This is a genomic window from Xylanibacter oryzae DSM 17970, assembly GCF_000585355.1.
GTDB classification, from domain to species: domain Bacteria; phylum Bacteroidota; class Bacteroidia; order Bacteroidales; family Bacteroidaceae; genus Prevotella; species Prevotella oryzae.
The window spans coordinates 798,076-913,418 of record NZ_KK073873.1 but is presented as its reverse complement, the minus strand read 5'-3'; the positions used below and the strand labels follow the sequence as shown (position 1 = coordinate 913,418).

Sequence of the window (115,343 nt, the reverse complement as noted above, 5' to 3'; positions counted from 1 at the left end):
TATTGTCCACTCAAGCCACTTACAGATTCAGATAAAGTATTCCTTGAGGATATAGCTTGTAAGATGATGGATATCAAGACAATACCATGCAACAACTGTAAATACTGTATGCCGTGCCCTTATGGAGTAGATATTCCCGGAATTTTTGTGCATTACAATAAATGTCAGAATGAAGGTCTCATGCCACAAAACACTAGAAGTCCTAATTACATTAAGTATCGTAGGGAATTTCTTATAGGAATGGATAGAAGTGTGCCCAAATTAAGACAGGCGGACCATTGTATTGGCTGTGGACAATGCAAACCTCACTGCCCTCAGAGTATAGATATACCTAAAGAATTACAAAATATTGATGTATTTGTAGAACAGCTTAAAGAAAATAAGAATATATAAAAACAAAATGGGGAGGCTTTTATTACCTCCCCATTTTGTTTTTATGTTATTCTTTATTTATATTCAGCCCATGACTTGATATCCACATCTTCAAGTTTAACAGTACAGAATGCATAAATAAACGCACTTGCTAATCTACTATTTGTTATCAATGGTACATTTAGATCTACAGCAGCTCTACGAATCTTATATCCGTTATCCAACTCACTCGCTGTCAGATCTTTTGGTATGTTAACAACCATATCTATTTTATGTTCATGTAACATATCAAGTGCTTGCGGATGCCATTGTTCACTTGGCCAGTAAACCATTTCATTTTCGATACCATTTTCTTTAAGATACTTAGATGTACCGCCTGTAGCATATATTTTATATCCATGTTCAACAAGCATTTTAGCAGCATCAAGCATTTCAGCCTTTTGTTTTGCAGAGCCCGTTGAAAGTAAGATTGTCTTCTTAGGTATTCTGTGCCCAACAGACAGCATACTAGTTAATAGAGCCTGTGTAGTATCATCACCTAGGCAACCAACCTCACCTGTTGATGACATATCAACTCCAAGTACAGGATCGGCCTTTTGGAGTCGGTTGAATGAAAATTGACTAGCCTTAATACCTACATAGTCAAGATCGAACAAGTTTTTATTAGGTTTATCAACCGGAATTCCAAGCATTACCTTAGTAGCAAGTTCAATAAGATTAATCTTTAGTACTTTACTAACGAAAGGAAAAGAACGAGATGCACGTAAGTTACATTCAATTACCTTTATATCATTTTCACGCGCTAGATATTGTATATTGAAAGGACCACTTATGTGCAATTCCTTTGCTATTTGACGACTGACACGTTTTATTCTTCTAATAGTCTCGCAATACAATTTTTGAGGAGGGAACTGTATTGTTGCATCACCTGAGTGTACACCGGCAAATTCAATATGCTCGCTAATAGCATATGCAATAATATCGCCATCTTTGGCCACTGCATCCATCTCAACTTCCTTTGCATGCTCAATGAAACGACTAACTACAACAGGATGATCTTCACTGACATTAGCAGCCAATTTAAGGAATCTCTCAAGTTCTTCTTCGTTAGAACAAACGTTCATTGCTGCACCAGAAAGAACATACGAAGGACGTACTAATACAGGGAAACCTACCTTATCAATAAATACGTTTATATCATCCATACTGGTCAATGCACTCCATTCAGGCTGATCTATTCCATTGCGTGTAAGCATAGAAGAGAACTTCGCTCTGTCTTCAGCATTGTCAATATCTTTTGCAGATGTTCCTAATATTGGCACACATTGATCATCAAGACGTATAGCCATGTTATTAGGAATCTGTCCTCCTGTAGATATTATGACTCCATGTGGATTTTCCAAATCTATGATGTCCATTACACGTTCAAATGTAAGTTCATCAAAATAAAGGCGATCACACATATCATAATCGGTAGAAACCGTCTCCGGATTGTAGTTTATCATTATACTACGGTAACCTTCCTTACGTATTGTATTCAATGCCTGAACACCGCACCAATCGAATTCTACAGAACTACCAATACGATAAGCGCCAGAACCAATTACGACTATACTGCGTTTATCATTTTCAAACTTTACATCACTCGTAACACCTGCATAAGTAACATAAAGGTAATTAGTCTGTGCAGGATATTCGGCAGCCAATGTATCTATCTGCTTTACTACAGGAGTAATACCATAGTTCTTACGAAGATTACGTATCACAAGTCCTGCCTTATACATATTATGTATTTCCTCTTCAAGACCTACAGCTCTGGCTATCTGGAAATCGGTAAAGCCATAAACTTTAGCTTCGCGTAACAAATATTTATCCAGTACATTTACGCTTGTGCATTTACGTAGTTTCTCGTCAATATCAATAATATGCTTAAGTTTCTGAAGAAACCATTTATCAATCTTTGTAAGGTCGTGTATCTGGTCAATCGTATAGCCTTTATGCATTGCCTTTGATATAACAAAGATTCGTTTATCTGTAGGCTCTTGCAATGATTCGTCAATATTCTCTATATTAAGTTCTTTGTTTTCAACATATCCGTGCATGCCTTGACCAATCATCCTTAGTCCTTTCTGGATGGCCTCTTCAAAATTACGCCCAATGGCCATAACTTCACCAACAGATTTCATTGAAGAACCTAATTCACGGTCAACTCCATGAAATTTGCTTAAGTCCCATCTAGGAATCTTACATACTACATAATCAAGAGCTGGTTCAAAAAATGCACTTGTAGTTTTGGTTACAGAGTTTTTAAGTTCAAACAGTCCATAGCCCATTCCTAGTTTTGCTGCTACAAAAGCTAGAGGATATCCTGTCGCTTTTGAAGCCAATGCAGAAGAACGGCTTAGACGAGCATTAACCTCTATTACCCTATAATCCTCACTCTTGGGATCAAAGGCATATTGTACGTTGCACTCTCCTACTATTCCTATATGACGAATTATCTTTATAGACAAAGCACGCAGTTTATGGTACTCACTGTTAGATAAAGTCTGCGAAGGAGCAATAACAATACTCTCTCCCGTATGTATGCCAAGCGGGTCAAAGTTTTCCATATTGCAGACTGTAATACAATTATCATAACGGTCACGTACTACTTCATATTCTATTTCTTTCCAGCCTTTAAGACTCTTTTCAACTAATACTTGAGGAGAAAAAGCAAATGCCTTTTCTGCCAACTTATTAAGTTCATCTTCGTTGTCACAAAATCCACTACCCAAACCACCTAGTGCATAAGCAGCACGAATGATAACTGGATATCCTAATTCAGCTGCAGCCCTACGGCAATGTTCTAAGTCTTCGCAAGCTTCGCTCTTTATTGTTTTGACATTTATCTCTTTCAACTTATCAACAAAGAGTTCACGGTCTTCAGTATCCATAATAGCTTGTACTGGGGTACCAAGAACACGAACATTATATTTTTCAAGAACTCCACTCTTGAATAATTCAACTCCACAATTAAGAGCAGTCTGACCACCAAATGCAAGCAAAATGCCATCAGGGTGTTCTTTTTCAATTACTCGTTCAACAAAATAAGGTTGAACAGGAAGAAAATAAATCTGATCTGCAACACCTTCAGAAGTTTGTACAGTAGCAATATTTGGATTAATAAGTACTGTATAAATGCCCTCCTCACGTAAAGCTTTAAGCGCCTGCGAACCTGAATAGTCAAACTCACCTGCTTCTCCTATTTTTAAGGCTCCTGAACCGAGAAGCAATACTTTCTTTATATTATCGTCTTTCATATGTTTCCTATTTTTCTATTTAACGAAGAGCTTCTACAAACTTATCAAACATAAATTCAGTATCAACCGGACCCGAACATGCTTCTGGATGGAATTGACTAGTAAACCAAGGATTAGTCTTATGACGTATACCTTCATTTGAGCCGTCATTCATATTTACGAATAATTCTTCCCAATCTTTACCTAATGTAGATGCATCTACAGCATATCCATGGTTCTGACTTGTAATATAACATTTATCCGTACCAACCATTCTTACTGGTTGATTGTGTGAACGATGTCCGTATTTTAGTTTAAATATGGATGCGCCGCCTGCCTTTGCCAGCAGTTGATTACCCATACAAATACCGCATATTGGTTTTGTATTGATACTCATTTGCTTTCTTATTACATTAACAGCATCCTCACACAGATCAGGATCGCCAGGACCATTAGCAAGAAACAATCCGTCGAATTCCATATTTGTATAATCATAATTCCAAGGAACCCTTATCACCTCAACATCTCTATTGATAAGACATCTTATAATATTATTCTTTACTCCACAATCTACAAGTACAACTTTTTTACCTGCTCCTTCATTGTACTTGATGATGCTCTTGCAACTTACCTTGTCAACGAAGTTAACACCATTATAATCTGCATCAGGAATATTATCAGGCTGATCATCAAAGAGAATCTTGCCCATCATTACACCATGCTCACGCAAAACTTTAGTAAGTTCACGTGTATCTATTCCTGTAATTCCAGGAACATGTTCACGTTTAAGCCAATCAGCAAGGCTCTCTACAGCATTCCAATGGCTATACTGTTCACTGTAATCAGCAACAATTATAGCAGATGCATAAATTTTGTCGCTTTCCATAAATGTTGCAATTTTGTTTTCTTCCACTGTGAATGGAGGAACGCCATAATTACCTACCAATGGATAAGTAAGTGTCATTAATTGTCCAGCATAAGAAGGGTCTGTGAGACTCTCTGGATATCCCATCATTGCTGTATTGAATACAACCTCACCAGCTACCGGTTGCTCGTAGCCAAACGATTTTCCATGAAATTTTGTTCCGTCTTCCAAGACTAATGTTACATTCTTCATTATTCTTTTGTATAGTTTAGAATTTTTGTTCGTTATTGTATACCTCTTCGATATAATTTACAAATGCCTGATTTACAAGTTTCATACCACCTTCGGTAGGATAATCACCCGTAAAGTACCAGTCACCTTTCTGGTTTGGTATAGCTGTATGCAGGCCTTCTATAGATTGATAAACCAACTCTATAGGAGTAGAAACACCTTTTGGCCTTAACATTTGTACCATTTTTGCATTCAATTCTTCTACAGAGAAAGGCTTATACAAATCTTGTACGCAGTTACGCATTTTATTTTTAGGCTTTTCTAATTCCAACAGACACTTATGATACGTATCTTCAATAAGATTATACATGCCTTTGTCGTGTATTAGTTGAATACAAGCACGGAAAGCTATGAATTCTTCCAGTCTACTCATATCAATACCATAATAGTCTGGATAACGTATCTGAGGTGAAGAACTTACTATTACTATTTTATGAGGATGCAAACGGTCCAATATTTTTATAATACTTTCTTTAAGTGTAGTTCCGCGTACAATGCTATCATCAATGACAACCAAATTATCTATATTCTTTTCAAGAGATCCATATGTAATATCATATACATGCGCAGCAAGGTCATTTCTAGAATTACCCTCTGTAATAAACGTTCTAAGTTTTATATCTTTGATCGCCACTTTTTCACTACGCACATATTGATTCATTATCTGAAATAACTCTTCATGGGTAGGTTTATGATCAAGTGCCTCTATCTGATGTATTTTCTGATCATTGATATATCTTTTAAAACCACTTAACATGCCATAAAAAGCAACTTCGGCTGTATTAGGTATAAAAGAAAACACTGTATGATCTGTATCAAAATCTATTGCTTTTAAAATCTTAGGAACTAATTGTTCACCTAATTTTTTACGTTCTTGATATATATCACGGTCTGAACCACGACTGAAATATATCCGTTCGAAAGAACATGCCTTATCACCACGCTGTTCTAGTATGCGCTCAACAGTACATTCACCATTCCTTTTAACTAACAGAGCCATACCCGGTTGCAATTCCTGCACATCCTCGCACTCCAATTCAAATGTAGTCTGAAGAACAGGACGCTCACTTGCCATGACAACTATTTCATCATTTTGATACCAAAATGCAGGTCGTATACCCCAAGGATCACGCATAGCAAACAATTCGCCACTTCCTGTAATACCTGAAACTACATAGCCACCATCAAAATCAGGCATCGATGTTTTCAAAACATTGCTAATTTTGACATTATCATCTATATATCTAGTGATATCTTCACCCTTTAAGCCTTGGCGTTCAGCCTCGACGAAATTGCGTTCCACTTCACGATCCAACCTATGCCCCATCAATTCAAGCATAATATATGAATCACTGTATATGCGAGGACACTGACCCTGAGCTGTTATCTTTTTGAATATCTCGTCAATATTTGTCATATTGAAGTTTCCGCAAAGACTTAGGTTTTTTGCTCTCCAATTATTACGACGCAAAAACGGGTGGACATATTGAAGGCCACGCTTGCCGGTTGTTGAATACCGGAGGTGGCCCATATAAAGTTCGCCGGCGAATGGTAATTCGCGCTTTGCATATTCCGAATTCGCAATTTGATCAGGCGATAAGTTCACAAAATTTTGTTGGACTGTACCGAATATTTCGGTAATCGCATTAGCCCCCATCGCCCTTTCACGAAACATATATTCATTACCAGGCTGAGTTTCTAATTTCACGCAAGCCATACCTGCACCTTCCTGACCGCGATTATGCTGTTTCTCCATCATTAGATAGAGTTTATTAAGCCCATACATCCACGTTCCGTACTTTTGCTGGTAATAATCAAGTGGCTTTAGCAATCTTATCATTGCCACTCCACATTCATGTTTCAGTTGTTCCATCAATTATATCTTTTTCTTTTACCTTATTCTACTGTTACTGATTTAGCCAAATTTCTAGGTTGATCCACATTTTTTCCCTTGCATACTGCTATATGATAAGCTAGTAGTTGCAATGGGATAGTTGACAATAGTGGTTCAAGACACTCTATAGTTGCAGGCAATTCTATTACTTGATCTGCTATTTTACTGATTGTCTTGTCGCCCTTTGTTACAAGGGCTATAACCCGCGCATTACGTGCCTTTATTTCTTGTATATTACTTATAACCTTTTCATAAAGAGCATTATGAGTTGCTACGACTACTACAGGCATATCAGAATCAATTAACGCGATTGGGCCATGTTTCATCTCTGCTGCCGGATAGCCTTCAGCATGTATATAACTTATCTCTTTTAACTTAAGGGCTCCCTCAAGGGCTACAGGATAACTAAATCCTCTTCCTAAATAAAGGAAATTATGTGCATACGTGAATGCTCTACTCAGACTCTCTATTTTGTCATTAAGATTAAGAACTTCCTTCATCTTATCAGGAATAAGACTTAACTCTTTAACAATCTCTAAATATTTTTTTTCTTCGATAGTCCCCATTACATTAGCTAAAGCTAAAGCGAGCATTGTCAGTACAGTGACCTGACCTGTAAATGCTTTTGTAGAAGCAACGCCTATCTCAGGACCTACATGTATATAAGATCCGGTATCCGTTGATCTAGGTATGCTTGAGCCAATTGCATTACATATACCATAGATGAAAGCACCTTTTTCTTTTGCCATGTTTACAGCAGCTAATGTATCAGCAGTTTCACCACTTTGAGAAATTGCTATAACTACATCATCTTTTGTTAATACTGGATTTCTATATCTAAATTCAGACGCATATTCTACATCTACCGGTTTTCTACAAAGCGATTCTAGTATCTGTTTTCCAATTAGACCTGCATGCCACGAAGTTCCACATGCAACAATAATAAATCTCTTTGCATTAACAAGCTGTTTTTTATAATCTATTACAGCACTTAGAGTAACATTGTTAGCAGAAGTATTTACTCGTCCTCTCATGCAATTAGTTATGCATTCTGGTTGCTCAAAAATCTCTTTAAGCATGAAATGTGGAAATCCTCCTTTTTCAATCTGTCCAAGATTTATATCTATAGTCTGTACAGGAGTATCCATTTTATGATTAAGGATATTTACAATTTTGAGCTCTTCCCCAAGACGCATTACAGCAATTGCCCCATCTTCCAAATAAACGACCTTATCGGTATATTCAACAATTGGACTTGCATCTGATCCTAAAAAGAATTCATCTTTACCAATTCCAACGACTAACGGACTCTGTTTTCTAGCAGCAATGATTTGATTAGGATTAGTTTTATCTAGCAACGCAATAGCATATGCTCCGATAACTTCTCTAAGCGCATATTGAACAGCAGTAAGCAAATCCAACTTTTTTTGCAATTGAATATATTCAATCAGCTGTACTAAGACTTCAGTATCTGTATCTGAACGAAAATGAACGCCTTTCTCTTGAAGTTTCTTCTTAAGATCCGCGTAGTTTTCTATTATACCATTATGAATTATAGCCAGATTTCTAGATTCAGAATAATGAGGATGAGCATTTTGACTTGAGGGTTCTCCGTGTGTAGCCCAACGTGTGTGAGCAATGCCAATGTTACCTGTTATATCTTTGTCTTTTACATAATTTTCTAACTCACAGACTTTTCCTTTAGTCTTATAAACGTTCAATGCACCGTTACTGTTTATCATTGCAACACCGGCACTATCGTAACCTCTATATTCAAGTCTTTTCAGACCTTTTATTAATATATTGTAAGCGCCTTTCTTACCTATATATCCAACTATTCCACACATTTAATATGATTAATTCTTAAAGATATTATACAAAAGTGATGATAACGAAAGAAGAATACTTGTAGCAGAGAACCAAATAGAAGTCATACTACCTATCTGAGAATTCTGTGCTTTTGCTTTATTGGGTTCAACATAAACTACATCGTTCTGTTGCAAATAGTAATAAGGTGAATTTATTAAATTTGCATCATTCAAATTCAATTTATATATATGTTTTTCACCTTGTGCATCTTCCCTAATTAGTTTAACATTTTCACGTTTACCATAAATTGTCAGGTCACCAGCTTGTGCTAATGCTTCTAGAATTGAGATTTTTTCATTTCCAACTGACATTGTCCCTGGCTTGTCCACTTCACCGAGTACGGATATTTTATAGTTAGACATTCTTACCGTAACAATAGGCCTGTTGTCCTTACTCATATATGGCTTTATTTTCTCATCTATAAGCATTTCAGCTTCTTTCTTTGTCAATCCACCTACATGTATTTTGCCAATTACAGGATAAACTATTTCGCCGTCATTATCTACTAGATAATCCTGCATCAACGCTTGTCCATAAGAAGAGCGGTTAGCTGCAGATGTTGTTGTAGGAACTGTCAAATTGAATGGTACTGCAGCTTCCTGATCTGTTGTGCTAACAGTAATAGTAAGCAAATCTTTTGGCATTATATGCGCATCATAAAGAACTTTTGATTTAGCAAGGCTTATTGTATCACTATTTTGAAAATAAGCTACCTGCTTTGTGGAACCCGAGCAACCACTCAAGAACAATACTATAGTCAAAACGGCTATAGGTAAAACGTGTTTTTTTGTCATTGTCATTTGTGATAATACATTATATCGGTGCAAAATTACTCTTAATTTTTGTATTTGGCAAATATTTCATAACATTTATTTCTATTATATTAAAAACGAGGGTTGAAATTCAATCAATGAAAATCAACCCTCGTAATATTCTAAAGAAAAGAATTAAAAATTAAAATAATTCTTTGCGTTATTATAACTTATATCTTCAACCATTCTATAAAGATTTTCCTTATCATTAGGAAGAAGGCCTTTCTCCACATCATTTCCTAAAAGATTACATAGAGTACGACGGAAATATTCATGACGCGGATATGAAAGGAAAGAACGGCTATCTGTTAGCATACCAACGAAACGACTCAATAGGCCTAAAACAGACAAGGCATTCATCTGACGAGTCATACCGTCTAGTTGGTCGTTAAACCACCAACCGCTACCAAACTGAATTTTACCAGGGCATGTACCATCCTGAAAATTACCAAGCATGGTTGCAATAACTTCATTGGCGCATGGGTTTAATGTATATAATATTGTACGAGTAAGCTTACCTTCTGTATTGAGATGGTTAAGGAATCTGCTCATAGCTTTTGCTGTATTGAATTCACCGATAGAATCAAAACCTGTATCAGGACCAAGTTGTTCAAACATTTTTGTATTATTATCGCGAATTGCACCATAATGATACTGTTGAGTCCAGTCTGAATCATAATCCATCTCAGCAAATTTCGTCAGCATACAATTCTTAAACTGGCGTATTTCTTGCTGTGATAATTGTTGGCAACGCATAGCCTTTTCGAATATTATTTCTATCTGACTGTCTGTATATTCTTCATCATAGAATTCCTCAATACCATGATCGCTAAGACGACAACCATTAGCAGCAAAGAAATCATGTCTTTTCTGCAATGCATCAATCATATCAGCAAATTTTGATACAGTTACACCTGCAACTTCGCCAAGTTTATTTACATATTCAGAAAAATTCTTAGTATTGTCAACAGCCATAGCTTTGTCAGGACGCCATGCTGGAATCATTTTTATTTCAAAACCACTTTTGCGTGTCTGTTTGTGAAAACGCAAATCATCAATAGGATCGTCTGTCGTACAAACGCATTCTACATTATATCTACGCATTAGTCCTCTAGCAGAATACTCTGGCAATTTAAGTTTCTCATTACATTCGTCAAATATTTCACGAGCAGTTTTCGGACTTAACAATTTGTCTATTCCGAAAGCTGTTTTCAATTCAAGATGAGTCCAATGATACAAAGGATTACGGAATGTATATGGTACTGTTTCAGCCCATTTTTCAAATTTTTCCCAGTCTGATGTGTCAGTTCCTGTACAGTATTTTTCATCAACACCGTTAGTACGCATAGCACGCCATTTATAATGATCACCTCCCAGCCATAATTCTGTTATGCTTTTAAATTTATGATCATTAGCGACCATTTCTGGAATAAGATGACAATGGTAATCAATAATAGGCATTTTAGCCGCATGGTTGTGGAATAAATCCTGCGCAGTTTCTGTCTCAAGCAGGAAGTCTTTATCCATAAAATGTTTCATTATGTTTTAAGTTTTAAGAGTTTATCAATATTTCATGCAAATATACAACGTTTTTTTTGATATTCACAATAAAATGATTAATTTTGTGCCTAAAATTTACGTAAACGATGTCAGACATATTATTAATATATACAGGTGGTACGATAGGAATGCATCGCAATCCTATTACCAAGGCATTAGAGCCTTTTGATTTCATAAGATTGATAAGCAGTGTACCGGAACTGGCATCGATTGGTGCCCATATAGAAACATTCCAGTTTAATCCTCCAATAGACTCGAGTGACATGTCACCACAGAAATGGTGCTTGCTTGTAAATATCATATACGCCAACTACGAAAAGTATGACGGATTTGTTGTTCTTCATGGAACTGATACAATGGCATATACGGCATCTGCATTATCTTTCATGATGGAGAACCTTACAAAACCGGTAATTCTTACAGGAAGCCAATTGCCTATCGGTCAAGTTCGTACAGACGGAAAAGAAAATCTTATTACTAGTATTGAAATTGCCAGTGCAAAAAACAAGGAAGGCTTTGCTTTAATACCTGAAGTCTGCATCTATTTCCATGGTAGATTATTGCGTGGTAACAGGGCTACAAAAAGTAATGCAGATCTTTTTGATGCATTCGAGACTTTCAATTATCCGCATTTAGGAGAGACCGGGGTCAATATTTCATATAACATTCTCCATGTTTTAAAACCAAAGCATCAAGATTATATGATTCCACATACGGTCTTAAATCCAAATGTTATTGTATTCAGTCTATTTCCTGGTATACAGGAGAATCTCGTTCGAAGAATAATTGGCATTACTGAATTAAGGGCAATTGTTTTGCGAACATATGGAAGTGGTAATGCTCCGCAAGAAGAATGGCTAAAGAAATTGTTTCATGAAGCAACAGCGAATAATATTATCATTGTAAACATAAGCCAATGTCAGAAAGGCACCGTTGAAATGTCAAGATATGACACGGGCAACTGGCTTAAATCATGTGGTGTAATAAGCGGCTATGATTCAACGGTAGAAAGTGCAGTAACAAAATTAATGTACCTTCTAGGTAGATATAGGGATACTGTCAAGGTCATTCAGAATATGCAGAAATCTCTTCGTGGGGAAATAACAAAATAGTCCGTTTCATTATTAAAAAAACATAAAAGGGCTGAAGCCGATTAACAATACGATAAATTAATCATATATTTGCAAAAATAACTAATTATAATATTGATATTATGAAAGATTTAAAAGGAACAAAAACAGAAAAGAACTTACAGGAAGCATTTGCAGGAGAGTCTATGGCTCGTAACAAATACACTTACTTTGCTTCAAAGGCTCGCAAAGACGGTTTCCAACAAATTGCAGCAATATTTGAGGAAACAGCAGGTAATGAAAAAGAACATGCCAAGTTGTGGTACAAATATCTAAACGGAGGTAATATCAATGATACAGACTCAAATCTTGAGGATGCAGCAAACGGTGAGCATTATGAATGGACAGACATGTACGCTCGTATGGCTTCAGATGCACGCGAAGAGGGTTTTATTGAAATTGCAGCAAAATTCGAAGGTGTTGCAGCAATTGAAAAGACACACGAAGAACGTTATCGCAAACTTCTTAAAAACATAAAAGACAAAAAGGTTTTCTCAAAAGACGGCGATTGCATTTGGCAATGCGCTAATTGCGGACATATTGTTATAGGGAAAGTAGCCCCGGAAGTTTGCCTGGTATGCCTTCATCCGCAAAGCTATTTTCAAGTTAAAGCTGAAAATTATTAATCATCAGTTACATAATATAAAAAAGAGGTCTTTGTAGACCTCTTTTTTATTATACTATAATTCTTGTTTTATGATAATTTTCTCGAAACTCTGTTGGTGAACAACCTTTTTTCTTTTTAAAAATACGATTAAAATTACTTAGGTTATTAAAACCACAATTAAAACTTATCTCAGCAATACTCTGAGCGGTATCAACTAATAATCTAGTTGCGCACCCCAATCTTATATCAATTATATACTCACTAAGATTTCGTCCTGTATGCAATTTAAAGAAGCGACTGAATGCACTTGGGCTCATACCTGCAATATCAGCTAATGTCGCCAAGCGTATTTCATCCATATAGTTCTTTGATATATAATTTTTAACCTTAAGAACACGACGACTGTCACTCTCGTCAGAAACCTTTGCATAACTGCTTGTCGCCAAAGTCCTTGCTCCATCACTTTTGGATAGTTCGTAGAGTATGGTCATAAATTGCATAACAGCATAAAATCCGTCTGTTATTGAACTCAACTTATCAATAAGGCTATACACCTTCATAATAGCTGACAATGGGAAACACAATCCTTTCCTTCCCTCTGTCATCATTTTTTTCATGCTATTAAATGGGTTTCTGCAAAACATACTAGTTTCACTCATATCCAGATCAAACTGTATAGTCACCTCACGTATATCAGGACTATTACACTTGCCTTGCTCCCACACATGTTCAAGATCCGGACTTGTAATCAGGACCAAATCATACTCACCGATTTCTTCTGTACTATCACCAACAATACGCCTTACGCCTGTTGCATGTTCTATGAAATTCAGTTCGTATACCTCATGGTTATGAATTGGATAAGTAAATTCTTTTTTATGCCTGTCTGCGATATAAAGAATATCCTTACCCATCAGTGGAGTTATCTCATGAATGACTCTACGTTCATCCGTATTTATCATATTTTCAATTCTTTAAGAATATCTGATATTTTTTGAAGTGTAGTAAGTCTTGTGGGAACTAAAGGAAGTCTTAAAACATTTTCTAGCATTCCCATCTGGTGTAGCATTGCTTTTACGCCAGCTGGATTCCCATCAACAAAAAGAAGATTAAAAAGGTCTGTAAATTTATGATGTATTTTTCTAGCTACATCGTATTCACCATGCAATGCCAGTCTTACCATCTTTGAAAATTCTTTTGGAAGAGCATTTCCTATCACGCTGATTACTCCTACCGCACCGCAAGCTATCATAGGAAACGTAAGAGAATCATCACCACTGATAACATCAAAACGTGATGGCTTGTTTTTTATTATTTCATCAACCTGTTCAAGATTACCGCTTGCTTCTTTAATGGCAACAATATTTTTGCAGTCGTTAGCCAATCTAACTGTAGTTGCAGCAGCCAAATTAACACCTGTTCTACCAGGAACATTATATAAAACGACAGGTAATTCTGTAGCGGCAGCTATAGCTTTGAAGTGTTGATAAAGTCCCTCTTGAGATGGCTTATTATAATAAGGACATACACTGAGGACACCATCCACGCCTTTAAAATTACCATTTTTCAGTTCATCTATCACAACCGCAGTATTATTTCCTCCACATCCCATTAAAATAGGAATGCGCCCGCAAACATTATCTACTATAAAATCCTTTATTTTTGACTTTTCATCTTTTGTAAGACATGGTGTTTCTCCTGTAGTAGCCAAGATGCATAAAAAATCAGCACCATTGTCAATTTGATATGACAAAAGACGTTTCAAAGCATCATAATCTACAGTCATATCAGCTTTGAAAGGTGTTATTAAAGCAATTCCTAATCCCTTAAAAATATTGTTTATCATAATTAAATTCTTTATCGGTTGCAAAAATACAAATTTTATATTATAACAAACAACAATGTTCCGAAAAAAAATTTATTTGTAAATAATATATATATATTTATACAAATAAATTCAAAATAGTCACATTATGTTATCAGGCAAGACCTACATAAGAGGACTAAATAGAGCATAATACAAGTAATTGATTACACAAAAAATATCTTTTTTATGATGTTTTTCCTTTTGTGTACCCGCACAATAAAAAATTACAAAAAAAATATTCAAAAAGTTTTGGAGTTTTGGAAAAATCATTTATCTTTGCAATCGTTATCCTGAAAACAATCTTTTTACCTTAAAGGAAACTAATACCTATTGAAGATATGAAGCGATTACCTGTGAAGGCAATCGCTTTGTTAGTTTATACAGCTTCAATTTCAACAAATTAAGCAGCACGTAATTAGTTATCAAAAAAGAATGGTTTTCACAAATGCATCTCAGATAACAAGAAATTCTACATAAAGGTATGTGCTAAATAAAGGATCAATTTAAGATATCAACAAATCTGGCAAACATACTTTTTTAGAAACAGCATTAAATTATGCTCAAAAAATCCGTAATGATACCTACATAACAATATTTTTTGAATAAAATATTTGTTTGTACAAAAAAATAGTTGTAACTTTGCGCCCGATTTAGTCCGTTTAGGCTCAAACAAGTGGTAGCATTAAGCTAGTCCGCCTGACGGAAAAAACCCGTTTAACATAAAAAAATTATGTACGCAATTGTAGAAATTAACGGTCAGCAGTTCAAGGCAGAACAAGGCAAGAAATTGTTTGTTCATCACATTAAAGATGCTAAAGAAGGCCAATCTGTTGAATTTGACAAAGTACTCCTCGTTGATAACGAAGGTAAAGTACAAGTCGGAGCGCCAACCGTAGATGGTGCAAAAGTAGTTTGTGAAGTAGTTTCACCATTAGTAAAAGGTGACAAAGTCATCGTTTTCAAGATGAAACGCCGTAAAGATGAGCGTAAACGCAACGGTCATCGTGAGCAATTCACACAAATAGAAATTAAACAAGTAATCGCTTAAATTTAGGAGGAGTAAAAAAATGGCACATAAGAAAGGTGTAGGTAGTTCTAAGAACGGCCGTGAATCAGCTTCACAGAGATTAGGCGTTAAAATTTGGGGTGGACAGAAGGTTATCGCAGGTAACATCATAGTTCGCCAGCGTGGTACAAAACACAATCCAGGTAATAATGTAGGTATTGGCAAAGACGATACTCTATTTGCATTAGCTGATGGTGTGGTTAACTTTAAGAAGGGACGCAAAGATAAGAGCGTCGTTTCGGTTATCCCTAACGCAGAAGCCTAAATAAACCAAGAGTTTCAAAAAATTATTCCAAACAAACAACATAAGTCCCACTTCTCCACGGAGATTTGGGATTTTTGCGTTTATAGCCACTTTATGTTATATTAAATTATAATATTTCACTTAAATTTCTCATTTTCCAATTTTCAATTCTCAATAAAAATAAGTATCTTTGTGGCGAAATAAACAAAATCATAAAATAAGATAGTTATGCTTACACTAAAACTCATCAGTGAGGAAACTGAACGTGTGATTAAAGGCTTGGAAAAGAAGCACTTCAAAGGTGCTAAAGAAGCCATTGACAATGTACTTGCGATAGATAAGAAACGTCGTGAAGCTCAACAAAAATTAGACAAGAACAAACAAGAAGCAAAACAATTATCATCCAGTATTGGTGCCTTGATGAAACAAGGCAAGAAAGATGAAGTTGACAAGATAAAAGAAAATGTTGCATCTCTAAAAGAAGCAGACAAGGCATTTCAGGAAGAGATGGACAAATCACAGAAAGAACTTATAGCCCTACTGTGTACCATACCAAATATTCCTAACGACGATGTACCAGAAGGTGCAGGTGCTGAAGACAATGTTGTAGTTAAAGAAGGTGGCAATATACCGGAACTACATGAAGGTGCTATGTGCCATTGGGACTTATGCAAAAAATATAACCTTATAGATTTCGACTTAGGTGTTAAAATCACAGGTGCAGGATTCCCTATTTACATAGGTAAAATGGCTCGTTTCCAGCGTGCTCTTGAAGCTTTTTTCCTTGAAGAAGCACGAAAAGATGGATATCTTGAGATACAACCACCATATGTCGTCAACGAAGCATCAGGCTACGGTACAGGTCAGTTACCTGATAAAGAAGGACAAATGTACCATTGCGAGGTAGATAATCTATATCTCATACCTACAGCAGAAGTTCCTGTAACAAATATCTTCCGCGATGAGATTCTTGACGAGAAAGACCTTCCTATCAAGCGTTGTGCTTATTCTGCATGTTTCCGTCGTGAAGCAGGCTCATATGGTAAAGATGTAAGAGGATTAAATCGTCTTCATCAGTTTGACAAAGTTGAACTTGTAAGAATTGATACACCAGAACATTCATATCAGTCATTGAAAGAGATGCTTGACCATGTGGAGCGCCTATGTCAGAAACTAGAATTGCCTTATCACATACTACGTCTATGCGGTGGTGATATGAGTTTCACATCATCAATATGCTACGACTTTGAGGTGTGGAGTGCCGCTCAGAAGAGATGGTTGGAAGTTTCATCTGTATCAAACTTTGAGAGCTATCAGGCCAACAGACTGAAATGCCGTTATCGCGACAGTAATAGTAAGAAGATAGAATTATGCCACACTCTTAATGGCTCTGCCCTCGCCCTTCCGCGCATAGTAGCAGCTATCTTAGAAGACTTCCAGACACCAGAAGGCATTCGTGTACCTAAAGCATTGGTTCCTTACTGTGGCTTTGAAATGATCGACGGAAATAATTTCTAACTAAAAATCTACAAACACAATATAATCTAAATAATCTTTTTATATGAACAAGATCATTCGCAAGGAACAGTTTTCAGAGAAAGTATTTCTCTTTGATATTGAAGCTCCACTAATTGCAAAAAGTCGTAAAGCGGGTAACTTTGTTATCATACGCGTAGGAGACAAGGGTGAACGTATGCCTCTGACTATTGCTGACGCTGATACCGATAAAGGTACAATAACGTTAGTCGTACAAGAAGTTGGCCTATCTTCGACAAAACTATGTAATCTCAACGAAGGTGATTATGTAACAGATGTCGTAGGACCTTTAGGTAATCCTACTCATATTGAGAAATATGGAACTGTTATCTGTGCAGGAGGTGGTGTTGGTGTCGCTCCTATGTTGCCAATAATCAAGGCATTGAAGGCTGCCGGCAATAGAGTTTTGTCTGTCTTGGCCGGTAGAAACAAAGATCTCATCATACTTGAGGATGAAGTTCGTGCCAACAGCGATGAAACTATCATCATGACCGACGACGGTTCTAAAGGTGAAAAAGGCGTGGTAACAATCGGAATTGAAAAATTCATCAATCAGGAACATATAGACAAGGTTTTTGCCATTGGTCCTGCTATAATGATGAAATTCAGCTGCCTGCTAACACAAAAATACAATCTGCCTACAGATGTATCTCTGAATACAATCATGGTCGACGGAACAGGTATGTGCGGCGCATGTCGTCTTACTATCGGAGGCAAAACTAAATTTGTTTGTATTGATGGTCCGGAATTTGACGGAGCATTGGTTGACTGGGATGAAATGTTCAAGCGTATGGGCACTTTCAAGGGTGCAGAGAAAGAGGAGATGGAACATTACCAAGATCATATAGAGAATGTTTCAGGTACTGCGAATGAGAAGTTTACAACAGATATAACAATGGACGTAGAACCGACAAGTGATTCTATAGATGTCCTGACAGACAGAAATGCAGAATGGCGTAAAGAGTTACGTTCATCTATGAAACCAAAAGAGCGTACAGCAATCAAACGTGCTTTAATGCCCGAGCTTGATCCTATTTATCGCGCCACCACACGCCTTGAAGAAGTAAACAAGGGACTCACAAAAGAAATGGCCCTTACAGAATCTAAACGTTGTCTGGATTGTGCAAAACCTACATGTATAGAGGGATGTCCTGTAAGCATAAACATTCCATCATTCATTAAAAATATAGAACGTGGACAATTCTTGGCAGCTGCTAAAGTATTAAAAGATACCTCTGCCCTACCTGCTGTATGCGGACGTGTATGTCCACAAGAGAAACAATGCGAAAGCAAGTGTATTCACCTTAAGATGAACGAACCTGCAGTAGCGATAGGATTCCTTGAGCGTTTTGCAGCTGATTACGAGCGTGAAAGCGGTAACATTTCCATGCCGGAGATAGCTCCTTCAAATGCAATAAAAGTTGCCGTTGTAGGTTCTGGTCCTTCAGGATTGAGCTTTGCCGGTGATATGGCCAAAAAAGGTTATGATGTATATGTGTTTGAAGCACTTCACGAAATCGGTGGAGTTTTAAAATATGGTATTCCGGAGTTCCGTCTGCCCAACAAGATTGTTGATGTGGAAATCGAAAACCTCAAAAAGATGGGTGTGCATTTCCAGACAGACTGCATAGTAGGTAAGACCATCTCTGTAAGTCAACTCGAACAGAGTGGTTTCAAGGGTATCTTTGTAGGTTCAGGCGCAGGTTTGCCAAACTTTATGGATATTCCAGGCGAGAACTCTATTAATATAATGTCTTCTAACGAGTACCTTACCCGTGTAAACTTGATGGATGCAGCTAATCCTAAAACAGATACACCTATCAATTTAGGTAAAAGAGTTGTTGTTGTCGGTGGTGGTAACACGGCTATGGATTCATGCCGTACAGCTAAACGTCTCGGAGCTAAAGTTACACTCGTTTATCGCCGTTCTGAAGCTGAAATGCCAGCTCGTTTAGAAGAGGTAAAACATGCAAAAGAAGAAGGTATAGACTTCTTAACCTTACACAATCCGCTTGAATATATTGCTGACGAAAATGGAGCAGTAAAACAAGCGATACTGCAAGAGATGCAACTAGGAGAACCGGATGCAAGCGGTCGCCGTAGTCCGGAACCAATCCCTGGAAAAACAAAAACATTAGATGTTGATCAGGTAATTGTTGCAGTCGGCGTATCTCCTAACCCACTCGTTCCTAAGTCTATTACTGGACTTGAACTAGGAAGAAAAAATACCATTGTAGTAAATGAAAACATGCAGTCTTCACGCCCTGAGATATATGCCGGTGGTGATATTGTACGCGGTGGCGCTACAGTTATCCTTGCCATGGGTGATGGTCGTAAGGCGGCTGCTAGTATGGATAAGCAACTTCAGAAATAGTGAACGGATTATATACAATCATATTGCTCGTACTTAGTAATGTGTTTATGACACTTGCCTGGTACGGGCATTTAAAATTACAGCAGACAGGTATCAGTAGTAACTGGCCGATAATATGTGTTATCTTATTTTCATGGGGAATTGCATTCTTCGAGTATTGTTGTCAAGTACCGGCCAATCGTTTAGGTTTTGTAGACAACGGAGGCCCTTTCAATCTTGTACAACTAAAAGTTATTCAAGAGTGTATCAGTCTTATCGTTTTTGCTGTGATTGTAAATATTATGTTCCAAAATCAAGGTCTGAGATGGAACCATTATGCAGCATTCGTATTATTAATTGGAGCAGTATATCTTGTTTTTCTAAAATAATAAAGTCAATAAAAAGCAATTGATTTATGCCAACAAAGACAGTTAAACAAAAGCTAGAACAAAAAATCATAAGTCGCTTTCGAAAAGCATTATCAGAGTATAGACTTATAGATGACGGTGATCATATTCTCATAGGACTCTCTGGTGGTAAAGATTCACTTTGTCTGCTTGAGTTATTAGCTAGAAGAATGAAGATACAGAAACCAACTTTTAAAGTAGAAGCTGTACATATTCGTATGAAAAATATCAAATACGAAACAGACACTGAATACCTTAAAAGTTTTGCTTCACAATACGATGTTCCACTTCATATAATTACAACAGAATTTGATGCAAGCACAGACAACCGTAAGTCACCATGCTTCCTATGTTCATGGAATCGAAGAAAAAATATTTTCAATCTGGCACAAGAATTAGGATGCAACAAAATAGCATTCGGTCATCATTTTGACGACATTATACACACTACACTAATGAACGAGATATTTCAAGGGCACTTCTCCACAATGCCCGTAAAACTCAAGTTCAAGAAGATGCCATTAACACTGATACGACCACTTTGCCTTGAAATAGAGTCGGACATAAAACAATACGCAATAAATCAAGGATACCAAAAACAGATAAAATTATGTCCTTACGAAACCGACTCGCACCGCAGTGAAATTAAACAGCTGTTTGATCAAATCGAAAAGATGAACCCAGAAGCCCGTTATTCCATATGGAACAGTCTTGAAAGCGAAGGCAAACTTATAGAAGGCTTATAATCTTTGTTAATAGCTTCCTCTATCCGGAAACTTTTATTATCTTTGCATAAGATAACCTGCATTTCGACGTCAGCCAGAGCAATAAAGCTGTGCACTCCCCGACCTGCATTATCTTTATATTGAATTTGCATTTATAACAAATATGAAGAGATTTTTTATTTTTATATTATCAATAATCAGTGGTATCTCATATATTACAGCCCAAAATGCCAAGACAATGAAGATGCCCAAAACAGCTAAGGAAACAATACCTGAGCTTATCAACAAGTATGAATTTAATACTGCAGTCAAAGAATTGCAGTCTGCAATAATACTTAAGACAAAGAAGAAACAGCCAGTAACAGAAGATAATATCTTACTAAATAAAGCACGCAAAGGAGCAAGCATGTTGACTGCCACACAAAACATATGCATAATCGACAGCGTTGTTTTAAGCAAAAACGATTTTTTAAAAGGTATAAAGCTCAATAAAGAGTCCGGTACGATCACTCCATACAATGAATTTTTTAATACCACTACCCAGCCGGATTCGTACGTATTTACCAACGGACTAGGTAACAAGTGCTATTATTCGCAAAGAGACTCATCTGGACATCTGGCAATATATACTTCAGACAAACTAGCCGGGAAATGGAGCGATGCGGAAAAAGTAAATGGTCTTGAAGACATAAATGATGATATTAACTATCCATTTATGATGGCAGATGGAACCACACTCTACTTTGCAGCTAAAGGCTCTGAAAGTATTGGAGGTTACGACATATTCGTAACCCGCTATGACGCCGAAAACACAAAATTTCTAAAACCTGAGAATTTAGGTATGCCGTTTAATTCACCGGCCAACGACTATATGTATGCCGAGAATGATATCGACAGTATAGGATGGTTCGTAAGCGATCGTAATCAAAAAGCCGGTAACGTATGCGTGTACATATTTATACCTTCAGAGACCCGTAAACTATACGATCCCAAAGTATACAACGAAGCACAGATAAAGAGATTCGCCCGTATTGAGAGTATCAAGAACACATGGACCGACATTGCCGATAGAAACGCCTACCTCGAAAAATATAATGAAATGGTAGCCATCGACAATAAGAGAAAACATAAGAACGCATTTGAATTTGTCATCAACGACAATATAACATATTACAACCTATCAGACTTCAAGTCACCTACCGACAAAGAGCAATTCACATCACTACAAGAGATGCAGAATAAATATGCCCAAGAAGAGAAAAACTTGGAAAATATGCGTGATAAATATCATAATTCGGATGATGCTACAAGGGGAAATATGCGAAGCAATATCTTAGAATCCGAAAAGGCGATAGAAAAGATGAATAATGACATCCACGTATTAGAGAAATCAATTAGGAATACCGAAAATATATTATTAAACAAATAATACAACTATGAAGAAATATTTTGCAGAATCCGAACTCATTATAAATGAAGACGGTAGTGTTTTTCACTTGCACCTTAAACCAGAACAGCTTGCTGATAAAGTAATCCTAGTTGGTGATCCTGGACGCGTAAGCCTCGTTGCATCACACTTTGAAGAGCAGGAATGTGAGGTTCAAAGTCGTGAATTTCACTCTATAACAGGTACATATAAGGGAAAACGCATAACAGTACAAAGCACAGGTATAGGATGTGACAATATAGACATTGTTTTAAACGAAATGGACGCCTTGGCAAACATCGACTTCAAAACACGTCACGAAAAGCCTGAACATCGTACGCTAACATTTGTACGTATTGGTACTTGTGGAGGTCTTCAGGAGAATACTCCTACAGGAACATACATTGCAAGTGTAAAAAGTATTGGATTTGACGGATTGCTCAACTTCTATGCAGGACGTAACGAAGTTTGCGATCTCAAACTTGAACAAGCATTCAAGAAACACATGGATTGGAATCCTTTACTGTGTGCACCTTACGTAATTGATGCTGACAACGAACTACTTGATCGTGTTGCTGGTACAGACATGGTAAGAGGTGTAACGATCGCATGCGGTGGCTTCTTCGGACCTCAAGGCAGAGAGTTACGCATTCCTTTAGCAGATCCTGATCAGAATGAGATGGTTGAAAGCTTTGAATACAATGGTTTGAATATCACAAACTTCGAAATGGAAAGTTCTGCTGTTGCTGGTCTTTCTGCATTGATGGGACATAAAGCACTTACATGCTGTATGGTCATAGCCAACCGTCGCGCTAAACAGGCTAACATTGGCTATAAGAATACCATTGATGGATTAATAAAACTTGTACTTGAAAGAATTTAAATGAATAACGACAATATCTGTGCACTGGCTACACCTACCGGAGGTGCAATCGGAATAGTAAGAGTATCAGGACCTGAAGCAATTAGTATCACCAATAGTATATTCAGCAAGGATATATCTTTGGCGAAACCAAATACAGTACACTATGGTGAGATTATTGATAAAGAAGGTTCAACTATTGATGATGTACTAGTTTCTGTATATCGTGCTCCTCATAGTTATACAGGTGAAGACAGTGCAGAGATATCTTGTCATGGTTCAGCCTACATACTCAATAAGGTGGTTCACACTCTCATTGATGCAGGCTGTCGTCAAGCAGAACCTGGCGAATATACAAAGCGTGCCTATCTAAATGGTAAGATGGACCTTAGTCAGGCTGAGGCTGTTGCTGATCTTGTTTCTGCAACCAATCGTGCATCCCATAAGATGGCACTCAGTCAGCTCAAGGGGCATTTCAGTAGTGAGTTGTCTATCCTTAGAGACCAGTTGCTGAAGATAACATCATTATTAGAACTTGAGCTAGATTTCTCAGACCATGAGGAGTTAGAGTTTGCTGATCGTAGTGAACTGATGCAACTTGCTAAGAAGATTCATGAGCGAATAACGTCATTAGCAAAATCATTTGAAACTGGTAATGCGTTGAAAGAAGGAATTCCTGTAGCAATTATCGGTAAAACAAATGTCGGCAAGAGTACCCTACTCAATCAACTTCTTCACGAAGACAAAGCTATCGTAAGTGATATCCACGGTACAACTCGTGATGTCATCGAAGATACAACTGAGATAAACGGAATCACATTCAGATTTATTGATACTGCTGGAATTCGTCAGACAGAAGACAAAGTTGAGCAGCTTGGTATAGAACGTACATTCAAGAAGATAGACGAAGCCACCTTAATCTTATGGCTAATAGACGCTATCCCATCTTTAGAAGAAATAAAGAATATTCAGGAACGTTGCGCTGATAAGAAACTGATAATTGTTATTAACAAAATTGATAGTAACAATTCTTCTGCTAATAATATCATCAACCAACTTACCACAACTGCACCGACCTTACAACATCTTGAAATATCGGCAAAGTTGGGTACAAACATATCACTGTTGGAGCAAGCCCTATACGCAGCTGCCAACATACCAGAAATTAACGAGAATTCTGTAATCGTAACTAGTGCCCGCCATTATGAGGCGTTGACGCATGCCAACGAAAGCATAACTCGTGTGATAGAAGCTATGGAAGCTGATTTAAGCGGTGATCTTATTAGCGAAGACCTACGTATATGTCTTGAACAGTTGTCAGAAATCACAGGCGGTCAAATCACCCCTAATGAGGTCCTAGGCAACATTTTCCAACACTTCTGCATTGGAAAATAAATAAAGATTACCAACCATCACTATTGGTAGCGTAAAGACCATGAATAAAGGACTTTACGCTTTTTATTTTTTATAGGACAGCAATATTAAACAACGCACAAGCGATATTGTATCAAAATAATATTTTATCGATAATTATAAATAAATACTATCTATACGTCCTCATTTATATCTGTAATTTTTTCGCAAATCGCTTAAATGATTCATATCCAGAAACTCAGAATCAAATGCATTTTTTGTTTCACCATTATTATTTGTTCTTAATGAGGAGCGAACAATATAGCAGGCTTTTCTTGCTCTAGTAAGTCCAACATAATGCAAATTCAAATCTTGATTCCAATTTATATATTTTGGATGCTTAAAATCGTTGAATTTAACCGTCTTACTTGGTAATTCCCACTCATTTAAATTCAGATGGAATACAATATCAAACTCAAGCCCTTTTGACTTATGTAATGTCATTAGAAGAACTTCATTATCTTCTAACGGCTTATATGATGAAAACAAATTGTCATTATCAATGACTTCCTTTAATAAAGTCAATGAAGCTCCAACGCCAATTTTCGGCAAAAGCAAATTAGCAATATTATTAAATGATAGCACTAAAAATTCTTTGTCACATTTTGAATTTTCTCTAATTGAATTAAAACAGACTAAGAATGTCTTTCGATCATAAATGGTTAATTCTTCATAATCTACAAATTCATCCAAGACGTTAATCATAGAATATTTCTTATCTAAATAGAACCTTAAAAGAAGGGTAAATAGCCTTGATCTAGGATTCAGATCAATATCTAGCGGAGTTGTTTCTATTACTCTATGAGGTATTGTAAGACTATCATTAATCATAGCTTGAGTTCTTGTGTTTTTAACAAGAATAGCAACCTTACTATAATCTTTGACATCCCATTTTTTACATAACCTCCCCATATATTTTTCAATAAAATCAGCTATTCGTTCTTCACCTCCATCGACTTTTACCAAGAACACACCATTTTCATCTGTATCTAATAGCTGACTTTCTTTATCAATAAGTCTATTTGAATAATTAACAATTGGGGCAGAGCATCTGAAATTGTCTTTCAGTTCAAAGGTCTTGAAATTTATATTATCCTTCAGAGCGGTTAAATATCGGCTGTCTTTATGAGCAAATCCGAAAATAGATTGATTTTCATCTCCAACAGCCACTCCTGTTAGCCCTAAATCTATTAATTGCAGAAAGATGTCGTTGGTATATGTATCAGCGTCTTGAAATTCATCTATATATATATATTTAAACCTAGACTTTACATAATTCTGACAAGCAGCACAGTTCTTCAGTATATATAACGCTATTAACTCAAGACTCTCAACAAGAAAATATCCCTTGCTATACAATGTCATCAAAGTATGCCATCGTTCGCCAGTAACCAAATTATAATCAGGATGATTATCTTTAAGCCATATATAGTTACCTTTATCTTCTTTGGGAATATCATTTATCCCAATAATCTCTGGATCCTGATTAATAGCACCCCAAACATAATTGACAAAGCTAAGAACAATCTGAGTTAAGCAGAAGTTATCAATTGTGCCGAAGAAAGAATTCTTTATGAATAGCCCTTCAGATAATGTTCTCTCTTTAAGATTTGATGACGCTTTTCTTGTATAAGATATAGCTATGACTCCTTGATATGGCAAAATTTCATCTTTCTTCAATATACGGCGTACCATTTCAGAAATTACAAAAGTTTTACCACTACCAGGGGACGCTAATACTAATGTATTGCCATCATTCTCAATTATTTTCTTCTGAACTTCCGTAGGTTCCATACTGGCTTTCAATATATTTTTTAGCACTTATTAAAGGCTTCACTATTTCATCTTTGGCTAATTTAGACAAACATGTCTTTTTCTTTTTAAGAAAACTATACATATTTATCGCCTTATGTTCCTTCATTTTGGCAATAATATCAGCATCAATAAGCTCTACACCGTAATAATCTTTCAAATCAGAATTAATTGCACTGTTACAAAGATCCTCCTCTAAACCAACCTTGGCAAGATAGATGTCGTGGTCTTCAATAATATTAGTTAATTTTTTAAAGTTTACATTGACTTCTTCTGGTATTTTATCCTTATATTTAAAGCCATGAATACCGTCCTTATTCTCATTAATTATAATCTCTTCCTTAGGAGTCAAAAGGCGATAGCTTAGAAAGTCCAAAGCTCTTTCCATACCTGCCATTCTATAAGTATCTTTATAGGGTATCTTCATTATATCATTATCGGTCCTTAAAATCCAGTATATATCCAAAGAATTAATTATATTAATATATGTATCAAAGCCAACGCCCTCCACATTTAGTACAGATATATTAAGCCGGTCTAAATCAATATTCAATTGCTTAGCAAGCGTTTTATAGAAAATCAGTTCAGATGGTCCTTCAACCAGAATAGCACAATCTGAGAAAAATGCCTCTGCTGGTATCACACTCATTCTATAGCCAAAATCATCAAAATTATCAGCCAACACTTTTGAGCATCCATCTGAAGCTACAAGAGTTTCACTTGTTCGTTTTTTATAAAGTCTGATTATTGAATTCGGACTAAATTCACTTACAATAAAAGGAGAATGGCTTGTCAACAGGACTTGACCACTTAAAGATTTTCCAAGGTATTCTGCAAGCTCTCTTTGCTGATGAGGATGCAAATAGGCTTCTGGTTCTTCAACGCAGATTATAGAAACTTCACTTGAAATCTCTGTATGTTGATTCTGCGATGCCCATAAAGATAAATAAACTTGGTTTATACGACCTTCACCGCCTATAACAAGTTTCTTATCACCATTTTTAGACGTTAATGACACATTAGATATGACTTTGTCAATATCTGTAGATGCAGTATCAAATACTACTTGCTGCTCTGAATTATGTATAGAAAGTTTATTTAATTCTTTATTTATTTTCTCTGTGGCATTTTTCACATAAGAAAGTTGAGGTATCTTAGTATCAACATTCTGCAGTTCATTTTCTATTTCAGAATACAGTTGTTCGTCAGCACTTACAATTTCTGCAGTACGCCTATCCTTAGCTTGCTTTAGCAATTCCGTCTTTGTTTTATTGATATAACTCCAGAACTCTCTTCTACTACTAATATATTTTATATTAAGATATTTTCTATAATAAGGACCATCAATTTCCTTTAAATCATCTTCGCTTTCACTTTTTCCGCAGTAGAATTGGTAACAAACTTTTCCATTATCTATTGTTGCAGTATATTGAAGTACTAAATTTCCCTCATTGCTTATTTTCCCTCTCATTTTAGCAACTATACAATCTTCGGTCACGTCCTCAAAATATGCACGAATAGTTATATTCTTAGTTTCCTCATAAGCAAAAAAATCCGATTCATTTAGCTCAAAATCATAATCAGAGAACCCTCTATCTAAGAGGATTCTGAGAGCATAAATGAGATTGGTTTTACCGACATCATTTGCACCTATAACTAAGCAATGTTTGTTGAAATTAACCGTTGCCTCTTTAAAATTTCTAAATCCTTTAATATATACTTTTGTAAGCTGCATGATATTTTTTTATTTTTCTAATTATTATTTCTAGCTTTTCCAATTACCGACAATTATAATAAAACAGATTCTTCCAGAATTTGGAGCAATAAATGAATAACGTAGTTAATCAGCACTTTATGTATTACCATCTATAACAGAGCCTATACAAGCATCTTACATACACTAAAATACATAATAACACCATTCTATTGATGATCAGTTCATGCGTAATATATTCTAGGAGAACGAAATGCCTGTATTTGATGAAGCCAAGCTCCATGAGATTGAAGATATCTATAGTATCACTTTAAGACGGTTAAAATCTTTATGTTCTATTCTTCAATACATTCAACTTTGTAAAGGTAATACTTTTCTAACAAAAAATACAATAGAATTCGATAAATATGAACCCATGAGCCAATAAAATGTTCTTTTCCCCAATTTTACTATACAAAAAGATATAAATTACATCAAATGACAACATCACCTCCTTTAAAAATTAGTATTGGCAAATCACTATGGCTTTAATTTCTAGTAATATCCATTCGTCAATATGCCTTTTATATCGTCTAAAAATCAGAGATTATTATAAAAGAAGTGGCCTATTCATGATGAAGAACTAAAATTTAATTTTCGACTAATTCCTTTTATTCCCCCTTCTATCATATTAAATATTTTCTTATCTTTACACCTAGAACAACGTTCAAATGCTGTTACATTAGATAGAAAGATGAAATAGAACTGAAAACGAGAGGAAATTACGGATACAAAAATGAGATGCTGGGCAGAGTTGATTTATTATATCAATGTGACTCATATAGGTCTCAATTAAAATGTAATTTTCTGGCTATCAATATGGTTATGGTAGTGCATTGGGAAATAGCACAATAATACGCAATGTCAATACTATATATTAAATATAACGCAAGGCTACCAAATCTCCCTGCGACTGAGTAACACAATTTAGGTGATATCGTAAGGAGACATAACAATGAACAGACTATCTACGATAGGCTGTTTTCTTGCATCAAAACTAATCCAATTATACTTCATCTTCTTCCCATTGCTTTTTTGTAAACACTTGTTGCAATTCTATTACCTGCATATCAATTGAAGCGGCTTTTCGAAGATCTGCAACTTTAAGAGTGAAATCATCATTTATCCCCTCCATTGTGAAACCATCTTTGGTTTGAAGCAAACGCTTCAAATACTTTCTTCTATCTGCCAGCATCCGATTAAGTTCAATATCGGTCAGATTCTTGATAATATCATATTTATCATACAACTTTGTAAGAGGATGCTTCTTCAAAATGGCATTAATGAATGCAACATACAACCAAACGTCGGCTTCAACTGCCCATGGAGATAACCATAGGTTCAAAGCGCTTTCTGTAGAATCATAAATTGCAGATATACCTGTTTGCAGATTCGTTATACTTAAACACAATACTTGCCAAAAATAAACTATTAATTTGAATCAAACAAGTATTCTTTAGTAACTTTTGATTCTCAGACGATTATTTTACCTTTTTACCTTAGTTATATATATTTTCTCTTCCGCATCACTTAACATTTCATTTAATTTTTGTACTTTTGCCTTGAATGAGGACGAACTAATTGTGTTCGACTTTTAAACAAGTAAATGAAACGCAATATTAAGTTTAAACAGCTATTGTCTTTTGCGTTGATAACGCAAATGATAGCTAAAAGTTAACATTTAATATTAAGCCCTAAAATAAATGATTTCAACAGATACCACCAACATGTGCTCACACTTGCAGAAGAAGCTATTTGATGAAGATGGCGTTTACCATCATATTTAGATGGCTATGCAGAATGATGACGAGCTTACTGCAGTTGTCCGTTCTCGCCAACTGCATATCTACCGTAATGGCAAGAAAGTACTAGTATTGGCTGGCAAAGCTGCGCCGAAGATTATCAGAGAAGATAGAATCTGTGAAATGATTTAATATGTACCTAGCAATGAAACTGACATATATATATCATAGTGGTTTTACAATTGAGACAGAAAGTTGTGTGCTCATCTTTGATTGCTGGATGGACCCAGCAGGAGTCATTCCAAGAATTCTATCTACTACCAACAAGCCAATTTATGTATTTGCTAGTCATTTCCACGAAGACCATTTCACGAAAGATATTCTGAAGTGGAGAACTGATAACCCTACTCTTTCTTTCACCTATATTCTTTCTAAGGATACTATGAAACGCCGAAGAGCCGACAAGGAAGATGCTGACGCATGGATGGCGAAAGGTTCTGTATGGAGTAATGATATTATAAATGTCTATGCCACAGGCAGTAATGATAGTGGTGTTTCATGGATAGTTGAAGTAAAAGATGCTAAAAATCGAGCTACGATTAAACGTATTTTCCATGCTGGAGATCTAAATAATTGGTATGCCCGTTTTCTGACTGATGACTATGATGGAGGCACTATTGATAGTGAAGCATTTGGTGTTATTGATCCGATAAAAGATGAGAAACAATTCCTAGGAGAGTTGAAAGACATTAAAAAGATAACAGACTCATTCGATGTTATCATGTTCCCTGTAGATGGTCGTATTGGTAACGGATATACTCGTGGTGCCAGACAATTCATCGAGCAATTCAAAGTTGGATTGTTTATCCCAATGCATTTCGTTGTTAGTAGCTTTAAGAGTGCATGGCGCATGAAAGAGTTTACCGACGAATACAACATTCCTTTCTGGAGTATCGAGAAGGAAAGTCAGGCAATTAACATAGAAAAGGAATAAACAATTATTTTGGGAGCACTATAATAATGTCAAGGACTTTACTAGCAATCATACTCCTACTGCGGAAGAAACAAAGACTTGGTATGGTCCATGGCAGAAAAGATACTAATAGACTTTTCGAAACCACAAAAATGATTCTTTCAACATTTCAAAGGCGGTAAGTATCGTTATTCGCACAGCATTTAACTCAGAGACACTTGAACGAATAGTCGTTTATTAGATAACACGATATGGACATAGATTTATAGAAATAGATAAAAAATATAATTAATTTGTTATGAAAAGAGATAATAATATATCAAAGATAATAAAGCGAGTATATGATAAGATATACAAAAAACATATACTAAATAATAATATATTGGCGTTGAAGCAAGGCGTTTTTATTGATCCAGGTTTAGATTCTGCTCAAGCTCAACGAATTACGTCTTTTATTCACGGATATGATGGTAATAATGAAGACAGAATAATTTCAGTGTCTGATGTGTATTGTCAAAAGTTATTGACTCTATGCTATATCCCTGCAAAACTGATGGTCAAAGGTGGATTGTTTAAATATAATGATGAGAATGAAATTGAATGCACAGGCTCTTATAATATTACAAAAGAAGTTCTTAATAAAGTATTGAATGAATGCGCTGTTTTCTTAGCCCAAAAAGCAGACTTGTTGGTAGCAGGTAGTGAAGATATATCTGAAGAGTTAATAAATAAACTTGATAAATTTGCAGACCCAGACACAACTAATTCTGATTTAAAATACGATGTTTCTTCTTAGTTAGTTGAATATACAATTGGGATGTTACTATTACATAAGTATTCGCATATTTACAATAAAGACAAGGAAAATTCTGATTACCTAATAGATAATGAAAAACGTTCTGATCTAGATGCTTATAAACAAATTATAAGTGATAATTATATCATTACTCATGTGGGTGCTTTGTGCCTTCAGTGTTCCGGTTTGTTTTTAAACAAAAATTTAGAAAGCACAACTCATCCTCCTGTTGATGAGAAAATTAAATACATATATGAATTATTTCCTAATGAAGGTGGAGAGGCAGATATACTTCGGGATATCCTTGAGTTATTTATACGTTTATGGGGCATTCGTAATGATAAAATCAAGTCATTTTCATTATTAGGAGAATCACCTTCTTCATCTAAACTTTTGGGATATCTCCAAAAAGAAAGAATAGAGGAAAGTAAGAATATATACTAAGCAGGTAAAGCCGAAAATGTAACGAAAGTAGGCACCCGTTTTCGAAGGACTCTTTCTATTTAGCGATAAAAAAATGGCAAATACAGGTGAAATAAATTCTGCAGTAAATGCTCTCGGATAGAACATCGAGATCTGCGTTACTACTAGGATGCCGATTAAAACATCGGTACAAAACGAAACCGTCTCAAATGATACAAAGCATATCATAATAAGCGGTCTTCCCCTTAGATTTCATATCTGAAAATTTTGTTTTTTCCCTATACTACTCTTCTTTAATCTGTACAAAAATACTACAAATATTGATTAGTATAGTAGTTTTGTACTGAAAGTATTATGTTCATGCTATTTTTCATACAAAACTAGTATTAGAAAATAAATTCTTGCATTCACTCCCATAAAGCGAATAAAGGCAGGTTATTAAAGTAATAGTAAACTGTACTCCTAATATTTATGTAAAGATGTTTATTGGAATTGCAATATGTTTCATACTTATCGCTATTTTTAACTTCTACAATGATTTAAGACCGTCTTTACCAAGTGCTTCTACTTCAATTTCTACATTTGCATTTAGTTTCTCAAATAATTCATTTATGATGCCAAGGATTTTATGCTCATATTTATTAAAAAAATTCAGTATTCATTGTGTGACTACCATCATTAAGCCAATAATAAATCTCAATGGTATCTACATCCAGTATAGAATAAGCTCTATTCGTCATCATCATCAGCAACATTTAATAATTCACTAATATTTGAAGGGCCATATTCCATAAGCTCCAGCAAGATTTTTGATATATCAACAGCACCTTCTTTAAACTCAAAATTTGATTCAAAACCGTACTTCTCGCTAAAATCAAAGAATCCGTCATGATCTCTATCAAAGGTTAAAATATACAGTTTTTCAAGCCTTTTTCTAATGCGGATAGCCTCATCCAGCACACTTTTAAACTGTTTGGATATTGCTTTTACTACCTTAGATTCTCTTTTTATTTTTGCTATTACCCACATATTGATAGCATTCTGTCTAGATATCGGAAGATATGTAAGATCATAATGTAAGATTTGGTTTCTCAAGAAAAAGAGTACATTTTCTGTTGTAACAAAATGAGCAAACAATGCATTGTCATCATTAAACCATGGCCACATCATCTCTGTTTGTTTTTCAGCTGGCGTCATCCACCTTTGCTGCAAGATAAAATCAAGAGCATCAGCATCCTTATCAATATTGTTCATAGCTGCAATAAGCAGTTGATCAATCTTTTGAATATCTTCATTATAGAATTGCCCCATAGTTTGAAACAAATCGGCAAGATAAGTATCCGAATCAGCTCTTTGCTTTTGGTTATTCATTACTGTATTTGACATGTCAGCAGTAAATGGCTGTAATGATGGCTCTACTTTTACAAGAAAGTCAGATCCTAGAATATCATCAGGTGAACAGAAATCTGGATTTTTCACTAAATCGATACCAATTTGATGATATGCCTGAGCGACTAAACGAGAACAAAAAGTTCGATTCTTTTCACCTTGCTCATCGGTATTCTTTAACACAGGAACCTTTCTTGCTTGAAACGATCCAAATTCCATTGCCATTTGCTGGCGTAACCAATATAAAAGTTCATCTATTCTCTTCTTACTACAACTTTTTTTAAGCCTCATTATACATCCATGGTCGTCATCTTTGAAGGCATATGAATACACATGATTCATCATTACACCTGTACCATCAGCTTCGATCAAGAAAGCATCGCCTAGATAAACAGCAATGTGATCATATTTACATCCCGGCATCAGTCTTCTTTGACTCTCGTACGTATTCATAAGCAGGATGTCTCCAGGCTGCATAACAAATTCATTGAATACAAAATGAATTAATTCTAATGGTACTATCACCTTTTATCGTAGTTATATTAATATATATTATTATTCAATGCGAAGATAGCAAAATATCTCCGATTATCACCCAAAATCACAGTATTATATATCATTTTATACAGAATTACGTCAAATTTGACACTAGACTTGATAAAACAATTCACTATTTTGTTATTTTAGAAAAAAAACCTTTTTTATTTAAACATATTATCAAATTTTTGCTACTTTTGCACCGAGGAAGAAAATCATCCTCCTTTCAGAGCCTTAGAGCTAGTATTGTTTTGTGTAATTGTAGCATTGGCTACATAAACAGAAAGCTTATGGCTCAATATAAAGAAAACCATTTCTTTTTTTCGTTTAAAAATCTAAAAATAGAACATTATTCTGTTCAATTTAGTCGTAACTCTTCAAAAGATTTCAGAAGCAAGGAATTTCTAGAACTTGTCACAGCATTAGTGAATTTTTTTTTACAGTTATCGCAAAAATCATTAATTCTATGCCTACTAATATTATGCTACTTCTTTATATTTTCCATAAGTTTCTCTACGTTTTTTAGAAAACATCTCTTTATTCTCTATAATCATACAGCATTAAAGCAAAATACCATAACTTATACAAAAAATCTAGTTCTAAATATTACATATTATCGAATTTAATTAATCTTTCTCACCGCTATCAGGCGTTTAAGGTGAAGCAGTGGAAAGCCATAGCATGGTCTTTCATCAAATCACGTTGATTTTGTTCAAGTAAGCCTTTGGAAAATTATATGCATCTGTTTATAAAATACTGATAGACAAACAAAAAAAAACTTATATCATTTGCGTCATTGATACAATGCTTTCTTTGCTCTTTTACACTGATTGTCCCAATTTATAAGCCTCATTCAAAGCCTTAGTATTCTTAATATCGCCTTTGTCTTTAACACCTCTTGCAACAACGCAGCCAGCATCTTCTAGATGGAAGAAATTAAGGCAAAGTTTATACTGAGTGATTATGCTGTCGAATAACTCAGGAAGGGTTGATGCACCAACTAGCAGAAGGGCAGTCTTCTTGATGTTGAAAATATCACGAATCGGATTGTGACAACGATCAATTAAAGCTTTCACTTGCGCACTGAGTCCATAGAAATATACAGGTGAAGCAATTACAAGCATATCTGCTTGTTTCATTTTCTCGTAGATGTCAATCATGTCATCCTTCTGTACACACGTATTGTTCTCACTCTTGAAACAGGCATTGCAGCCTATGCAAGGAGCAACCTTATTATCATGCACTGATACAATTTCTACGTTGTGGTTCCGATATACCGTTGACGAAATCCTCAACTATTAAGTCTGTATTTCCGCGTTTTCTTGGGCTTCCTGATAAAATCAATATATTCATTTTAATTATTTTGTTTTAGTTCAAATAATAAGAAGTCTGTCCAACCTTTATTTTCAGCATACAGATGTTTTTTGCCACGATACTCAAACCCTATGCGCAGGTAAATCTTATGGGCTAGTGTGTTTGATGACTATTTTGGAACCAAACAATTAAATATTACTTTCATCTGAAATTAATGGATTTGCTACATAATATTTTCTACATTCTTGAGCAGACAATATCACAAATAAATTATCTTTTGCTTTGCTATCATTTTATTTTTTGGTAATTTCGCAAGGACAAATAGATAAAAATATGGAGACAAAGATAATTATAAATAACGATAAAGTAATTATAACATATTATAAGGTGCGCAAATTATTTAAAATATGCCAATAAGTTTACTGCCAACATTGCTGATGGCTATCCTTGTTGTAGGATATACACCTGGACCTGCTAACATTTATGCACTTTCAATGTCTATTCGGCATGAAAAGCGAAGGGTACTCACCATGTGGTTGGGACTGCTTATTGGATTCTCAACAGCTGTGGTTATTCTAGCCATATTCACTCATTTATTAGGCACTGTGCTTGGTTCATACATTGGCTATGTGAAGTATCTTGGCGCAGCCTACATCATGTGGTTAGCATGGAAGATATACCATAGCAGTGGACAGACAAAGAAAGACAATAGAGATTGTACATTCTGGAGTGGTTTCATTGTGCAAATGACAAATGCAAAGATACTATTATTCGATCTTACTTGCTTCAGTTCGTTTGTACTTCCCTACTCTAACAAGCTCTGTGATCTGCTAGTTGTATCAGCAATGCTACTTATTGCCGGTCCTGGAGCCAATCTTGTTTATGTTTTTATAGGCACGTATTTAAATCATTTCTTTAGTAAATATCGCAAACAATCTGACATTACAATGTCACTTGCTCTTGCATTATGCGCTATTTATATCGTTTTAAATTAAACATAAATATCATGGAAGATATAATATTAGAATCAGTTCGTTTTATAGCAACAGACGATGAAAGCATTAGAATCGTTGAGAGACTCAAGTCTGAAGGAGTTTACGGTCAAGAAGACAGTCAATATTTATTTATGGATATTGTAATCGTATCTTCAGCTAAAGGATTTGAGAACATCCCTAACGTGCTTTCAAAAAACACTCCGGCAACACGAACAGTGATAATTAAGACAAATCCGTCATTAGTAGTTGACGATGATATTAATTATTATTCGGTACTCTCATTTTTTAATGATGCAGATGTCTACAAAGAAATAAAGACATTACTATTACTTATTCGCATAAACGTAAAAATTTATGGATTAAGTGGTCTTGACACAAATGATTTCTTTACCTTGACTAAAGGCAGAAAAATGATATCAACAGCATCGTATGCATATAAAGATAACATTGATGAAGCTATTAATAAGCTTAAGAAAATTAAACTTCAGAATAATGGCGAATACCTATTGTTATTCACAGTCCAACATGATCATAGTGAAGAAACAACAGTTGAAATGTTATCTATTAAAAACTTCATAGACACATTCCCGGAAAAAGCGACCCTTTATTGGAACTTATTTGAGTCATCTGTTAAGCAAGTTACATTATTTACCTCTATTTCAATTTGAAAATAATGAACTAATAGCACACGTTCTGCAAGGAAAAGAGTTAAAGTACTTAATTGAACAACTAACAAGCTCTTCCATAAATATCAAGCAAATCTGCAAAGGTTGACCATGGCGGTGTCTTAGTGAAACAAAGAAGGGGACGGATTCCGTTGGGGAGGTGCTTGGCGGAGCCATCAGGACCATCAACATTTCGAGAAGTAACAGACTAATTCATTTTACAAAAAAGAAGTTTTTCCTTGAAATCCTTCACGTTATCTGTAATATACTTGTATACAGGAAGATAAGTGTGAAGGAAGCCTTTTTTCCTTCACACTTCATTCACAGGCGCTTTGTTAATTATGATCAATAAAAGCAAATAAAATATTGTATTTTGTGAAGGAATAGTGAAGGAAAAAAGGCTTCCTTCACGCTGAAGTTACTTAATATCAACGCATTAGGTGAAAACGTGAAGGATTTTCGAACTAAACTCTCTCTAAATGATAAAAAATCGACGAATTTACTCTTTATTTTCAAAAGCTATGCTCCGACTATGCTAAAACTATGAGTTCACATCACTAAAGTTATGCCTTTATACTTCTGGAACAATGCTTTGATAATGTAAAAGTTATGCTTTACCTGCGTAGGTACAGGCTAATTTGAATAATATAAAGGAGGGGACTGGCTTTATCCGTTCTCCAACCTCATTTTCAAAGGTGTGGAATACTAGTCATATATTTATAGCTCGTTCACAATATATTTTTCAATTTTTGAAGGTGCAGCAGTCGGTGCAAAGCGGTGAACAACCTCACCATCCTTATTGATAAGAAACTTGGTGAAATTCCATTTGATAGCACTCCATAGTATTCCACCCTTCTTACTCTTCAGCCACTTATATAGTGGATCAGCATCATCTCCATTAACATTTATCTTCTTCAGAATAGGAAATGTCACTCCATAATTTAACAAACAGAACTCCTGTGTCTGATCGTCAGAATCTGGATTTTGATTAGCAAACTGATTGCATGGAAAACCTAAGATTACCAAGCCTTTATCCTGATATCTATTCCATAGCTCTTCAAGCCCCTTTAATTGCGGAGTAAATCCGCACTTAGTTGCAATGTTGACAATCAGCACAACTTTACCTTTATACTCTGCGAGGCTTACAGACTCGCCTTTTTTGTTTTTAACCGTGAAATCATAAAAATTCTTTGCTTTCATAATTTTATTATTTTATCTGATTCAAACGTATGAAGTATATTTTATATCGCAAGCGATTTAAAAGTAAATTGCGACATCATAATAGTCTAGTTGTATCGTGTGTGATTCAATTAATCACAATTAAAATCCAATAGTTTCTGTTGTTACAGTTCTATAATGCATCATGATGAAATTCTATGTGAGACTCTCTTCTAAGAGCAGCAATAGCCCACTTGATTCCTTTAGCCTGACGTAGATCCCCTTCTACAAAATGATTGCCTGAATTAAGTTCAAAATGTGTAGGATGACCTTGCACTTTATAGTGTTCAAAAATATGTTGCGTCTTTTCGATGGTCGTCTGTAGATATGCATTCTTTGATATACATTCCTTATCACCAATAGAAAGATAAACAGGAGCCTTAGTCATAGGTTCGTGAGTGATTACAAAATCATCGAAATCAGGATACCATAAACTTCCGGAGGCGGAAATGTAAGCCGCGAACTTGTCTGTACGATACATTGCATAGAGAGAAAAAAGCCCCGACATGGAATAGCCAAGGAGTATCCGACGCGGATTATCCACTCTCAACAGTTTCTCGCAATGAGGAATCAAACTTGCAAGCATCCATCTGAGATAATCGTCAGCATTGCCTTCGAAGTTATCGTAGTTAGATATCACTTTATCTGCCGGATATGGTGACATATCTGCATCCCAATCTATCTTCGAGATAACCACAAGATGGAATGGCAAACAATTCAATTCCTCACATGATTTAAGAATAGACTTGGTTCCATCGCCGTAACTATTGCAATAAACGATAACATCTGTTGGCTCCAATGATGGAGTTATCGTGATGTCGTAATCGTCTAATATCTCTTTCATACTTCTACAGTTTATAATAATCTGTCATTCCCTTAAATCCTAATTTCTGATACATCCTCTTACCACATTCTGATGATTCGAGATAAATCTTTGTGATACCCAGAGCTCTAGCCTGATTAACAAGCCAGGAGACTATTTCCATACCATATCCCCTAGAGCGATACTGAGGACGAACATATATGTTCATCAAGTAAGCACATCTACCAGATGGATTTTCTGGTGATGGCATTTCATTATAGAGGCATAAGCCGCCACATCCTATTTCATCATCATACAGGCAAGCTATATGTCCACCACGAGTAATCTCTTGCATATAGTATTCACGATTTGCCGCCTCCAATGCTTTCCAATCTACATTTTCAGAATCTGCAAACACCTCGTGCAACACTTCCATACGCCACGACATCAACATGTCGAGCTCGTCAATATTTACACTTCTTATATTCATATCAAGCTACTTTTAATATAATCGGTAAAGCCTTTATGTCCACCTTCCCATTAGGTGTGAGCGGCATTGTCTCAAGTTTGACGAAAAACTCTGGAATCATATATGATGGTAGAAAATTTGCCATATTTTCGCGCACCCTACTCATTCGAAAAGCCAGTTTATCCTTCGGCACAATATAAGCCGCAAGATAAGCTAGGCCGTTCTCGTCGTTATGTGCCAGCACAACACCCTTTTCCACGTCAGGACAGCAACAAAGAATGTTCTGAACCTCAACGGTTTCTACTCTCTTGCCAAGAATCATCACCTGGGTGTCCTTGCGATGTAGAAATATTATGGTACCATCACTTTTCATTAGCCCCAGATCGCCCGAACAATACATCATCCTACCATCTTCTAACTTCACATAAGCTTCGTTTTCCTTCTCACGATGTTCACCGATATATCCTCGCGAAACTCCTCCTCCTAAGATACATATTTCACCGATGCTGCCATTAGGAACCTTTTCCAACTTATCATTTCTTATTTCTATCTGAGTTCCAAGTACAGGCTTCCCTATTGGATAAGTACCATCTGGCTCTGCCTTTACATTATTCACATGACAATAAGATGCACAAACCGTGGTTTCGCTTGGACCGTATGTATTATATATTTCGAATTTATCAAGAAGATTAGTAATATAATCTTCTCTTAATACGTCACCGCCACTTATCAGCACTTTAAGTGAAGACGGAACGTTATCAAGTTTATTCATCTCCAATAAGAGGTATGGGAAACCGCTAATTTCTGTTATTTGGTGTTCCTCTATGAAGTCCATCACACGGTTAATGTCAGCCTTTATGTAGTCTGAGGGAATGGCAAGTGTAGCACCATTGCAGAGCGTAGTAAACACTTCCTCAACAAAGATATCGAATGAACATACAGAATACTGAAGCATCTTGTCTCCAACTATGGTATGGAATTCATTCTGGAAAGCACAAATATAGTGACATACATTGCGATTTTCCACGGTCACTCCTTTAGGCATACCTGTAGAACCACTAGTATATAGCACGTAAGCAATTCCATCCGCAATAGATTTATCCTTAGACCTTGCATTCTTGTCAATGACCATTCCCTGTTCGATAAAATACAGATTCAATCCTTCAAGTTTTTCTCCATACATCCCATTAGTAATCACGAAGTCTACCTTGCACTCATTCATGATAAACTTAATTCTATCAGTTGGGAAAAATGGTTCAACTGGTACATATCCTGCCCCAGCCTTCAATATAGCAAGCATTGTGGCAATCTGCTCCACGCCATGATTCATCACAACGCCTATAAGTTTAGGATTATTTGTGCCAAATCCATCTACTATCGTGTCTGCAAGTGCATTGAGCTCAGAAAAGGTTAGACTTCTTCTTTCATCAAACACAGCTACAACATCTGGATTAATCTCCACCTGTCGCATAAAAAAACTATAAATTGTCTCTTTCATATCACACTATCTCTTTTACATTTTTTAAAGTAAGGAAGGCTGATTTTCGGTCGATCTGAAGATAAGCAAAATTATTAAGGAAATGCGGATCATTGAAAAAAAAGAGCAAAAACTGACCGTGTAACATTATGATGTGCCTATATATGTATTCATCACATCATCAGGTAATACAACCTTCATTATTATGTTTATTTTGTTGTTTTATTGCAATAATTATAGTTGCAAATATAATAATAAAATAAACAGTCTCCAAATTATTCTTTGGTTTTATAAACATTGAAGAACAATTGCTGGATAGTTCATTAGCAACATGAAGTTACTTCTTGATAATTAATTATTTCCGAATTTAGTGTATTATTATGGAGAAAATATATAACTTTACCGAATGTATAACTAATATAATACAAATATGAAAAGTTTTAATGCAAAGCCTTGGCTGTTGCCACAGCCTGTAATCATTATTGGTACATATGATGAGAATAACGTGCCTAACGCTATGAATGCTGCATGGGCAGGTCAGTGGAACATAAATGAAATCATGATTTCGATGGGTAATCACAAGACTACTCGCAATCTGAATGCGTGTGGCGATTTCACTGTTGCTTTTGCTTCAAAGGAAACTATGGTTGCATCAGACTATGTTGGAATTGTCAGCCAGAAAAATAATCCTAATAAGATACAGAAGTCTGGACTCACAACAGAGAAAGCTCCGAACGTGAATGCACCTGTCTTCACCGATTATCCAATGACACTTGAGTGCCGCATCAAGGAGAAACTGAATGAAAGCGAAACAGGTTACTACATCATTGCTGAAGTGGTTAATATCCTCTGCGACGAGAAGTATCTTGCAGAAGATGGTAAACCAGATGTTGAGAAAATGGACCTTATCACTTTCGATCCAGTTCACATGGGGTATATTAAACTCGGCGAGCGTGTTGGTCAGGCATTTGATGAAGGAAAGAATTTAAAATAGGAATGAAAGAAACACTACTACATTCTCGCAAAGACGATCCATTCTATCCCATCGTGCGGTGACAGGGTTGTACTGGCGTGCTCCGTAGTCGTAGGTGTTCAAGCCATGCATGTTGTCAAACTCCTTTCCATTATACTTGTGTTTTTGATCAAAGTAGCAAGTGGTGCCATCGCAGAACTGCATTCCAAACGGATAGTAGGCGATAGTCTGGACGACATTTCCTGTTTGGCTGCCATCTACTTCCGTTAATGCGCTATTTATATCGTTTTTAATTAATAATAGAACTATCATGGAAAATATAATATTAAAATCGGCTCGTTTGATAGCAACAGACGATGAAAGCATTAAAATCATTGAAAGACTTAGGTCTGAAGAAGTTTACGGTCAAGAAAATAACGAGTGGCAATTAATGAATATCGTACTCGTATCTTCAACTGAAGGAGTCGAAAACATCCCTAACGTGCTTTCAAAAGATTCTCCAGCAAAACGAACAGTGATAATTAAGACAAATCAGTCATTAGTAGTTGACGATGATGCTAATTATTATTCGGTACTTTCGTTCTTTAATGACGCAGATGTCTACAAAGAAATAAAAACATTACTATTCCTTATTCGCATAAACGTAGAAATTTATGGATTAAGTGGTCTTGACACAAATGATTTCTTTACCTTGACTAAAGGCAGAAAAATAATATCAACCGTATCATATGCATATAAAGATAACATCGATGAAGCTTTCAATGAGCTTATGAAAATTAAATTGCAGGATAATGGTAAATATCTATTGTTTTTCACTATTGAGCACTATGATAGTGAAGGACTTGCATTCGATATGTTACCCGTGGAAAACTTCATGAACACATTCCCTAAAAAAGCCACCCTGTATTGGAACTTATCAGAGTCATCTGATAAGTTCGTTATACTATTTACCTCTATTTCAATTTAAAAATAGTGCACACACACCACTATTGATACTTGCGTATGCGTACGTCAATATTTGTGTCAGAAAGCAAAGTTTTTACCTGCTCTACGTCTGTATTGCCAAAATGATATGGGAAAAGCACTTTAGGGTTGAACATCTTGGCAGCTCTTGCAGCCTGCTCAGGAGTCATCGTGTAAGGCTGGTTTACAGGAAGAAAGGCTACGTCAATATTTTTCAGAAGGCTCAATTCTTCAATATCCTCGGTATCACCAGCTATATAAACGCGAAGTCCCCCCAATGTGAGAATATAGCCATTATCACGACCTTTAGGATGAAATTGTTCATGACCCGGAGTGATGTTATAAGCAGGAACAGCATCAATCATGATCCCGTTGCTCATCTTGAAATGATCGCCATTCTTCATCACCTTTGCATTTTTGAGTTGTTTGGCCGAGTTTGGATTAGCAATCAGCAGGGTGCTCTTCTTAGTGAGTGTTGCTACAGTCTCTGGATCCAGATGGTCGAAATGCTCATGAGTGACGAGGATGAGATCGGCTTTAGGCAACAAAGTGTAATCAGTTTCTGGCGCATATTTGGCCACAGGATCGACCTCTATTTCTTTTCCATCATACACGATGCGCATGCTACCATGCTTGATAGCATAAATATCTACAGTCTTTCCATTAGGAGCCTTGAATGTATCACGCTCAAAATCCTGTGCACAAGCTGTTGTCAACATGGTTACAAATAATAATAACATTTGAAATTTCTTCATATTCATATCTTTTTTGAACTATACTACCATTATTTTTCATTTGCAAAGATAATAATTTTTTCATTATTCGATTATTGGTATTTTGCTTTTAATCTCTTTGGAAGGCTATTCAATACAAGATTATAGGATTCCAGAATCCAATCCTTGATTTGATCTGAGGCAAAAGTATTCTCAATTAGTATGTCATTCCAATGAATTTTATTCAGATGATACCCAGCACGAATTGTTTCGTAGCTGTCACGCAGACTCTGTCCCTTCTCGGGAGGCAGCTTGATAGAGATACGAGGTTCTGCATATTCAAGTGGTAGATGCAGGAATATCTTACCCTCAATCCGGAACACTATCATATCAGGACCGTATGGTGAGTCCTCCGTGACTCCCAGGAGTGAAAGGCAATATTCTCTAACTTGTTCTATGTCCATTTTAGCAATTACTTTGTCTGTGTGTAACCTTCTTTCTTCAAAATCTCTACCATTACGCTGGCGATGGTCTCCTTGGATAGTGATCTCGCCGTTCTTCACACTACCGCCAACGCCACACTTCTGCTTTAAATTTATTCATCTTGCCAAGTCATTTTAACATGTGGTAGCCCTTGCCTCGCTCAGTAATGATGACACGACCAATAGAGGTAAGTTCAACATCACATTAACGATGCAAATATAATTCTTTTTTATTTATTTTATGATAGGTTGAGCCAGAAAATATGGAGTTAATGCTTAAAGATAAAACGATAGAGATATATGAAAAGTCTATGCGACCAATTACAACATAAACTGTGTAAAGCAACTATAAAATAGCATGACACAGTTTATGTTTATTGACATTAATTCAAATGTTATTTTATTATCATAATTAATCCCGTTACGACTGTTATACTGATAACAAGTATTTTAAACCATTTATCTAAAACATCAGCTTTTATCCTTTTCAGTAAACTTGGGCCTATTAAAGCTCCAATCGCTGCACTACCTCCTAATAGAATTATTAGTATAAAATTGATATGTCCTACTGCGAAGTGACCAAACAGACCTGAAATAGCATTAAAAAACAATACGAAAACAGATGTTCCAATAACCATATTTGCAGGAAAACGAAGCATATATAATCCCATAATAATGGGAAATGTTCCGCTAATCCCAAACAAACCAGCCATAATGCCCGATAATAAACCAAATATTAAGCTTATAGATACCGTCGTTAAATTTATTTTTTTCAAGTTATCAGGATTATCAATATACTTATTTTCTTTTTCCTTCTTTTTGAAAAATATTGGAATAACTAAAAGTATAGCAACTGTTCCAAAAAGTTTCCTAAGGATGAATGGTGGTATTAATGTTGAAAAAAAGACCCCTAGCAATGTACCTATTATTCCTGTTATACCGAAAATTAGACCTATTGATACATTTACATTCCCCTGTTTATAATGAGCGTAAGCACCAAATATGGTTGTTGGTATAATAGAAGCCAATGAGGTTGAAACAGCGACCTGAATAGGTACATTAAATAAAATGGTAAGCAAAGGGACGTAGAGGCCACCGCCACCACCGCCAAACATAGATACCAAAATGCCTATTACCAAACCGAATAGTGGTAAGAACAAGAAAGATGTATTAAAATCGAAAATCATATTTTGTTATATTTTTTAAGTTTATCTGATGCCTTTTTTAGAACAGGTTTGCCATGTCCTGGAAGTAATACTTCAAATTCTAAATGTTTAATTTTATTTATTGTTTTTACTGCTTCCGATATATCGGAAGTCGCTATAGTATTAAACCCCTTAATATTTGAATGTTTATCAGTTATAATTGCATCACCTGAAAATAAGACAGTTCCTGCATTATATAAAGAAATGCTTCCTTCGGTATGCCCTGGACTAGAAACGACCCTTAATCCGCCAATAAAATCACCTTCTTTTAATATAATATCAGGAGCTATGTTTGGATTCTTTATAAATTTGAATAGTATACCGAAAATTAAACCAATTATTCCTTTTCGTTTTTTATTCTTTTCGCCCAAAAGATAAGGAGCTTCTTTTTCATGAATGGCAACCTTAGCTCCAGTAACATTTTTCAAATCAGCGGCACTACCCATATGGTCAATATCCGAATGAGTAAGGATAATATATTTAATTTTCTCCATAGATATCCCCATTTGAGAAATCTGACTGAGAATTTTTACTGCGCTACCAGGCATCCCTGTGTCTATTATCGAAACATCACTGTTATCAGATATGTATAGATATGAGTTAGCTCCTCTTATCTTTTCAAATAAATACACATTTTCATTTATTTTCATTTTTTTTATTTTTAGTTATTTTAAAAAGTTTATCAGTATTTTTTATGTAGTAAATATCGTTTATTATCTTCATTAAAAATGTTGTTATAACATATCATTGCATATAGCAACTATATGATTAAAAAAAATCAAGGTTCAGCCATACTCTTAAAATGGGCTGCAACTTTATAAAAAGTATTTAATTCAGATACTGTAAGACCTTGTTCAAGATCTTCAATGATTAACTTAAGAATACACTCATATTGTTTTATTATTTCCTTACCCTTTTTTGTAACCATTAAATAATTTTTACGTCTATCTTTAGTATCCGCTACTCTTTTGACTAATCCTTTTGTTTCTAATGAGTCAATCAATCTCAATATGGTTGATTTATTCTTCCCCATCATATCAGCCATATCTTTTTGTATTACTTCATCCTTTTTCTGATCTATAGCATGCAGCAACTTAAACTGCTCAGTAGTTATCTTTAATTTTAGTTCTGCCTGACCTTTAATACGTTTTTTTATCGCATGGAACATCTCTTCTAATATGACATGTCCCTTTTTTATTTTTAATATTGAATTCTGATCTATCATTTTTATTATTTTTATTTATACTTCTAATAATATACAATAAATGAACTGCTCAAAGAGTGCTGACTCCGCACATTTTATTCATTAAAATTAAACTGCGGCAAAAATAAAATAATTAATTGTTATATGCAACTTTTTTTATTGAATATTTTATTAAAATCAATCTTTTGTAATGTTATTATATTTTATTAACTATAAATACATTATCAAAGATCACTTTGTTTGTGTATAACCTTCTTTCTTCAAAATATCTACAAGTCGTTGGCGATGGTCACCTTGGATTATAATCTCTCCATCTTTTACAGAACCTCCAACGCCGCATTTTTGCTTTAAGAGCTTACAAAGATTCATCATATCATCTTCAGGGCCAATAAAGCCTTTCACGAGGGTCACAGTCTTGCCACCACGCCCTGCACGTTCCATATTCAGCCTCAACTTCTGCTGATTTTTAGGTATCGTCACCATTTCATCCTCTGAATTCTCAGAATAGCCGAAATCTGTATTCGTGGAGTAAACTACGCCTACTCGTTTTTTTCTATCAACATCCTTCTTTTCAGATGCTTCAACATTATCGCCTGTTGCTCCAAGAGCAGCCAAAGCACTTTTCCAATCTGCCATTATTATATTCTTTCAATGTTAAACTCACAGGTCTGAATCCGTCTGTGCAACGTATTATTGACCTTAAGTATAGATGTTATCTTTTACTTGCTTCATTAATCAAAGAGTTTCTTCCAAATCCACAACACAACCACTGCACCAAGAACGCAGAATACGAAATTTGTAATATAGCCCTTCCCAAATAATTGTATGTTCAGCAAATGACTTATTAAAGTTCCTACATAACTACCAACTATGCCAATGATAAGGTTCATGCAACATCCTTTACCTTGACCGCTCATAATTTTGTTTGCAATGTAGCCGATGATGATACCTGTCAGTATCGGCCATGCAGTGAATTCTACAATGTGTTCTAACATATTTATTATAAATATCCGTTGACGATGTTTCTTAATTCTGCAAGCGACAATGCCCCACTTTTTCTCCAAAGCGACTGTCCTTTGCGGAATAACATAAGTGTTGGTACAGACTGAATATTATATTGACCAGCCGTTTTACTTTGTTTATCTACATCTATCTTTATGATACGAATGTTATCACCTAATACATCTTTCAGTTGTTCCAGAATGGGATGCATCATCTTGCAAGGTTGACACCATGTTGCGAAGAAATCCACCAAAACTAGTTTATCGCTTAATATTACGTCATTAAATGTTTCCATAATTTGTATTTTAAGTTTTACTATTTTATCCAAACCACATAATTATCTTTACGATGACTATGAGATCTCAATACATCTAGTGTTACATTACCAAGATTTACATAAATGAGTAACTTACTCATAAAGTTCAACTTGTTATTATGAGTACAAATATACTTAATTTCTCAATTTTATAATGAGTTGAGTCTGAAATTTTGTTTCACAATGACTATATTTAACTCTTTCATCAAATTATTAAAACTACTAATTTACTGCGACAACAGCACAAATTGTTGATTAAGATAGTAAACAAAATCAATGTATATAAATAGTAAATATTAGTTAATATAGAAATCATAAAGCCCTATAATATCACAGTTCCTACTTTTGGGTAACTATCTCACTTTTTGGTACCCTCTTGCAAACATCAGCATTATATTGTAACTTTGCCATGTCAAACAATAATATATAACAAATTTAAAAATACAATTATAATGAAGAATTTTAAGAAGACAACCGTTCAGATGGATGCAGCTCGCACAGAGCTCCATGAGTTATTAAACCTTTCCGGTGAAGAAATTTCAATAAACAATATGCCAGCTGGTGCACAAGTACCTTTCGCTCATAAGCATAAGCAAAACGAAGAAGTATACGGTGTTATATCAGGTAAAGGCTTTATGAATATTGATGGTGAGGATGTAATTTTAAATGCCGGTGATTGGATGCGCGTTGATCCTTCAGCAAAACGTCAGCTTCGTGCAGCCGATGATAGTGCCATTAGTTACATCTGCATTCAGACGAAGGCCGGTTCACTAGATGAGTTTACTGCTACTGATGGAGTGATCCTATAAATCTTTATTTTATAGAGAAATGATGATACTTCTGTTTTGTACGTCTTAATCAGAAAGAAAAATACTGAACAACAGACGTTTATCTTTATTAGGTGAAACTTTTAGTTTAATATACGTTTTATGCATTTTATGGAGTGACATGTTAAAAAACTTAAGGTGATATACATTATATTTTTACATATCATCTTAAGTTTTTTATCGCGTCACTCCATTGTTATGTAAGTATATATTATTAAATGCCCGTTGATTGATTTGAATTGTACAGTTTTTGGCTGCACAAATTCAGAAGGCAAGAACGACAGCTGTGTTATTATAACAATATTAGCTGTAACTCATTCTATTAGAATCACTATTCCAAAATAAGCCTATCAAGTCTTTCTTTCAGCAACTCTAAAAATTTGCACTGTAGTTTTTCACTTAAGAAAGAGTTATGAATCAAATTCTCGAACTTAGGCAGAAGCTTAACATATTTATTGATAAGACGCTCCACAATAATATCTTCTATATCTAGCCTTTCGGCACATTTAAAAAAATCTTCTTTCTTCAGTTTTTTCTTTCGCCCATTCAAAGTCAAAGCCAGCTCTTCGTCATCCTTAGTATTGATAATAGCTGCATTTAGCAAATCATAAGCTGGAGTTAAGCGAATACCATCACCTAGAGGCTCATAAAGCGAAAAGTTCTTCAAGTGCATATCGTTATTACCTGTCAGCCATGAGAACAATACTATTTCAAAGAAATTAGTGACATCCATCTTGGGAACAGAAGAATACTGAAGCACAGTTTTTCCTATGCGCTCATAACTACTTTTGTACTTATGTTCGGTCTGTCTCTCTGTGAGTTGACACATGTCTTCCATGGCCAACTTTTCACCATTAGGAGTTCGGTCAATGCGTCGCGTTAGGTAACAGAGCGAATCGTCAGCCATCCGCATCAGCGTATGAGGTACTACTTGAATCCGGGCCAACTCTGCCAGATGCATCGTTAGATCTTCTACTTCTGGCATTTGCTCATAGGTAGTTGTCTGTGGTTTACAAATATATCCTCCCCATAACCCTACTATAGTCAGTCGATTACTACCCTCATGCTCATTTAAGTTCAAAGACAATTTTGACTGAACACCAGTAAGAGATGTTTGGTCTTGTATCACCTGCTTTGCTAGTTCTTCTAAATGCTCAGTTGTATAATCCAAAGTTGGCATAAGATTGGTTCCGAAAAATTTTGCTATACAACCAGGATGCATATCTTTTTCGCCTTTATTAAGTGGCTTATAACAATACAAACATTTACACATGATTTTCCTCCTTTCCTTGAATAGCTTCAATGCTTACAGCTCCAATACAATCTTTGCAACAAACCAATAAGAGAGACATACGGTCTAGTATACTGATATCCATATTACGAGTGGCAATATCAAGCAGCCATCCTTCGGGTATCAATCCATCAAAGAATGGAAACAACACACGACTTTTAAATACCTGTTCCTGCAATGGTAATGTCAAGCTCACAGGCTTAGCATTTTCTGACGATAGATAGTCTGAAAGGTAACTGAATTCGTAACCTTCATCGTTTTCTGTCAACACTCCAGCTAACTGACTTTTATAATAAACATTGGCTTGTCTCATAGCTTTAAGGCTTTACTTTTGGAGTTGCTGTAACTTCATAGTTGAAAAAATCTAGCAACTGATTAACTTTGTCTAAACGCAACGATTCTTTGCCTTGCTCCAAGTCTCGAACAAAGCGCAAACCAACACCCGACTTCAACGACAGGTCTTCCTGTGTTAAGTTATACTGCTTTCGCAGTGATTTTACGATAGGTGATAAATTATTCATAACCTTATATTATATCATTTCGGGTACAAATATACTAATTATTTTCTAATTTATACCATTTAGGGTATATTTTATTCAAAAAACATAAAAATATACCCTAAATGATATATTATTAATGGCATTTACTCTTAATTTTAGTTGTTTGCTTATATCTATGGTTTACGCATATTCTGCTTTTTCTGAAAAATACCAAATTTAAGTTTGTAGTATTAAACATAAAATGTATATTTGCAAACGTTGTCAAAGATACTGACAACAACCCGAATCATAATTATGGCAAATTTAAAATATTAATTATGGACAAGAAAGCAGATATTGGTTTAATAGGACTTGCCGTGATGGGCGAGAACCTAGTATTGAATATGGAGAGCAAAGGCTTTGCTGTTGCTGTGTACAACCGTACTGTACCCGGTGTTGAAGAAGGTGTGGTAGAACGGTTTGTGAATGGACGTGGCAAAGGAAAGAATATCATAGGTTGTACAGAAATCAGTGATTTGGTAAAAAACCTCAATACTCCACGTAAAATTATGATGATGGTGCGTGCCGGGAATGCTGTAGACCAACTTATGGACCAGCTTTTCCCGTTGCTTTCACCCGGAGATATAATCATTGATGGTGGTAACTCCAATTATGAGGACAGCAACCGCCGTGTGATTGAGACAGAAAAACGTGGATTCAGATTTATTGGAACAGGCGTGAGTGGTGGAGAGTTCGGAGCCTTGCATGGGGCCTCTATCATGCCCGGAGGATCACAGTCGGCATGGACTGATGTGAAGCCGATATTGCAGCGGATTGCTGCTGTGGCTGAAGACAATACCCCCTGTTGCGACTGGGTTGGCCCGGGAGGATCGGGACATTTTGTAAAAATGATCCATAACGGTATAGAATATGGTGATATGCAACTCATCAGCGAGGCTTACTTCCTGCTGAAACATCTCAAGAAGATGGATAATGAAGCAATCGCCTCTGTTTTTGAACATTGGAACGAAGGACGGTTGCACAGTTATCTGATGGAAATATCTGCTCAGGTGCTACGTCACCAAGATAAGGACGGTGACTATCTGATTGATAAGATTCTGGATACTGCCGGACAGAAAGGAACAGGAAAGTGGTCGGTCATCAATGCGATGGAACTCGGCATGCCGCTGGGGCTGATTGCATCTGCAGTGTTCGAACGTAGTCTCTCTTCAGACAAGAGCCTGCGTGTGGAAGCGGCCAAACGTTTAGCGAAAGACCGTAAGGTAGATGCAGTGACCGATCTATCACTTGTCGATGATATCGAACAAGCACTCTATGCTTCAAAGTTAGTATCTTACGCTCAGGGATTTGCCGTGCTGCAAAAGGCGTCAGACATGTTCTCATGGAACCTCAACCTCGCTTCCATCGCACGAATGTGGCGTGCAGGCTGTATTATTCGTTCGGCCTTTCTGAATGATATCTCTGATGCATACCAAGCTTCAGAGAAACCTATGCATCTGCTCTTTGCACCAAAGTTCGCAGCAGATACGAAACAAGCCCTTAAAGGATGGAAAGAACTGGTCATCACAGCACTTCAGGCAGAGCTTCCTGTGCCGGCATTCAGTTCTGCTCTCAACTACTATCTGTCGCTCACCACAGCCAGCCTCCCTGCAAACATGATACAGGCACAACGTGACTTCTTTGGCGCGCATACCTTTGAACGCATTGATATGCCACGCGGAGAGTTCTTCCATGAGGACTGGACCGGCAAGGGCGGCAACACTCATTCAGGCAGTTATAATGTATAATCATATATCATATCTGAGTTATGATACCAAAGTCATTTTCATTCATCATATTCGGTGCTTCGGGTGATCTTGCCAAACGTAAACTCTTTCCGGCACTCTTTGATCTCTTCTCCGAGAAACGTTTACCCGAGAGATTTGAGATTGTTGGCATTGGACGTACTCCTTACAATGATTCTGAATATCGTAACTATCTGCTGGGACAATTGCCAAAGTACATCAAACCTGAAGCTTGGGACAATGAGCTGGTCAACTGCTTCATCTCACATATCCGCTACGAAACGATGGACCCCGCTAAGGAAGAGGGATTCTCTGTACTTGCAGAACATCTGAAAACTAGCAACAGCGAGAGTGTCATTTATTATCTGGCCACTCCCCCACTGCTTTATGGCGTGATCCCCCAGCATTTAAAGACCTTCGGACTCAATGGCGAAGGCACACGTATCATCGTTGAGAAACCTTTTGGATATGACCTGACGAGTGCCAAACAGTTGAACGAGATTTACAGAGACACCTTTCAGGAGCAACAGGTGTATCGCATTGACCATTTTCTGGGAAAGGAAACGGCACAGAATATTCTGGCTTTCCGTTTCGCAAACTCAATTTTCGAACCTATATGGAACCGTAACTACATTGATTATGTGGAAATTACATCGGTGGAAAATCTGGGCATTGAAAACCGTGGAGGATATTACGAGACAGCAGGCACGATGCGTGATATGGTACAGAACCATCTGGTACAGCTCCTTGCCCTGTGCGCAATGGAACCTCCGGTGAAGTTTGATGCCGACAGTTTCCGCAACGAGGTTGTAAAAGTGTATGATTCACTGGTGCCTCTGACAGAAGACTATATCCGTGATAATGTGATCCGCGGACAATATACAGCAGGAGGCAATCTGACCGGTTATCGGCAAGAGGCACATGTGGCACCCGACTCACGGATAGAGACTTTCTTTGCGATGAAGGCAGAGATAGACAACTGGCGATGGAGCGGTGTACCTTTCTTCTTCAGAGTGGGCAAGCAAATGCCTACCAAGGTGACAGAGATCGTTGTTCATTTTAAGAAAGTGCCCCATCTGCTTCTTGACAACATGCATGGTGCACATCCTCATGCCAACAAGCTTGTATTGCGTATTCAACCTAACGAAGGCATTGTGTTGCGATTCGATATGAAAATGCCCGGAACAGGGTTCCAGACGAAGCAGGTTGAAATGGATTTCGTTTATGATAGGCTCAGTGATGTGAAGACAGGTGATCCCTATGCCCGTCTTATCGAGGACTGTCTGCTGGACGATCCTACACTCTTTACACGGGATGATGCCGTGGAATCTTCATGGAAGTATTTCGATGCGATCCTTGATTACTGGAAAAAACATCCGGAGACACCCCTCTATGGTTATCCTGCAGGAACATGGGGACCATTGGAAAGTAATGCCCTGATAGAAAGCATAGACGGCAGTTGGACCAATCCTTGTAAAAATCTGACACATACTGATGAATACTGTGAACTTTAACCTTTCAAAACTCCCACGTCACGTATTCAGCTCTCCGTTGGAGGCAGCGCGCTCACTGATTGTACGTATGAACGGGCAAGCTTTGGCGAAGAGTGGTGACGATAAATATGATGTGGCACTTAGTGGCGGTTCCACGCCCGATGTGCTTTTCCGATTGTGGGCAAACGAGTACGCTCACACAACGCCATGGAATAAATTCCGGTTTTTCTGGGTAGATGAGCGTTGTGTCCCACCCACAGATGAAGCCAGCAATTATGGTCGTTTCAAGGTTCTTCTTTCCGACAGTGTACCGGATTTGAAAGAGGGAGAGAATGTATTCCGCATCATCGGTGAAGCCTCCCCGGAAACAGAAGCCTTGAGATATTCAGAATTGGTGACGTCACAGGTTCGGCAATTTGATTGCGTCATTCTCGGTATTGGCAATGACGGACATACCTCGTCCATATTCCCGGGACAGGAACACCTGCTTTCCGCCTTCCAACCGTATATACCTTCAGTACATCCCATAACAGGTGTCAAACGTGTGGCAATGACAGGAAAGCCGATGATGCATGCTAAACGAACCATTTTTATGGTAACGGGGAGCGGGAAAGCCAATATCATCAACCGTATCATCAATGATGGCTTCGACTGCCCTGCCCGTCGGGTAATGTTACAGGCTGATGCTCCTGAATTAATCGGCGATGATGCGGCTTTAGAAATAGTAAATATTAGTTAACGTAGATAATCATAAAGCCCGATAATATCGCATTTCCTACTTTTGGGTAACTATCTCACTTTTTGGTACCCTCTTGCAAACATCAGCATTATATTGTAACTTTGCCATATCAAAATAATGAAACATAACAAATTTAAAAATACAACTATAATGAAGAATTTTAAGAAGACAACCGTTCAGATGGATGCAGCTCGCACAGAGCTCCATGAGTTATTAAACCTTACCGGTGAAGAAATTTCAATAAACAATATGCCTGCCGGTGTACAAGTTCCTTTCGTTCATAAGCATAAACAAAACGAAGAAGTATACGGTGTTATATCAGGTAAAGGCATTATGAATATTGATGGTGAAGATGTAATTCTAAATGCTGGTGATTGGATGCGTGTAGATCCTTCAGCAAAGCGTCAGCTTCGTGCAGCCGATGATAGTGCCATCAGTTATATCTGTATTCAGACCAAGGCCGGTTCACTAGATGAGTTTACGGCTACTGATGGAGTGATCCTATAAATCTTTATTTTATAGAGAAATGATGATACGTCTGTTTTGCACGTCTTAATCAGAAAGAAAAATACTGAACAACAGACGTTTATCTTTATTAGGTGAAACTTTTAGTTTAATAGACCGTTTATACATTTTATGGAGTGACATGTTAAGAAACTTAAGGTGATATACATTATATGTTGACAGATTAGCTTATTTTTTATCATGTCACTCCATTGGTCTATAATTTTAATGCTTTATCCAATTCAGGCTTTGTACAATTCTGTTTATTTAATATACTCATCATCACGTACCAAGACCTTCTCTATCTTGCCTACATACATTGTATGAAAGTCACGGTTTGGATAACTTTCGTCTATCGTATTTTGATAGAGAAATCCACTTTCATGAAGTTCAGACTTATATAGTTTCTTACAAATAAGTACAAGCTTTGCTTCAGAAAAGTAAACAGTATCATTTGTGTATACAGGTGTAAGGTTTGCTTTTGAAATCTTGTTCTCATCACGGCCAGACACACTACCCAAATAGGCCATCTGTTTCTTGAAAGACTTGTCCATAACGCAAAGAGTGAAATATTCTTCATTGTCAACAAACTCTTTGGTATAACGTGATGGACGTATATAGATAACAGCCGTAGGATCATTGTGCCCCCATAGGCATCCGAGATGCCCCCAAGAGGCTGTCATTGTGTTACACCCCGACTGTTCGTTACCAGCAGTCACTAACATCCATTCACCGCCAATGAGGTTGAACGGATTGAACTTCATGTCCTTGTAATTAACCTCTTTCATATTATTGCTTTGTATTTATTAATCTACTACGTATTGTTCGGTTAGTTTTGACTTTTTCAAAATTAATCCATTTATTATGCTTGCAACAAAGATACTCACTTTTTATCCATTTACAAACATTTTATAAAAAAAGAATTTTATTTATTCCAATAATAACAGATCTACTATTGTATATTTCATTCATTTGCACTATATTTGCGACTAAAATTCGATGATTCGGTCTCACAATCATAATCATATAATGCACATGTAGGTGGTAGCGCCTATAATAAAAAGCAATGAAATTGAAGATCTTAGTTTGTTAACTTTATGTGAAGACAATAAAAAATGGGAAATAATAAAAATATTATAATATAAGATGAAAAGACTAAGCAATATAATAACAATTATAATAATGTTAGCTTCATCTATGCATATATGTGCGCAACAGATGATTAAAATGTCTGACGGTACAAAACTATATGTCGAAGTACGTGGAAGCGGCACTCCTTGCCTTTATCTACACGGCGGACCGGGTTCCGGATCTGAGTGGATGCAAAAACTGGGAGGCGATATTCTCGAGAAACATTTCAAGGTTATATATCTTGATCAACGAGGAGTTGGTCGCTCTGAGAGTCCACGTGATAGCGATTATACACTCTCCCGACAAATTAAAGATTTCGAAGAAGTAAGACAAGCCCTTGGCATTAATTCATGGCTCGTCTTAGGTCATTCTTTTGGCGGTATACTCACAATGGCATATTGGGAAGCCCATAAAGATAAGATTGATGGACTAATCTTCATGAATTGTACCCTCTGCATGGACGCAAGTTTCCGTGATAGTTGGCTGCCTAAGGCTATCGGCATAATAGGCAATAAAGCTAATAAAACAGCACTAGATCCCAATAGTAAAACGATAGACAGAATGATGGCCGTTTTCCCATTTTTGAATAACGCCAATAGATGGCAAATTTTTACGCCCCAGAAGAAATACAATGACACCGTTAACTCTGCTACTGATTACTATAAACATAATAGCGATGGCAGCAAAGTGATATTCATGGACGAATACTGGAGAGATTTTCGTCCACTAACATATATCGTAGATAAACCGGTGCTATTTTTCTATGGCAAGAAAGATTATGCTGTAGGACCTAACTTTTACAAAGGTGTTCATTTCCCCAAAATGCTCCTAGTGGGAGCTGATTGCGGACATTTTCCTTTCATAGAAGTACCCAATAAATTGAATAAGGCACTTGATGATTACACAAAAATGCTAAGCAAACAATCGCATTAAGGTAACATATCATCATCCGAAAAAAGAAAACATCAAATAATGAAACAACAAATAGAATTTTCACTGAAATCACAAAGTCGCGGTTTTCATCTTGTTACAGATGAAGTGCTGGCTCATCTTAACAAATTACCCAAAACAGGATTACTAAACTTATTCATCAAGCATACCAGTTGCGCGCTGTCTATATGCGAAAACTGGGACCCATCTGTACGTGGCGACATGGAAAGCATTTATAACCATCTTGTTCCTGAGAATCAGAACTATTATGAACATACCCTTGAAGGCTCAGACGACATGCCCGCTCACGCCAAAAGCATTATTACCGGCGTAAGCATCAACATCCCTATCACAAATGGGCATTTGAATCTCGGTACATGGCAGGGCATCTATCTATGCGAATTCCGCAATCATGGTGGCAGTCGTAATGTCGTTGCCACTATTATGGAATAAACTTAAATACGAGTAGGCAACAATTTATTAAGCTCTTGCGTCAATTGCTGAGTATTTCTGAATACAATGCCGGGCATCCCAACAGCTTTACATCCTTCTATGTTATCCGGTCTATCATCTATGAATACGCATTCATCGGCTTTTACATTAAACTTTTGTAGAAACGACATATAGATATCCTTATTGGGTTTCAATTGATGTACATCCTTCGAAATAATACTACCTTCGATGAGATTGAATATATCAAATTTTGCCATCACATCATATACACGACTCGACCAATTAGAAAGTCCCAAAAGTCTATATCCATCGGCTTTCAGCTTTAGCATCAAATCACGGATGCCCTCAGATTCACCGATAAAAATATCAGTATAATGCTTGTCAAATGCATCAAGTGCCTCGGTGTATTCAGGCCAAAGCCTCTTCTGCTGTTCAATATAATAGCTGGGTTCATGGAGCTCCATGTCAATATCATTATTAACCTTCTCTGGCAAAACATTCTGCATAAACCAAGCAACCTTCTCTTTGCTGCCTAATATCTTCGTAAAGAATGTCATAAAGTCGTGCTGTACTAGCACTCCGCCAAAATCAAAAACTATATTTTTTATCATAAGATTCTATTTTACTGCAAATATACTCTAAAGGATTGAGATACCAAAGAAAAACGAGCATCCTTTGATAAACTAATTAAGATAGTCGGGAACTGCTCTGTATAGCAATAAAAATGGGAGTCGAGCTCCTTTATTTTGCCCAACTCCCGTTTAGAGGTGCAGCGGTCATATTTCCGCTTGTTTTTACAAATCAACTGATGTTGAAATTTTCCATCTCGCCTTTCCAGTTCTTCATCGCGAGAGATCATCCTGAGAATCTTTACAGGATCATCTGACTTTGTACGTTTTGACTTCTTCATAATTAATCACTTTATCAAAGTTGCTGCAAAGATACTCTCTTTTTATGCATTTCCAAACATTTTATCGAAAAAGTGGTTAGCTGAGAATAAAAGAATTAAAGTTTATTGAATTAATATATTATTAAAACTTATAATCTGAAAGCCTTAGCTACCCCATCTTGCTCTGCTCTTGAAAGACCAAAACCATCTGCCATCTGTCGCCAATCAGAACATATATTCTTCACTTGCTGCACGATATTTTCGGCTTCATTATTATTTATTCCATAAAAAGATGCAGTATCTATTGCTAACTGATAATAAAGACTATTATCATCTTCACTAATATTCAACTTTAATCCTCTACCATCAGGATTGGGAGTTAAATCATAAGCCGGCGAAAGAGTCCAACCTTTTGATGTCAATATAAAACCATGATTACGCAAATGGTCATCACAATTAGAAACTGCAATATTGAAAACAATTCGTTTCCATAACTCTTTTAAATCATCGCTTGATTGTGGAGTCCCATAGCTCTGAATAAAGTCTGCCAATTCCAGGTAACTTACACCTGAGTTAGCATCATCGCCATCATTATATCCTAGCAACGTCATGGCAGATGCAAAATAAAGTCTTTTATCACGGCCTTGCCTGTCAAAACGTTTGGTCATAAATGTGTGATGATTGGATGAGAACTTCACTATATTGGTCTCAGGAACTTTCAATCCGAATTTTCGTGCCATCTCTGTAACGATATATTCCCATGCACCAACATCTATCGTATCATTTTTACTAGGAAATTTAGATATCCAAAGATTCCCTTCGGTGTCAATAACATTTGCTTTTGGACGAGCTCCACCCAATGAAGACCCAGGTGAATAAAGCATACGCACCCAATTAATATACTCGGCAGACTGTTCATCGTTCGTGTTTTCATAATTCAATGATGCTTGCTCCAATTCCCTTATAGAAGCAACAGGAGGTGTAGCCAGACAAATATCATCATCCATAAAATTGCCATTTGGTTCTTTTTTAAATCGCAATGCACCCATTCTGTTTCCATCATACACACCAAGCAGATAGTCAGATTCCTGCAATTTCTTAATACTATCACCATTTTCTTTAGCTCTTATTCTCTCGCGACGCTGCATTAACACTCTCCCCCATCTGTCCGGGCAAGAATCCAAAAACAGTCCGAAATTTCCTTTTCCTTCAGATGCGTATTGATTTCCAGAATATTGCTGTAGGTCCGGGTCTAGATAACTGAAGCTACAATTTGTCAACCATCCATTATCTGCACGGAAAGAAAATATCTGTTTTCCTCTAATAGTTTCAGCCTTTAATGTTCCCATCAGTAATGGACCATCAGTTAGTCCAAAAGCATCTATATATACATATATATTCATTTTGATATTTATTTCTATGAATTTCTCACACGTTTAGGTGTCACCAACTCTGCATCTTGCAATTTTCTACCTAACACATCATCTTTTGCAAGCATAAGGATATCGTTTGACAATCCAAGCGCAATTAGCACACGAAAATAATTGCCAAATGAAACAGATTCATCTCCTGCCTCTATATTTACAATCGTATTCCGCCCGAGAGATGTACGATCAGCCAGTTCTTGTGATGTAATATTCCGACGAAGACGAGCCAACTTTATTTGGTTCCCCATATCTGCCAACATCCTTTTATTTTTTGGTAATAACGGTCGTTTCATTGTTTTAATGTTTATTATTACGTGCAAATATATACATATTTGTTTAATATAGCAAACATTATAGCATAATATTTTTTTAAATACTATATTTTTAATACTAATATAGCTATATTCAATTTCGCATTTTATATATTCCCATGTCGGCAATACATATATTTTATACAAAAAGACTCTCAATTAATCGATTATGTTTTCATTTTTCAATCACTTATCTACTCTTTTCTCCCATTTTCTTATTACCTTTGCACCCGAATTTCAACAAAGAAGAAATAATAGACTTTGATTTTACTTTTTGAGACCGAGAGACCAAGAGACCAACAAGTAAAAATCAAGTTAATTTAGAATATGGCAAGCAGAATTAAAATAAAAACAACAGAAGGCGACATTATTGTTCGTCTATACGATGAAACCCCACTTCACCGTGACAATTTCATCAAATTGGCAAAAGAAGGATATTTTGATGGTACACTTTTCCATCGCGTAATCAAAGATTTTATGATTCAGGGAGGCGATCCCGACAGTAAAGGCGCTCCTGCAGGCAAAATGCTTGGTACGGGCGGACCCGATTATACCATTCCTGCCGAATTTGTATACCCGCAACTGTTCCACAAACGTGGGGCGTTGAGTGCTGCCCGCCTTGGCGATGAGGTCAATCCTGAGCGCGAAAGCAGTGGCAGTCAGTTCTATATTGTATGGGGAAAGACTTGCAAGCCACAAGAACTCAAGCAAATGGAACGTCAGATGGCTATGCAGCAGGAGCAGAACGTTTTCAATCAGATGGTGAAAGAATATAAATCTGAAATCATGGATTTACGTCGCAATCATGATCAGGCTGGATTGCAGGCTATGCAAGACCAACTTGAAGCTGATACCAAAAGTAAATGTAAGAGAATTGGACTTCCTAAATTTACTCCTGAGCAGATTGAGGCATATACTACCATTGGTGGCACTCCTTTTCTTGACAATCAGTACACTGTTTTTGGTGAGGTTGAAAGTGGACTTGATATCGTTGAAAAGATTCAGAACTGCAAGACCATGCGAGGCGATCGTCCAAATACAGACATCAGCATGACAGTTGAAATTATGTAAGTTACGCCGTTTTTCATAAACCAATACTTTAAAAGTTTCACGACCTCAAATATAACTTTTAGATCGTGATACTTTTATATTAAGGGCAACCCTAAATCCCATATTGCGTACGAACTGTTGCCGGCAGTTGGTTATTTTTATTCCGTAAAACCTTTGCCATTCATTTTCTCGGCATTGACAAACAACGCCATGCCTGTTTTCATCCTCTTAAAATTTTCCTTTTCATAAAACTTTTCTTTACCGGGAGAAGCATATAAGATAAAATTACAGTTTGGGATATCTTCAACGATAGTCCTGATTATTGTTTTGCCAATGCCCCTACCCTGATAACTTGGCAGCACGGCAACATCATATATGGCAGCTTGATATTCTCCATCAGATATAGCTCTACCAAAACCGATAAGATTATCTTCATCGAACACAAATACAACAGTATGACTATTATTAAATGCCCGTTGATGAATTTCAGCTGTATGATAGCCCATACCGACTTTTTGAAGTATGTCAACCACCAAGTCCCAATTTATATTGGTTGTATCAAGTTGTATTCTTAAATTCATAGTTCAATTATTTATATTATCAGATCGCAAATATATGAATATTTTTCCATTCTTTCCTCTTTTCTTGAAAAATCAATCTCAATGCGAATCAATAAAAGGAATGGTTAATAGTAGTTAATCTTATATTCACATAAGTCAGATAATATACCAAAGCTTACCTTTTGGTAACTATGCCACTACATGGTGCCTTGTTGCGAAAATCAAAATTTGTATGTATATTTGTCCCGATTTAAGAAAACAATAATAACAATAAAAATAGAAAGGAAACAAATTATGGCAAATGTAGTTTTAATAGGTGCAACCGGTTTTGTAGGTTCAGCCATTTTGAACGAGCTGGTAGAGCGTGGCCACAAAGTAACAGCTGTTGTTCGCAACACGTCAAGACTGCCAAAGAATGACAATATTACAGCCATTGAAGAGGATGTAGCCAATGTAGATGCCATTGCCAAGTTGTCTGAGGGCAAGGATGCTATCATATCTTCTTATAATCCGGGATGGATGAATCCGCAAATTACAGAACTCCTATACAGCAATTATCCTAAGATTCTTGAGGCAACCAAGAAAAGCGGTGTAAAAAGATTGCTTATTGTAGGCGGAGCCGGTACTCTATTTGTAAAACCAGGGGTTCGTTTGATTGATACCGGTGTTATTCCGGATGAAATCATGGGTGGTGTTCGTCCTCTCGCAGACTTCTATCTCAAAACATTGGTGAACGAGCATGATATCGATTGGGTATTCTTCTCTCCTGCCGGCACATTCGATAAGGAAGGTAAGAAAACGGGAAAATTCCGCCTTGGAAGCGACGATCTTGTTGTTGATGCTCAAGGCAATAGCCACATATCCGTCCAAGATTATGCAATAGCAATGGTTGATGAATTAGAGCAAGCTAAGCACCATAAAGAGCGATTTACTATTGGATACTAAACAACAGTCCTATTTATATATAATGCCTCAGTGAAATTTCACTGAGGCATTTTTGATTATGTTTTCATTTTCAATCACTTATCTACTTTTTGAGACCGTGAGACCGTGAGACCAAAAGACCATCAACTAATTTCGCACCATATTTCCTGTTTGGTTTTACGAGCATATTTGATAGCATCCTCTATCTTAAGCATCGCCTCTCTGCTGCGTAATACCATGCCACGAAGCGTGTTATAACCTACCAGTATGCATCCTTGCGTGTTATTTGGTACATTGCCTTGATGTATCATTATGCCTGCAAAGTTAGGCACATCCAACAGGTAGGGCATCTGCCTCTCAAATTTAGGTGAATATTCCATATCTACCCTATAACGACCTTCGGGGATGGCCGTCTTGCCTGCCACTTTCTTTTCTGTCTGCCATTTTATGCATTGGGGCTCCAACGTATCACACACCCGTCGACCGTTGATGCTGAGATGTCCTATAGTATATCCGGCTTTCTTAGCTATACGCTTTATTATTATTTCCATTATTATTTGATTTTGATGTTAAAGACCTTTATACAGTCCTCTAAAGAGCTTTTTACTCTCATTATAGTTGATTTCATCGCGGTGGGCGCTCGTTCTTTGATATCTTAAGTTTTCTGAACTTGTTATCGCCTGCGCTTTCTATCACACCGTTCTGCTTCCATCGCCATACCACTTGCTTCACCGGACTCTTATAACCGGCTTGCATCCTCAGTTCTACTAGTTCTTGGATGGTGAATTCATCAGGCAGCAAACTCAAAAGCGACTGATAGCAACTGCTGTTAGATGCGGCAGATGTGGCAGATTCGCCATCCAGCATTAGCCTATTCATATCTTCACCGAAGAGGTCGAGCTGCTGACTGAGCGCATAACTAGCTACCCATGTGGCCATCTCTACCGCTTCGTCGGTCTCCTTGTTGTCACAGAGCAGTACAGCCAAGAGTCCGGCTCGAAAACCGATTACAGCCGAACGGCGACGGAATATGTCTAACGCCGGATTCTCCTGCGTCTCCAGATACTCCAGCCTGCGAGCTTCCAACCAGTCCCAAATGGCTTGCTTCACACGGGGTATATCATATTCTACATTATCATACCTTTCTTCTGTTTCAGACGATGACTCATCCGGCCTTATAACCTCCTTGCCTATCTCCGACAGTCTATCTACCCACATCGTTACTTCCGCTTTTTCATCCTTAGTCAGACTGCCAAATATCGGCATCTGCGCACCTAGCATATCCGGCAACTGCGAAAAACATACACGGCTCACCAGTCCGCCTTCTACGTCATTGTAATATCGGTGTACAGCTATCGGTGTGCCACAGGTCAGCGTGTTGTAATACACCTTCACCATCGCGCTCCACGAGTTGTCGCTCATATAGTCCTGTCCGCATATTGAGTTGTCAAAAGCCTGTCGCATTATGTCGTCTTTCTGGCTCCACGCCCCACTCTTTCTACCTTTCGACAGCGTGTCTACCTCTTCCGCATAAGTAAAGAGATGTTCACCATCGGCACAGTCTAACCGCTTAAAAAGCATTGCGTTACTAACCGTTGCGGGCACAATCCTTATCTTTGCTCGTGGATCTTCGGGCTGTTTTTCAGAGTTTTTGCGGGCTTTCTTCTCTTCCATCCACTTGCGCTCTTTCAGGCGCTCCTCGTTGTCCTGCCGCTGAAGTCCTGCCAGTAGCATGTCTACAAGTGTACGTGTGCAGCTCTTTCCGCTGGCTTGTGGCGCCACGATGCAGGTTAAGAACGATAGCGAGTGCTGCATGCCGTCAAAGTATTTCGCTCTGGCGCGGGTGGCCAGTGTACCGAGTATCGGTAGCGAAGCCATCAACAGAACCGCATGATATTCTTCAGGATAGCTCTTGGTGAGTAGTTCGAACAGTCTGGGCAACTTACCCGGAACGGCTTGCGGTACAATCTTTTTGCGCATGCTCCGGCACGAACAACTGATCGTGTCGTCATTTGTGCCCAATTTGTCGGCCTGTGTTACATCCGTCTGCTGTGCCATCAAGAATCGGAGCGTCTTCTCCAGATGTGGAGGCATGGATGTACGGCGCACTGTGGATAGTGCCGACTGTACTGTTTGCTTCACCTCATCTTCGCTCATCCCCCAACGTGGCACCACTTGCATCAGCCGCGACATTGAGAAATCACATATGTAGCGCAGTTGCCTTACCATATTATATAGCGTAGTATTGCGCTCACCATCCGCAGGTTCGCCGTCAATGCCCTGCATCAGCAGCAGGCGTTCTATTATCATGCTGAAAGGGATACCCTTAAACTCTTCCACCACTTCGATAGATTCGGGCTTTTCTACAGATTCTGCAGTTTTTACGGTATCCTCAGAGTTACTCTCCTTACTGATTGTGGATGTGAGCAGTGCCGTCTCGTCCAGATAGAGTACATACGATTGTGGCACAGCGAACGATATCCTTGCCAAATCTTTGGTGCAACTATCAAAGCTGCTGATGCCCAACTGCTCTGCAAACCACTGTTGCGACTCGGCGATGGTCATGCCGTCAGGCCGTTTAAATACGTACCTCAATCCATGAGTGGAGGGTGTGACATGCGCCATCACCACTCCAAGAGACTTCAACTTTGCCTGAGATTCATTATATTCTGACTTCGGGTCGTCCAGATCGTCAATATCGAACATACACAGACCACTGGGCTCGGCATTCTTGTTACTCCTCTTGCCATCCTTAAAGTGAGCCTGAAAACAGAATGCAGGCAAACGCTTCTTCAGTCGGGCCACATCCTCCCACAGAGCCTTGGCCTCTTTCTCCAGTTCAGCCGATTCGGCAGGTTCGGTAGTGGCAGCAATACGCCTGTCAAGCGGTTCTATCTTTTCTTTAACTGTTTTGGATATCACATTGCATATTCGAGCCACTACTGGCGATTGCAATATCTCGTACAGCGATTTTTTATTGCAGGGTGTTGGCCTGCCGTTAAACTTACTTACTATATCAAACATAACACTCTTTCCTCATTATTTTAATTACTGCAATCTCAACATATAAGCATTGCCACGCATCCACTTTACCATATCCTCTACAGCATCATCGATGTTATCAGCCGTACGCAAACAGTCATCACAGTACCTCAGCACCATATCTATCTGATACCGCCCCATGCCCAGAGTCAGCTCCATCATCCGTCCGCAGTGCAGCAACTTACGCTTGCCCTCGTGGCGTGGCATCATAAAGTGCAGCGGTCTACCTATTGAGGGATGCTCCATACCACACATCACAAACCAGTCGGCAGCCTCGTGCATCTCCTTTTCAGCCCAGTCGGCAGCCCTCAGCATACCAAACTCGATAGGAAATCTGAATCGCAAAACGGTCTTACTGTCAGTTACATCCACCGTCGTCCAATAAGCCGCAAATACCGTCTTACAGGCATCCTTCACAACGGGAACAGTCATCATATTCTTATTCATTGTCATTTCTTCTGTTTTATTGATTTATACCCTGTCGATAATCTCCGCATCCGTCATTCAGTGTATCCCGGCAGCATCCTCGGCAGGCATCTGCGCGTACTTCACACCCACAGCCCTAAGTTCAGAAAACCAACGCCCCTCATGCTCACGACTCGACATAACCACACCTATCTCTACGATTTTGCCCCTCTGCATCGCCCAAGGTGTAAGATCACCAAACACCGTGAGAGCCAACGTTTGCGTATAAGCCTCAATGGTTTTAACGATAATCGTGCATTTTGTTACAGTCTGTCCGTCACGACCTTGAAAAGTTTCAGCAGGAGTCGCACCCGCAATCTTTGCTATCACTGTTATAACCATAATTTGTTTACGAATTTAAAATTTTTAAGCCTAAGCCTCATTATCTTGTTCTATCAAGGGCAATATGCCCGCATTCTTCAACTTATCATACAAGAACAACCGTCCCCGCTGCGTCCATCTCGTATACATTCTTGCCCCGGTAGAACCGTTATATCTCATATACACAGCCGTATTGCTCTGCACATATCCCTGCAGTTTGTATTTCGAGTACAGGATCCACTGCTCATTCTGCCTGAACTGCACCCCAATATCTCGCAACAGTTCGTTAAAAACCTTTGCACTGTAACCATAATCCTGAGCTATCTGTGTCACCGTCACCGTCGATGCAGACAACAGAATCTGCCTGCAATATTCAGCCATCGGTTTCATCACATTCATCTCCCCGGCCATCAGCAGTCTCTGCGCATCCGCCTCCAGGCGGGCCTGCCGTTCGCTCTTCAGAGCCGAGAGCAGCGATATGCCATAGTCGGGGTCGTTCATTATGCGCTCGATGGTATCACTACCGGCATATATCCCATGCCTGCGGATACAAGGCAGCACCTCCGACGTAATCCACACTCTGAACGCCCTGGCTTCCAACTTACGCGAATACAGAATGGCATCATAAAGCCCATTCTCGCTAACAAAGTTCAATGCATTTCTTCTGCCCCTCACATCTTTCACGATGTGTTTTGAAACAACAGCGTCGTCAAGACGTCTCTTTACCTGTGGCGCTCTCAGTTCAAGAACCTTGCACACATCCGACAGACAGAAAAGCGGTTCGCCGGTGTCATCATTCGTAGTACGAATCTGTCCGAATTCATCGTTATTAAAAATTGTAATCTCCTTCATACATATATTATTGAAGATTTACCCGAGGCTTGGAGCCGGCCGGTCATCCGCACCACTTTAGGTATCGTCGCGAAGACTTGCATCCCCTAGACAACACAAAGGTAAGGATACGAAAAACCCCTTGCAAGAAATGTCCTGCAAGGGGTAAGTTTGAGTGTAAGAGTATAACTTCAGGTATAACTTTGAGTATAATTTTGCTATACCTCCAAGCCTAGAAGCTCTATCAAGCGCCGAGCCACCTTGTACTGTCGCTCGAATACAGCACCGGCACCGTTAAACATATTTCGGTCCCATTTGCTAAACGGTTTGCCGAATATCCCATCAATCCTTTTCACGGTATACTCATTACATGGCACGCGAAAAGAGCCAAACCGATCCATCCGTCGGCAGAAATCGCGATATTCTGAATTCCAACCCAAGTAATCCACCAAAATGCGATACACAGCTATCCACTGACTTTGTTTAGAAAACAACCAATTGCCATTATCATCCATCTCGCCCATCAATTCCGTTATAGCTTCAGCCACATCCGTCTGTTCTTCACTATGAGACCTGGAGACCGCGAGACCCTCATCGTCAGCATCAGCCTTAGTTTCGGGATTATTATTAGACACTACGATATGTTGCTCCACATTACCATTTAGCGACCCAAAAAACATATTGATATAAGTATCCCTACCTTCTTTATTTTTATCCATCAGCGGGCATCAGTTTTAGTAATTTGGATATCCTGTTTAGCGTCACCATTTGCTGTTCCGTTAACATTCTTAATTACATTAAAAATTATATTATTATTATTTTGGATGAGCGTCTCCCCATTAACCTCAGAATCCATTTTATTTACATTTCCATCACAGTCCATATGATGACTATCTATATTTCCTTTCGTGCAGTAGATTAAATCAGAGAACAAACTAAAAAAATCATTACCCGCCCCAAAAGACCTATCTTTATTATTGTTCTTTACATATTGTCTCAACAGCTGAGATACCATATTATACATTATACTACTATGATACCTTTTGCATAGGTTCTTGATTTCATGCTCTTCCATCATCTTTCTTTTCACCATATTCTAACACATCTTTTAAAGGTTAATATATTTAAGATAATTCACTCTTCCAACATACCTCAATCAACTAGTGATGTAGGTATGTAGTTTCTCTTTCAAAAAAACGAAGTGCAAAATTAGTAAAAAATTCCTTAAATACAGAATAAAATTGTCATAAGTTATACAAAATCTTTAAGATTCGTATATTAAAAGTTGCCATAAGGTACACAAAGAGAAAGGAATACGTACTATTTATTTTTTCTTTGGCAATTTATAAATGCCATGCGATATGATGCATTAAGGCCTACTAAACGTAATTTTTCGTTATTGATATTTTGGTAGGATTGAAAAAATAATTACCTTTGGACATTAAACCAAGAAAAACAACCGTAAATTAAACTATTATATTAATGAATAGAATTGTTCTCGTCGGAAATGGCTTCGATTTAGCCCATAACCTTCCTACTAAGTATGAAGATTTTATAAATTGGTACTGGGGTGAAAGAATAAAAATGATGTATAATTGTCCCAATCAAATTATGAAAGATAATCTGTGTTCTTTAGAAATATTAAATTATACTGCGAATGATGCATTTGCTGCTTTTACTTTATCGAAAGCTTGTTCATTTAATTATACAAATTGGAATAATATATTAAAAATGATTATTAAGGATAAAAATGATTACAAAGTAATTTATTCTCCTTTATTCGGAGTTATTTGTAAGTCAATTGAAACAAGAGGATGGATTGATATTGAAAATGAGTATTATAATTTTTTACGATCTTTCCTAAATGAACATGAATACAGAGATCCATGTACACTTAATAATGAGTTAGATTATATAAAAACTATTTTGATTGAGTATCTAAAATATATACAAGATAAAGATATCAAAGAAGATATATTAAATCAGGATATTAAAACAAAAATTTTAGAGCCAATTAAATCTGATGACATATCTGTTGATGCAAAACAATCTTTTGATGACTTTGAAAAGAGACGGAATAAACTTAGTCTTGGTAATTTTTACCCACTATTAAGGAATTATTATGGTAAAGAATATAAAATAGACGCCGATAAACATTTGGTGTTTCAATTAAAGGAACGATTACTTCCCGATAGAATAATGCTTCTAAATTTTAATTATACAAAAACCGCCGATATGTATTTACCCCTAAATGATTGTTTCAAAGTAAATCATATACATGGAAATCTAGAGAATCCTAATAGTGTTATATTTGGCTACGGGGATGAATTAGACATAAATTACAAAGAACTTTCAAGACTTAATGATAATGAATATCTACGCAATATCAAATCTATAAAATACCTAGAATCAAGTAACTATCGTAATGTGCTATCCTTTATAGAATCAGAACCATACCAAATATACATTATGGGGCATTCGTGTGGCAACTCAGACAGAACATTACTAAACACACTTTTCGAACATAATAATTGTGTGTCAATCAAACCATTTTATTACAAGAGTTCTGACGGCAAAGATAATTATCTTGATATAGTTCAGAATATTAGCCGTAACTTCACCGACATGAAACTTATGAGAGACAGAGTGGTTAACAAAACATATTGTGAGCCACTTCCTCAAAACAAACAGATAAGCGTTCAAGAAGTTTAACCCAAATAAACTAAATCATTTAAATAAATTATATCTAACTTTGCAGGAAATAAAACGTCAACAACCAATATTTAGATGCTGACGCAAAATAAAGAATAACGAAACTATTATGGAAAAATGCAATGTAAAAGAAATTAAATGCTCAAGCGTTGAGGATTTTATAAAAAAAATGTCATATAATGGAGAGTTATATAAACTTATAACTGATCAGTTTATTTTTAGAGGAGAGTCTTCTGATCAACACAAACTCATCCCCAGCGCTTTACGTAAAGATAATCATGAACATCTTGTTGACTTGGTAAAAGAAAGTTGGCCAGAATTTACAATTGATAATAACAACTCAGAATATTTTCAAATCATTGCTGAATATATTAGTTTACATCAATTTTATGCAGATTCCGATTATAGAGGTTTATACGTACCTGAAATAAAAGATTTTAGAAACAAAATAATTGGGAACGTAGATATAATAGAAATACTAAAGCAATATTATTCTTGGATTCCTTCTGAGTATATAGATATTGCCGGTTTAGCACAACATTATGGCGTTTACACTCGACTATTAGACTGGTCTAGAGATATAAATGTTGCTATATATTTTGCTCTTTCAGGACTAGTGACTTTTGAAGAAAATCCTGTTTACCCTGAAAATATATTACTTTGGGCATTAAATACTTCCATATACGATGCTGTTGATAAAGAACGACCAGGATTAAGATTATGTACCCCACAATATGCTGGTAATCCAAATCTTTGTGCGCAAAAAGGGATCTTTACCTTAAACCAAGTTGAATGCTATTTTTATTACCTAGAATCAGAATCTTTAGAGCTTAACCAAAAATTCATTAATAATGATATGATTGTTAAACCCTTTGATGATTTTATAAAAGAACAAAAACCAATGGAGAATGGAGAACCGATCTTATATAGAATTTCTATTCCAACCCCAAAAGACGATGAATTATATAAATATTTATCTAATAAAGGTTACGATGCTTCATTGATTTTTCCAGGCTATAACGGAATCACAAAAAAAATAACTGAAACTATTTATTGGAACAATCAAAAACTAAAGAACGAACAAAAAACTATAGAAGAATAGACATTAAGGCAAAACATTTTACTTCAACAACATAATACTAACGAATACAATTATGAAGGAAATAACAGCAAACAATACAGAATCATTTCGTCCGTTTTATCCGGGTGAATTGATTAAAGATGAGTTGGAATATCGGAAAATACAACAGAAAGAATTCGCAAAGAAGTGTGGTCTTTCATATACCGCTTTCAATGAGGTTCTTAATGGTAAGCGCCCCCTATCCATTGAGTTAGTACTCACAATAGAAACGACATTAGGAATCAAAGCCGACATGCTCTTACGCATGCAGACTGAACATAATATGCAGATTTGTTAAATCAAACATTTCGTCTGACTTACAGTGATATGGCGCTTAAGGTTATAATAAATATAGTTATTATGGCGAGATAATTCACCATCATAACTATAATGTTTAACTCAAAACAGTATTAAAATCATAATTTTTCAAGAACTCCCATTTCTTTCAAAAGAAGAAGTCTGGATTCTATGAAGTTTAACATACTACCGTTTACCATATCAAGTAATGAATTTGGCAAATCCCAATTCCACCAACTACCAGTAGTACTTCTGTTTTTATCATATAGAGAGCTCCATCCATAAGGAAATTCACCATTTAAATTATCTTCATGTTCAGGCTTATCATTTTCAGGCCAATCTACATTACCAAGTTCTCCTTTCAAATTTTTGTCAGTTGTCGATAATCCATATAATACTCCTTCTGGTAGTTCATAAAAACCAATTGCAAAAACATATTTTTTCTGTTTACTACCCTCAAAAATTATCCATTTATTTTTTTCCAACTTAATTATTCCATCATCCCACATAACTTTAAGATTGTATTTTTCTCCAAGTTTTTTTAGATCTTCACAAAAATTTTGCCTAATACGAATAAAAATATTTTCTTTCTGATTTAAAATATCAAAAACGGTTTCAATATTATTTCGAGATAATAACGTTTTTAATAGTTCTTCATTATTTACATTATCCATAATTTCGCGTTTATTTTTTAAGTATGTTATATATTGTCTAATTGTTTCTCTTATAAGTGGGAATGTCGCCGATAATTGTACACAGTGCTCAAGCCAATTTATAATACTCGGATACCCGTCTCTAGGGTCATAACTTAAACGATAATAGTCATTGTTATTAAGTTTTTTACCAAGAGAATAATCTGAAGCTTCTTTTCCATCTGGCGTTAAATATATTAACACAAAATTAGTATATTCGTTATTGCCAAAATTATAATAGCGCAACAATTGATTTTCCTGATCTTTAGCAGAGCCACCATATCTATTAAATTTATTTTCAATTATGATGGCATTTTTATTATCATCATGCAAAAAAATGTCTATTTCCCCACCTATTGGATTTCCATCATCATCAACACCTATGTTACCTATAAAGTGGTCATTCAAATCTATATGACTATTTTTCACATCATATTTAAAATTCTCCTTCAATTGGCATACAACATCTTCAATAAAAGCTTTTAAGAAGGTTTCTTTTAGACCATGATTCCCTTTTGTATTTAAAAGCATTCTTAAAAAAGGAGTATGGAGTTGTTCTTCATGTCTAGTAAAGAATTCCAGTTCTTCAATAATATCAAAGTTTTCTCCACGTTTCAGCCTTTCTCCTTTTTGAATTTTATCTCTCTGAATAATAGTATTAACTTTATTCAAAAGATCTTGCAGCTTTTCTATTTCCATATATTCTTTGTTAATTATTATTTGACTTTTTTGACTCAATGGCAAAGGTAACAAATGTATCTGTATATTAGAATTCTCCCATCATATTTTGTTCTAAATAACAAAAAAAATACTAACTTGTTGGAAACATTGAGGATATAGCAGCTCTAATACCAAATGAATCGATAATAACATTAACGTATGGATAATTTTAAGAGGCAAAAGGAATTTAGATTATAACGCTTTGAGACTTGAGACCATAAGACCTATCTATTATCATACATCAAAGGGTGGAGAACATATTATCCGCCTTTATAAAAGATCAAGACAGTATGGAATGTTGATTTTTTTTAATTATTGAAAAACATTTTCGCAAAAGAGTCTTTCTATTGGTCTTTTTTGATATATTTGTATCCGAAATATAAATACCATGTTTAAAATACAAAGAAATGATTAAGTTAGAAGAAAAAATAATAGAAAAACTAAATTCCAATTTAGGACTATCTGAAGAATATTATAATAATAGTCCAAGATACAAAAATAGTTACTTAAAGTACTATAAATATAACCTTCAAAAAGGTGGATTAGGGATGCATGAAAAAGAATTTAAAAATGGAAATGGCTCAGAATTAAGCAACGAAAAAAAATATCCTGCAAAGATATCTCCTGCAAAGATGGAAGCCCTACGCTCTTCGTCAGCATTCACAGTAAACTTATTTGGGATTGAGGAGAAGATACATATCTATAAAAACAATTTAGTCCCATCTTGTGATTATAAATTATCCTATGAAGCAAAACGAAAAACTATAAAAGGAGGACCTGCAAATATTGATGTTTTCTTAGAGAATAACGATTGCGATATATATGTTGAAGTCAAAATGTTAGAGCCTTTTACATACAAGTATATGGCAAAAGATAAAAAAGTATCATCAAGTTACTGTTCCTACCAAATAGAGGGCAATTATTGCAATAATGCTTCTTATCCGTTATTTCAGCCTATCTTTAAACATTTCCACGAAGAGAGCAACCCTATAGCTTTTGATACTTTCCAAATGTTAAAACATCTTTTGGGGCTGTACAATTACTACTCTTCAAAGAGTGTAAATAATAAAAAAGTGTATCTGATTAACTGCCACTGGAAATTTGAGGATATAGTTTATCAAGGAAGTAGAAGATCAAAGACAATTGAGTATATAAAATCTAATTACGAGAAATCAAAATTAGAGTATGAAAAATATACTAAAACCTTTAAAGAAGCCTTTGCTAAAATCGGGGTCCAACTAGAACTTTTAAACTTGAACCACGAAGAAATTATGGATATGTTGCATGTAGATCCTTCGGGATATATGAAGCGCTATCACATCGAACATCTGCAATAATGCTATACATGCCGGTACGTATGCAGACAAAATATAATATGCAAGTGGCTCGAAAAACAGATTAGCAAAAAATTGCTGCGATGTTGTGATATAAACAGCAAATAACCCGTTAGCAGTTATTATGACATGCCAACGGGTTATGTTCTTTAATTGGGTGTTCTCTGTTATTTCAATCCTAAAGCAGCCTTCAACAAGCACCTTGTTTTTGATATTAGCAGAGTTGTGCCGTTGTCAATATACTTTAGAACTAACAAGTAGTCAAAAGACTGGAAGAAGCAGTCGCCGGGATTGTCTACAGGTATCCTTGCAGCCCCAAAAAAACGTATGCCTTCTTTCCCATAACCGAAAAGTTCTGTAATCTCTTCCCTAAAACTTTCAGCCATTTCTTCATCGAAATATTCTTCACAATTGTCTTTCAACATGATTTCCGAATAATAGAAATCACCCTTTTCATAAATCTTCATATTGGTTGTTTTTTAAAAATGAATTGCAAAGGTATGAAAAATACATGAAATATGCAAAAGAATATTAATGAGAATATTAGAATTTACAGTACAACTTTATATCCTATTACATTGGCTATTATTCACGTCTTAATCTCAACGTCCTATTTATTCTTGAAATCAGTCAGGAAATACAAGCCCTCTTTTGCCTCTTGGTCAGAAGTTACTTGTTTCTTTAATATGTAGTGGTATTCATCATTATACCGCTCACACTGTACAAATTCCCAGCCCCGTTTAGACATATAATTCATTGCGTCTATCAAGTTTTGTAAATCTATTTTTTCGCCCTTTTCATCGCAAAGAGTGGTTTCTTCTTTAAGATTGTTCCACAAAATTCTTACTTTGATATGGCCAGAAAAAGTTTCGAAACTTATCAACTGACAATATACTGCGTACGGTTTTCCATCGTTCTTGTAATTCTGTGCACTTGCTGTTACACACAGCAGACCTAAAAGAAAAGTAAATAGTATTTTTTTCATAACGTTATAATTTTAAACAAGTATATAAATTTTATTATGGTATTTATCAATGATGCAGATCGCAATGATATGCCCACAAATTTGTGCAAATATAGAAAATTATATTGATTTTCCGATAAATAGAAAAGAAAAAAGTAGACACTAGTGAAATATTTCACAATACATTTCGTACCTTTGCAATTCTCTATTTAAAGAAAATACAGCATGACAATAAATACACACAACGAGAGCATGTTGCAATATAAGGGATCGATATCGCCATTTATGATTAAGAAGATCGAAGATATTAACCTCAATATTGCAACAACGCCACACCAACATAATTACTATACACTGTTATGGTCGTTCAATAAGGCGGGTCGGCACGTGGTCGACTCTCATATCTACCCTATCTGCCCCAAGACGATATGGTTTATCGCACCCGGCGAGGTACATTGCATACAACCACCACAGCCGCAAGAGGTTATGATACAGTTTATACCCGAATTCTTCCCCGCAAAATCTATTACGGGCGAGTTTTTGGAACGTCTTGACTTATTCAGTTCTCACGGCCATCCTCTAGTCCTGTCGGATGATGATGTAGCTGCTTTGATGCCTCATTTGATGGCCATGACGGATGCGTTCCTCTCTTCGTCGCCTTTCAGAATGGATGTGATTGAGGCGCATCTCAAACTTTTTCTGATCGAATGTAACAGCCTGATTCCTATGCCGGAGCATGCTCAGAATGAAGAAAAATTCCAACATCCGGCCATTGCCCTTTTCAAGGATTTGGTAGGACGGCACTTGCGTGAGTGGCACAAGGTGGATGACTATGCAGATGCGCTGTGCCTCTCTCCTCACTATCTGTCAGAAATTTTCAGAATGGCCACAGATCAGTCGCCCAAGGCTTATCTGTCTGCTCAAATCATTGCCGAAGCCAAACGAATGATATTATTTACTGATTTGTCGCTCAAAGAAATCGGTTATGATCTCGGATTCGACGACTCGGCTCACTTCAGTCGTTTTTTCAAACTGCAAACGGGAATGTCTTTTCAAGACTTTCGATTGTCTATTTTCAAATAACTCCCCTCTTTGGCATTTCTTAGTCCATTTTTGTTATCAGGCATATCGTCTGATAGCCTATGCGCATATACATTATATGAAAGGATGTCTTATACAACGCCTGTGATTGATTGTTCTAATTGTAAATATAATTTCTAATTATTTAGACCGTAAAAATTTAACGGTCTCTTGGTCTCTTAGTCTCTAATACAGTAGATTACAAAACATTATTTTTTCATATCTGTAATAAAATTATATCTTATTATTATATTATATATTATATAATATAATAATAAGGCTACAGAGGATTATATAAAGGATTTCTTAAACCCATGTTTTGAGACCGGAGACCAGGAGACCAATGCGGGGCTTAATTAATTATCCAATTTTGACGCTGTGTTTTCAAAACACACCGTCTCGGATATTGATCTCCTATCTACTCAGCAATATTGCAATGCTACAAATGCCAATCTCTAAATCCCAATCTTTAAATGCAAATCTTTAAATCCCAATTTCTAAATACCATTCTCTCAATCTCAATCTTTAAATGCCATTCTCTCAATCCCAATCTCTAAATGCAAATCTTTAAATCCCAATCTCTAAATGCCATTCTCTAAATCCCAATCTTCTAAATGCAAATCTTTAAATCCCATTCTCTAAATGCCAATCTCTAAATGCCAATTTCTAAACGTGAAAAATAAAAAGTAGGGGTAAATTACAAACGCCACAGGGGTAAACTATTGCAAACTGCCACAGGATGCAGTACCTTTGCATCGTCAATGAGAGATACACAGAGCAATCACTGCCCGACAGCATACCCCACTCTGCCAGACAGCCGCGAGCCGCTCTCAGACAACGCCATTCTCGGACAATGGATAGCGATGATTCAGATAAATCGTGTACCAAGTACGATGACAGGATAATCAAAATCTGTTCTGGCAAAGAATAGAGCATAAACGATAAAAATAATAATGCCAATACTATACAAAATAAAACAAATTACCGCACCTCATACGTCGGCTTGTGGAAAGTTCTACGCTCTGGCGCAGCATACCGGAACTTGGCGCACTCGCGACGTGGCTCGCATCATACAAGCCAACTGTTCGCTAAAAGAAAGCGATGTTCTGGCTGTCATATCCGAACTGGTGTGCACCATGAAGCTATTACTACAAGACTCGCAAAGGGTACAACTAGACGGATTTGGCACCTTTAAGATCGCCATAACCAACGAACCGGTTGACCGCCCCGAAGACTTTGACCCACAGCGTAATGTCCGTTCGCTGAAGATAATTTTCTGGCCCGAATACTCTATCTGCGCAGATGGCCACCGCGTAAAAGTTCTGCTCGACGGGGCAGAACTGGTAGAGACGCCCAAAACCAGGTAACGGATCGACAAGAACAATAACACAAAAGTGGGATGCATATCCCCAAAAACGGAATGAATAATCTCTGGTAAGATTTTCATTCATCACAACAAAAAAACAACAAATTATGCCAGTACTTTACAAATTAAACAAAGACAACAGAAAAGGCAGTCGCACTGCAGGATTATACTTCGCCCGTGCCATCCACGTGGGAGTAATTGACACCGAGGGGCTGGCCAAGATAATGCAGGCCAACTGTACCATCAAGGCTGCTGATATCAAGGCGGTACTCACCGAACTGGTGGAGACTATGGCTGCACAGTTACAGAACTCCATGCGTGTAAAAATCGACGGACTGGGTTCGTTTAAGATTGGCATCCGCGGAGTTGGAAGCAAAACTATCGACGAATATTCGGTATCGAAAAACGTGAGAGATCTGCACATCAACTTCCAACCCGAAACGAAAAAGGATGCCACAGGTCTACGCCAAAGAGCGATGTTGGGTGGCGCCAAGGTGCAGGAGGCTCCTCGCAATGAGAATATCGGCGAGAAGGAAGCTGCAAAAGCCAAGGCTGCTACTCCGGGCGGAAACGGAGGCACTAAATAGCAACGCACTGAGTGAACCAAAGACGGTGTGGTTTGAACCCACACCGTCGATACCTAAAAGAAAAACAGCTATGCTCTGTTAACAAAAAAATAACAATGGGCTGCTAGGAAAGAAGCAACTATGCATCACTAAGAAAGAAAATAACGATGGGGCTAATAAATAAAGCTCCATAAATCACAAAAAAACTAAAAAGACTATGAAATCAAAAATGCCATGGAGCCAACTGCTCCGACTGCTTATTACGGTTCTTACGGCCATTGCCACTACCATCGGGGTGACTTCGTGCACAGGGCACGGACCGTTTTAGAATAAACTAAAACAACAATTATCTCAAGAATTCAAAATCGCATAAGACGACAAGGGGTTCTTGAGATTTTTTAATGGTAAAATACGGTCTCTCGGTCTCACGGTCTCAAAAGGCCTTCAGGATTTTCAAGTTCATCCACTAATAATTAAATAAGAAATCTAATAAAGACTATTAGATAAAAGGAGACCCGCTTATTTTCTCTAATGTTATCATTCTATTGTATAAAAAATGGGTGCATCGAAAAGAAACTTTTCTGATGCACCCTACTAATAAAGATAAGAGAGAGTCTTTATTAAGTCTAGTTTTTAGGCGGTTCTATAGGGAATGCCATTTCTTGTTTTGGTTTCTTGAAATAACATTCAATATTATCTACTATAAGAGCCCTCGGCGCAATGATTGTCGAACCTACACGGCCTATAATTGTGTTCTGAATATTTTCCTCTTTCGACATTGCTACGATATGCAACAAGTCACCCTTGCTTGGAGTCGGGATCTCTTTCACCCTTACAAGTTCCTCCTCGCCAGTAGATACATTAACTCTGTACAAACTTGGTGTAAGACCGGATGGCTCACGTACAATATAGGTAACTTTCAAACCTTTGTCTTTAGCTTCCTTGCAGAGTATCTGCTTCATCTTATCAAATGGTTTGACTACGTCGCCATACACTCTCAAGATGCCAGGAACTACACCTGTACCTATTGTCTCAGGATCGTCGAAGAATCTCTCGTTACCGGTGCTTTGCAGACAGTTAAGAGCAGGATATCTGCCGCAGATAAGCTGTTTAACAAATCCACCGCTCAACAGACTCAATGATTTGGCAGGCACAACACCATCAGCATCGCAGCTGAAGTTTCCTAACAGTTTGGTAGAATTAAATACCGGCATATCTGTCAGCTGATCGATGTTGAGGTGTTTGTCTAAAATTCTCTTGCCTACCAAAAGGCTGGAGAGACCGCTGTTGTCCTGAACAGTTCTTTTGGCTGTGAGTAATGGCACAATGAGGTTAGTCACTGTGTTGCTTATCATATCGTCTTCGTACATGATTGGACCTACATAATAGTCGTTCAGAGCTTCTGCCTGATGCAACTTGACCAAACGGTCGGCAAACTTCTCTACCAAGTCGGCCATCTTGTCTGAATCAAGTTCCTTGTCTGAACATACGATACGGTCAATACGGTCTGAGATCTCTGAACCATCAGGCGTACGTACACTGGCGTATGCTGTGAGTTCTACAAAACCATGCAAGCTCTTCTGCTTGATGTTTTCAGATGTTTCACGATAGTTTACCGTGTTCTTATTCAATATGTTTACACTTGTGTTGTAAAGGTCTGGATACTTGGCGAATATGGCCGAGAGGCGCTTGCCAAGATCTTGCAGGTAAGAATATGAAATGGTGTCCTGACTGTCTGCCTGGATGTACTCACTAGGCTTCATGTTGAACATATCGGGTATTCCAACCTCATCTTTAGGCATAGGATTGTTAGCCAGGAAGTTCATCTTTTTAGACATCACGCTCAGACTGTATTTGTACATATAGTCGGAAGCATTCCATAACTCTCTGCGGATATTGTTATAGTCTACCGTATTAGTGCAAGATACAGGATAAACCTGACCAGACTGCATATCGCTTAAGCGTAGCGAATCGCCTACAGCCACGTTTACGCCTCCACGTGTTACCGTAGGATAGTGTCTAGACCATAAGATGCCACCAAGAGATGCAGAGATGTATGCCTGACTGATGCGGGCAATATTATAGTTTAGGTAACATGGTTTGGGATAACCCGGATATGAGATGTTCAAGTTGCGTTTCATCTCGTCTTCCATAGCCTTAAAGATAATATTGTCTTCGTTTTTGTCGACGGCTGTTGTGACCTCAGGAGCAGGAAGAATAGTAGGTTTCTGCAAATCCAGCTGTCTGCGCTGTGTCTCGATTTTAGAGACATAAATCATTGGCGAACTGGCTGTGACAGGTACCCAACCCGACTCTGCTCCACACTCGCCTGTGAATGTGCTGGTCTGATTGCCGGCAGCCGAAATATTAGAGAACATCGAAAGCGGTGTACCAATCATGTCGACACCACGAACCAACTGATCAGGACGGCCGTCTACAAACACACGAAATACCTCTAGCGGGGTGACGTTGAATGAGTTAAGGCTACCATCCTCGCCTGTGAGAGTGAAACCACTCGTAACAGTCTTAAAGAAATATCCGTAAGCCTTGCCTTGCTTCTGAGCCTCTTTTACAAGCATTGCTCTGAGTTCAGCCTCGGTGTATGGTTTAGTTGTTTCTACGATCAGATTAGACTGACGAGAAACCGGGTCGTTGCCGCCCTGAGTTCTACCATGACCGTTGCTATGAGGGAAACCATCGAGAGGCACACGGCTCATCAGGAAGTTTCTCAATATACCATTCTCCACACAGTTTACTCTTTGAGCCTTAACACCCTCATCATCATATTTGTAATATCCGTTGAGGTCTGAAGTGCCATAATGAGTAAGAGTTGGGTCAGAATAGACATTGAATGTAGTAGGCAGAACACGTTCGCCAACCATCTTCTTGAATGTCTGTCCGCCCTTTTTCAGACGATGACCTTCAAGTCTGTGTCCGAAAATCTCGTGGAAGAATACGCCACTGGCAGGACCTGACAAGATAGCCGGACCTGTATATGGGTCGGCCACAGGTGCTGTCTTCAAAGCCAAAAGGCGCTGAATCATGGCCTTGGCATCTTCGATCATCTTATCTTGCGAAGGCAGTTTGTCGATGTCGTATGCGAAATAGTCCCAGTGCAGAGGGCACGACATGCCGTCTGTAGCCTTAACCGATGCAGTTACAAGTACGCGTACAGCCTTACGGTTTTGTACCACAACAGTACCGTCAGTATTTACAAGATAGTTTCTGTCTATCTCGAAAGACATATCAGCCCTTCCTGTCTCTATGTCTTTACAGTCAAGAAACACACGAGTAATGGCATTAAGTCTGTCTTTCCAAGTGTCAGCATCTATCTTATACACACTCTGAGGGAGCGGTTGTTCATAATAAGTTTCGAGTGGAGCATCCGAAAAACAAGGAGCCTTGTCCTCATCGGCGGTACTAGTAAGAGCCTTAGATTTAGCCTGATCGTAATTGCTCTTGGCAATCTGATAACGCCTCAGGACCTCCTTCCATATAGCCTGTCTCATGCCCGGTATAACCATTCCATCGATAGGAACGGCCACACCCTTACCGTCACGCTGTTCGCTTCCGCTACCCTGGTTCTGGTATTTGAAATTGTCAAGATCCTTAGATCCCAATCTTATCTGGGGTGTCAGACTTCTCTCATGATTGCTCTCGACCGATGCAGCACCAAGATCGCTCGAAATGACCGATTTGGTAACGTCTGCCAGTCTGAAACTCATGAAATATGGAGGATTAGCCTCCTTTTGCAGTTGCGACATATCGTATTTCAGTTCACTCTTCATAGTGCTGACCAACGAGTCTTTCTCTAATGTCTGGGCGCTCAAAGTGACTATGCTCACACACGAGAGGGCAACTGATATTGATATTTTATTAAATTCCATTATTTTTGATTTATTAGAGAATTGATAGTCTCCAGCTTTGACTTGGAATCGTAAGTAGATGCATTAGCGCATTTCTTGAGATAATCCATAACCTTCTGTTGCTGAGATGCGTTCATCTTCTTATACTTGCTGGTAAGGATATTTTCGAGTATACCCTTGAATGCGTCAGTACTGGGAAGGAATCTTATTGTCTGTTCATAAAATCTGATCATCGTATCGTAATCTTTTTCCATCACATAGAGCGCAATTCTAGGAAGATACGACTCGGCATCATCGACAGGCAATCCAAGCATAGCTGTTATAAAAGCCGCCTTTCTTACATCTTCCAGTGTATAGTTGTGTGGGCGTTCATCGGCCACCATATACATTGGTTTTCTATATGTATCGAAAATCATCCTGTTTACAACCTCGCGACCAAGATACTTGTCCATCTTTGCCTTGTCCAGCATAAAATGGTCGAAACGTGAAGTTCTGAAATCAGTCGTGGCGAAAACAAGTTCGAGATATTCGAGTGAATAACGCTGCGACTCCCATGGATTCTTGTACATCTCGTCGAACGTAGGAGCCGGATCCTGTCCGTGGTCTATCTGCGCCTTGGCCAGTTTCATACCATTATCGTAATTAGGTTCCTTATCGAAAGCCTCCTTCAAGGCAACTACCGAATTATCCGGTTTTACAGCTTCTACCATGCGAGCCACAAAACTGGTTGCATCCGATGAAGCGCCGGTAAGGCGATTGATTTCTTTACCGTCGGCATCCATGATTATGAATGTGGGATAAGACTGCACTAAGTATTTCTTTAACAGCTGAATACCCTCGCCTTTCTCCATATCCATCTTTATGCATACAAACTTATCATTGAAGAAATCTCCACATTCTTTTTGTGGAAATATATCATGAGACATCTTTGCACATGGTACGCACCACGACGTATAACAGTCCATGAATACCATTTTGTTTTCTTTCTTGGCTTTGGCCAAGGCTTCTTTGAAGCTTATTCCCTTGACAAAGTCTACGCCTTGAGCACAGACACCAATTGTCGTAAGAATAAGCATCAATATAACAAGAGTTTTTTTCATCTCAATGCTATTTTATTTTTTTAGTTCAGCCTCCAACAACTGTTTCAGAGCAGGCTCTGAAGGACGTGGAGCACTGATATTTACAGTCTTTCCTGTCTTAGAGAAAACCATGAACTGTGGTATTTCAGCAATCTGATAGTCAGTTACCAACGGACCTTTTCTATATGAAATCAACTGTACGCCACCCATATTCTTATCCTTTAGCATCTTTTTCCATGCAACACGGTCGGTATCGAAAGATACACTTAAGAATACGATGTTCTTTTTGGCAAATTCTTTTTCAAGTTCCTGTAAGTAAGGGATCTCTTTTTTACAAGGAGGACACCATGTAGCCCAAACGTCTACTAACACAACTTTACCCTTAAAATCAGAAAGTTTTCTCTTTTTGCCATTTGCATCTTCGTATGTAAAGTCTATCCAAGGATTTCCGGCTTTCTTAACCATATATTTCTTCAACAGGTCAACTCTGCGTACTTTCTGTTTTGGTGTAACAAAGCTGCTCTCATAACGTTTACAAACTACGTCTGCACTATCAAGCAGATTTCTCTCCATAGCGGACAGGATAACCTCACCACGCAACTCATCATTTTTGATATACTTCAACTCCCAAGGAAGTGTAGGACCCATGATGAAATTGTAAACGAAAGTTTTGGCAAAAGCATAATTCAACATCAAGTCGAAAGGCTGTGGAGAATAATGCCATACATCCATACTGTTGTATATATCCTTACTCAAATAATCCTGAATATACTGTGGATAATCCTCATGTTTAGGCCATTCTATACCATTCATGAACACAGAAGTGATATCATACTGAAGGAGGAAAGGCATTGCTTTCTTTATGTAAGAATCGAATGCGGCATTACCGGTATTGACATTAGCCATATACTGCTGAGCAAGAGTTGTAACACTGTCTATTACAGCATGATAGCGAGCGGGTGTAGCTTTACGACCAGCCAGTGTATAATCTAATGTTCTTAGAGGAGCAAGAATTTCGAACCATCCTGCGATAAACTCATTCTCTTTACCTATTTTACCGCTTAGTTTGATATTGCCATCTTCTACATTTATATTGATAGAGTCTTTATCACCAAGATAAATAGGGTAAAACTCACCATCAGCACCTATGTAAGAGACTTTGTTCAACAACCCGGTTTCAGAACCTACATTCAGGCTGAAGGACTTGTCGTAGCTTCTCAATCCGGCTCCCGCTTTTTCTTCCAGTTTGCCATTCACATTCTGGCAGAGAACAACGGATGTACTTTTTTGATTATCAATGATAATCTTGTTGAACACACCTCCGATGTGAGCCGTTTGAGCTCCACAGGTGGCGGCTGCCACTAACATGGCAAAAGATAAAATACTTTTTTTCATCTTAATGTTTTACTTTAAACTGTTAATTATATTTTGTATTATTGTGTATTTCTGCATGATATATGGATATGTACCATACAACTGCGTAAATTCGTCTTGATTATAAGTAAGTGCTGCCTCTACGTACATATTGACGTCCATCCATGTACTAGTAGGAGTATAATAAGTGTTTTGAGGATCTGTATCCAAGAAGCCAACTTCTTGCACTGTAGGATGATTCCAGTCGTTAGGATCAGCTCCGGTAACATACTGATTAAGGGACCATTTATACATATGATAGATATCTTGAGTCGGACTCAGACTTCGTGATATCTGATAGAATTTAGCCAATAACGAAGAGTAAGCATCTTGATTCAAGATATAGTCGGTCAAAGCTGAACGGAGTATTGCACCCTTCATCTTCTTCTTCTCAGACTCATCCATCGTAGACAATCTTGAAACGTTAGATATTACCAAGGTGTTGAGTCCCTTGAAGGCATAGGAGCCAAAAGAGAAACTCGTCATCTGGTCTACCAGGAATAAGCTCTGTATGTGGATAGCCTTAGGCAGAGCGGGCATTATCTCCTGTCGAATGTATCTTAAGAAAGCCGGTACATTGGCTCTATTGGCATAAGTGAAGTTATCAACTACAGGAGAAGAACTGGCACTGGCCATACCACCCATCGAATAACTCAGTGTGAGAGTTTCGTAATGAGTATATTCTTTATTGAATACATCAACACGCTGCTGTGATCCAATCGTATCGTTGGTAAATACTGGTATTCCAAAATCCTTATAGAAAAGATATATGGCATGACTTACAGAGTCGCTTGGATTATCATCTACAACATACCAGTTTTTGTCATAATCAGGAAAGTCCATCGTTTCTTCTTTCTGACAAGCCGAAAGCGAAAGAACTGCAATTCCCAAAAGCAATATATTTTTAAGTATCTTCATCTGTTTATAATTTATTTGATTATACTACGGTCATTACGTAAAAGATTCGTAATAGAACCACGGTTAAACTCTATAGTAGCATTAGGAACCGGTACCACCCATGCGCCCTGATCTTTACTATATGACTGGAGAACGTAATATCCGGTAAGGTAACTTACATTCGAATTTGGATCATATGTATAAGCCGGATGCTTGATAGTGAAATCGGCAGACAAAGGGAATTTACTGTTTACAGAATAGCGGCGCAAGTCGAACCAGCGATGCCCCTCGAAACATAATTCAAGACGACGCTCATTTCTTATAAAGTCGACCAACTGTTTCTGGTCTGTAGGGATATCACTCAATTGAGCTCCTGTAATTCTGTTAGCTCTCAAATTCTGCAATGTATTGCGTGCATCATCTATACTGCCCATCATGGCAAGAGCCTCTGCCTTATTGAGCACTACCTCACCATATCTAATACAGAATATATCCGAAACAAGCTCTGGATCATTATAGGTCTGCCATGTCTTATACTTATTAGGCAGAGGAGCATGATTTACAGCAGACTCTTTGAAGAATGCCCTTCGGCGCAAATCCTTAGAGCTATATTTCTCCATCAGATCGTTAGAAGCCTTAAAGCTGCTTGCTCTGTCGTTATCTCCATTCCAAGCCGAAACAGAGTCGTTGATAAACACACCTGCTGTAATATTGCCACCTACTGTGAAAATCACCTCTTTAGAAGATCTTCCAAGGAAGTTGGTCTTATTATCGAATGTTTTTAAATCTGTAAGAGAATAACTAAGATCGCTGAATGCATTCGAAGCATCTATTGCATCCTGGTATTTCTCCATATATACAGCTACCCTACTCTGAAGAGCCTTTACGGCACCAATACCTGCACGCAATTTAGAATCAGGCGTATAACTACCAATATTCTGTTCTGCAGATTTAAGGTCGGCCCATATCTGATTGAAAACCTCCTCATTGGTAGAACGTGTAAAGTACTTATCTTCTACATTTGGAGATATCTTCAATGGTACACTGAAGTCTTGCGAAGCTGTAGCCGGAGAATAAGGCAACCCATAAACATTAGCCAGATAGAAATAGTATAAGGCACGCAAGAAGTAAGCCTCGCCACATACATGATCGAGCAGAGCTTCGTTTTTAGGATCCTTACCCTTTAGATTTTCTCCCTGATATATTATAGAGTTAACGGCACCTATGCATGCATATAACTTAGTCCATTGTGTATCATCCCACTGCTGAGACTGAATATTAGAGCATGGGTTCGCACTCCAGTTGGCCATAGCACTCAACATATTATAAGGAGTGCCCTGATCAGGAGTTACATAATCTTGCAAGAAAGCCTCAGCATCATCATCCATCAGCTGAAGCCATGGGAAATGCATACTGCTGTTACTGGATAAAGTTAAAAATGACTTATCCATCGTAACCTGATTATAAACTGATGGTTGATAAACGCCAAGAAATCCGGAACCTACCATAAGCAGATTAAGATCGTTTGGTGTTTCGCAATAGCGCTGATCTGTAGAATACTCATCAAGAAAACCACTACAAGAAGTGAAGAGTATCGAAAATAAAAGAACACATATTGATAACTTTTTCATACTATTCAATTAAATCGTGAAGTTAATGTTAAATGTAAAAGTAGGACGTGTAGAAAGGTTGATCTGTGGAGATGAACCATTCTGAGTAGGATCCTGACCTTTTAGTTTGCTACTGCAAACTGTGAAGAGGTTGTTACCTACAAGACTCACATAGAGAGACTGCAATCCCATTTTTTTCACCAACTTATCATCCAGGTTATATCTGAATGCAAGTGACTGTAATTTGAGGTAATCACCACTAACTACTCTAATATCAGAATTGTCATACATATCATATATTGATCCTCCAAATGTATATGCACTAGCAGCATTTTCTTGCCACCATGGAGTATTAAGAGTACTGCTTGTTACAAGACCGGGAATATTGGTATATGCCTCATCACCGGGTTTACGCCAGCGATAGATAAACTCTTTACGTAGGTTCTGCTGAGGATAAACCACACTCGATGCATAGCCTGAGCAGATTTTCAACAGACGTATCTTGTTACCCAACGAATAGGTGAAATTGAAAGACAATCCGAAGCTGCCGTATCCCAAATAGTTGTTTACACTACCCTGTATGTAAGGTTCGCGCTGACCAGATTCTTCCATAACCTGCATGAATACCTCATCGCGGTTCATACCAGCATATTTAGCCATTAAAGCAGCCTTGTTGGCATCTTCGGCTCCATAGAAAATAGGTGAACCATCTGCATGACTCAATCCCGCAAACTTATAAGAATAGAATGTACTGATAGGTTTATCGGCCAACTCTACATTACCTGTAAGATAGTCGTTGTATGTAACCACATCATGCATTGTATGTGTCTTGTTATTGATGGCGCGGTTGATAACTTTATTAAGCACCTCACCGATCTGAGGATCGATACGCCATACGAATCCACGTTTGCCACTGCCAAGATTAGCATTATTGATAGGAGTAAAACTCAATGAGATCTCAACGCCCTGATTATTCAAAGAACCACCATTTACGACATACTGGTTAATACCGTTAATATCCGAAATAGTCTTTGTCAAGAAAGCATCTTTGGTATGCTTATAGAAATATGATAAAGTACCGCGGATCTTATTATTTAAGAGGGCAAAGTCAAGACCAATATTATAAGATGAAGTCTTTTCCCACTTTAGATCAGGGTTTGGATATTGGGCAATAGTAGCATAATTAGAATTATATATCGGGTCGGTAAGCATTGATTGCTGGATGATCATCTTAGCTGTCTGACCCGGTAACATATTACCTTGCCATCCCCAAGAAGCTCTCAATGAAGCATCGTCAACCCATTTAGTATTCTTCAGAATATCTTTCTTCATGTTCCATCGTCCTGACACAGCCCAGATAGGAGAAAATTCCTCATTGGCACGCGAACCGAAGAGGTTAGATCGTTCAGCACGCAGATGCACATTGAATATATAGGTATCTTTAAAGCCATAACCGGCTGTACAATACCATGCAAGTTCGTTATTCAACTGACGCGTTTTATATCCCAAAGCGTCTTTAGTGCTCATGAACTTTGAATAATACCCACCATCATCGGTTGGTACGGCATCAAAATAACCTCCAAATTCTGTAAAATAACCACGACGTGTGATATTGAAACCTTTATATTCGGTAGATTTAGCTTCAATACCTGCAGAAGCTGTAACAAGATGATTGCCATTCTTACCAAGAGTCTTCATGAAGTTGGCTTGCAGACGTACTGTATAGTCGTCATTCTTTGTATCCTGGCGTTGTAATTCTCCACCTACAGGGCACAAATCGTTACGTTGACTCTGATCTGCTCTTAAATTATATATATAATATGTATCTTTGGTATAATACTGTTCGCGAGTAGTATTTGAAATATTATATGCCAAAAGTGCATCGATATTAAGACAAGGCAAAATGTCATATCTAATCTGCGAATGCATACTGATACCATTAGTTTCAGAACCATCACCCGAATTGGCCATTTCGTTGAGAATATTGAAATCATAACGTTGACCTGTAGTATTGACTCTAGGATAATAGAATAATGATCCATCAGGATTATAAGCAGGCATAGCTCTACTTGTATTATAAGCATAATCCATTACTCCAAGTTGTTGAGGAGCATAATTACGCTTAGAATTGCTGGCTTGCAACTGGAACTGTGCATTGAATTTTCTGTATGTAGCTGTCAAGTTGAGCATACTTGAATAACGCTCATTCTTCTCTTGTTTGATAACTCCATTTTCAACACCATATCCAAGTGAAGCATAATATTTTATATTAGGAGAACCACCTGAAAGGCTCACTGTATGGTTGTGTGAGAAAGAATCGTGTGTGAGCAATCCCAACCAATCAGTATTGACAGAACGATAATAGTCTGACTTTTCCTTAAATTCTGAATAATTCAACTTACCACTATAATAATCCTGAACAGTTTGTTCGTAGCCAGACCACTGAGTCACATTATTATAATACATCTTTCGGTCTATAAGTTCCTGACTTACATCTGTACGCTCTGCCGAATTCATCATATAGACATCACGATCAGAATATCTTGGTCGGCTGGCATAAGTAAAGTTACCATTATAACTGATAGAAGGTTTACCTATGGTACCCTTCTTGGTTGTAATCACGATAACACCATTGCCGGCTTTAGCACCATATAGAGCAGTGGCAGAAGCATCTTTCAATACATCTATCTGCTGAATATCATTCGGGTTCAATCCTGATATGGCATTACCCAAAAGATTAACAAAGTCAGGATCATTAATCTGTTGAGGGTCAATGTTAACAGGGTCGGAAAGAACAATACCATCTAGAACCCATAACGGTTCGCGGTTACCAAGAATAGTTGATGTACCACGCACACGGAGACTAGGAGCAGCTCCGACCTGGCCAGAATTCTGCATGAATATCATACCCGGAACTTTACCTTCGAGCATCTGGTCAACAGTTGTCATACCCGGGTTGTTAATATCCTCCATTTTAAGAGTTGTAACAGCCGAAGTAAGTTTAGAACGGTCAATGGTCTGATATCCTGTTATAACCACATCATCGACAGATTTTATATCATCTTCTAACGCTACATTTATCATCGGGCTATAACAGATAACAATTTTAGCTTTCATACCTATAAAACTAAATTTCAAAGCATCCTCTTCGCGTACATTAATTCGATAATTACCATCAGAACCAGTAACCACGCTTTTTCTTTCGCCTACAACACTAATGTTTACACCCGGAAGAGCCTCGTTATTTGAATCTGTTACATGTCCAGAAACAAGAACTTCTCTCTTATGTAACATATTCCTGCGAATTACAGCTGTATGCCCCTGCCATACTACTTCAAGCCCAATAGGGCTATACAATCTTTCTAAAAAAGAACTTACTGTCTCATTTTTTGCGGATATCGAAACCTTCTTATCTTTAAGAAGTGCTGTGTTGTATACATAGCTGATATCTGCTTTTTTCTGTACATACTCCATAATGGAGATGACCTTTGTGTTGTGAAATTCACATGTAATCCTCTCATTCTGTGCGAATGCAAAATGTAAAGAGCAACATAAAATCCCTAAAGACATAATAAGCCTCTTTCTTCTCAATAAACGATTGAGAAGCCATAAACGTATTGATTTCTTCTTCATCTAATAATAATTGTTAAAAAATTAATCTCTTAGTTAAGTCACTATTTTATTATCTCATTTTTTGATTTATTTTATTGTGATTGTCTTATTTTGTATTTCATATCCGAACTCTTTAGTTAATCCCATTACTTTCATGAAATCTTCTACTGATTCTGTACGCTTGCACTCACCGGTGAATCTTATACTACGTATATCTCTTTGAAATACGACTTTCACATCATAAATTCTCTCAATGTCATCCATTACATCACCAAGATTGTCGTCTGTGAAATAAATAAGACCATCTTTCCAGGCCGCTGTATGCCTATTGTATATTTGATTAACGCTTATTTCATTACCTGTTTTTACAATCTGTTCGCCTGGTGACAGTTCAACGTCATGTCCATTATTCTCATAACGCACCTTACCTGTATAAAGGGCTATACATGCATTATCGCTACTATAAGCGCGTACATTAAATGTAGTTCCTAATACATTTACAGCTCCTGCCGGACAAGTAACTCTGAAAGGACGACCGTCTTTTTTAACTTCAAAGTAAGCCTCACCTCTTAAATAAACATCTCTCCTAGAAGTAAAACGATTAGGGAATCTCAAGGTAGAACCTGAATTCAGATTTACCATACTGCCATCTGGAAGTGAAACTTGATACTGGCGTCCACGAGGTATTACAAGTTCAAGCATCTCTACAGGAACATCGTTGCCCTCAGCATTAAGAGCAATGGAACTCTGTCCCACAGCTGCACTTAAACCTGCCTGTGCCAAACTCTGACCGGATTTAGAAAGAACAATGACCTTTCCATTAGCCAGTCTGATCATTGGTAATGAATCAGATAATGCAGGAATCTTCTTTTTCAACATGGCTGTAACCTCTGGACTATGTTGTTGTCTTGTATAATGAGGATAAACTATAAAAAAAGTAATCAATAACATTGCAGCAACTGCCACAACGGCAGCATACTTCCAATAAAAATGAGTGGTATAAGAATGCACCTTACTTAAAAATTGGCAGTAAGCAGCATCCGTATCAACCTTCTGATAAGCATGAATACGATCTGAGACTTTCTTACTATTGTAAAAAGCACTCACCTCTTTCAACTTATCATCACTTTGCGGTTCATCCTTTTCGATGGATTCAACAGCATTAAACAAGTCCTCTTTAGATTCTTTCATACTTTCATTAATTTTATATTATTATGCAAAAAACAAAAAAAGTATTACTGAAACTACAAAAAAATGACATAAAAGATGCTTTTATAGTCAAAACTCTGACATTTTGCTCTAAAGAAAGAATAAAATAGGGTTATCTTTTGTTGCTTTTCTTAGGGAATCCATGGCTTTTGCTTTTACGGCCTTTACAGTATTTACACTGATGTGCAACATTTCTGCTATTTCTTTGCCGCTCTTACCTTCTATAGAAAGAAGCATTACCTGTCGTCTCCTCTCCGGGAGTTTCTGTATTTCTTCATATAGCCGTCTAACGAGTTCCTCCTTTACGGTTTCTGAAAAATTATCATCCGAAAACTGCATATCCATATTATCTGTTATCTCTACATGTTCACGAGTTTTTCGAAGATGATATAAAGAATTGTTGTATATTGCTTTGTATAGATAATATGTGAGGTGTTTTTGAGAATCAAATTCATAATCACTAACCCAGAGGTTGAGAAGTGTTTCTTGTACTATATCTTCGGATAATTCTAAATCATGCAAATAATTCATAGCATAACAACATAAAGGCGCATAATAGATATCAAAAAGAACTGCCCAATTCTTTTCGTCTCGCGCATTTATTTTTTCTATTTCCAAAGCCATAATACCACCATAATATTTTGCAAAGTTAAGTAAATTTTAATAATACGCAAAAAAAACGTATATTTTTTAGTGTTTTCATCATATTACAGGTATACAAATAAATAGTGTAATGTCTATTACACCTAATTAATTTAGTTAAAAAATTGATTATCAAGTATTTGCCATTGACTGTATACCTTAACTTTAATATGGTTTACGGGAATATCACTAAATTTGGTCTCATGGTCTTTCGGTCTCAAAAGTATAATAAGCTATCAGTCTATTAAATTTTTCCTTGCTTCCGGTGCATTCTTAAAGACGGCACCTACAATCTGGCAACTATCCAATGCTTTGCAGTCACCACAAGTGTTAAAACCTTTTTCATTAACACACTTGCGTATCTCACAATAATAGTTGCAATAAGCAAATTTAGGTCCGTCCGTGCGGCAACCCATGCAATTGATTGTCTGGGCAGTAATCTCGGCAGTATTATTCATCTCGCTCCATTTACGAGCCGTCTTTTCACGCAGTTCATTATCATTTTTTACTGTAGCGATGCGGGCATCACATTTTTCACAATCCAAGCCACAGCAAGCTATTAAATCTTTGATTTTCTTCATAATCAGATAGTTTATAAATGTAAAGTGATAATCAAAATATGAGATTTCAGAGTATAAATTTTTCTACAACATGAGCCACTCCGTCTTCCTCGTTAGAGTAAGTGATATAATCGGCCGTATCTTGCACCTCGCGCGAAGCATTGGCCATGGCCACTCCCAATCCGGCAAAGCTAATCATGCTCTGGTCGTTATAACCATCACCACAGGCTATTATCTCTTCCCTACTGACGTCTAACGTCTTGATGAGCCGCTCGATAGAACGGGCTTTGTCTATGCCGAGCGGTACACACTCAAGAAAGAATCCGGCAGAACGATAGACATCCATGCGGCCCTTTAGTTGATCAGCCAGTTGTAGTTCCAGCTGATGCAATGGAACAGGATCGCCTACAATAAGGCACTTATTGATGGGATAGACAATTTGAGCGAGAAAGTCATCATATTGTACCACCTGCATCTTGTTGATGAAAGCCTCGTGTAATACATACTTATTTTCTTTCTTCGTGGTGGCAATACATTCGCCCTGATACGTAAGGATCGCCATTCCGTCATCGGTAGCAGCATCGTAGAGTAATGGAACAAGTGACTTGTCTAGAGTCTGTTCGAATACAACTTCGCCACTAGCACAATTTATGGTTCTGCCCCCATTGAAAGCCTGTATATAGCCGCCATACTTCTGCAACTCCAACTCTTCGGCCAAAGCTGTAATGCCATAAGTGGGACGCCCTGATGCCAGAACTACCCTCACCCCCATTTGCTGCGCCTTCATCAGAGCAGTTTTGGTCTTGGGTGTTATCTTCTTCTTCTCGTTTGTCAGTGTGCCGTCGAGGTCGAGCACGATCATCTTGTATTTCATATGATTGTAATGTTCATGTTTTGGGTACAGACTGCAAAGTTACGACTTTATCATGAACTTTACAATACTCTTACATTTATTATTAAATCATTACTCTATTTGAAATTACGAAGGTCTCTTGGTCTCTTGGTCTCTAAACAATTAATCATAATCGTAGGTTAGACAAATCAAGATAATTGAGGCTATATATAATTAGATGTTCTATTTATATTGAAATATGATATATAATGAAATGTTCTTGTAACAAAAGTTATAATATATTTTAGGTATTTTTGTTAATTTTGCATCATTAAATAACCTATACTAAGATTACGATGAAGACAATCAAACTTTTTTTATTATCTATTATGATTGCATGTCCGGCATTAGTAGCCGAGGCCAGGCAACCAGACACGTCGCAAATGCATTCCCCATGGACAAAGGGAGCATTGGAGACAAACAGCTATCGAAATCTCTTTGTAGAGATGGGATATAGTAAGAAGCAAGTGGATGCCAAGCTGAAGGAAGTATTCAATGATGTGTTTTATGGTCCGCACAAGGTGTATTTTGAGGTTGGCGACAGCTTGGGATACATCACAGACATAAAGAATCATGATGTACGCACAGAAGGAATGTCGTATGGAATGATGATTGCAGTGCAATTTAACAGAAAAGACATTTTTGACCGCATCTGGCGCTGGAGCAAGAAATATATGCAGCATCAAGACGGACCAAGAGAGGGATATTTTGCCTGGAGCTGCAAGACTGACGGCACTCGAAACTCTGAGGGTTCTGCTTCTGACGGTGAACTGTATTACATCACCTCTCTTATATTCGCATCAAACAGATGGGGCAATGACACGGGCATCAATTACAGAAAAGAGGCTCTTAGGATTCTGAACTGTTCTTTTTCAAAGAATGGAGAGGATGGCGTTATGCCTATTTTTAATAAAGACAATTATTTGATTACATTTACTCCTGATAAATTCGGATCAAGGTTCACAGACCCTTCTTATAATATACCGGCATTTTATGACGTGTGGAGCAGATGGGCTAATGACGGTAGAACAGATTTCTGGCAGAAAGCGGCAGCTGCGGCCAGAGAATATCTGCACAAGGTTGTAGACGAGAAGACAGGACTGACTCCCGACATGAGCAATTATGATGGTACTCCGTTAAAGTTCAGAAATTCGGTATTTAATACTTTCAGATATGACTCATGGCGGGTGCCTATGAATATAGCACTTGATTATCAATGGTCGTGTGCAGATCGTGAATGGCAACAGAAATATGGTGAGAAGATACAAAACTTTTTCTATTCAAAAGGAATTGATAAGTTTGTTGACCAATATCGCACAGACGGAACATTGCCTTCTAAAGAAGAGATATTACCGGCTGGCGACTATCCTAAGGCTCTACGCCACTCTATCGGACTTGTTGCTACAACAGCATCGGTATCATTAATGTGCAGTAACAGTATCAGCAAGGAATTCGTTGACAGATTGTGGAATGCAAAACATGAACCTCTACCTGACGGATATTTCGATGCTTATTATGATGGACTGATACGATTGTTCCAGTTTATGCAACTTAGTGGAAACTATCGCATTATTTTACCACAAGCTGATGGTAAGGAACCGGCTCTCAATCAGTATTTCTCGCCTATCGGCAAGCAGGAGGCTCAACCTGATAATGACGGTTTTATCCGCAGATGGCTATTATTAGAACCAATAAATAAGCCTAACAGGGGAAACTCGGGTTTTACAGACACTTACCTTCGTGATGCTTTCAATAAAGAATACTTTCATAATCAGATGACGATGGTGCCTAAAGACGGCAGTACCGTAAAGGTGGGTAACCAAAAACTGGCTTGGCATGCATTTGACAGCAACTTGTTTCATGTAAAATTATTCCGCTTTGCTTCAGGACTTAAAAAGCAAGTATATGGAGTGCTATTCTGGGGAGTAACTATTATAGATTGCAACGAAGAGATTCCTAATGTAAGATTAGCAGCAGGATCGAATTCAGCTTCAATGTGGTGGCTTAACGGTAAAGAAGTTTTGCTTCTATCCGGTGACAGGCGAATGGTTAAAGATGACGGAATGTCGCCACGCGTAACATTACATAAGGGCCGCAACATACTGCGCTGCGCTGTTATCAATGGTCCGGGTATGAGCGACTTCTGTGTTCGATTTATTGATGAGCAGGGTGCACCTGTAAAAAATTACACCATTAACTACAAATAATTTTAATATGAAAGCAATGACTAATTATCGCAATATATTTATCGCAGTTTCAGCGATGTTGATGTTATCCAGGTCGGCAGAGGCTCAGGTAGGTCAACCTTATATCCACGACCCCTCGACCATTATGGAGTGTGATGGGAAATATTACACATTCGGAACCGGTGGCGGTGGTTTGATTTCGGACGACGGATGGACTTGGAAAGGTGGTGCTGTCCGACCCGGTGGTGGTGCCGCACCTGATGCCATCAAGATAGGCGACCGCTATCTCATGGCATACGGTAACTCGGGTGGAGGACTCGGCGGAGGGCATAATGCTCATATCTTTACAATATGGAATAATACTCTTGATCCTAAATCACCTTCGTTCAAGTTTTCAGAACCGGTTGAAGTAGCTGCATCTGATGGAGTTGAAGATAATGATGCCATCGACCCGGGACTATTGCTAGACCCAACAACCGGTCGCTTATGGTTATCATATGGCACTTACTTTGGCAACATACGTCTAGTTGAACTTGATCCTAAAACGGGTAGTCGTGTAGCAGGTAATAAGCCCGTTGATATCGCAATAGACTGTGAAGCCACAGACTTGATTTACCGCGACGGATGGTATTATCTGCTAGGAACTCACGGTACATGTTGCGACGGTCTGAACTCTACATATAATATTGTAGTAGGCAGGTCTAAGACTGTAACAGGACCATACATGGACAATGTTGGGCGAACAATGTTTGAAGGTGGCGGCAGAATGGTAATCAATGCCGGCGACCGCGTGGTTGGTCCCGGTCACTTTGGACGCAGGATTATTGACGATGGCGTAGAAGTTATGTCATGCCATTATGAGGCCGATTTCAATCGAAGTGGCCGCAGTGTTTTAGGTATCCGTCCGCTACTATGGAAGAATGGATGGCCCATTGCAGGTGAACGTTTTAAGGAAGGTACTTACGCTATACAATCAGAACGCCGTGGATATGCTCTTGAGCTAGCTGTAGACTTTGTACGCATGCAACAGAAGCAGCAGGCATTTTGGAGAATGGACCCCAAAGAACCAGTTGTTTCGCTACCCGAGCAACAGTTGTCTGATGTTATACAGACTTGGCCGAAGGGTGATATCCGTGTAAGAATCAATGATTACATGTTCCGTCCCAATCAGTTATGGACTATCACCGCAGTACCGGATGCAGGAGGTTATCTAGGTGGACCTTATTATAAGATTACAATCAAAGGTACCGATCGTGCCCTTACTGCAACAGCTGATGAAGAGGTTGGAACAGTACCTCAGTTTACCGGTACTCCCGAACAGTTGTGGCGCATAGAGCAGTTGACAGACGGCACATACAGGATTATGCCAAAGGGGATTCCGGGTAAACCGGGACTGAACACTCATTATGTGCTATATTCTGCCGGTGACTGCAACCCTACCCTGGCTGCTTATGATTTCAATTCTGATAATTCAAAATGGAATTTCAAATAAACATTTGTTTAATAAATATCCTTATCCGGTTAAACTTACCTTCCTGAATATTGCATAATGCTTTATGACAGAAGGTCAAGTGAAACCATAAAGGGCTGGATTCGTGATGAATCTGGCCCTTTACTTTTTAATAAAGTTTTGAGGCGTCTCTTGGTCTCTTGGTCTCAAAGGTAAATATTGTAGTGTTTATAATCATAATACTAATTAGTATCCATTTTTTTTATACCTTTGCAGTATAACACTAAAAACAAGTAGCATGAGAAACTTTGAACAAACGATCGAAAACATGGCAGAACAATCAGCCAACGCATTTATTTGCTATATCGATGAAGACGGTTGCCCGGTGACAAAAGCAATGTTGAAACCACGTGAACACGAGGGAATACGAACATTCTATTTCACGACAAATACATCATCAAACAAAGTGAAATGTTTTAAACTCAACCCGAAAGCAAGCATCTATTTCGTTAATCCACGATTATTTCACGGGGCTAGTCTGACTGGCACAATAGAAGTACTGGAAACTACAGAAGAGAAAAAACGTATCTGGCATGAAGGAGACGAGATATATTATCCCAAAGGAGTAAGCGACCCTGATTATTGCGTGCTGAAATTTACCGCCACAAAGGGACGTTTTTATAGCGACTTCCATTCGGATGATTTTAATATAAAATAATCAATAATTAAAATATTATGCCATATATTACAATGGAATGCGGTAAGTTGACCACAGAACAAAAGAGAAATTTAATCAGTCGCTTAACTGTAACAGCTTCTAAAGTAACGGGTATTCCACAGGAATTTTTCATGATAACCATTAAAGAATTGCCTGATACAAACATGGGATTTGGTGGAAAAACCGTAGAGATGACTAAACGTGAATATAAAAAGGGAGGCGATGTTTAAAACAAAATAGAATGGAAACAAAGAATATTAAGAGACAATTTAATTCAGATGTAGACATATACGACTCAGGTCGCAGATATTTCATTCCGTGCTTTGATGATTATTATGAAACTGGTGTCAATATACTATCCCTAATCAAAAATGATTACGAATCTATTCTAGACCTTGGCGCAGGCACAGGCCTTCTTACAAAGTATTTATACGAGAAGTTTCCGACTGCACAATTTACGTTAGTAGATGTTGCCGAAAAGATGCTTGACATCGCCAAAGTGCGTTTCCATGGTAAAAATAACTTTACTTATAATGTGGCAGACTATTCGGCAGAATTCCCTTCCGGAGATTTCGATTTGATAGCATCCGCTCTGTCAATACATCATTTGGATGAAGATGAAAAGCGTTTGCTTTACTCTCTTATTTATGACAAATTGCCCAAAGGCGGATGTTTCCTCAATCTTGACCAGTTCAATGCTAGTTCTGATATTATTAATGAGACATTCAATAAATATTGGTACGACTATATTATACATAGTGGTATTACAAAAGAAGAAATAGATCGTTGGACTTCTCGTAAGGCTTTAGATAAAGAAAGTACTGTGCGTGATACTATTTCTATGCTAAAAGAAATAGGATTCGATCAATCTGAATGTGTGTACCAATATCTTAAATTTGGAGTTATTGTAGCAGTAAAATAAATTAATCGTACAATTATTACGGTCTCGTGGTCTCCTGGTCTCGTGGTCTCGTGGTCTAAAATGTATATACTACAAACATTAAAAAAAATTGCCTTCAACCTTTGCAGACATAAATCAATGGTCAATCTGCAGGCTGAAGGCAATATTTAAATCTCAGTTCTATTAGAATTTAACTAGAATACGGAAGACTTTACCAGGATTGGAAGCCCATTCTTTCATGGCATCAAAAGCGCCGTCTGGACCTGTCTCGTTGGATATAAGTTCGTCTACAGGACAATTACCGGCCTTAAGATACTTTATCACTGCACGGAAATCTGCCGGGAGAGCATTTCTTGAACCACGAATGTCTAGTTCTTTCTGAACGAACAACTTAGTTTGGAAACTAACTTCTGTCTTGCTATAACCAATATATGTTACTCTACCCGTAAAACTTACCTCTTCTACAGCCATCACATATGTAGCCGGACTTCCTACTGCTTCAATAACAACATCCACGCCAAATCCACTTGTTATCTGCTGTATCCGTTCGTGAACATTTTCTGTCATTGAATTAACAGTATATGCAGCCCCTATCCTTTTGGCCAAAGCAAGTTTTTCATCATCTATATCGACTGCTATCACTGATGCTCCCCTTTGAGACGCACGTATAACAGCACCTAGACCAACCATTCCACAACCTACAACCATAACGAACTCATTGTCAATAACCTGAGCACGAGAAACAGCATGAAATCCAACACTCATCGGTTCGATAAGTGCACATGTGCGACTTGATATTCCTTCGGCCGGTATTATTTTCTGCCATGGCAATACTGCATATTGGCACATTACTCCATTACGCTGTACACCTAATGTTTCGTTATGTTCGCAGGCATTAACACGACCATTTCTACATGATGCGCATTTACCGCAATTAGTATATGGATTGAGTGTTACATTCATTCCTTTTGTAAAACCTTCAGGAACACCTTCGCCTATTTTTTCTATTACGGCGCCTACCTCATGACCGGGGATAATGGGCAGATTTACCATTGGGTTTCTTCCTAAAAATGTATTAAGATCTGAACCACAGAAACCTACATATTCTATTTTAACCATTACCTCACCGACACCTAATACAGGTTTGTCGATATCAACAACTCTCATTTCATGAGGGTTTACTATTTGAACTGCTTTCATTTTTTATATGTTTAAATCTTTAAATTCTCTATATTTTTATCTTATGATTTTATCTTGTAACCTTTCCATCCGTAAAATGCGCAGAAAGCAAAACAGATCATAGGCACTAGATATGCAATGTAATATATATGCTCGTTGCAGTGCATGATATAAGCTGTAAACTGTGGCAGACAGGCATTGCCTACGATAGCCATTACGAGAAATGCCGAACCGCTCTTGGTCTGATCACCAAGTCCTTTAAGGGCAAGTGAAAATTGTGTAGGATACATTATAGACATGAAGAAAGATACTCCAAGCATGCAATAAAGTCCGACCATTCCTCCTGTTGTGACAATAATGCAGCATAATATTATATTGATTATTGCATAGGTAAGCAACATATTTTGAGGGCGGAACTTTACCATCAATGCTGTACCTATCCAACGGCCCACCAAAAACGATAACATATAAAGGCCGAAGAACGTTGTAGCAGTCTTCTCGGCTATCCCTGCATATGAACAACAGTATACCAAGAAGAGACTGTTAACAGCTGTTTGTCCTCCGTTGTAGAAGAACTGAGCTATTACGCCCCAACGAAGATGTGAATGTTTCAATACACTGAAATCTATAAGTTTCTCATCTTTCACTTCTGCATGGCTCTTACCTTCGTCGCCGATCTTTGGCAGTCGGGAGAAAACAAACACTACCGCAACTATTATCAATAATATCGCAAGCATAAGATAAGGTAGTTTCATAGCATCCGTTTCTGTCTGGATGTATGCTGTCCATCCACCGGGATATGCTGTAGGGAGTGTTTCTCTTGTATAGTTTGCTCCCGAAAGTACTAACTTACTGAGAAACATAGCTGCAATGAAAGCTCCTAGTCCATTAAACGACTGAGCCAGATTGAGCCTGCGTTCTGCTGTTTCGGGTGTTCCCAATATTGTAACATATGGGTTTGCAGCTGTTTCGAGGAAGCACATACCTGTTGCTATTACGAAGAATATGCAAAGGTATGCCCAATATTCTTTCAGCATCGCTGCAGGAAAGAATAGCAGGCCTCCGCATGCAGCAAGCAACAGGCCAAAGATGATGCCGGCCTTATAACTGTAGCGTTTCAGGAACATAGCTATCGGTATTGGGAATATGAAGTATGCCAACCAATATGCGCTCTCTGTAAATGACGCTTGGAAAGGATTCAGCTCGCAGGTTTTCATCAACTGTCTTATCATTGTAGGCAACAAATTACTACTTATCGCCCATAAGAAGAAAAGGCAAAAGATCAATGCCAAAGGTATTTTATAAGATTGTTTTTTCATGATATTATTATTCAGACATGTTTTTAATATAAGGTATCTCAGGGAATGTGCCGAATCCATAGAACTTACGGGCATTCTCGCCAAGGAATAGACATTTTTCTTGTTCGGTAAAATCAGAAGACTTTGTAATAAAGTCGTAAGACATACGATAGGTTATAGCTGTGATTGTGCGTGGATAATCCGACCCCCACATCAGTTTGTCCATTCCTACCAGGTCAGCAGCCTCACGTATTGCTTTTACGGCTCCCTTGAAAGGATAGAATTCGTCATTAAAGAGCCATGTTATGCCACCCGACTCTACCATGACATTCTTATTCCGGGCAAGCATTATCTGATCTTTCCAGCCATCGCAAGTTACCATACCAAAATGCCCCAAAGCTATTTTTAGATTTGGGCACTCTTCTATCACTTCTTTTATTTCAGGTATCTGAGTAGTGCCTTCTTCTAATACCAAGGAGAGAATAATGCCGTTGTCTTCCATATAATGGAACATCTGCACCATTTCTTCGCAGTTCAACATTATACGTCCGCCTGGTGTCTGCAGTCTATGACCGGGGATGGCTATGGCTTTAAATCCCCTTGCAACCAATTGTTTAACTTCTTCTACATAACCAGCTTTGTGACAATCACATAGTCCACATACAAAGAATCTATCGCCGAAACGTAATGCTACATCAGCAAGATAATCATTCTGACATCCGTCTATGAATTCTTGAGTAACCACAGCAGCCTCAACCTGAGCATAATCCATGTTAGAGATAAAGACTTCGGCGCTGTTTTTTCCGTCTATCATAAACGGTGGCAGCATCTGGCGCATCTCGCCCATGAACATAGACCTTCCATTATGGCATGTCTTTATCTGTTTCCCATTCACCATAGTGTCTTGCTTAAGCCACAGGTGCGAATGTGCGTCTATAATATGATAATACATGTCTCTTATGTATTAGACCAACTAACACGTTGCTGATCGCCTATTATGTCTCTTACCTCTTTCACCAAATCCCAGTCTATCGGCTCATTTATTGAGTCAATGTTTTTCTTGACATTATCCGGGTTTGTGGTACTGAATAGTGTTGTAGCTATTCTGTCATTACTTACAGAGAACTGCATAGCTAGTTTTTCAATAGGATAATTCTTCGTCTTACAATATTTGGCAGCTCTGGTACAAGCCTCAACCAATGATTTTGGTGCAGGATGCCAATCAGGTACTCCCCTTTCAGTGAGTAATCCCATAGACAGAGGTGAAGCATTAACGATTCCAACTCCTTTCTGTTCGAAATAATCAAGGAAATCAGCAAGTTTATCATCGCACAGACAGTAATGGCAGAAGTTGAGTACCGACTCTACCGTACCTTCGGGAACACGGTCAATAACCCACTTCAAGTTTTCGAGTTGCAGATCTGTTATACCGACGTGCTTTACTACACCTTCTTCTTTCAACTTTACAAGGGCAGGCAGTGTCTCGTCTACTACCTGATGAAGGTCTGCAAATTCAATATCGTGTACATTGATAATATCCAGATAATCCACATTAAGGCGTTCCATACTTTCATACACACTGGCAGTTACCCTCTTTGCAGAATAATCCCAAGTATTTACACCGTTTTCGCCGTATCTTCCAACCTTTGTAGAAAGGTAATATTTGTCTCTCTTAATATCTTTAAGAGCCTTACCAAGCACGGTTTCAGCCTTGTAATATCCATAATATGGAGATACATCAATAAAGTTAATGCCCGACTCAACGGCTGTAAAAACAGCTTCGATGCCCTGTTTTTCTTTAAGGTCATGGAATACGCCACCCAAAGAAGAAGCGCCAAAACCAAGAGAAGATACTTTCATACCGGTTTTTCCGATCTCATGATATTTCATAATTATTCATTATTTTGTTAATACGCCGCAAAGATAAACATAAACAAAACACATACAATCGAATGGCAAACAAAAGACAACGTAACGGATTACGTTAAAACTAGTTACTGATACATTTGTTATTTATTTTATTTGTATATTTGTGCACTTAAACTAATTACGGCAGCAGATGGAAAGTAAAAAATACATCTCGATGAAGGATATGGCAAAAAAGTTGGGCGTGTCAATTCCTACTGTATCCAGGGCCTTGAAAAACAGCCCTGAGATAAGCGATCAACTATGCGAAAAAGTAAAAAGATTGGCTAAAGAGATGAATTACCGTCCCAATCCTTTTGCAATGAGTCTGCGCAAAAATGCTCCACGCACAATAGGCGTGATTGTGCCTGATATTGTTACTCATTTCTTTTCTTCTATTGTAAAAGGTATTGAAGAGACAGCTGTGGCTAATGGATATTTCATTATTATAACCACAAGTAGCGAAAATAGTGAACATGAGAAGCGCAATATAGAAAACCTTGTTAATATGAGGGTTGAAGGCATAATAGCATGCCTATCACAAGACACAACTGATTATTCGCATTTTCTTGCGCTTAAAGACATCAATATGCCTGTAGTCCTGTTCGACCGTACCTGTATGCCGGATAAGTTTTCGACAGTCATTGCCGACGGTGCAAAATCTGCTCAAATGGCTACACAGCACTTTATAGATAATGGTAGTCATCGTATTGCTTTTATCGGTGGACCTAACCATCTTGACATTGTAAGAAGGAGAAAACATGGGTATCTGGAAGCTTTGAGAGCGAACAAGATACCTATAGAAAAGGAGTTGGTGGTATGCCGAAAAATAGATTATCATGAAGGTAAAATTGCTACAGAACAGTTGTTGTCATTGGCGAATCCACCCGATGCGATACTTGCTATGAACGATACCCTTGCCTTTGCAGCAATAGATGTTATCAAGAGTCATAATCTTAAGATTCCTGATGATATCGCAATAATCGGATATACCGATGAGGAACATGCCAATTATGTGGAACCTAAATTGTCGGCTGTATGTCATCAAACTTATAAGATGGGACAGTCGGCTTGTGAACTGCTATTATCGCAGATAAAAGGTGACACTAAAGTAAAACAAATCATAGTACCTACGCAACTTCAGATAAGAGAAAGCAGCAAGAAAAATGCAACTTGTCACTGATAATGACCATTTCATCACTAAAATTTATCTATTACATTTACATCTATTACTTTTGCAGATAAAGGACACAAATTATGAATAAAACTCGTTATTATTATCTTGATGCATTGCGCGTCTTTCTTACATGTATAGTATTCTATCATCATTCTGCTATTGCTTTTGGAGCTTCAGGCGAGTGGTACAATAAAGCAGCTGTCACAACTACAGGTTTAACCCAGGCCTTGCTTTCTGCGTCAATGGGAATAAACCAATCCTACTTCATGAGCCTGTTTTTCTTTATTTCTGCATTATTAATGCCTTTATCTTTTCACAGGAAAGGAACTAAGGCATTCATTATTGATAGATTTAATCGACTGGGGATTCCTTTGGCCATATATTTTTTCATTCTCAACCCATTACTAAATTACTGGATATATGGTTGTTGGGGAGGTTTCGGTCTCGGTCCAATGTGGTTTGTATTTACATTACTATTATTTGAATTACTATACGTAGTTTGCCAAAAGTTACCCAATATAAATATCCCCAAATGGAATAATCCATCTACAATTGGTATAATATCTTTTATGTTGATAAGCGGAACTGTAGCATTTCTTGTGAGGCTTATCATTCCTACAGGAGATTCTGTTTTGGGATTGCAACTAGGTTACTTTCCACTATATATAGGAATGTATGCACTAGGTATAGTTGCCCAACACAACCAATGGATGGATAAGATAAATATCAAAGACTCAAAACCATGGTTTCTTTTAGCTATATTAATTGGAATACCAACAATGCTCATAATGATGGGCAGTTGCAGAGATAAAATGGATAACTTTTCGGGTGGTTGGAATATGCAGGCTGTATTCTATGCCTTTTGGGAACCTATAATGTGTGTTGGGATATCTTATTTTTTATTAGTTTTTAATAAGAAGTTTTGCAACAAGCCAAATCGTATAATTCAAAAGATGTCTGCTAATAGCTTTGCGTTCTATTTTATTCATCCATATGTTGTTGTAGGATTCACATTCTTAGTAGGATTATTCGCTATTGCCCCAATTACAGGCCTTTCCGTAGTATGTATTTTAGGTATACCAGTATGTTTCATTATAGCGATGATTATAAAGAAGTGCTTTAGATTTATAGGAATAAAGCTATAATAGCGTGTAATTAAATTGCATATTAATGAATAATAAATGTAACTAAGTAGATTTAAAATCACCAACAAATTTAGTGCTTATTGATAAGAAAATCCCTAAAAAGATATGTTTTTGACTAGAAAATGAGTAAGTTTGCACCATTAATTCAAAAACTATGCTACAATTAGACAATTTTTACAAAGCACGATTAGTTTTGAGCAAGATACTACGCAAAACTGAACTTGTACATTCACTTAAGATAAATCCGGATTGCGATGTTTATCTTAAACCGGAATGTCTGCAAAAGACAGGATCATTCAAAATTCGTGGTGCTTATTACAAGATTTCACAACTTTCTGAAGAGGAAAAATCGAAAGGCGTCATTGCTTGTTCTGCAGGCAACCATGCTCAAGGTGTGGCTTTAGGTGCTACATCAATGGGTATAAAATCACTGATTTGCCTCCCCGAAGGTGCTCCTATAAGCAAAGTAGAGGCTACTAAACGATTAGGAGCTGAAGTTTGTTTGACACCTGGTGTATACGATGATGCGTATCAGAAAGCATTACAACTACGTGAAGAATTAGGATATACATTTATTCATCCTTTCGACGACGAGAATGTAATAGCCGGACAGGGAACTATTGGTCTTGAAATACTTGATCAATTACCAGAAGTTGAAGCTATTGTTGTACCAGTTGGAGGCGGTGGACTGATTTCAGGTATCGCATTTGCAGTAAAATCAATTAATCCTAATATTAAGGTATATGGTGTGCAAGCTGAAGGTGCTGCAAGTATGGTACAAAGTCTTCACGATCATAAGCAAGAAAAATTGCCATCTGTCTCTACAATTGCTGATGGAATAGCTGTAAAGGAACCTGGATCAATTACATTTGATACTTGTTCTAAATATGTAGATGATATAGTAACAGTAAGCGAAGACGAAATCTGTGCTGCTATCCTTAGACTCATTGAGAGTGAAAAAATGGTAGCCGAAGGTGCCGGTGCTGCTAGTGTTGCTGCTGTGATGTATAATAAAATACCTGTTAAAGGGAAAAAAATAATTTGTATTGTTAGTGGTGGTAACATTGATGTTACTATTCTTAATCGTGTGATAAACCGTGGATTGTCAAAGAGTGGGCGTTTATGTTCTATCGGCCTTGAACTTGACGACCAACCGGGAAAATTAGTTGATGTGTGTTCTGTGATTGCCAAACTTGGCGGTAACATTATCAGTGTGCACCATGAACGCATTGCAACCTGCAAGAAAGTTAATGCCTGCATATTGAGAGTAACAGCAGAGACAAAGAATATAGAACATATAGAGGAGATTAAGAAAACACTAAGAGATAAAGGATTTAATTTAATTTAAAATATAAAGATTATGAAAGTATTACACTCTGATAATGCGCCAAAAGCACTTGGACCGTATAGTCAAGCTATTGAAGTTAATGGATTTGTTTTCACATCAGGCCAGATTCCAATTGATCCTGCTACAGATAATTTTGTGGAAGGTGGTATCAAGGAACAGACTCGTCAATCACTGGCTAATGTACAAAATGTATTGAAAGAGGCTGGCATTGATCTTAGTCATGTAGTAAAGACTACTGTTTTTCTTTCTGACATGGGCAACTTTGCTGAAATGAATGAAGTTTATGCTGAGTTTTTCGTTCAGCCCTTCCCTGCCCGCTCTGCTGTTGCAATAAAGACATTACCTAAAGGAGCTCTGGTAGAGGTTGAGTGTGTAGCTGTAAAATAAAACACAATTTGCTAATTAACGATATAAAGAAGGTGTATCAAAGCATTTTCTGATACACCTTCTTTATTATACGTTTATTCTTTCGATTACTCTTTTGATACCAATATAAGTGACAAAACTTTTGTCTATTGAAAAAGTTAGGCAAATATGATATAATAAGAGGTTTCATAAGTAAGATATTATTCGAAATAGTATATACACCATGATAAAGAAAGAAAATTTAGACAACAAGCAAAAAGAAGGTATTGCAACCTTTTACAATGGATATAATTGTGCCCAATCCGTTTTATCCGTTTTTGCAGAAGATCTGGGAATAAGCAAAGATGCTTGTCTTAAGCTAGCCAACCCTTTCGGCTCCGGTATTGCATATATGCAGGAAACATGTGGTGCTGTTAGTGGGGCTTTAATGGCTATTGGATTGAAATACGGAAGAGGGAAAGATGGAACGATCGAAGATAAAGAACGTGCGTACGATATGTCACGACATTTTATAGAGGAATTTAAGAAAACCACTTGTGGCACTATTTGTTGTCGTGAATTGATGGATGGATTAGACATGAGCACACCCGAAGGAATGGCAAAGATAAAGGATTTAGATCTCTTTAGACTACGATGCAGTAAACATGTGCAAAATTCAATAGAGATAGCAAATAAAATTCTATCATATGAATTGAACTTGAAGTAAATATAATCAAAGAAATATATTAAAGAAATTTCATAATAGCTTTTCAGAAGCATTTGGTTCGCTTTTTTTATTATTTTCAGTTCTGTATTTTTGTGGAGACATACCCAAATGCAACTTTACGTATTTATCAAACAATGCTATGCTTGAAAATCCACATTTTACAGCAATGCTTTTAACATTCATGTCTGTCGAAAGAAGCATATAGTTGATGTCATCATTCAAATAATCCTGTATCCATTTTTCTGCTGATTTTCCACTTATGTTTCTACATATGCTTGATAGGTATCTGGATGAAATAAACAATTTGTCTGAATAGAAAGTAATCGGATGCCTTTTTATTTCGCTTTTAGATAGTATATCTATAAAACCATTGAACAATTTTTCAGCACTAGTAATCTTATCAGAATTGTCATATACACAACAATAAGTTTTTAACGTAGAACAAAAGTCCAACAACAGCGTTTGTATCAAAGAATGTATTATACTTTCACGAAAATAAATATTTTCGTCGCTTATATATATCTTTAGTAGATCAATTACCCTTTCTATAACATCAATATCTTTTTCCTTAAGATCTATCTTATTGACGTTTTTGACATATAACGCTATATTCCATATTGATATATATGAATGTATAAGCATTTTCAGCAAACGGTCAGTTAAGCATATTATGATACATTTCAAATCGGGACTAATCATAAGGTCTTCCATTATTGCAGAAGAAGGACATACCATCATCTGGCGTTCACCTATTATTATTCGATGTCCATTTATGCTAGCTTCCATTTTCCCTTTAGTAACAATACTAAAAACATTGACACCCAACTTAATAGTACTAAGTTGAGCATTTGTTTTCAGATTATCCATTATGATAAAGTCACTGTCAATATATTTTACAGGTTGCCCATTATCAATAAAATCTTCAACCGAAAACTTGTATATGTTTTTATTCTTGTTCATATCCTTTGCAAAGATAGTTATTTTCCAGTACTATAATTTGTCAAAAGTTAGTTATTGATTTGCCATATTGAATATTACTAAAAAATGGCAACATAAATGTGCAGTTTTGATAGCAATTATTAAACGAAAAAATATAATATTTGCACAAAAAAGGCAAAAGCGTATGAGAATATTGATGTACATAGCTGCAATTCTGACAATTCTTTATGAGATATTTGCGGAAGTATATGCATATAATCCAATCTCTTTCAGTTCATCTTTTTACGGACTTGAAAAGTATAAAGAAGGTTGGGGGAAAATATTTACGTTATGGGCTATCGTCATTTCCATTTTAGTATTTCCAATAATGACAAGTAAGTTTGACTTTTCAGGATTCATCGCCTGTTCATGCCTGTTTCTAATTGGTGTAACTTCAGATTATCATAAAGAACATAAAGAAATTATTCATTATATTTCTGCTGCTATTTGTAGTATAAGCGTGGTGTACATAGTTATAATGAACAGCCCATGGATCTTACTCATAACCATCCTACCTTTGTTTTATGCCGTCATTAGACGACACAGAATGATTGGAGATAACTTACATGAAAAACTCGAGTCTATTCGTTTCAACTGGTGGGGCGAGCAAGCTTTAATTTCTTCAGCTTTTCTTGCTTCAATGATATAAATGAACTTCTTTTTTTCTAGCTTACTTGCTACGTTTCACCTTATAACGATCGAATCCTTCACCGTAAACACCAATAACAGCACTCTGAGAAACAAAGGCCTTAGGGTCTATCTCATCTATTAGACGAAATATTGTACCAGATTCTCTACGTTTTGCAAGTACAAAAAGCATCTTTACATCATGACCTGAATAAAATCCCTGGGCATTGATAACAGTACATCCTCGATGAGGATTTTCATTTATGCGATGGCCTATTTCGTCATACTTGTCTGAAATGATAAAAAACTGAACTGAACGACGCATAGAATTAACAACCTGATCTATACAATAGGCTGTGATGAAGAGTACTACATAACCGTAGATAACCTTCTCCCAATCCTTTAGAACAATATAACTGGATGTAACTATGATAACATCACATATCAGGATCACTTTTCCTAAAGATATATCTCTATATTTATTAATTATAGCTGCAATAATATCAGTACCGCCTGTACTTCCATTTGCGGATAAACCCAATCCGACTCCACAGCCTGTGAAAACAGCACCAATTACACTTGCCATAAATGGCTGATCTTGAAGTAAATGCAGATCGGCTGTAAAGATACGAAAAGCAGATAGAGAAAGGGTTAGTACAACAACGCCATAAATAGTCTTGATGCAGAATTTCATGCCTAGAAGCCTAAGCGCAAATATCATCAATACGGCATTTATTCCGAAATATGTATATTCAACAGGAATTCCCAATCCCCAGTATACAATTGATGATATACCGGAGACTCCACCTGTTGTAATATTATTGGGTAGAAGGAACACTGTCCACCCAATACAATAAGACAACATCGCTATGGTTATTAGCACATAATCACGAACTTCTTTGAACATGCTCTTTCTTTCTAATCTAATTGCTCTCATCTTTTCTTATTTTGGGAACAAAGGTAAAACAAGAAAAGAAAACTGCAAAATAAATATTAATAAAACTACAATAGTCAATGATTAAATTGCATATTATGAATCTGTTTGGCGGATAAAATCAACAATAGGCTCCAGTGAATTATAATCAACAAAGTCCACGATCTGGTTGTATGTGGCTATCATCATCCTATCTTCGGATGTAAGCAGATCATCTGGTTTCTTTTTTACTCGTTTATAAAGCATTGACATCATAATCCTATGCTTAATGTTCAATCGTTTATAGTCAATAGCACCTCTAAGATGAAAGAAAGTCGTACGTTTAAAAAGATCCTCTGGAATCTGTTTATGTACAGCCTCTCTAATGTTAGCTATATTTTCAGGGTCATGAGGATCTGCCAATCCTACAGTTATGATAATAATTTCAGCATTAACAGATACTCCTTTGACTGTTTGCCTCAAACCTTTGACCCCTCCGGCATACAGACTACCTATATATATAATCCGACTGTATGTAGATGCATTTTTTACTTTAGAAAAACAAGTTGCCTTAATGTCTGTCATCTCAGACAACTTATCTGCATATTTCTTTGAAGTACCATACTGTGTACCATAAATAATTATCGAGCCCACCTAATTTTATTTAATCTTAATACTATGTTCTAAGACTTCTAATAACCAAGATCTTCACCAACAAGAATAACGATATGACGTTTGGCTGGACGCGAAAGACGCTGAATAGATACATATGCACAAATGCTATCGGCCGACTTGCAGTCATGGCACGTGCCGTCTATAATACATGGTGTCTTAACATCAAAACGCGCTGTATTGATTGGGGCAGCGGTAGAACGCGCACGCTTGATCGCAGCATCCACATCCTGGCAGATCTTATTAATCCCTACTACTAGAATGACATGTTCAGGTCCCCATGTTATTGCAGCCACACGATTACCACTTCCGTCAATATTAACAAAGACTCCATCCTCACTCATTGCATTAACACTAGACAGATAATAATCACAATCAAAAGCCTTGAGAGACATTTCTCTTTTTTCCTTCTGTGTCGCTGAATTTTCACGGTCGTAAACTTTATAAATACCGTCTTTGAGAGCTTTAATCAGTCCTATTTCATTAAGAGTTGCTGATCCTCCCCAACTTACAGAACTTCCCTGAGGAATTAGTTGAATAGCTTTTTTTAAAGCGTCTTTTGATGTTTTGCAATAATAAGCATCATAATGCCTTTGACTCAAATTTTTAATGAGTTTCTGGGCTAACTTTTCATTTCTGATTTCTGCTGGATTCTCCATTTTACGCCTTTCTTTATAATAAAAGTATATAATATGCAAAGATACGCTTATTTTTGAAATAATCTCTTGGTCTAATAAAATAATAATAATTCAATATTACATAATAACATTTTTCTTATATAAGTAAGTTAAAACCTCGTAAAGAGAATTTAGCGATTCGTTATTTTGTTGATTTTTCATTATCTTTGTAAAATCATAAATATGTAGAGTCGTAAAAGACACAAAGATAATCATCTGTGATTTTTATGTTATGAACTAAAAATATACATACTTATGATTTTAAAGTCAACCTTTATCATTATCAACTTAGCGGTATAAGATAGTAAACATATATTTAATCATATATAAATACAAACGATATGAATAGCAAGATAGAAAACAAAGTAAAAAACAATATATTAATGCCATTGCAAGTATTCATGCGGCAGGAAAAATCTGGCGGAATAGTTCTTGCAATAAGTGTAATAATTGCATTGATATTAGCAAATTCACCATTAGCTGAATGGTATACTCACTTCTTTGAATATAAAATAGGAGTATCTTTAAATGGTTCTTTATATATGAACTACAGCATACATCAATGGATTAATGATGGTCTTATGGCTATGTTTTTCTTCGTTGTTGGCCTTGAACTTAAAAGAGAATTCATAAGTGGTGAATTAGCTAAGATACGAAACACAATTCTCCCTATATGTGCCGCTATTGGAGGTATGATTATACCTGCGGTAATATATCTTATCTTTAACAACGGAAGTACAGTTGTTAGTGGTTGGGGAATTCCAATGGCTACAGATATAGCTTTTTCGTTAGGTATATTATATTTATTGGGAAACAAAATACCACAATCAGCAAAAGTTTTTCTCACAACCCTTGCTATTGTTGATGATTTAGGGGCTGTAATTGTTATTGCACTCTTCTATACTTCAGAGATTTCACTTTTAAACCTTGGAATAGGATTTTGTTTTCTGGCTGTAATGTTCGTGGCAAATAAAATGGGAGTGAAGAACGTCATATTTTATGCAATTTTAGGCATTGGTGGGGTCTGGGCTTCATTTCTTTTATCAGGAGTTCATGCTACAATTGCAGCTGTACTATCGGCATTTGTCATTCCTGCTGATTCAAGAATACCTGAACATATATTTGTAGCCAGAGCAAAGAAACTGCTAAATAAGTTTAGTCAAATTAAAAGTAGTGAATTCTCAACACTCAAGGCTAATCAAGTCGAAATTATTGACAGAATAAGGACTGACGCAAAATTCGCGGTGCCTCCACTTCAGAGGCTTGAGCATGCGATGCACCCTATGGTTTCTTTTATTATAATGCCAATATTCGCTTTGTCGAATGCTGGAATCTCTTTTATTAAGATTGATTTTGCATCACTCTTCTCTACCAATGTCGCGATAGGAGTTATGTTTGGATTACTATTAGGTAAACCGATCGGAATTGTTGGATCAACAATGATTATTACAAAACTAAAAATTGCAACTTTCCCAAAAACGATTACGAAAAGAAGAATAATCGGGTTAGGTTTCTTGGCCTCGATAGGTTTTACAATGTCTATGTTTGTATCAACTTTGGCATTTACCAACCATGACAACTATGTTCAGGCCATGGTTGGTATATTTTCAGCCTCTATTTTGGGAGGAGTTATTGGATATCAACTCTTGAAAAAAGCATAGTGCTCTTTTCTTCTTCAATCTAGAATCTGTTCTGCGTGTTCATTTACTTTAATATCTTTAGGCATAAAGATGCGTTCCACTACCCCATTTTCGTCTGCAATAACTGTAGTACGAAAAACACCCATGTATTTGCGACCAGCCATTTGTTTCTCTCCGTAAATACCTAGTGCCTCTACCAACACGCGATCTGTGTCAGCAATCAAAGGGAATGGCAATTCATATTTTTCAATGAACTTCTTGTGCGAATCTGCATCTTGGATGCTGACACCAACTACAGCATAACCTAATGAAAGGAAACGCTCATAGTTGTCACGCAAGTTACATGCTTCACTAGTACAACCAGGGGTGGAATCTTTGGGATAAAAATAGAGAACCAGTTTCTTACCCTTGAAGTCACTCATTTTAATAGTGTTGCCGTTCTGATCCTTACCAAGTATCTCCGGCAGTTTTTGTCCTGTTTCTATCATATAGCATATATATTAATTAGTCTTTGCAAAGATAATAGTTTTTTTGAAACTCTTCATGTTAATGACATTTTTTATTTAGAAATGATGATTATGTTTATCAAATAAATAATATGTTAGATTACATTTAATATATTACAGAAAACACGTAAACAATAATAATACTTATAATTATAAAAACGTTTTTAAACCTCAACCTCACTAATCTTATATAAATACATATAAAACAACAAGTTACGAGAGTGATGTTTTGTTTTTAAACCTCACTAAACCTCACTAGTGTCTTTTTCCAAAGGTGGTTGACTGTTTAATCGTTAATTGACAATATAAGTTGTCTTAAATAATTACTTTTTTATAACATCAAGTTGACTGTGGAACTTCTTTCCGCAATCAACTTGAAATAACAATTGCAAAGATATCATAAATATTTGAACAAATAGAATCAATTTTGACCTCCTTATTCCTATACTAAATACGTATAACAATGATATTTAACAACAAATGTATAAACTAAATTTACCATTATAAAAACATAAATACAGCAACACAAAACAACTTATTTTTATATACAAATCAACTTAATTTGCTCAACAAAACAACTTGATTTGTATTACAAAACAAGTTGTTTTTAAATGGCATATTTGTAATATTTAATTACCATTAATTAAATAGTGAGGTTTAGTGAGGTTTCAAAACAAAACCTCACTATGGTAATATATTGGTTTATAGATATTTACATAAGATTAGTGAGGTTGAGGTTTAAAAATGTTTTTTATAAATCAAGAACAAACAACATATAGCGATATTATTAATTTATTTAGAAACCTATGTATATTCAGGGTAATATACTAAAAATACAAAAACAAAAAAATGCCCCAACCATAGAAGAAGGGGCATCGTTTTTAAAATATTGGATTATTCTTTTTCAACAGGAACCTGAATTATTGTTAGCCATTTATCAGGGTCTTCCTGATTCCAGGCTCCATCAACATAACAGGTACGTGATTTCCCAATCTTATGATAGCCATGCTGTTCAATATACTTAAACAGTTCTACATAGTGATCA

The 115,343-nt window shown here is 37.2% G+C and carries 114 protein-coding genes and 2 pseudogenes (2 of these 116 only partly in view); 51 read left to right on the top strand and 65 right to left on the bottom strand.

Going from position 1 to position 115,343, the window contains the following annotated elements:
* Positions 1-393: the final stretch of an aldo/keto reductase gene (locus XYLOR_RS03770; protein WP_036877100.1), read on the top strand. Its footprint begins 1,014 nt before the window's first position; only the last 393 of its 1,407 coding nucleotides appear in the window; the start codon falls outside the window, past its left edge; it ends in the stop codon at positions 391-393.
* A 53-nt stretch (positions 394-446) separates the two neighbouring features.
* On the opposite strand, the gene carB is transcribed toward XYLOR_RS03770, so the two are convergent.
* The 6 genes from carB to uxaC form a co-directional block, all read right to left on the bottom strand.
* Positions 447-3,674, bottom strand: a complete 3,228-nt coding sequence (gene carB / locus XYLOR_RS03765) for a carbamoyl-phosphate synthase (glutamine-hydrolyzing) large subunit (protein WP_036877098.1) — start codon at positions 3,672-3,674, stop codon at positions 447-449.
* 19 nt (positions 3,675-3,693) lie between these two features.
* Entirely contained in the window at positions 3,694-4,770 is a 1,077-nt protein-coding gene (gene carA / locus XYLOR_RS03760) for a glutamine-hydrolyzing carbamoyl-phosphate synthase small subunit (RefSeq protein ID WP_036877096.1), read from the bottom strand.
* Between the two features lie 16 nt (positions 4,771-4,786).
* Entirely contained in the window at positions 4,787-6,682 is a 1,896-nt protein-coding gene (locus XYLOR_RS03755) for an amidophosphoribosyltransferase (RefSeq protein ID WP_036877094.1), read from the bottom strand.
* A gap of 23 nt (positions 6,683-6,705) precedes the next feature.
* Positions 6,706-8,550: a glutamine--fructose-6-phosphate transaminase (isomerizing) gene (gene glmS / locus XYLOR_RS03750; RefSeq protein WP_036877092.1), complete on the bottom strand. Its 1,845-nt coding sequence runs from the start codon at positions 8,548-8,550 to the stop codon at positions 6,706-6,708.
* A 9-nt stretch (positions 8,551-8,559) separates the two neighbouring features.
* Positions 8,560-9,366, bottom strand: coding sequence for a polysaccharide biosynthesis/export family protein (locus XYLOR_RS03745; RefSeq protein WP_036880635.1), 807 nt, complete (start codon positions 9,364-9,366; stop codon positions 8,560-8,562).
* Between the two features lie 153 nt (positions 9,367-9,519).
* Positions 9,520-10,923 (bottom strand): glucuronate isomerase, encoded by a 1,404-nt coding sequence (uxaC, locus tag XYLOR_RS03740; RefSeq protein WP_036877090.1) that lies wholly within the window; start codon positions 10,921-10,923, stop codon positions 9,520-9,522.
* A 107-nt stretch (positions 10,924-11,030) separates the two neighbouring features.
* On the opposite strand from uxaC, the gene XYLOR_RS03735 reads away from it, so the two are divergent.
* Both XYLOR_RS03735 and rbr read left to right on the top strand, forming a co-directional pair.
* Complete coding sequence (locus tag XYLOR_RS03735; RefSeq protein ID WP_036877088.1) at positions 11,031-12,056, top strand: asparaginase; 1,026 nt, start codon at positions 11,031-11,033, stop codon at positions 12,054-12,056.
* A 101-nt stretch (positions 12,057-12,157) separates the two neighbouring features.
* A complete protein-coding gene (gene rbr / locus XYLOR_RS03730; RefSeq protein WP_036877086.1) occupies positions 12,158-12,700 on the top strand; it encodes a rubrerythrin in 543 nt (180 codons plus the stop codon).
* Positions 12,701-12,749: 49 nt separating this feature from the next.
* Here rbr and XYLOR_RS03725 read toward each other — a convergent pair whose 3' ends face one another.
* On the bottom strand, positions 12,750-13,643 hold the full coding sequence (locus XYLOR_RS03725; RefSeq protein WP_036877083.1) for an AraC family transcriptional regulator: 894 nt from the start codon (positions 13,641-13,643) through the stop codon (positions 12,750-12,752).
* Complete coding sequence (gene dapA, locus XYLOR_RS03720) at positions 13,640-14,527, bottom strand: 4-hydroxy-tetrahydrodipicolinate synthase (RefSeq protein ID WP_036877081.1); 888 nt, start codon at positions 14,525-14,527, stop codon at positions 13,640-13,642. The genes XYLOR_RS03725 and dapA overlap by 4 nt, the downstream gene beginning before the upstream one ends.
* Before the next feature lie 751 nt (positions 14,528-15,278).
* On the opposite strand from dapA, the gene rplU reads away from it, so the two are divergent.
* From rplU to mnmE, 9 genes are all read left to right on the top strand, one after another.
* Positions 15,279-15,596: a 50S ribosomal protein L21 gene (gene rplU / locus XYLOR_RS03715; RefSeq protein WP_036877079.1), complete on the top strand. Its 318-nt coding sequence runs from the start codon at positions 15,279-15,281 to the stop codon at positions 15,594-15,596.
* Between the two features lie 19 nt (positions 15,597-15,615).
* A complete protein-coding gene (rpmA, locus tag XYLOR_RS03710; RefSeq protein ID WP_036877077.1) occupies positions 15,616-15,879 on the top strand; it encodes a 50S ribosomal protein L27 in 264 nt (87 codons plus the stop codon).
* A 207-nt stretch (positions 15,880-16,086) separates the two neighbouring features.
* Positions 16,087-17,376: a serine--tRNA ligase gene (gene serS / locus XYLOR_RS03705; RefSeq protein WP_036877075.1), complete on the top strand. Its 1,290-nt coding sequence runs from the start codon at positions 16,087-16,089 to the stop codon at positions 17,374-17,376.
* Between the two features lie 43 nt (positions 17,377-17,419).
* Positions 17,420-19,768: a bifunctional dihydroorotate dehydrogenase B NAD binding subunit/NADPH-dependent glutamate synthase gene (locus XYLOR_RS03700; RefSeq protein WP_036877073.1), complete on the top strand. Its 2,349-nt coding sequence runs from the start codon at positions 17,420-17,422 to the stop codon at positions 19,766-19,768.
* On the top strand, positions 19,768-20,136 hold the full coding sequence (locus tag XYLOR_RS03695; protein ID WP_036877070.1) for a DMT family protein: 369 nt from the start codon (positions 19,768-19,770) through the stop codon (positions 20,134-20,136). The genes XYLOR_RS03700 and XYLOR_RS03695 overlap by 1 nt, the downstream gene beginning before the upstream one ends.
* A 26-nt stretch (positions 20,137-20,162) precedes the next feature.
* Positions 20,163-20,900, top strand: a complete 738-nt coding sequence (locus XYLOR_RS03690; RefSeq protein WP_036877067.1) for a tRNA 2-thiocytidine biosynthesis TtcA family protein — start codon at positions 20,163-20,165, stop codon at positions 20,898-20,900.
* A 142-nt stretch (positions 20,901-21,042) separates the two neighbouring features.
* The gene (locus XYLOR_RS03685; protein WP_036877064.1) at positions 21,043-22,308 is read left to right on the top strand and encodes a hypothetical protein; all 1,266 of its coding nucleotides are present in this window, start codon (positions 21,043-21,045) and stop codon (positions 22,306-22,308) included.
* A 7-nt stretch (positions 22,309-22,315) separates the two neighbouring features.
* Positions 22,316-23,188 (top strand): nucleoside phosphorylase, encoded by an 873-nt coding sequence (locus XYLOR_RS03680; protein WP_036877061.1) that lies wholly within the window; start codon positions 22,316-22,318, stop codon positions 23,186-23,188.
* On the top strand, positions 23,189-24,562 hold the full coding sequence (gene mnmE, locus XYLOR_RS03675) for a tRNA uridine-5-carboxymethylaminomethyl(34) synthesis GTPase MnmE (protein WP_036877059.1): 1,374 nt from the start codon (positions 23,189-23,191) through the stop codon (positions 24,560-24,562).
* Positions 24,563-24,724: 162 nt separating this feature from the next.
* On the opposite strand, the gene XYLOR_RS03670 is transcribed toward mnmE, so the two are convergent.
* The 3 genes from XYLOR_RS03670 to XYLOR_RS03660 all read right to left on the bottom strand — a co-directional run bounded on the left by XYLOR_RS03670 (position 24,725) and on the right by XYLOR_RS03660 (position 29,556).
* The gene (locus XYLOR_RS03670) at positions 24,725-26,374 is read right to left on the bottom strand and encodes a UvrD-helicase domain-containing protein (RefSeq protein ID WP_036877056.1); all 1,650 of its coding nucleotides are present in this window, start codon (positions 26,372-26,374) and stop codon (positions 24,725-24,727) included.
* The gene (locus tag XYLOR_RS03665; protein ID WP_036877054.1) at positions 26,340-28,127 is read right to left on the bottom strand and encodes an ATP-dependent nuclease; all 1,788 of its coding nucleotides are present in this window, start codon (positions 28,125-28,127) and stop codon (positions 26,340-26,342) included. The genes XYLOR_RS03670 and XYLOR_RS03665 overlap by 35 nt, the downstream gene beginning before the upstream one ends.
* A 1,024-nt stretch (positions 28,128-29,151) precedes the next feature.
* Positions 29,152-29,556 carry a hypothetical protein gene (locus tag XYLOR_RS03660; protein ID WP_036877051.1) on the bottom strand — a complete coding sequence of 135 codons (405 nt, stop codon included), beginning with the start codon at positions 29,554-29,556 and terminating at the stop codon, positions 29,152-29,154.
* A gap of 292 nt (positions 29,557-29,848) precedes the next feature.
* On the opposite strand from XYLOR_RS03660, the pseudogene XYLOR_RS13995 reads away from it, so the two are divergent.
* From XYLOR_RS13995 to XYLOR_RS03640, 4 genes and pseudogenes are all read left to right on the top strand, one after another.
* Positions 29,849-30,079: pseudogene (locus XYLOR_RS13995) on the top strand (hypothetical protein).
* A gap of 13 nt (positions 30,080-30,092) precedes the next feature.
* Entirely contained in the window at positions 30,093-30,881 is a 789-nt protein-coding gene (locus tag XYLOR_RS03650; RefSeq protein ID WP_036880634.1) for an MBL fold metallo-hydrolase, read from the top strand.
* Between the two features lie 277 nt (positions 30,882-31,158).
* Complete coding sequence (locus XYLOR_RS03645; protein WP_036877049.1) at positions 31,159-31,656, top strand: hypothetical protein; 498 nt, start codon at positions 31,159-31,161, stop codon at positions 31,654-31,656.
* 21 nt (positions 31,657-31,677) lie between these two features.
* The gene (locus XYLOR_RS03640) at positions 31,678-32,100 is read left to right on the top strand and encodes a hypothetical protein (protein WP_036877047.1); all 423 of its coding nucleotides are present in this window, start codon (positions 31,678-31,680) and stop codon (positions 32,098-32,100) included.
* A 708-nt stretch (positions 32,101-32,808) separates the two neighbouring features.
* Here the strand turns inward: XYLOR_RS03640 and XYLOR_RS03635 are convergent.
* Both XYLOR_RS03635 and XYLOR_RS03630 read right to left on the bottom strand, forming a co-directional pair.
* The gene (locus XYLOR_RS03635; RefSeq protein ID WP_036877046.1) at positions 32,809-33,945 is read right to left on the bottom strand and encodes a YiiX/YebB-like N1pC/P60 family cysteine hydrolase; all 1,137 of its coding nucleotides are present in this window, start codon (positions 33,943-33,945) and stop codon (positions 32,809-32,811) included.
* A gap of 881 nt (positions 33,946-34,826) precedes the next feature.
* Positions 34,827-35,249: a flavodoxin family protein gene (locus XYLOR_RS03630; RefSeq protein ID WP_211242068.1), complete on the bottom strand. Its 423-nt coding sequence runs from the start codon at positions 35,247-35,249 to the stop codon at positions 34,827-34,829.
* Positions 35,250-35,726: 477 nt separating this feature from the next.
* Between XYLOR_RS03630 and XYLOR_RS03625 the strand changes: the two genes are divergently transcribed.
* From XYLOR_RS03625 to XYLOR_RS14140, 3 genes and pseudogenes are all read left to right on the top strand, one after another.
* Positions 35,727-36,314 (top strand): LysE family transporter, encoded by a 588-nt coding sequence (locus XYLOR_RS03625; protein ID WP_036877044.1) that lies wholly within the window; start codon positions 35,727-35,729, stop codon positions 36,312-36,314.
* An 11-nt stretch (positions 36,315-36,325) separates the two neighbouring features.
* Entirely contained in the window at positions 36,326-36,982 is a 657-nt protein-coding gene (locus XYLOR_RS03620; protein WP_154655657.1) for a hypothetical protein, read from the top strand.
* 138 nt (positions 36,983-37,120) lie between these two features.
* Positions 37,121-37,183, top strand: a pseudogene (locus XYLOR_RS14140) (M15 family metallopeptidase); the annotation flags it as partial.
* A 513-nt stretch (positions 37,184-37,696) separates the two neighbouring features.
* On the opposite strand, the gene XYLOR_RS03615 reads toward XYLOR_RS14140, so the two are convergent.
* The 4 genes from XYLOR_RS03615 to XYLOR_RS03600 form a co-directional block, all read right to left on the bottom strand.
* The gene (locus XYLOR_RS03615) at positions 37,697-38,179 is read right to left on the bottom strand and encodes a glutathione peroxidase (RefSeq protein WP_036877041.1); all 483 of its coding nucleotides are present in this window, start codon (positions 38,177-38,179) and stop codon (positions 37,697-37,699) included.
* A 151-nt stretch (positions 38,180-38,330) separates the two neighbouring features.
* Positions 38,331-39,041 carry an alpha/beta hydrolase gene (locus XYLOR_RS03610; protein ID WP_051508848.1) on the bottom strand — a complete coding sequence of 237 codons (711 nt, stop codon included), beginning with the start codon at positions 39,039-39,041 and terminating at the stop codon, positions 38,331-38,333.
* A 4-nt stretch (positions 39,042-39,045) separates the two neighbouring features.
* Entirely contained in the window at positions 39,046-39,489 is a 444-nt protein-coding gene (locus XYLOR_RS03605; protein ID WP_036877039.1) for a GNAT family N-acetyltransferase, read from the bottom strand.
* A gap of 1 nt (position 39,490) precedes the next feature.
* Entirely contained in the window at positions 39,491-40,966 is a 1,476-nt protein-coding gene (locus XYLOR_RS03600) for an amino acid adenylation domain-containing protein (RefSeq protein ID WP_036877038.1), read from the bottom strand.
* 409 nt (positions 40,967-41,375) lie between these two features.
* Here XYLOR_RS03600 and XYLOR_RS03595 point away from each other — a divergent pair, with 409 nt between their 5' ends.
* Positions 41,376-41,939 carry a flavin reductase family protein gene (locus XYLOR_RS03595; protein WP_036877036.1) on the top strand — a complete coding sequence of 188 codons (564 nt, stop codon included), beginning with the start codon at positions 41,376-41,378 and terminating at the stop codon, positions 41,937-41,939.
* Here the strand turns inward: XYLOR_RS03595 and XYLOR_RS14090 are convergent.
* Positions 41,931-42,230, bottom strand: a complete 300-nt coding sequence (locus XYLOR_RS14090) for an RHS repeat-associated core domain-containing protein (RefSeq protein ID WP_051508847.1) — start codon at positions 42,228-42,230, stop codon at positions 41,931-41,933. The two genes, XYLOR_RS03595 and XYLOR_RS14090, sit on opposite strands and share 9 nt — an antisense overlap.
* Here XYLOR_RS14090 and XYLOR_RS03585 point away from each other — a divergent pair.
* Positions 42,229-42,885, top strand: coding sequence for a hypothetical protein (locus XYLOR_RS03585; RefSeq protein WP_036877034.1), 657 nt, complete (start codon positions 42,229-42,231; stop codon positions 42,883-42,885). The genes XYLOR_RS14090 and XYLOR_RS03585 overlap by 2 nt on opposite strands.
* Before the next feature lie 19 nt (positions 42,886-42,904).
* On the opposite strand, the gene XYLOR_RS03580 is transcribed toward XYLOR_RS03585, so the two are convergent.
* From XYLOR_RS03580 to trxA, 8 genes are all read right to left on the bottom strand, one after another.
* On the bottom strand, positions 42,905-43,636 hold the full coding sequence (locus XYLOR_RS03580) for an MBL fold metallo-hydrolase (RefSeq protein ID WP_309477139.1): 732 nt from the start codon (positions 43,634-43,636) through the stop codon (positions 42,905-42,907).
* A 71-nt stretch (positions 43,637-43,707) separates the two neighbouring features.
* Positions 43,708-44,157 carry an MmcQ/YjbR family DNA-binding protein gene (locus tag XYLOR_RS03575; RefSeq protein ID WP_245601942.1) on the bottom strand — a complete coding sequence of 150 codons (450 nt, stop codon included), beginning with the start codon at positions 44,155-44,157 and terminating at the stop codon, positions 43,708-43,710.
* A gap of 314 nt (positions 44,158-44,471) precedes the next feature.
* The gene (locus XYLOR_RS03570; RefSeq protein WP_036877030.1) at positions 44,472-45,263 is read right to left on the bottom strand and encodes a sulfite exporter TauE/SafE family protein; all 792 of its coding nucleotides are present in this window, start codon (positions 45,261-45,263) and stop codon (positions 44,472-44,474) included.
* Positions 45,260-45,931, bottom strand: a complete 672-nt coding sequence (locus tag XYLOR_RS03565; RefSeq protein WP_036877028.1) for an MBL fold metallo-hydrolase — start codon at positions 45,929-45,931, stop codon at positions 45,260-45,262. The genes XYLOR_RS03570 and XYLOR_RS03565 overlap by 4 nt, the downstream gene beginning before the upstream one ends.
* A gap of 128 nt (positions 45,932-46,059) precedes the next feature.
* Complete coding sequence (locus tag XYLOR_RS03560; RefSeq protein WP_036877026.1) at positions 46,060-46,506, bottom strand: MarR family winged helix-turn-helix transcriptional regulator; 447 nt, start codon at positions 46,504-46,506, stop codon at positions 46,060-46,062.
* 210 nt (positions 46,507-46,716) lie between these two features.
* A complete protein-coding gene (locus tag XYLOR_RS03555) occupies positions 46,717-47,121 on the bottom strand; it encodes a translation initiation factor (RefSeq protein ID WP_036877025.1) in 405 nt (134 codons plus the stop codon).
* A gap of 95 nt (positions 47,122-47,216) precedes the next feature.
* Positions 47,217-47,480, bottom strand: a complete 264-nt coding sequence (locus XYLOR_RS03550) for a GlsB/YeaQ/YmgE family stress response membrane protein (RefSeq protein WP_036877024.1) — start codon at positions 47,478-47,480, stop codon at positions 47,217-47,219.
* Positions 47,481-47,485: 5 nt separating this feature from the next.
* Entirely contained in the window at positions 47,486-47,782 is a 297-nt protein-coding gene (trxA, locus tag XYLOR_RS03545; RefSeq protein ID WP_036877022.1) for a thioredoxin, read from the bottom strand.
* 473 nt (positions 47,783-48,255) lie between these two features.
* Here trxA and XYLOR_RS03540 point away from each other — a divergent pair, with 473 nt between their 5' ends.
* On the top strand, positions 48,256-48,612 hold the full coding sequence (locus tag XYLOR_RS03540; RefSeq protein WP_036880623.1) for a cupin domain-containing protein: 357 nt from the start codon (positions 48,256-48,258) through the stop codon (positions 48,610-48,612).
* A gap of 349 nt (positions 48,613-48,961) precedes the next feature.
* Here the strand turns inward: XYLOR_RS03540 and XYLOR_RS03535 are convergent, their stop codons facing one another.
* The 3 genes from XYLOR_RS03535 to XYLOR_RS03525 are packed head-to-tail and all read right to left on the bottom strand — an operon-like array spanning position 48,962 to position 50,442.
* Positions 48,962-49,903, bottom strand: coding sequence for a HipA domain-containing protein (locus XYLOR_RS03535; protein WP_036877020.1), 942 nt, complete (start codon positions 49,901-49,903; stop codon positions 48,962-48,964).
* Complete coding sequence (locus XYLOR_RS03530; RefSeq protein ID WP_036877018.1) at positions 49,896-50,234, bottom strand: HipA N-terminal domain-containing protein; 339 nt, start codon at positions 50,232-50,234, stop codon at positions 49,896-49,898. Before XYLOR_RS03530 ends, XYLOR_RS03535 begins: the two co-directional genes overlap by 8 nt.
* A 4-nt stretch (positions 50,235-50,238) precedes the next feature.
* Positions 50,239-50,442, bottom strand: a complete 204-nt coding sequence (locus XYLOR_RS03525; RefSeq protein ID WP_036877016.1) for a helix-turn-helix transcriptional regulator — start codon at positions 50,440-50,442, stop codon at positions 50,239-50,241.
* A 296-nt stretch (positions 50,443-50,738) separates the two neighbouring features.
* Here XYLOR_RS03525 and gnd point away from each other — a divergent pair, with 296 nt between their 5' ends.
* The 4 genes from gnd (at position 50,739) to XYLOR_RS03505 (ending at position 54,944) form a co-directional block, all read left to right on the top strand.
* Positions 50,739-52,208 carry a decarboxylating NADP(+)-dependent phosphogluconate dehydrogenase gene (gene gnd, locus XYLOR_RS03520; protein ID WP_036877013.1) on the top strand — a complete coding sequence of 490 codons (1,470 nt, stop codon included), beginning with the start codon at positions 50,739-50,741 and terminating at the stop codon, positions 52,206-52,208.
* Positions 52,209-52,228: 20 nt separating this feature from the next.
* Positions 52,229-53,719, top strand: coding sequence for a glucose-6-phosphate dehydrogenase (zwf, locus tag XYLOR_RS03515; protein ID WP_036877011.1), 1,491 nt, complete (start codon positions 52,229-52,231; stop codon positions 53,717-53,719).
* Positions 53,700-54,437, top strand: coding sequence for a 6-phosphogluconolactonase (locus tag XYLOR_RS03510; protein WP_051508845.1), 738 nt, complete (start codon positions 53,700-53,702; stop codon positions 54,435-54,437). Before zwf ends, XYLOR_RS03510 begins: the two co-directional genes overlap by 20 nt.
* Before the next feature lie 150 nt (positions 54,438-54,587).
* Positions 54,588-54,944: a cupin domain-containing protein gene (locus tag XYLOR_RS03505; RefSeq protein ID WP_036880618.1), complete on the top strand. Its 357-nt coding sequence runs from the start codon at positions 54,588-54,590 to the stop codon at positions 54,942-54,944.
* 260 nt (positions 54,945-55,204) lie between these two features.
* Here XYLOR_RS03505 and XYLOR_RS03500 read toward each other — a convergent pair whose 3' ends face one another.
* Positions 55,205-55,729 carry a flavin reductase family protein gene (locus XYLOR_RS03500; protein WP_036877009.1) on the bottom strand — a complete coding sequence of 175 codons (525 nt, stop codon included), beginning with the start codon at positions 55,727-55,729 and terminating at the stop codon, positions 55,205-55,207.
* A gap of 358 nt (positions 55,730-56,087) precedes the next feature.
* On the opposite strand from XYLOR_RS03500, the gene XYLOR_RS13255 reads away from it, so the two are divergent.
* Positions 56,088-57,005, top strand: coding sequence for an alpha/beta fold hydrolase (locus XYLOR_RS13255; RefSeq protein WP_084608513.1), 918 nt, complete (start codon positions 56,088-56,090; stop codon positions 57,003-57,005).
* A gap of 39 nt (positions 57,006-57,044) precedes the next feature.
* Positions 57,045-57,455 carry a secondary thiamine-phosphate synthase enzyme YjbQ gene (locus tag XYLOR_RS03490; protein ID WP_036877007.1) on the top strand — a complete coding sequence of 137 codons (411 nt, stop codon included), beginning with the start codon at positions 57,045-57,047 and terminating at the stop codon, positions 57,453-57,455.
* A gap of 2 nt (positions 57,456-57,457) precedes the next feature.
* Here the strand turns inward: XYLOR_RS03490 and XYLOR_RS03485 are convergent, their stop codons facing one another.
* The 4 genes from XYLOR_RS03485 to XYLOR_RS03470 form a co-directional block, all read right to left on the bottom strand.
* Positions 57,458-58,066, bottom strand: coding sequence for an HAD-IA family hydrolase (locus tag XYLOR_RS03485; RefSeq protein WP_036877004.1), 609 nt, complete (start codon positions 58,064-58,066; stop codon positions 57,458-57,460).
* An 11-nt stretch (positions 58,067-58,077) separates the two neighbouring features.
* Positions 58,078-58,365 (bottom strand): hypothetical protein, encoded by a 288-nt coding sequence (locus tag XYLOR_RS03480; protein ID WP_036877002.1) that lies wholly within the window; start codon positions 58,363-58,365, stop codon positions 58,078-58,080.
* A 128-nt stretch (positions 58,366-58,493) separates the two neighbouring features.
* Positions 58,494-59,747 (bottom strand): type II toxin-antitoxin system HipA family toxin, encoded by a 1,254-nt coding sequence (locus XYLOR_RS03475; protein ID WP_036877000.1) that lies wholly within the window; start codon positions 59,745-59,747, stop codon positions 58,494-58,496.
* Positions 59,748-59,761: 14 nt separating this feature from the next.
* Entirely contained in the window at positions 59,762-60,064 is a 303-nt protein-coding gene (locus XYLOR_RS03470; protein ID WP_036876998.1) for a helix-turn-helix transcriptional regulator, read from the bottom strand.
* A gap of 345 nt (positions 60,065-60,409) precedes the next feature.
* On the opposite strand from XYLOR_RS03470, the gene XYLOR_RS03465 reads away from it, so the two are divergent.
* Positions 60,410-61,153: a peptidylprolyl isomerase gene (locus tag XYLOR_RS03465; protein WP_036876992.1), complete on the top strand. Its 744-nt coding sequence runs from the start codon at positions 60,410-60,412 to the stop codon at positions 61,151-61,153.
* Between the two features lie 137 nt (positions 61,154-61,290).
* Here the strand turns inward: XYLOR_RS03465 and XYLOR_RS03460 are convergent, their stop codons facing one another.
* A complete protein-coding gene (locus XYLOR_RS03460; RefSeq protein WP_036876989.1) occupies positions 61,291-61,713 on the bottom strand; it encodes a GNAT family N-acetyltransferase in 423 nt (140 codons plus the stop codon).
* Between the two features lie 273 nt (positions 61,714-61,986).
* On the opposite strand from XYLOR_RS03460, the gene XYLOR_RS03455 reads away from it, so the two are divergent.
* Entirely contained in the window at positions 61,987-62,637 is a 651-nt protein-coding gene (locus XYLOR_RS03455) for an NAD(P)-dependent oxidoreductase (protein WP_036880616.1), read from the top strand.
* A 122-nt stretch (positions 62,638-62,759) separates the two neighbouring features.
* Here the strand turns inward: XYLOR_RS03455 and XYLOR_RS03450 are convergent, their stop codons facing one another.
* The 7 genes from XYLOR_RS03450 to XYLOR_RS03420 form a co-directional block, all read right to left on the bottom strand.
* Positions 62,760-63,167, bottom strand: coding sequence for a DUF5675 family protein (locus XYLOR_RS03450; protein ID WP_036876986.1), 408 nt, complete (start codon positions 63,165-63,167; stop codon positions 62,760-62,762).
* 73 nt (positions 63,168-63,240) lie between these two features.
* Positions 63,241-65,640, bottom strand: a complete 2,400-nt coding sequence (locus XYLOR_RS14220; protein ID WP_036876985.1) for a BT4734/BF3469 family protein — start codon at positions 65,638-65,640, stop codon at positions 63,241-63,243.
* Between the two features lie 24 nt (positions 65,641-65,664).
* Positions 65,665-66,105: a hypothetical protein gene (locus tag XYLOR_RS03440; RefSeq protein WP_154655654.1), complete on the bottom strand. Its 441-nt coding sequence runs from the start codon at positions 66,103-66,105 to the stop codon at positions 65,665-65,667.
* A 57-nt stretch (positions 66,106-66,162) separates the two neighbouring features.
* On the bottom strand, positions 66,163-66,465 hold the full coding sequence (locus tag XYLOR_RS03435) for a DUF3127 domain-containing protein (RefSeq protein ID WP_036876980.1): 303 nt from the start codon (positions 66,463-66,465) through the stop codon (positions 66,163-66,165).
* 30 nt (positions 66,466-66,495) lie between these two features.
* Complete coding sequence (locus tag XYLOR_RS03430; protein ID WP_036876978.1) at positions 66,496-67,296, bottom strand: phage antirepressor; 801 nt, start codon at positions 67,294-67,296, stop codon at positions 66,496-66,498.
* 197 nt (positions 67,297-67,493) lie between these two features.
* Complete coding sequence (locus tag XYLOR_RS03425; protein ID WP_154655653.1) at positions 67,494-67,955, bottom strand: hypothetical protein; 462 nt, start codon at positions 67,953-67,955, stop codon at positions 67,494-67,496.
* A gap of 38 nt (positions 67,956-67,993) precedes the next feature.
* Positions 67,994-68,368, bottom strand: coding sequence for a hypothetical protein (locus tag XYLOR_RS03420; RefSeq protein ID WP_036876976.1), 375 nt, complete (start codon positions 68,366-68,368; stop codon positions 67,994-67,996).
* Positions 68,369-68,757: 389 nt separating this feature from the next.
* On the opposite strand from XYLOR_RS03420, the gene XYLOR_RS13545 reads away from it, so the two are divergent.
* The 3 genes from XYLOR_RS13545 (at position 68,758) to XYLOR_RS03405 (ending at position 71,405) form a co-directional block, all read left to right on the top strand.
* Positions 68,758-69,987: an AbiH family protein gene (locus tag XYLOR_RS13545; protein ID WP_036876973.1), complete on the top strand. Its 1,230-nt coding sequence runs from the start codon at positions 68,758-68,760 to the stop codon at positions 69,985-69,987.
* A 109-nt stretch (positions 69,988-70,096) separates the two neighbouring features.
* Positions 70,097-71,089 carry an FRG domain-containing protein gene (locus XYLOR_RS03410; protein ID WP_036876972.1) on the top strand — a complete coding sequence of 331 codons (993 nt, stop codon included), beginning with the start codon at positions 70,097-70,099 and terminating at the stop codon, positions 71,087-71,089.
* A gap of 52 nt (positions 71,090-71,141) precedes the next feature.
* Positions 71,142-71,405, top strand: a complete 264-nt coding sequence (locus XYLOR_RS03405) for a HigA family addiction module antitoxin (RefSeq protein ID WP_051508843.1) — start codon at positions 71,142-71,144, stop codon at positions 71,403-71,405.
* 118 nt (positions 71,406-71,523) lie between these two features.
* Here the strand turns inward: XYLOR_RS03405 and XYLOR_RS03400 are convergent, their stop codons facing one another.
* The gene (locus tag XYLOR_RS03400; protein WP_154655652.1) at positions 71,524-72,795 is read right to left on the bottom strand and encodes a PDDEXK-like family protein; all 1,272 of its coding nucleotides are present in this window, start codon (positions 72,793-72,795) and stop codon (positions 71,524-71,526) included.
* Between the two features lie 428 nt (positions 72,796-73,223).
* Between XYLOR_RS03400 and XYLOR_RS03395 the strand changes: the two genes are divergently transcribed.
* Positions 73,224-74,153, top strand: coding sequence for a hypothetical protein (locus XYLOR_RS03395; protein WP_036876970.1), 930 nt, complete (start codon positions 73,224-73,226; stop codon positions 74,151-74,153).
* A gap of 164 nt (positions 74,154-74,317) precedes the next feature.
* Here XYLOR_RS03395 and XYLOR_RS03390 read toward each other — a convergent pair whose 3' ends face one another.
* Entirely contained in the window at positions 74,318-74,617 is a 300-nt protein-coding gene (locus XYLOR_RS03390; RefSeq protein ID WP_036876968.1) for a hypothetical protein, read from the bottom strand.
* A 143-nt stretch (positions 74,618-74,760) separates the two neighbouring features.
* Positions 74,761-75,135, bottom strand: coding sequence for a hypothetical protein (locus tag XYLOR_RS13245; RefSeq protein ID WP_051508842.1), 375 nt, complete (start codon positions 75,133-75,135; stop codon positions 74,761-74,763).
* A gap of 264 nt (positions 75,136-75,399) precedes the next feature.
* Here XYLOR_RS13245 and XYLOR_RS13240 point away from each other — a divergent pair, with 264 nt between their 5' ends.
* The 5 genes from XYLOR_RS13240 to XYLOR_RS13760 all read left to right on the top strand — a co-directional run bounded on the left by XYLOR_RS13240 (position 75,400) and on the right by XYLOR_RS13760 (position 78,454).
* Entirely contained in the window at positions 75,400-76,197 is a 798-nt protein-coding gene (locus XYLOR_RS13240; protein ID WP_169730548.1) for a helix-turn-helix domain-containing protein, read from the top strand.
* A gap of 758 nt (positions 76,198-76,955) precedes the next feature.
* Positions 76,956-77,099, top strand: a complete 144-nt coding sequence (locus XYLOR_RS13765) for a hypothetical protein (protein ID WP_154655651.1) — start codon at positions 76,956-76,958, stop codon at positions 77,097-77,099.
* A gap of 48 nt (positions 77,100-77,147) precedes the next feature.
* Positions 77,148-77,561: an HU family DNA-binding protein gene (locus XYLOR_RS03375; RefSeq protein WP_051508840.1), complete on the top strand. Its 414-nt coding sequence runs from the start codon at positions 77,148-77,150 to the stop codon at positions 77,559-77,561.
* Between the two features lie 106 nt (positions 77,562-77,667).
* Positions 77,668-78,147: an HU family DNA-binding protein gene (locus tag XYLOR_RS03370; RefSeq protein WP_036876966.1), complete on the top strand. Its 480-nt coding sequence runs from the start codon at positions 77,668-77,670 to the stop codon at positions 78,145-78,147.
* A 196-nt stretch (positions 78,148-78,343) separates the two neighbouring features.
* Entirely contained in the window at positions 78,344-78,454 is a 111-nt protein-coding gene (locus XYLOR_RS13760; RefSeq protein WP_154655650.1) for a smalltalk protein, read from the top strand.
* 298 nt (positions 78,455-78,752) lie between these two features.
* Here XYLOR_RS13760 and XYLOR_RS13235 read toward each other — a convergent pair whose 3' ends face one another.
* The 10 genes from XYLOR_RS13235 to XYLOR_RS03320 form a co-directional block, all read right to left on the bottom strand.
* A complete protein-coding gene (locus XYLOR_RS13235) occupies positions 78,753-82,013 on the bottom strand; it encodes a metallopeptidase TldD-related protein (protein WP_084608511.1) in 3,261 nt (1,086 codons plus the stop codon).
* A complete protein-coding gene (locus XYLOR_RS13230; RefSeq protein ID WP_051508838.1) occupies positions 82,013-83,092 on the bottom strand; it encodes a thioredoxin family protein in 1,080 nt (359 codons plus the stop codon). Before XYLOR_RS13230 ends, XYLOR_RS13235 begins: the two co-directional genes overlap by 1 nt.
* Before the next feature lie 12 nt (positions 83,093-83,104).
* Complete coding sequence (locus tag XYLOR_RS13225) at positions 83,105-84,466, bottom strand: TlpA family protein disulfide reductase (RefSeq protein WP_084608510.1); 1,362 nt, start codon at positions 84,464-84,466, stop codon at positions 83,105-83,107.
* A 9-nt stretch (positions 84,467-84,475) separates the two neighbouring features.
* Positions 84,476-85,402 (bottom strand): hypothetical protein, encoded by a 927-nt coding sequence (locus tag XYLOR_RS03350; RefSeq protein ID WP_036876965.1) that lies wholly within the window; start codon positions 85,400-85,402, stop codon positions 84,476-84,478.
* An 11-nt stretch (positions 85,403-85,413) separates the two neighbouring features.
* On the bottom strand, positions 85,414-87,012 hold the full coding sequence (locus XYLOR_RS03345) for a RagB/SusD family nutrient uptake outer membrane protein (RefSeq protein ID WP_036876964.1): 1,599 nt from the start codon (positions 87,010-87,012) through the stop codon (positions 85,414-85,416).
* A gap of 9 nt (positions 87,013-87,021) precedes the next feature.
* Positions 87,022-90,624 (bottom strand): SusC/RagA family TonB-linked outer membrane protein, encoded by a 3,603-nt coding sequence (locus XYLOR_RS03340; protein WP_036876962.1) that lies wholly within the window; start codon positions 90,622-90,624, stop codon positions 87,022-87,024.
* A 66-nt stretch (positions 90,625-90,690) separates the two neighbouring features.
* Positions 90,691-91,794 (bottom strand): FecR family protein, encoded by a 1,104-nt coding sequence (locus XYLOR_RS13220; protein WP_051508835.1) that lies wholly within the window; start codon positions 91,792-91,794, stop codon positions 90,691-90,693.
* Positions 91,795-91,902: 108 nt separating this feature from the next.
* A complete protein-coding gene (locus XYLOR_RS03330) occupies positions 91,903-92,436 on the bottom strand; it encodes an RNA polymerase sigma factor (protein ID WP_036876960.1) in 534 nt (177 codons plus the stop codon).
* Positions 92,437-92,690: 254 nt separating this feature from the next.
* Positions 92,691-93,026: a DUF3795 domain-containing protein gene (locus tag XYLOR_RS03325; RefSeq protein WP_036880601.1), complete on the bottom strand. Its 336-nt coding sequence runs from the start codon at positions 93,024-93,026 to the stop codon at positions 92,691-92,693.
* Positions 93,027-93,081: 55 nt separating this feature from the next.
* Positions 93,082-93,888, bottom strand: a complete 807-nt coding sequence (locus XYLOR_RS03320) for a Cof-type HAD-IIB family hydrolase (protein ID WP_036876957.1) — start codon at positions 93,886-93,888, stop codon at positions 93,082-93,084.
* A gap of 314 nt (positions 93,889-94,202) precedes the next feature.
* Between XYLOR_RS03320 and XYLOR_RS03315 the strand changes: the two genes are divergently transcribed.
* From XYLOR_RS03315 to XYLOR_RS03295, 5 genes are all read left to right on the top strand, one after another.
* On the top strand, positions 94,203-96,113 hold the full coding sequence (locus XYLOR_RS03315) for a family 8 glycosyl hydrolase (protein WP_245601939.1): 1,911 nt from the start codon (positions 94,203-94,205) through the stop codon (positions 96,111-96,113).
* Between the two features lie 16 nt (positions 96,114-96,129).
* Positions 96,130-97,584, top strand: coding sequence for a family 43 glycosylhydrolase (locus XYLOR_RS03310; RefSeq protein ID WP_154655748.1), 1,455 nt, complete (start codon positions 96,130-96,132; stop codon positions 97,582-97,584).
* Positions 97,585-97,840: 256 nt separating this feature from the next.
* Positions 97,841-98,260 (top strand): pyridoxamine 5'-phosphate oxidase family protein, encoded by a 420-nt coding sequence (locus tag XYLOR_RS03305; protein ID WP_036876952.1) that lies wholly within the window; start codon positions 97,841-97,843, stop codon positions 98,258-98,260.
* Positions 98,261-98,277: 17 nt separating this feature from the next.
* Positions 98,278-98,490: a 4-oxalocrotonate tautomerase DmpI gene (dmpI, locus tag XYLOR_RS03300; RefSeq protein ID WP_036876950.1), complete on the top strand. Its 213-nt coding sequence runs from the start codon at positions 98,278-98,280 to the stop codon at positions 98,488-98,490.
* An 11-nt stretch (positions 98,491-98,501) separates the two neighbouring features.
* Positions 98,502-99,182 carry a class I SAM-dependent methyltransferase gene (locus tag XYLOR_RS03295; protein WP_036876948.1) on the top strand — a complete coding sequence of 227 codons (681 nt, stop codon included), beginning with the start codon at positions 98,502-98,504 and terminating at the stop codon, positions 99,180-99,182.
* Between the two features lie 162 nt (positions 99,183-99,344).
* Here the strand turns inward: XYLOR_RS03295 and XYLOR_RS03290 are convergent, their stop codons facing one another.
* From XYLOR_RS03290 to XYLOR_RS03275, 4 genes are read right to left on the bottom strand one after another with little or no spacing between them, the layout of a single operon-like run.
* Positions 99,345-100,361 carry a zinc-binding alcohol dehydrogenase family protein gene (locus XYLOR_RS03290; protein ID WP_036876946.1) on the bottom strand — a complete coding sequence of 339 codons (1,017 nt, stop codon included), beginning with the start codon at positions 100,359-100,361 and terminating at the stop codon, positions 99,345-99,347.
* 41 nt (positions 100,362-100,402) lie between these two features.
* Positions 100,403-101,659, bottom strand: a complete 1,257-nt coding sequence (gene fucP / locus XYLOR_RS03285; protein WP_036880595.1) for an L-fucose:H+ symporter permease — start codon at positions 101,657-101,659, stop codon at positions 100,403-100,405.
* A gap of 7 nt (positions 101,660-101,666) precedes the next feature.
* Positions 101,667-102,590: an amidohydrolase family protein gene (locus XYLOR_RS03280; protein WP_036876944.1), complete on the bottom strand. Its 924-nt coding sequence runs from the start codon at positions 102,588-102,590 to the stop codon at positions 101,667-101,669.
* A 5-nt stretch (positions 102,591-102,595) separates the two neighbouring features.
* Complete coding sequence (locus tag XYLOR_RS03275) at positions 102,596-103,528, bottom strand: aldo/keto reductase (RefSeq protein ID WP_036876943.1); 933 nt, start codon at positions 103,526-103,528, stop codon at positions 102,596-102,598.
* A gap of 169 nt (positions 103,529-103,697) precedes the next feature.
* Between XYLOR_RS03275 and XYLOR_RS03270 the strand changes: the two genes are divergently transcribed.
* From XYLOR_RS03270 to XYLOR_RS03250, 5 genes are all read left to right on the top strand, one after another.
* A complete protein-coding gene (locus tag XYLOR_RS03270) occupies positions 103,698-104,726 on the top strand; it encodes a LacI family DNA-binding transcriptional regulator (protein WP_036876942.1) in 1,029 nt (342 codons plus the stop codon).
* Positions 104,727-104,800: 74 nt separating this feature from the next.
* On the top strand, positions 104,801-105,865 hold the full coding sequence (locus XYLOR_RS03265) for an acyltransferase family protein (protein ID WP_051508834.1): 1,065 nt from the start codon (positions 104,801-104,803) through the stop codon (positions 105,863-105,865).
* Between the two features lie 154 nt (positions 105,866-106,019).
* Positions 106,020-107,213, top strand: a complete 1,194-nt coding sequence (gene ilvA, locus XYLOR_RS03260; RefSeq protein ID WP_036876940.1) for a threonine ammonia-lyase — start codon at positions 106,020-106,022, stop codon at positions 107,211-107,213.
* 12 nt (positions 107,214-107,225) lie between these two features.
* Positions 107,226-107,600, top strand: a complete 375-nt coding sequence (locus tag XYLOR_RS03255) for a RidA family protein (RefSeq protein ID WP_036876939.1) — start codon at positions 107,226-107,228, stop codon at positions 107,598-107,600.
* Positions 107,601-107,802: 202 nt separating this feature from the next.
* On the top strand, positions 107,803-108,285 hold the full coding sequence (locus tag XYLOR_RS03250; protein WP_051508833.1) for a C-GCAxxG-C-C family protein: 483 nt from the start codon (positions 107,803-107,805) through the stop codon (positions 108,283-108,285).
* Positions 108,286-108,315: 30 nt separating this feature from the next.
* On the opposite strand, the gene XYLOR_RS03245 is transcribed toward XYLOR_RS03250, so the two are convergent.
* Positions 108,316-109,245, bottom strand: coding sequence for a helix-turn-helix domain-containing protein (locus XYLOR_RS03245; protein ID WP_036876937.1), 930 nt, complete (start codon positions 109,243-109,245; stop codon positions 108,316-108,318).
* Positions 109,246-109,408: 163 nt separating this feature from the next.
* Between XYLOR_RS03245 and XYLOR_RS03240 the strand changes: the two genes are divergently transcribed.
* Complete coding sequence (locus XYLOR_RS03240; protein ID WP_154655649.1) at positions 109,409-109,912, top strand: hypothetical protein; 504 nt, start codon at positions 109,409-109,411, stop codon at positions 109,910-109,912.
* Positions 109,913-109,933: 21 nt separating this feature from the next.
* Here XYLOR_RS03240 and XYLOR_RS03235 read toward each other — a convergent pair whose 3' ends face one another.
* From XYLOR_RS03235 to XYLOR_RS03225, 3 genes are all read right to left on the bottom strand, one after another.
* Entirely contained in the window at positions 109,934-110,827 is an 894-nt protein-coding gene (locus tag XYLOR_RS03235; protein WP_036876934.1) for a YitT family protein, read from the bottom strand.
* Positions 110,828-110,920: 93 nt separating this feature from the next.
* Positions 110,921-111,457, bottom strand: a complete 537-nt coding sequence (locus XYLOR_RS03230; protein WP_036876931.1) for a flavodoxin domain-containing protein — start codon at positions 111,455-111,457, stop codon at positions 110,921-110,923.
* Positions 111,458-111,495: 38 nt separating this feature from the next.
* Positions 111,496-112,134: a lactate utilization protein gene (locus tag XYLOR_RS03225; protein WP_036876928.1), complete on the bottom strand. Its 639-nt coding sequence runs from the start codon at positions 112,132-112,134 to the stop codon at positions 111,496-111,498.
* A gap of 359 nt (positions 112,135-112,493) precedes the next feature.
* On the opposite strand from XYLOR_RS03225, the gene nhaA reads away from it, so the two are divergent.
* Positions 112,494-113,813, top strand: a complete 1,320-nt coding sequence (gene nhaA / locus XYLOR_RS03220) for a Na+/H+ antiporter NhaA (RefSeq protein WP_036876927.1) — start codon at positions 112,494-112,496, stop codon at positions 113,811-113,813.
* Positions 113,814-113,827: 14 nt separating this feature from the next.
* On the opposite strand, the gene XYLOR_RS03215 is transcribed toward nhaA, so the two are convergent.
* Positions 113,828-114,277 (bottom strand): peroxiredoxin, encoded by a 450-nt coding sequence (locus tag XYLOR_RS03215; protein ID WP_036880587.1) that lies wholly within the window; start codon positions 114,275-114,277, stop codon positions 113,828-113,830.
* Positions 114,278-115,192: 915 nt separating this feature from the next.
* A protein-coding gene (locus XYLOR_RS03210) for a MerR family transcriptional regulator (RefSeq protein ID WP_245601938.1) crosses the window boundary here: on the bottom strand, positions 115,193-115,343 show its 3' portion. The gene runs 668 nt beyond the window's last position; the window shows 151 of its 819 coding nt (coding positions 669-819); the start codon falls outside the window, past its right edge; the stop codon is at positions 115,193-115,195.

Coding starts and splice junctions, on each gene's coding strand:
- carB (WP_036877098.1), bottom strand. CDS start 3,674: ATGAAAGACGATAATATAAAGAAAGTATTGCTTCTCGGTTCAGGAGCC.
- carA (WP_036877096.1), bottom strand. CDS start 4,770: ATGAAGAATGTAACATTAGTCTTGGAAGACGGAACAAAATTTCATGGA.
- XYLOR_RS03755 (WP_036877094.1), bottom strand. CDS start 6,682: ATGGAACAACTGAAACATGAATGTGGAGTGGCAATGATAAGATTGCTA.
- glmS (WP_036877092.1), bottom strand. CDS start 8,550: ATGTGTGGAATAGTTGGATATATAGGTAAGAAAGGCGCTTACAATATA.
- XYLOR_RS03745 (WP_036880635.1), bottom strand. CDS start 9,366: ATGACAAAAAAACACGTTTTACCTATAGCCGTTTTGACTATAGTATTG.
- uxaC (WP_036877090.1), bottom strand. CDS start 10,923: ATGAAACATTTTATGGATAAAGACTTCCTGCTTGAGACAGAAACTGCG.
- XYLOR_RS03735 (WP_036877088.1), top strand. CDS start 11,031: ATGTCAGACATATTATTAATATATACAGGTGGTACGATAGGAATGCAT.
- rbr (WP_036877086.1), top strand. CDS start 12,158: ATGAAAGATTTAAAAGGAACAAAAACAGAAAAGAACTTACAGGAAGCA.
- XYLOR_RS03725 (WP_036877083.1), bottom strand. CDS start 13,643: ATGATAAATACGGATGAACGTAGAGTCATTCATGAGATAACTCCACTG.
- dapA (WP_036877081.1), bottom strand. CDS start 14,527: ATGATAAACAATATTTTTAAGGGATTAGGAATTGCTTTAATAACACCT.
- rplU (WP_036877079.1), top strand. CDS start 15,279: ATGTACGCAATTGTAGAAATTAACGGTCAGCAGTTCAAGGCAGAACAA.
- rpmA (WP_036877077.1), top strand. CDS start 15,616: ATGGCACATAAGAAAGGTGTAGGTAGTTCTAAGAACGGCCGTGAATCA.
- serS (WP_036877075.1), top strand. CDS start 16,087: ATGCTTACACTAAAACTCATCAGTGAGGAAACTGAACGTGTGATTAAA.
- XYLOR_RS03700 (WP_036877073.1), top strand. CDS start 17,420: ATGAACAAGATCATTCGCAAGGAACAGTTTTCAGAGAAAGTATTTCTC.
- XYLOR_RS03690 (WP_036877067.1), top strand. CDS start 20,163: ATGCCAACAAAGACAGTTAAACAAAAGCTAGAACAAAAAATCATAAGT.
- XYLOR_RS03685 (WP_036877064.1), top strand. CDS start 21,043: ATGAAGAGATTTTTTATTTTTATATTATCAATAATCAGTGGTATCTCA.
- XYLOR_RS03680 (WP_036877061.1), top strand. CDS start 22,316: ATGAAGAAATATTTTGCAGAATCCGAACTCATTATAAATGAAGACGGT.
- mnmE (WP_036877059.1), top strand. CDS start 23,189: ATGAATAACGACAATATCTGTGCACTGGCTACACCTACCGGAGGTGCA.
- XYLOR_RS03670 (WP_036877056.1), bottom strand. CDS start 26,374: ATGGAACCTACGGAAGTTCAGAAGAAAATAATTGAGAATGATGGCAAT.
- XYLOR_RS03665 (WP_036877054.1), bottom strand. CDS start 28,127: ATGCAGCTTACAAAAGTATATATTAAAGGATTTAGAAATTTTAAAGAG.
- XYLOR_RS03650 (WP_036880634.1), top strand. CDS start 30,093: ATGAAACTGACATATATATATCATAGTGGTTTTACAATTGAGACAGAA.
- XYLOR_RS03645 (WP_036877049.1), top strand. CDS start 31,159: ATGAAAAGAGATAATAATATATCAAAGATAATAAAGCGAGTATATGAT.
- XYLOR_RS03640 (WP_036877047.1), top strand. CDS start 31,678: ATGTTACTATTACATAAGTATTCGCATATTTACAATAAAGACAAGGAA.
- XYLOR_RS03635 (WP_036877046.1), bottom strand. CDS start 33,945: ATGCAGCCTGGAGACATCCTGCTTATGAATACGTACGAGAGTCAAAGA.
- XYLOR_RS03625 (WP_036877044.1), top strand. CDS start 35,727: ATGCCAATAAGTTTACTGCCAACATTGCTGATGGCTATCCTTGTTGTA.
- XYLOR_RS03620 (WP_154655657.1), top strand. CDS start 36,326: ATGGAAGATATAATATTAGAATCAGTTCGTTTTATAGCAACAGACGAT.
- XYLOR_RS03615 (WP_036877041.1), bottom strand. CDS start 38,179: ATGAAAGCAAAGAATTTTTATGATTTCACGGTTAAAAACAAAAAAGGC.
- XYLOR_RS03610 (WP_051508848.1), bottom strand. CDS start 39,041: ATGAAAGAGATATTAGACGATTACGACATCACGATAACTCCATCATTG.
- XYLOR_RS03605 (WP_036877039.1), bottom strand. CDS start 39,489: ATGAATATAAGAAGTGTAAATATTGACGAGCTCGACATGTTGATGTCG.
- XYLOR_RS03600 (WP_036877038.1), bottom strand. CDS start 40,966: ATGAAAGAGACAATTTATAGTTTTTTTATGCGACAGGTGGAGATTAAT.
- XYLOR_RS03595 (WP_036877036.1), top strand. CDS start 41,376: ATGAAAAGTTTTAATGCAAAGCCTTGGCTGTTGCCACAGCCTGTAATC.
- XYLOR_RS03585 (WP_036877034.1), top strand. CDS start 42,229: ATGGAAAATATAATATTAAAATCGGCTCGTTTGATAGCAACAGACGAT.
- XYLOR_RS14090 (WP_051508847.1), bottom strand. CDS start 42,230: ATGATAGTTCTATTATTAATTAAAAACGATATAAATAGCGCATTAACG.
- XYLOR_RS03580 (WP_309477139.1), bottom strand. CDS start 43,636: ATGAAGAAATTTCAAATGTTATTATTATTTGTAACCATGTTGACAACA.
- XYLOR_RS03570 (WP_036877030.1), bottom strand. CDS start 45,263: ATGATTTTCGATTTTAATACATCTTTCTTGTTCTTACCACTATTCGGT.
- XYLOR_RS03565 (WP_036877028.1), bottom strand. CDS start 45,931: ATGAAAATAAATGAAAATGTGTATTTATTTGAAAAGATAAGAGGAGCT.
- XYLOR_RS03560 (WP_036877026.1), bottom strand. CDS start 46,506: ATGATAGATCAGAATTCAATATTAAAAATAAAAAAGGGACATGTCATA.
- XYLOR_RS03555 (WP_036877025.1), bottom strand. CDS start 47,121: ATGGCAGATTGGAAAAGTGCTTTGGCTGCTCTTGGAGCAACAGGCGAT.
- XYLOR_RS03550 (WP_036877024.1), bottom strand. CDS start 47,480: ATGTTAGAACACATTGTAGAATTCACTGCATGGCCGATACTGACAGGT.
- trxA (WP_036877022.1), bottom strand. CDS start 47,782: ATGGAAACATTTAATGACGTAATATTAAGCGATAAACTAGTTTTGGTG.
- XYLOR_RS03540 (WP_036880623.1), top strand. CDS start 48,256: ATGAAGAATTTTAAGAAGACAACCGTTCAGATGGATGCAGCTCGCACA.
- XYLOR_RS03535 (WP_036877020.1), bottom strand. CDS start 49,903: ATGTGTAAATGTTTGTATTGTTATAAGCCACTTAATAAAGGCGAAAAA.
- XYLOR_RS03530 (WP_036877018.1), bottom strand. CDS start 50,234: ATGAGACAAGCCAATGTTTATTATAAAAGTCAGTTAGCTGGAGTGTTG.
- XYLOR_RS03525 (WP_036877016.1), bottom strand. CDS start 50,442: ATGAATAATTTATCACCTATCGTAAAATCACTGCGAAAGCAGTATAAC.
- gnd (WP_036877013.1), top strand. CDS start 50,739: ATGGACAAGAAAGCAGATATTGGTTTAATAGGACTTGCCGTGATGGGC.
- zwf (WP_036877011.1), top strand. CDS start 52,229: ATGATACCAAAGTCATTTTCATTCATCATATTCGGTGCTTCGGGTGAT.
- XYLOR_RS03510 (WP_051508845.1), top strand. CDS start 53,700: ATGAATACTGTGAACTTTAACCTTTCAAAACTCCCACGTCACGTATTC.
- XYLOR_RS03505 (WP_036880618.1), top strand. CDS start 54,588: ATGAAGAATTTTAAGAAGACAACCGTTCAGATGGATGCAGCTCGCACA.
- XYLOR_RS03500 (WP_036877009.1), bottom strand. CDS start 55,729: ATGAAAGAGGTTAATTACAAGGACATGAAGTTCAATCCGTTCAACCTC.
- XYLOR_RS13255 (WP_084608513.1), top strand. CDS start 56,088: ATGAAAAGACTAAGCAATATAATAACAATTATAATAATGTTAGCTTCA.
- XYLOR_RS03490 (WP_036877007.1), top strand. CDS start 57,045: ATGAAACAACAAATAGAATTTTCACTGAAATCACAAAGTCGCGGTTTT.
- XYLOR_RS03485 (WP_036877004.1), bottom strand. CDS start 58,066: ATGATAAAAAATATAGTTTTTGATTTTGGCGGAGTGCTAGTACAGCAC.
- XYLOR_RS03480 (WP_036877002.1), bottom strand. CDS start 58,365: ATGAAGAAGTCAAAACGTACAAAGTCAGATGATCCTGTAAAGATTCTC.
- XYLOR_RS03475 (WP_036877000.1), bottom strand. CDS start 59,747: ATGAATATATATGTATATATAGATGCTTTTGGACTAACTGATGGTCCA.
- XYLOR_RS03470 (WP_036876998.1), bottom strand. CDS start 60,064: ATGAAACGACCGTTATTACCAAAAAATAAAAGGATGTTGGCAGATATG.
- XYLOR_RS03465 (WP_036876992.1), top strand. CDS start 60,410: ATGGCAAGCAGAATTAAAATAAAAACAACAGAAGGCGACATTATTGTT.
- XYLOR_RS03460 (WP_036876989.1), bottom strand. CDS start 61,713: ATGAATTTAAGAATACAACTTGATACAACCAATATAAATTGGGACTTG.
- XYLOR_RS03455 (WP_036880616.1), top strand. CDS start 61,987: ATGGCAAATGTAGTTTTAATAGGTGCAACCGGTTTTGTAGGTTCAGCC.
- XYLOR_RS03450 (WP_036876986.1), bottom strand. CDS start 63,167: ATGGAAATAATAATAAAGCGTATAGCTAAGAAAGCCGGATATACTATA.
- XYLOR_RS14220 (WP_036876985.1), bottom strand. CDS start 65,640: ATGTTTGATATAGTAAGTAAGTTTAACGGCAGGCCAACACCCTGCAAT.
- XYLOR_RS03440 (WP_154655654.1), bottom strand. CDS start 66,105: ATGAATAAGAATATGATGACTGTTCCCGTTGTGAAGGATGCCTGTAAG.
- XYLOR_RS03435 (WP_036876980.1), bottom strand. CDS start 66,465: ATGGTTATAACAGTGATAGCAAAGATTGCGGGTGCGACTCCTGCTGAA.
- XYLOR_RS03430 (WP_036876978.1), bottom strand. CDS start 67,296: ATGAAGGAGATTACAATTTTTAATAACGATGAATTCGGACAGATTCGT.
- XYLOR_RS03425 (WP_154655653.1), bottom strand. CDS start 67,955: ATGTTTTTTGGGTCGCTAAATGGTAATGTGGAGCAACATATCGTAGTG.
- XYLOR_RS03420 (WP_036876976.1), bottom strand. CDS start 68,368: ATGGTGAAAAGAAAGATGATGGAAGAGCATGAAATCAAGAACCTATGC.
- XYLOR_RS13545 (WP_036876973.1), top strand. CDS start 68,758: ATGAATAGAATTGTTCTCGTCGGAAATGGCTTCGATTTAGCCCATAAC.
- XYLOR_RS03410 (WP_036876972.1), top strand. CDS start 70,097: ATGGAAAAATGCAATGTAAAAGAAATTAAATGCTCAAGCGTTGAGGAT.
- XYLOR_RS03405 (WP_051508843.1), top strand. CDS start 71,142: ATGAAGGAAATAACAGCAAACAATACAGAATCATTTCGTCCGTTTTAT.
- XYLOR_RS03400 (WP_154655652.1), bottom strand. CDS start 72,795: ATGGAAATAGAAAAGCTGCAAGATCTTTTGAATAAAGTTAATACTATT.
- XYLOR_RS03395 (WP_036876970.1), top strand. CDS start 73,224: ATGATTAAGTTAGAAGAAAAAATAATAGAAAAACTAAATTCCAATTTA.
- XYLOR_RS03390 (WP_036876968.1), bottom strand. CDS start 74,617: ATGAAGATTTATGAAAAGGGTGATTTCTATTATTCGGAAATCATGTTG.
- XYLOR_RS13245 (WP_051508842.1), bottom strand. CDS start 75,135: ATGAAAAAAATACTATTTACTTTTCTTTTAGGTCTGCTGTGTGTAACA.
- XYLOR_RS13240 (WP_169730548.1), top strand. CDS start 75,400: ATGATTAAGAAGATCGAAGATATTAACCTCAATATTGCAACAACGCCA.
- XYLOR_RS13765 (WP_154655651.1), top strand. CDS start 76,956: ATGAGAGATACACAGAGCAATCACTGCCCGACAGCATACCCCACTCTG.
- XYLOR_RS03375 (WP_051508840.1), top strand. CDS start 77,148: ATGCCAATACTATACAAAATAAAACAAATTACCGCACCTCATACGTCG.
- XYLOR_RS03370 (WP_036876966.1), top strand. CDS start 77,668: ATGCCAGTACTTTACAAATTAAACAAAGACAACAGAAAAGGCAGTCGC.
- XYLOR_RS13760 (WP_154655650.1), top strand. CDS start 78,344: ATGAAATCAAAAATGCCATGGAGCCAACTGCTCCGACTGCTTATTACG.
- XYLOR_RS13235 (WP_084608511.1), bottom strand. CDS start 82,013: ATGGAATTTAATAAAATATCAATATCAGTTGCCCTCTCGTGTGTGAGC.
- XYLOR_RS13230 (WP_051508838.1), bottom strand. CDS start 83,092: ATGAAAAAAACTCTTGTTATATTGATGCTTATTCTTACGACAATTGGT.
- XYLOR_RS13225 (WP_084608510.1), bottom strand. CDS start 84,466: ATGAAAAAAAGTATTTTATCTTTTGCCATGTTAGTGGCAGCCGCCACC.
- XYLOR_RS03350 (WP_036876965.1), bottom strand. CDS start 85,402: ATGAAGATACTTAAAAATATATTGCTTTTGGGAATTGCAGTTCTTTCG.
- XYLOR_RS03345 (WP_036876964.1), bottom strand. CDS start 87,012: ATGAAAAAGTTATCAATATGTGTTCTTTTATTTTCGATACTCTTCACT.
- XYLOR_RS03340 (WP_036876962.1), bottom strand. CDS start 90,624: ATGAAGAAGAAATCAATACGTTTATGGCTTCTCAATCGTTTATTGAGA.
- XYLOR_RS13220 (WP_051508835.1), bottom strand. CDS start 91,794: ATGAAAGAATCTAAAGAGGACTTGTTTAATGCTGTTGAATCCATCGAA.
- XYLOR_RS03330 (WP_036876960.1), bottom strand. CDS start 92,436: ATGGCTTTGGAAATAGAAAAAATAAATGCGCGAGACGAAAAGAATTGG.
- XYLOR_RS03320 (WP_036876957.1), bottom strand. CDS start 93,888: ATGAAATACAAGATGATCGTGCTCGACCTCGACGGCACACTGACAAAC.
- XYLOR_RS03315 (WP_245601939.1), top strand. CDS start 94,203: ATGAAGACAATCAAACTTTTTTTATTATCTATTATGATTGCATGTCCG.
- XYLOR_RS03310 (WP_154655748.1), top strand. CDS start 96,130: ATGACTAATTATCGCAATATATTTATCGCAGTTTCAGCGATGTTGATG.
- XYLOR_RS03305 (WP_036876952.1), top strand. CDS start 97,841: ATGAGAAACTTTGAACAAACGATCGAAAACATGGCAGAACAATCAGCC.
- dmpI (WP_036876950.1), top strand. CDS start 98,278: ATGCCATATATTACAATGGAATGCGGTAAGTTGACCACAGAACAAAAG.
- XYLOR_RS03295 (WP_036876948.1), top strand. CDS start 98,502: ATGGAAACAAAGAATATTAAGAGACAATTTAATTCAGATGTAGACATA.
- XYLOR_RS03290 (WP_036876946.1), bottom strand. CDS start 100,361: ATGAAAGCAGTTCAAATAGTAAACCCTCATGAAATGAGAGTTGTTGAT.
- fucP (WP_036880595.1), bottom strand. CDS start 101,659: ATGAAAAAACAATCTTATAAAATACCTTTGGCATTGATCTTTTGCCTT.
- XYLOR_RS03280 (WP_036876944.1), bottom strand. CDS start 102,590: ATGTATTATCATATTATAGACGCACATTCGCACCTGTGGCTTAAGCAA.
- XYLOR_RS03275 (WP_036876943.1), bottom strand. CDS start 103,528: ATGAAATATCATGAGATCGGAAAAACCGGTATGAAAGTATCTTCTCTT.
- XYLOR_RS03270 (WP_036876942.1), top strand. CDS start 103,698: ATGGAAAGTAAAAAATACATCTCGATGAAGGATATGGCAAAAAAGTTG.
- XYLOR_RS03265 (WP_051508834.1), top strand. CDS start 104,801: ATGAATAAAACTCGTTATTATTATCTTGATGCATTGCGCGTCTTTCTT.
- ilvA (WP_036876940.1), top strand. CDS start 106,020: ATGCTACAATTAGACAATTTTTACAAAGCACGATTAGTTTTGAGCAAG.
- XYLOR_RS03255 (WP_036876939.1), top strand. CDS start 107,226: ATGAAAGTATTACACTCTGATAATGCGCCAAAAGCACTTGGACCGTAT.
- XYLOR_RS03250 (WP_051508833.1), top strand. CDS start 107,803: ATGATAAAGAAAGAAAATTTAGACAACAAGCAAAAAGAAGGTATTGCA.
- XYLOR_RS03245 (WP_036876937.1), bottom strand. CDS start 109,245: ATGAACAAGAATAAAAACATATACAAGTTTTCGGTTGAAGATTTTATT.
- XYLOR_RS03240 (WP_154655649.1), top strand. CDS start 109,409: ATGAGAATATTGATGTACATAGCTGCAATTCTGACAATTCTTTATGAG.
- XYLOR_RS03235 (WP_036876934.1), bottom strand. CDS start 110,827: ATGAGAGCAATTAGATTAGAAAGAAAGAGCATGTTCAAAGAAGTTCGT.
- XYLOR_RS03225 (WP_036876928.1), bottom strand. CDS start 112,134: ATGGAGAATCCAGCAGAAATCAGAAATGAAAAGTTAGCCCAGAAACTC.
- nhaA (WP_036876927.1), top strand. CDS start 112,494: ATGAATAGCAAGATAGAAAACAAAGTAAAAAACAATATATTAATGCCA.